Here is a 95,930-nt window from a genome sequence, read left to right on the forward strand (position 1 = left end):
CCCCACACGCCACGGGGGCGTAGGGCATCGCCCCCCCCCCCCCCCCCCCCCCCCCCCGCGCCCCGGCCCCCCCCCCCGGCCCCCCCCCGGGGGCCCCGCCCACGGCGGCGTGCCCGGAAGCGTGCTCGGCGACCCGCCGGGCCCCTGTCGGACCTCGGCGCCAGAATGGGGTCATGTCCTCCCTGGAGACCACTCCGAAGATCCGCGCCCGGATGAGCAAGCAGCGCAGTCACGACACGGGCATCGAGGTCACCCTCCGCCGAATCCTGCATGCGGCCGGATTCCGCTACCGCGTCCACCGCAAGCCGCTCAAGGGCGTGCGCCGTGAGGCCGACATCCTCTTCGGCCCGGCGCGCATCGCGGTCTTCGTCGACGGCTGTTTCTGGCACGGCTGCCCCGAGCACGCGACGTGGCCCAAGAGCAACGCCGAGTTCTGGCGGGAGAAGATCGAGAAGAACATCGCCCGGGACCGGGACACCGACGCCCGCCTGGCCGAGGCAGGCTGGCTGTCGGTTCGGGTCTGGGAGCACGAGAGTGCCGCCGAGGCCGCCGAGCGGATCGCCGTCCTGGTCCACGAGCGGCGGCCGAGGCGCGGGCGGAGCGTGACGGAAGCGTCGACCGAGTACGTCGAACCCCCCGTCGCCGGCTAGACTCTGGCCACATGACCAGCTCGGGCACAGCCGCTTCATTCCTCGCGAAACCGCACATTCTGGACCTTTTCGCCGGTCCGGGTGGTCTTGACGTGGCCGCGAAGATGCTCGACGTGCCCTCGCTCGGGATCGAGTGGGACAAGGACGCCTGTGAGACGCGCTACGCGGCCGGGCTCAGGACGTGGCACGCGGACGTCAGCGAGGTCCGCCGGGAACGGTTCCAGAAGCTCGACGCGGACCTGAACGTGCTGGCGGGCGGTCCGCCCTGCCAGACGTACTCGGTGGCCGGCAGCGGCGCGGGGCGCAAGGCCCTGGAGAAGGTCAAGGAACTCATCCACCATTTGGTGGACGGGGCCGGCGAGAAGGAAATCGACGAGCGGTTGAAGGAGATGGGCGGCGACTCCCGGACCGCCCTGGTCCTGGAACCGCTTCGGTACGCGATCAAGGCCCTCGGCTGCCCCAACCGAAACGGGCGCCCGTTCGACGTGATCGTCCTGGAGCAGGTCCCCGCGGTCAAGGCGCTCTGGGACGTCTACAAGGACGCCTTGGAGAGGGGGCTGCCCCGGGAGGACGGGACGAGGGTCCGGTACAACGTCGCCGAGGTCAAGACCCTGCACACCGAGGCATACGGAGTCCCGCAGACCCGCCGCCGCACGATCCTGATCGCGCGGCTCGCCGAGCACGAGGCTCCTGCTCTTCCCTCTCCCACCCATCACGTCTTCAACCCGCGCAAGCCGGAGCAGGGTGGCCCCGACGACGCCCAGACCACGCTGCCGGTGGACGGGACCGTGACACCGCTCAGGCCCTGGGTCGCGATGGGGGAAGTGCTCACGAATCGAAAGCCCCCCTTCGAGATCGTCTCGAACTACGGCAGTGGCGGCGACCCGAAGAATCGCGGCATCCGGACGCACAAGCAGCCGTCGTTCACCGTCACCGGGAAGGTCTCGCGCAACGCCGTCCGGCGACACCCGAACGGCAGCGCTCTCGACCCCGACCGCCTGACCATCGCCGAGGCCGGCATCCTCCAGACCTTCCCGCCCGACTATCCCTGGGACGGCGGCGACCAGTCGCAGCAAGTCGGCAATGCCGTGCCCCCACTGTTCGGTATGCACGTCCTTGCGGCGGCGCTGGGCATGCCGCTCCCGCCGGAGGAGTCCCTGCGGGAGAGCTGGGGCCGGCTCGACACGGCCGAGAAGGAGTACTCGGACCTCCGCATGGAAGGGTGTGAGGCTCCGGACCGCTGCGGCACCAACTGCCCGAAGCCCGGGGGTCAGGACTCCTCCTCGACCTCCTCGGACTCGGCCCGCCCGCGGACCAGTGCGTCCGCGAAGAGGTCGGCGAAGTAGTCCGCCAGCAGGCTCACGGACAACTCCGGCGCGGGTTCCTCGTCCGGCCCCGTCGGGAGCACGTTCCGTGACACCTGGCGGGCGGTCTCGGCCTCGTCGATCCAGTCACGCAGCGGACGGGGGTCACGCTCGGGGTGGTCGGGACCGATCACGTCGTACATCAGCGTCGCGGCGGAGACGTTGACGGCCCCGGCCAGAGCGTTGAGCTCACGGCCGGTGGCGGCCGTACCCTTCGCGATCAGCCGGACGATCGCCTGGGCGGTGGGCCGGTGGTTGATCACGGACATCCGGAGCGCTGTGTTGAGGATGTCCTGGATGCCGCAGGCCGTGACCACCGGGCCGTAGTCCGCGCCGTCACGGAAGAGTTCGGCCGCCCACCAGAGCCGGGCGAAGGCCTGCTTGTGGTACTGCCCCCGGAAGCGATCGGCCGCCACCTTGGCCGCCTTGCCGTCCTTGCCGTCCTTGGGTTCCGACAGGTGCCGCCAGACCACGTAGTCCGGGGCGACCCCGAGCGCGAGGTAGTTCCAGAAGCCGGGGTCGGCCGCCTCGCGGCGGGTCAGCCGCAGCGCCGCGTGGAGGCGGGGTGCGAGCCAGGCATCGGCCTGGGTGGCTTTGAAGCCGTTGTTCCGGCAGTAGGCCATGGCGTCCTCGGCCAAGTCGCGGACGGGCAACAGTTCGCCGCGCCGGTCGCCGTGCGGGAGCGGCTCGGTGACCTGATTGAGCTTGATGCTCGGCACGTCCTCGCGACCGGTGAGCAGTCCCTCGGTGACGAATTCCGCCGCCTCGGCGTTCGGCAGCAGGGCGAGGCGTTCCGGGAGGTGGCTGGGCCGGTCGGTCATGCGTCGTCCCCCTGAGTGAGGCGTTCCAGGTCGCGGATGGTGGTGGAGAGCGTCCGGGGGACGCCCGCGCGCCGGGAGGCGGCGAAGTGGATCCGGGACTGGAGCTCCCCCCACCCGGTGGCGGAAGCCCCGGTGCGCGCGGCATGGACCTCACGCAGGGCGTGCTCCGGCTCGCGGTCGGGGTACATGTCGGGGAGCATCTCCCGGAGCACCTCACCCTGCCAGCCGTGCGGGAACACCGGGGAGCCGTCCCCCTCGACCTCGAGGTCGCCGACGGCGGAGTGGAACACGGCCGTCCAGACCTCGGAGCACATCTGGGCGAGGAGGAGTTCCCGGACGGTCTTCTCCGGCCCGGTCCCCCCGTCGGCGCCGATCAGGTCGCCGAGCCCGTCGAAGTCGGTGTTGACGCGCACGGCCGGGATCCGGCCGGTGGTGTCGACCAGCCACGGGGAGTCCTTGAAGCGCTGGAGCCGACTCGCCCCGGCGCCGAAGTTGACCATCCTGACCTCGAGTTCGCGAGCGAGCGAAGGCACGGCCTCGATGACGTCGACGAACCACTCCACGTCGGAGGTGGCGATCACCCGACCGGGCACGCCGTCGACGGTGGCCACGACGTGCACCGCGAGGGAGGCCCGGTCGAGGAGGTCGGAGCGGTACAGGTACAGCTCGGCCGTCAGGTCCCGGCGGTCCTCCGAGACCGGGAGGAACTCCACGGCCGTACGGGTGTTGGTGGCCCGCTCGGTCAGGACGGCGACGACCTTGACGTTCTGCCAGGGCCCCGAGGGCTCCAGGGCCTTGGCCGGGAGGCCGACGGAGAGCCGGAGCCGGGCCTGGGTCCAGTCGGGGCGGTCCTCGTCGGGCCCGAGGGCGACGACGCGTTCGACGGTGGAGAGGTACTTGCTCTCCACGTCCTCCCAGGGCTCGCCCTCGGCCTTGAGCTGGGCGCTGTCGACGCGCCAGGACACGTTGCCGGTGAGCCGCCGGTAGGGGTAGACCTTCACGCCTGCTCTCCCTTTCCGGTGCGGAGTTCGACGACGAGTCCGGTGAGTTGGGCCCGGACCGGGTGACGGGAGACGTCGGTGACGCCCCGGAAGACGGCCTTGCGACTGCCCGGCGCCAGTTGCAGGGCTCCGTCGACGACCTCACAACCGCTGACGGCGACGAGGTCCTTCCACGGGGCGGCCGGGCGGGGACCGGAGCGCACGTCGAACTTGGCGACCGGCGTGACCGGACGGTCCGTGTCCACCCCGGGCGACACCTTCAGGTCGACGGTGACCGACCAGGCTCCCGTCTCGTCGATCAGCGCGTCCACGTTGTCCAGTTCGGGCAGGATCGCGGAGGCCGCGGGACGCGGCTTCTTCGGCGCACCGCCCACCTTGAGCCGGCCGGCGATCTTGGCCTCTCCCCCGTTGCGGCGCTTGGCCCGGGGCATGGCCACGAGATCGCGCACGGTGCCGTTCGCCACGGTGGTCAGGGCGGCGATGCGCCGGTAGGCGGAGGGTGAGTAGGAGAGGCGCAGTTCCTCCGTCTGACCCCACTTGTCGTGCTCCGGGGGTTCGGAAGCGCGGAGGAACTCCTCGGCGGCCTCGGCGCCGGGGGCGTCCGGGCCCGCCGCTCGGCCGGTGAGGAGGATGGCTTGGAACGGGTTGGTGCCGACCGGGATGTTGGTGACCGCACTGTCCTTGACGGTCATGCGGTTGCCCCGCATGGACACCAGTCGGTTGGGACGACCGTCGGCGTCCTCGGCATTGGTGACCAGGACCACCGCCTCGTGCGGCACGCCACCGCGCACCTGACCGCCGTGAAGGGGCACGTTGAGCCGGACGGTGGCCCGGGCGACCTGGCCGGGGCCGGTGAGCCGGTCGACGGTGGTCCCCTCCAGGAAGGCTCGCAGGGCGCGAGTGCGGGAGGGCTGGGCCACGGCCGGATCCACGTGCTCCTCGGGGATCAGCACCTCGCCGTTGCGGTACGTGCGGACGGACGCCTCCAGGTACGGCTTGTGGTCGCCGCCCCCGGTCATCGCGGCCCAGAAGTTGCGGCCGAGCGCGTCGACGAGTCGGGCGTGCATGCGGTGGACGGAGTCGTCGTCCTCGGCGCTCTCGTCCTCGTCCGCGGCGCCGTTGACGGACACCAGACTGGCGACGTCGTGGGCGCCGACGATCAGGAAGGAGGTGCCGGGAGCCGCGCTCTCACGGGTGAGGTGGAGCCTCTCGACGGTCTCCTCGTCGGCCCACCAGGAACGGACCACGTCGGCGGACTCGGTGGTCGGGTCGGGCCGTCCGAACCAGGCCGGACCGGCGCACGCCCGACCGTCGACCTCGCGCCACGGAAGGTCGAGTCGGCCGATGAGGCGCCGCTCGGTGCGACCCTCGTGGGCCTCGGAGAGCGTGGAGTTGATCAGCACCAGGCCGAGTCGGCTGGTCGCCCACAGGGTGGCCTTGCCCAGGCCGTAGGAGCCGCCCGCCCCGAGGTCCCTTTTGTGGCTGTCGAGTTGACGACGGACCACGGCGGCGAAGAGCCCGTCCTCGTAGTCGCCACCGGTCAGGCCGGTGGCGTTGTAGTCGTCGACCCGCAGGAGCACCAGGCGGTCGTGCTGGTACATGTCGCGCAGTCCGGCCGCGATCGTGCGCGAAACCTTGCTCTGCTTCCCGCCGTCGGCCGTGAGCGCCTCGTAGTGCGGGCGCAGGCTCTCCCAGCCGACAGCCTCGCGGAACCGGGCGAGGGCCTCGCCGGTGAGTTCGTGCAGGGTGTAGCGGACCCGGACAGGCTCGACGGCGTCGAGGCGGGCGTCCAGGCTGTTCTGGGTGGCCTCGCGGGCGAGCACCGAGACGTCGGCCTCGAACGCGAACGCGGCGGCGTTGCCGTACTCACGGCCGCCGTCGGCGTGGGCCGGCCGGTGGTACCACTGGACGGGCAGCCCGAGTTGGGCGTCGGAGCTGCGGGTGTGGATGGTTTCCAGGTCGGTCTTGAGAAACGCGGCGATGTCCCGGATGGTCTCGTCACGGGGCACGGAACGGCCGACGATCCAGGCCGAGACAGCAGCCCGGGTCTTGCCCAACTCCAGCGCCAGATCGGTCTGACTCTTCCCTGCGTTCCTGAGCTGGCGCGCCAGCCAGGGGCCGAAGTCCTCAGCCGCCTTCACGTCCCACCTGCTTCCGCATGGCTTGTTTCACGAGGTGAGAGCCACGCTACCGCATCACTATTGACAGCGACAGCCCCTTGTCAACCACCCTTTGACACACCCCATGCCCGATGGAGAATGGTGTTCGAGGACTCTTGTCCATTTGCCCGATTCCATCCGGAACATCCGGCTCGGCGGCCTGCAGGATTTCCACCAACCCCCGTTGTGCAGAAGCCGGGAGACATGATTGACTGCACGTCAGCTTGATCCGGCGACAGCCGAGAGCACGTCAAGGCGCGCGTTCCATCCGGCCTTTCCTGAATCCTTCCCTGGATTCCCTCTGCTCATTTTCTTTTGCACCACCTCGCACCATTCTCTCGTGCACGTCCCACGAAAGCGAAAGCGCAGGTAACTCGGTGTCCCCGCAGAACTTCCCGCTCCACCGCATGCGTTCCGACGCCCGTGCCCGTCGCCCGCGCCGTGACCCGGGCCATGGTCAGCGCGTCACCGGTAGCTGTCGCTCCGTCATGGTCACTGTGTTCCACGCCCGCTGACGACATTGCCGACATCCCTCGCACCCGAAGTGGAACCACTCGTGGCCGATCCGCAGTCCCCCGTGATCCGTACCGTCGTCGCACAGTCCCTCCGCGTCCTGGAGACCTACGGTATCGACCCGGGCCTGATCCCCGAACACGCCAACGGCGAACGTCGCATCACCCAGGGCGGGTACGGCGACCGGCAGCTCTTCGAGCTCGTCCAGAACGCGGCCGACGAGCTGCGTGGCGAGCCCGGCGGCCGGATCCACGTCGTCCTCACCGGCACCCACCTGTACTGCGCCAATCAGGGCGACCCGGTGACGCCCGAGGGCGCGGAGACCATCCTGCGCATGAGCATGTCCCGCAAGCGGGGCGGACAGATCGGCCGGTTCGGCGTGGGGGTGAAGTCGGTCCTGGTGGTGACCGACGCACCCGAGTTCTTCAGCCGCGAGGGCAGCTTCGGCTTCGACCGGGCCTGGTCGTACGAGCTGATCCGGAACGTGCCCGGGGTGCGCGAGCGGCTCGGCGAGGACTTCGAGGCGCCCGTGCTGCGCATGGCCCGCGAGCTGGACATGGCGGCCGAGCGCCTCCGGGACCAGGTACTGGACGAGCTGTTGGCGTGGGCCACCACGGTGGTCCGCCTCCCGCTGCTGGCCGGCGCCGCCGACCGGCTGGGCAAGGACATGCACGGCCACCAGGGCGTGGGCGGTCACGACACCCGCGAGGAATTCCCCGCCGGCTTCCACCTGTTCTCACCGCACGTGGGCCAGGTGGTCCTGGAGGACCGCCGGCCCCGTCCGGTCGCGCGCCGGGCCCTGCTGTCGGAGCAGACCGGCAGCCTGCACACGGTCCAGGAGGAGCGGGTCGGCAAGCCACCGACCACCTCGCAGTGGCGGGTCTTCTCCCGCACCCACGAACCGACCGCCGACGCCCGACTCGACGCCGGCGAGCTGCACGACCGGCTGTCCGTCGACGTGGCCTGGGCCGTTCCGGCCTACCGCACGGACGAGCGCACCGGCCTGCTCGGCGCCGCCGAGGCCCGGGGTCGCGGCCGGTTCTGGTCCTTCTTCCCGACCAAGTACGAGATGACCCTCAGCGGCATCCTGAACGGGGCCTGGAAGACCAACGAGGACCGTCAGAACCTGCTGGACTCCTCCCCGTTCAACGTCGAGATGATCCAGGTCGCGGCGCGCCTGGTGGTCGAGTCGCTGCCCGAGCTCGCCCCGGCGGAGGATCCCGCGGCGTACCTCCCGCTGCTGCCCGGCCGCTCCAAGGGCGTGGAGACGATCAGTTGGGCCGACCGGCTGCTCACCGAGCAGATCTGGGCCGCCACCGTGGTGTGTCCGTCGCTGCCGGACCAGGACGGTGTCCTGCGCACGCCCGGTGAGCTGCACGTCCACCCGGATCTGGGGAAGGACAGCACCGCGGTCAACCGCTGGCTGCGGGCCTGGCACAGGTACGCCGGTCGCCCCCGTGCCTGGGTGCACCCCTCGGTCGAGGCCACCGACCTGCGCGCGGGCAAGGTCCAGCACATCCTGGGCGCCGCCGGGCGGCAACGGGCCTCGGTCGTCGCGTGGTTGGAGGCGCTGGTCTCCGACGGCTCCGCGGAGGCTTCGGCGGCCGCCATCCGGATCGTCGCCGACATGATCGATTCGAACGCCTCCTGCGCCGGCGAGGCCCGGAAGGCCCGGATCGTGCTCACCGAGGAGCACGGGCTGGTCGCCCCGCTGGGCAGCGTGGTGTACCGACGCGCCGAGGAGGACGGCCTGCGGGAGTCGCTGGTCTACGTCGACCGCGCACTGTCCGACGACCCGTCGCTCTCCTCCGCCCTCACCGCCCTCGGCATCCAGGAAGCCGACGTCCGGGGGCGCTTCGTGAGCGTCCTCGACCAGGGCTTCGACGCGTACGGCACGCAGGAGTGGACCCGGTTCTGGGAGCTGTTCCACCGGGCGGGTGCCTCGGTGGTGGGCCATGAGGTGACCGCGCGGGTGCCGGCTCCGGCGGACACCCTGATGGTGCGGACGGCGGACGGCCACTTCCACCTCATGCGCGACTGCATGGTGCCCGGTGTCGTCGTCACCGCGGAGAGCGACCCCGAGATCGCGGTGGACATGCGGTTCCACTCCGACGACGCGGGATTCTTCCGAGAGCTGGGCCTGCGGGACCGTCCGACCTCGGGTCACAAGCCCGAGACGGAGCCCTGGTTCGACGAGTACCGGGAAGCCCGACACGCGGCGTACTGCCGCACGCTCGACGACCGGGCGAGCCGACCGACCCTCGCCAAGACCAGGATCGACGGTTCTCCCGTCGGTGGCCCGCTGCACCTGCTGCCCCGGCTTTCGGAGGAGGCGCGCGCGGCCTTCCTCCGGGCGCTGCCCGAGGACGCCCTGATCGTGCACTGGACGCTGCAGATCGGAGCCCAGGCCAACACGCAGCGGCCGGTGCCGTCCCCGATCCGCTGGATGCTCGCCCGACACGGGCGGGTCGAGACCTCGCAGGGCCTCAAGCCCCTCAAGGAGGCCGTGGGACCGCAGCTCGACGCGTACCGTGACGTGCTCCCGGTGGCGTCGATCAGTACGGAGAAGGCCCGGAAGCTGGGGCTCGCCGGCAGCGTCGAGAAGGTCCGCCCACAGCAGTGGGAGCAGCTCCTGGAGAAGCTGCAGGAGAGCGAGGACGACGGGTTCGTCGGTTCCACCTACGCCCTGCTGACCCGATTGGAGATCGACTTCCCCGAGGGTTCGCTGACCCGCTGCCGGGTCGGCGACGCCTGGGACACCCGGGAGGACGGCGAGATCGCCGTCGCCGCGAGCCAGGAGGAGTACCGCTCCCTGCAGGCCGAGCGGGTGCCCGCGCTGCTGATGCCGGACCAGGGGTCCGCCGACCTCATGGTCGAGCGGTGGGGCATGCTGCGCCACGACGACGTCGTCAGCCGGGAGACCCGGCACGAGTCGACCGTGGAGCCGGTCCCGCTGGTCGAGGAGTTCCCGACGCTGCGCCAGACGATGGGCGGCTCGGTCGGCACGTACTCCGTGCTGCGCTGCTCCACGCTGGAGGAGGTCGTCCGCACCCCGCACGGCGCACGGGCGAAGTCCCTGGAGAGCGCCCGCCAGGGCAATGTGATCAAGGTCCTGGAGTCGCTGGACCGGCTCGGCACGCTTCGGGCCGTGGACCGTGAACTCGGCCTGCGGATGGGAGAGGCCGGCTGCCGGGCGGTCCTGGACGCCCAGGACCGTCAGGAGCAGGACGAGAAGGCGCGGTCCGCGCGGAAGGCGATCCGCGAGGCCTCGGACGTGACGGCCAAGCTGGAGCTGCTGATCGGCGCGGAGGCCCTGCGCGACCGGCTCCCCGCCGGGCTGATGGACGCCGAACGTCAGGAACTGGACGGCCAGGAGCCCACCGGCCTTCGGATCGCCCAGATGGCGTTCAACGCGCACGGCGACACCGTGCTCAAGACCCACGCCCGTGACATCCAGGAGCGCTTCCCGAACGCCCCGTCGTCCTACACCGGCGGTTCGGCGGCGGTCTCCTTCGTCGCCGAGCTCGGCCTGCCCGCGCCCTTCGCCGGCTACCGGGCCCCTGCCCTCGAACAGAGCCTGACCGTGGAAGGTCCTAGGGACTTCCCGCGGCTGCACGACTACCAGGAGCGGCTGGCCCTCAACATCTTCGAGATGTTGGACCGGCTCGCCCCGCAGCGCGCCATGCTGTCCCTGCCCACCGGCGCCGGCAAGACGCGGGTCACCGCCGAGGCCGTCATCCGCTGGGTCAAGCAGACCGGTGCGCTCAGGGGTCCGATCCTGTGGATCGCCCAGACCGAGGAGCTGTGCGAGCAGGCCGTGCAGAGCTGGCAGTTCGTCTGGAGCAAGGCGGGCGCGCAGGAGCGACTGACGATCAACCGGCTGTGGACTTCGAACGAGGCGGCCCCGGTCACCGACGGGCCGCAACTCGTCGTGGCCACCGACGCGAAGCTCCGAGTGTGTCTGGACACCGACCGGTACGACTGGCTGCGGGAGGCCGCGCTGGTCGTCGTGGACGAGGCGCACATGGCGACCAGCCCGAGCTACACCGAGATCCTGAATCTGCTCGGCCTGACCCAACACCGGACCGAGCGGCACCTGCTCGGCCTCACCGCCACCCCGTTCCGCGGCCACAACGAGGAGGAGACCCGCCGTCTGGTCAACAGGTTCGGCGCACGCCGTCTGGACGAGGGCGTCTTCCCCTCCGGGGACGCCTACGGGCACCTCCAGGAGCTGGGCGTGCTCGCCCGGGTCGAGCACCGGGAACTCACCGGCGGCACCATCGAGCTGTCCCGCCAGGAACGGGAGAGCGCCGAGCAGTTCAGCCTGCTGTCCAAGGCCGCCGAACAGCGGCTGGCCGACGACCACGACCGCAGCCGTCGCATCATCGCCGAGATCGCGGGCATGGACGGGAACTGGCCGGTGCTGGTGTTCGCCACCTCGGTGGAGCACGCCAAGTACCTGGCGGCCAGACTGATGGACCACGGGATCTCCGCGTCCTCGGTGGACTCCACCACCTCCGACAACGACCGCCGCTCCCGGATCCGGGAGTTCCGCGACGGCAGGGTGCGGGTGCTCACCAACTACGGCGTCCTCACCCAGGGCTTCGACGCCCCGGCCACCCGCGCGGTGGTCGTCGCCCGGCCCGTCTACAGCCCGAACGTGTACCAGCAGATGATCGGGCGCGGTCTGCGCGGCCCCCGCAACGGCGGCAAGGACACCTGCCTCATCCTCAACGTCCGGGACAACATCCGGAACTTCGACACCGCCCTCGCCTTCACCCGGTTCGAGCACCTCTGGAGCGCCCGGTGACCCTCTCCTCCGAGGACGGTCCCGTCCTCACGACCGAACAGCAGGCGGTGGTGGACCGGCCGTGGGACACCCGGCTCCTGGTCACCGCCGGGGCGGGCACCGGCAAGACGCACACGCTGGTGCGCCGCATGGACGCGCTCGTCGGGCACACCGACCCGGACGAGGCGCTGGAAGCCTCCGAGTTACTGGTCCTCAGCTTCTCCCGGGCCGCGGTCCGCGAGTTGCGGGACCGGATCGCCCGGCACGGTGAGCACGCGAGGCGGGTGCGGGTGCAGACCTTCGACGCCTGGGCGTACTCCTTGCTGCTGCAGACGTACCCGGACGGGGAGTGGTCGACGCGCTCCTTCGACGAGCGCATCCGGGCGGCCACCGACGCGATCGAGAAGGGCGCGCTGGAGTCCCTGGAGTCCGGCCCGCCCACGCACGTGATCATCGACGAGGTGCAGGACCTGGTGGGCGCGCGCCGGGAGATGGTGGAGTCGCTGCTCGACCGGCTCCAGGACTCCTGCGGGTTCACCCTGGTCGGCGACCCCGCCCAGGCGATCTACGACTTCCAGATCGAGGACCCGGAGGAGTACGCCGACCGTGCCGACCTCTTCCTGCGCTGGGTGCGGATCTCCTGCGCCGACGACCTGGTGGAGCTGCGGCTGACCCGGAACTTCCGGGCCGTCACTCCCGAGGCGCGCACCGCGCTCCCGCTCGGCCCCGCCGTCCAGGGCATCGGCAGCGCCCCCGAGGGCTCGGACGCGGCGGCCGAACGGCTCCACGGCGAGCTGCGCGAGCTGCTGCTCGACGTCCCCGACCTGGGCCCGCTCACCGACTCGTTCACCCTGGACTCGCTGCGGTCCTTCCCCGGCACCTGCGCGATCCTGTGCCGGGACAACCGGCAGGCCCTGGTCGTCTCGGAACTGCTGCACACCCAAGGGGTCCCACACGCCCTGCGCCGCTCGCTCCAGGACCGGCCCGTTCCGTACTGGGTCGCCGAGGTGTTGCGTCGCACCCGGGCCGCCACGCTCACCGAGGAGCGGCTGCGCGAGCTGCTCGCCGGCATCCCGCTGCCCGAGGGCACCGACCTCGACCGGGTCTGGCGGTCGCTGCGCATGGCGGCGCGCGGCACCGGCCGGGGCACCCTCGACGTGTCCCGGCTGCGGGGACTGGTGTCGGAGCGCCGGTTCCCCGACGAACTGGCCGATCCGGAACCGGCCCGGCTCGTCGTGTCCACGGTGCACCGCTCCAAGGGCCTGGAGTTCGACCGGGTGGTGCTGCCCACCCCGCCCACCGTGGCCGAGCTGCGTCGTCGCACCGATGACCTCGACGTACCCGCCGAGGCGCGCGCGCTGTACGTGGCGATGACCCGGGCCCGGGAGGACCTGTACCGGATAGCCCCGCCGGACACGGTGACGGTGCTCAGGCACAAGCCGACCGGCCGCTGGTACCGGGGGGTTCCGAACCCGAGCCACAGGTGGCGACGCGACGGTGTCGAGGTGCGGGCCGGAGACGTGGACGCCCTGGAGCCCGCCGACGCCCTGACGGACGCGCCCGGCACCCAGGCGTACCTGCTGGACCGGGTGCGGCCGGGGGACGCGGTCACGTTCCGGCTGCGCGACACCCTCCCCATGGGCCCCGAACAGAGCCCCCGGTACGCCCTGTTGCACAGGGGACGGGAGATCGGCGACGCCTCCGAGGTCTTCCGGAGCCAGCTGTACGCCGTCCTGAAGGTGGGCACGGCCTGGGTGGTCCGCTGGCCCGAGGAGATCGCCGGGCTGCGGATCGACTGCCTGGAGTCGGTGGCGGGCAGCCCCGCAGCCGGGACCAACGCGGGCCTGGGCGACCACGGGGTGTGGATCGCCCCACGCATCAACGGAATCGGACGGTTCCGGCACCCCGCCGGAACCGAGGAGGAGCAGGAATGACCATCCACGCAGGGCGGCACGCCGGGCACTACGAGGTCCGTGAGGACCTGGTGGCCCGGCTCCGCCGGGAGCTGCTGGGCCCAGACGTCGACGCCTCCGCCGAGGACCGCGTCGAGGTCCTGGACCAGGACGCGCCGATCACCCGTTACCCCGTCGGCGTGCTGTATCCCCGCCCGGCGAACGCCGAAGCCGGCGCTCGTCTCCTGGAGGACGCGGCCGAGCAGGACGGCCTGGACGAGGAACCCGTGACCGGGGCGGACGGCCTCGACGAGTCCGGAGCGGTCGCCGATCGTCCCAACTCCGGTGACCGGCGTCCGTCGAGTGTCGGGCTGACCTTCGCCGTCCTCGCCAAGTGCCAGGAGATCACGGTCTCGGCCCGCGCCGCCGTGTACGAACCCGAGGACGCCGACGGACGCAAGGTCTCGGCCCGCCGCAGCGAGGCCCGCACCACGTCCGACCAGCGGGAACGTTGGCGCCGGGTGGAGCTGGACCTGCCGGACACCACGGTCGACGTCCGGTACCCGGGCTCCGGCGCCTCGCGCGACCTGATCGACGGCACGGTCCGGCTGGAGGTCCATGTGCGCCGCCCGTCGCCGAAGACGGGCACGGTCACCGTCACCGTCACCCTGATCAATCTCCAGAAGGTGGGCGAGCGGGAACTCCAGGACGCCTTCGCGCTCTTCCAGACCGGGCTGACGGTCCGCGCCGCCGACGGGTCGAGCGCGTTCGTGGAACGCCCGGCCGCCTTGTCCGCCGTCGATCCCGAACTGGAGACAAGTCGACTGCTGCACCGACACGCCCCCACCTTCGCCGCCGGCCACGGCTGCGCGGCGGTGTGGGACTGGACCCCGTCCCCGATCGGCGTCACCGACGTGGAGCCGGCGGGCGTGGCCGAGGTGCGCACCGAGTTCGTGCCCACCCACGAGGTGCTGCTCACCGACTCCAACCCGACGATCAACGCCGAGGCCCTCACCATGCTCGGCCTCGCCGAGGGCGGCGACGCCGAGGTGATCGCCGCCCTGGAGGGGCTGGCCGCCGGCTACGAACGGTGGATCGAGCGGAAGCAGGACGAGGCCGCCGCGCTCGCCGGCACCCCGTACGAGAAGGCCGCGGCCGACCAGGTCCACGCGTGCGGCGAAGCCCTGGAGCGGATCCGGGAGGGTATCGCCCTGCTGCGCGACAAGCCCGACCTGATGCGCGCGTTCCGGCTGGCCAACCGGGCGATGGCGACCCAACGCGCCCGGGCCGCCTGGGTCAAGAACGGCCGGATCGGCGAGCCCGACCCGGCCTCCGCACGCTGGCGCCCGTTCCAGATCGCCTTCGTCCTGCTGTGCCTGGCCGGGGTGGACGACCCGGAGCACCCCGACCGGGGCGTGTCCGACCTGCTGTGGTTCCCCACCGGTGGTGGCAAGACCGAGGCGTATCTGGGTCTGATCGCCCTGACCACCTTCCTGCGCCGGATGCGGCTCGGCGCTGCGGGCGGCGGGGTCACCGTCCTGATGCGGTACACCCTGCGCCTCCTCACCCTGCAGCAGTTCGAGCGTGCCGCGATCCTGATCTGTGCCATGGAGCGGATGCGTCTGGAGAACCCCGAGGAGCTGGGCCACGAGGAGATCTCCATCGGCATGTGGGTGGGCCGGTCCGCCACGCCGAACACCCTGGACGTGGCTTCCCGGCAGCTCGCCGCCGCCCGCTCCGGCCGGGTTCTCCAGACGGAGAACCCCGTCCAGCTGCACGCCTGCCCGTGGTGCGGCACCGCCCTCGATGCCCACCACTACACGGTGGACGAGGAGGCCGACCGGATGGACGTGCGCTGTCCCGGCACGGACTGCGCGTTCTCCGACGGGCTGCCTGTGCACCTGGTCGACCAGGCCGTGTACGCGGCCCGGCCCACCCTGGTGATCGCCACCGTCGACAAGTTCGCCTCGATGCCGTGGCGCGAGAGGACCGCAGCCCTCTTCAACCGGGACCGCCAGGACGACACCCCGCCCCCGGAGTTGATCGTCCAGGACGAGCTGCACCTGATCTCCGGACCGCTGGGCACCCTGACCGGCCTGTACGAGACGGCCGTCGACGTGCTCGCCGACCGCCCCAAGGTGATCGCCTCCACCGCGACCATCCGCCGGGCCGCCGACCAGGGCAGGGCGCTGTTCTCCCGCGAGGTGCGGCAGTTCCCGCCCGCGGGTCTGGACGCCCGCGATTCCTGGTTCGCCGTGGAGACCCCCGCGAGCGACAAGGCGTCCCGCCGCTACGTCGGCCTGCTCGCCCCGGGCACCAGCCAGTCCACCCTGCTGATCCGCACCTACGCCACACTGCTCCACCAGGCGATGCGGTCCGACACCACGGAGCGGGTGCGCGACGCGTACTGGACACTGGTCGGCTACTTCAACAGCCTGCGTCTGCTGTCCGCCGCCGAACTCCAGGTCCACGACGACGTCGTGGCCTACCTGGACCACCTCGCCGAGCGCGACGCGTGCGAGCCGCGCTCCGTCGGCAACCACTCCGAGCTGACCAGCCGGGTCGACGCCAGCGACATCCCGGCCCGCCTGAAGCAGATCGAGCGCAGGCTGACGGACGGTGACGCGGCGGACGTGGTGGACGTGCTCCTCGCCACGAACATGATCGCCGTCGGTGTGGACGTGGACCGTCTCGGCCTGATGGCCGTGATGGGCCAACCGCAGACCACCGCCGAATACATCCAGGCCACCAGCCGGGTGGGCCGCGCCCACCCCGGCCTGGTCGCGGTGATGCTCAACGCGGGCCGCTCCCGGGACCGTTCGCACTACGAGAACTTCCAACACTTCCACTCCGCGCTCTACCGCGAGGTCGAGTCCACCTCGGTGACGCCGTTCTCGGCCCGCGCCCGCGAACGCGGCCTGCACGCGGTGATCGTCGCTCTGGCGCGCATCGTGATTCCCGCGGCCCGCCGGGACGAGGACGCGGGGAGGATCCACCTCTTCCGGGACGAGCTGCGGGAGACGATCCTCCCGCTGATCCTCGAACGGGTCGCGAGCGTCTCCCCGAAGGAGACCGCCGCCAAGGAGGTCGCCCACGTCGCCGCGGCCTTCCACGAGTTCGTGGACTGGTGGTACGACGAAGCCGAAGCGCACGGCGGTCTGTACTACGAACCGAAGCGCGGGCGCTCCGTCCCCTCGCTGCTCAAGCCCTACAACGACGCCCTGGAGGACGTCGAGGCGTGGGAGACCCTGTGGTCCCTGCGCGACGTCGACGCCGAGTCCGCCCTGTTCATGGAGGCATCCCGATGACCCCGCCCCCGTCCCGTCGCCGGCGCGGCGCCGCCGGTTCCGCCGCACCGGCCCGCAACCTGCCCCGCCGCGGTGCGGTCCGTCGAGCCCAGGCCATCACCACCTACGGCGTGGGGTCGCTGATCGCCGTCGACCAGGAGTCCTTCATCGTCGCGGGCATCGACGGCGCGGCGGAGCAGTGGCCCCGCGACGAGGCCCCGGTGATCCGCGAGCCGCGCCTCGCCCGGGTGCTGGGTGTGCGGCACTTCCGTCTCCCGCCCGCCTCCGGCGACGACAGTCGGGACGGCATCCGGGTGCGCCGCTTCCCGCTCTGGCACCACTGCCCCGAGTGCCACGCACTGGACCACGTCGGGAAGTTCAACCCTCCGCCCGGACGCAACGAGTGTGGCGAGTGCGCCGAGCCGCTGGTGCCCTCCCGCTTCGTGGTCGCCTGCGAGGACGGGCACATCTCCGACTTCCCGTACCGGGACTGGCTGCACCGACGGCGGCGCGGGGAGGGCACGGCCGTCCCGTGTGACGGCCGGATGAGCCTTCGATCGTCGGGCCGCACCTCCTCGCTCCGCTCGGTGGTGCTCTCCTGTTCCTGCGGAGTGCCCGAGGTGTCCATGGAGGGCTCCTTCCGAGCCGGCGCCCTCAAGGAGCTGAACATCGGCTGCAGGGGCGAGCGTCCCTGGCTGAAGGACGCCCCCGGACTGTCCTGCTCCCTGACACCCCGTACCCTCCAGCGCGGTTCCTCCTCCGTCTGGCAGCCGGTGCTCCGCTCGGCCCTGTCCATCCCACCGTGGAGCGACACCCGGGTGAACGCCCTGGACAAGCACTGGGACAAGCTCCGCGGCTGCACGAGCCTCGTCGAGATGGAGATCCATCTGAAGCACATCTTCGACGGGGTTCCCTCCCCGGTGAGCCCCCAGGAGGCGTTGGACCTGGTCGCCGCGCTGGAGGCCGAGGACCCCTCCGGAGAGGACACGCCCGACCGCAACCAGGAGCAGCGCTACCGGGCCCTGCGCGACCTGGAGTACCAGCGCCTGTGCGCCGGCAACCCGGAGGAATCCGGCCACCACACCGAGCAGTTCGTCTGCGTGCCGCCGATCGGCGACGGGAAACCCCTGACCGACCTGGGCCTGGCCACTCCGATGCTGGTGAAGAAGCTCCGGGAGGTCCGCGCCCTCAAAGCCTTCACCCGGGTCATCGATCCGGAGACCTCCTCCGAGGGCCACGAGGCGCAGCTGTCCCTCACCCCCACCGACTGGCTTCCTGCCATGGAGGTGCACGGCGAGGGGGTGTTCCTCCGGTTCGACGAGGAGAGGATCGACGCCTGGGCCGAACTGCCCGCCGTCGCGGCCCGCGTGGCGCGCATGCGGCGCCGCCACCAGCAGGTCCTCACCGAGCGGGCCTCCGACCCGGCTCGGGTCCCGATCTCCCCTGCCGACCCGCGCATGGCTCTGCTGCACACCTTCGCGCACGTGATGATCGACGAGTGGAGTCTGGACTCGGGCTACCCTGCCGCGTCACTGCGCGAACGGATCTACTCGGGCGACGAGATGGCCGGGGTGCTGATCTACACGGCCACCAGCGACTCGGCCGGGAGCCTCGGCGGGCTGGTCGCCCAAGGCGAGATCGACCGGCTCGCCCAGGCCGTGCGCTCGGCCGTCCAGCGTGCCGAGTGGTGCTCCGCCGACCCGCTCTGCATCGAGACCGAGATCTCCGGCGCGGGTGGCACCAATCTGGCCGCCTGCCACGCCTGCGTGATGCTCCCGGAGACCAGTTGCGAGCACAACAACGGCCTGCTCGACCGGGCCCTGCTCGTCGGTACCCCGGAGGACCCGTCGATCGGCTTCCTCTCGCACCTGCTCACCCGCTGAGCACCGGGCGGTGGGCCCCCGGGGGGCGGCCCCCCCGGGGGGCCGCCCCCCCCCGGGCCCCCCCGGCGCCCCCCCCCCCCCCCCCCGGGGCCCCCCCCCCCCCCCGCGCGGGGGGCCCCCCCGCCCCCCGGGGGGGGCCCCCCCCCCGCCCCCCCCCCCCCGCGGGGGGGGGGGGGGGGGCCCGGGGGGGGGCCCCCCCGGGCGGGGGCCCCCCCGCGGGGCCCCACCGCCGGTCGCGCGGCACCGGCGCCGGATGGCCCAGCGCGGCCCGGATCGCGAGTCCGAAGGCCCTCGCCACCGGGGGCGGCGACGCGTGGCCCACCTGCCGGTAACGGAACGTCTTGCCGCCGGCGAAGAACCAGTCGTCGGGGAAGCCCTGCAGCCGTGCCGCCTGCTCGACGGTCAACTTCACCATGTCCGTGCCGTCCGGTGACGGGTCCCAGCGATCCTCGGGCCCGGGGACCTCATTGCCGACGGTGCCGCCGTTGACCCGCATACGGGCCCAGGAGCGCTTCGACCCGGTCGGTCCCAGATCCGGCCCACCGCGGTTCCAGGAACCGCCGACCAGGGTCGGGGCGACCTGATCGGCCTGTGCGGCCCAGGCGGCGGCGTGCGGCCACCCGCGGCCGGCCATCGAGGCCCCCAACGCCTCCCCCACCGTCAACGGCGGATCGGTGTCACGCGGCGGCGGCACGAAGTCACGCATGGAATTCCCCTTCAGCGCCACCAGGATCCCCTGCTTGCGGTCTTGGGGCACGCCGTGCCACATCGCGTTGACGACGAACCAGTCGTACTCGTACCCGAGGTGTTCGAGCTCGGCCTCGACCTCCGACCGGATGGGTTCGTACGCGGGCTTGGAGGCCAGCTCGGAGACGTTCTCGATGAGCAGGGCGCGTGGCTGCACGCCGTGCAGGAGCATGACGGTCGCTTCGAGCAACCGGAGTTCCTCGTCGCTGTCCTCGCGTCTCACCGCGGCGCTCGCCTTCACCCGCGGCAGGCCCGCCGCCAGGAGGTCCACGTCGTAGCACTCCCGGTGCTCGTCCGGAACGAAGTCCAGGAGGTCGGTCTCCAGGACCTTCCAGTCCGGGCGGTTCCGCCGCAGCGTTTCGCAGGCCACAGGCCGGTTGTCCAGGAGCAGTACGGGATCGAACCCGGCCTGCTCGAGGCCGAGCGCGAGACCACCCGCCCCCGCGCACACGGCGAGGCAGCTCAGGCGGTCGGATCGGGACTCTTCCATGATCACCATATGTGCTCGTCGGGAACTCGGCGAAGGCTGACGCCCTGAGCCATCGATGATCGCATCTCCCTTGGGAGGAGTCGATGGTCAGGATGCGCACCGCACCGTCCCGACGAGCTGCCGGCGTCACCGAGTCCGACATGCCCGGACGCCACCCCGCCGGCTGTCTCTGACAGGTGCGTAGGTCTCGCGGCAGCACGCCGAAAGGCCGTCCCCGCCGGCGGCGGGGACGGCGGGCCCCGGGCCTCAGCCGCGGTGCCGGGCGCTCGGGCGGCGGCGCATCCGCACCAGGAACCAGCGGCCGATGACGACGAGCGCCACCGCCACCACGCCCTTCGACACCCAGCCGCCGTACTCGTCCACCAGGTGCCAGTTGTCGCCCAGCCAGTAGCCCAACAGCACGAACACGGTGTTCCACACCAGGCTGCCGAGGACGGTCATGGCGGTGAAGGCCATCAGCGGCATCCGCTGGATCCCGGCCGGTACGGAGATGAGGCTGCGCACCACCGGCACCATGCGGGCGATCAGCACGGCCTTGCGGCCGTGCCGTTCGAACCACGCCTCGGCCCGGTCGATCTCGTGGGCATGGATGAGCGGGATGCGGGTGACGAGTGCGCGGGTCCGGTCGCGGCCCAGGAGGGCACCTGCGGCGTACACGATCCAGGAGCCGACGATCGAGCCGATCGTGGTCCAGACGATGACGGCCGGCAGACTCAGCTTGCCCTGCCCGGCGGCGAATCCGGCCACGGGCAGGATGATCTCGCTGGGAATGAACGGCAGGACGGTGTCCACCAGGTTGGTGAGACCGGCGCCCGGGGCGCCGAGGGTGCTCATGACGTCGACCGCCCATCCGGCGATGCCGCCTGCGGGTTCGGCGGAAGCGGTGGCGAGCGACGCGGGAGCCAACGTTGCGATCATGCCGTCCACGGTAGGAGCCGGGTGGGGGGCGCCACCATGCGGTCAACCGCCCGGTCCTGCTGCGGTTTTCCGTAACCCTTTACCCGGGCTCCTCCCGGCCGGGCGCATGGCGTACGCACACGGGCGCCGGGAATCCCAGCAGCCGCGCGGTGAGGCGGACCGGGTCCAGGGGGGCGTCGGCCAGGGCGGCGAGCAGGTCGGCGCGGTCGGACGCCAGAGCGCAGCCGTCGACGGTGGCGGTGAGGACCCGACGCACGTCGGTGACGGTGCCCTGGACGCGGACCTCGCCGTCGATGCTTGCGACCAGGTGGGCGCTGCCGGTGAGGGAGCCGGCGAGTTCGTCGAGGTCGGCCGGGTGCCGTACGCGCCTGGCCCAGTCATCGAGCTGACCGGTGGTCAGCGTGTGGGTTCCCGTGACCAGCCGCGCGCGGTGGTGCCGTGCCGGGCGTGGACGGCCGAGGCGACACCGGTGTTCGCGTCCGGGGCCTGTCCGATGACCCAGGGGCGTCCCGAGGCGTGGGTCAGGGTTAATCCGATGTGGCCGCTCCGTCGCCGGTCGCGGCCCTGGCCGGGTACCTCGTCGTCCGGCTGCGCAACCGCAACCGGTCGCAGCAGCAGACCAGTTCATGACCGGACCGCGCTTCCCGAGCGCGCAGTCGAAGCCGCCGCGCAGTCCTGGCGATCTTGCCCGGGCTGCGCGGCCGCACTAGGCTCGGGGCTCGTGCGAGGAGATTCAGCGGGCGCCGGATCCCACCCCCCGACGGGGTTTGCGGGTGGTCAGGGCGCCGCTGAGGACGAGACCGCCACGCGGGCCCCGTCCTGGTCGCGCCGCAGCCTGGGCGTCCTGATCGGCTGTCTGACCGCCGTGCTCGGTGCGCTCTACCTCCTCGTCGTCGGCACCGTCCTCGGCCCCTTCCTGCTCTGGCCGCGCAGCCGGCCGAACGCCCTGGAGATCGTGATGGCCGGGGCGCGCCGGCTGACGGCCCTGGAACGCAACCGGCGCTCCGCCTTCTTCGACGACCGCTTCCCCGAGCACTACAAGGCGTCCGACCAGAAGCTCCTGCGCTACCTGGCGGTCCGCTGCTACGCGGGACTGCTCTGCGCGGTCGTCATCGGACTGCTGGGCTTCGGCGCCATGCTGGCCGGGCTGATGGTCAACGGGATGGCCCGGGGGACGCTCGACTGGGACCAACTCCTCACCCAGGCACTGCTGGGCAGCGTCCTGCTCTTCCTCGACGTGCAGGGCCTGTACTCGCTGGCCGCCCTGGACACCCGGATCGCCCGCGAGTGCTTCGGCCCCTCCGAGCGGGAGCTGCTCCAGCGCCGGATCGACGAACTCGCCACCAGCCGGGCCGCGGTGGTCCAGGCCGTGGACGCCGAGCGCCGGCGCATCGAACGCGATCTGCACGACGGCGTCCAGCAGCGTCTGGTGGCGCTGGCCATGCTGCTGGGCAGGGCCCGCCGGGGCCGCAACCCCGAGCAGGCGAGCGCGCTGCTGCTCCAGGCGCACGACGAGTCCCGGGACGTGCTGACCGAACTGCGCGAGGTGGCCTGGCGGGTCTATCCCTCGGCGCTGGACAGCCTCGGTCTCGAAGAGGCGCTGAGCGGGGTGGCCGAGCGGTGCGGCATCCCGCTGCGGACCCGGTTCGAGGTCGGCGCGGCGCTGCCCAAACCCGTGGAGACGGCCGCCTACTTCGTGGTGTCCGAGTCCGTGACCAACGCCGCCAAGCACTCCTCGGCCTCGGCCATCTCGGTGCGGGTGACGCTCGACGGCGCGCTGCTCACCGTCCGGGTCGAGGACAACGGCACGGGCTGCGCGGACCCGGCCGGCAGCGGCCTGACCGGGCTGCTCAGCCGGGTGGCCGCGCTGGACGGCGTCCTGCACATCGACAGCCCCCTGGGGGGACCGACCACCATCACCGCGGAGATTCCATGCGCGTCATCCTTGCCGAGGACTCGACCCTCCTGAGGGAGGGCCTGGTCCGGCTGCTCGTCGAAGAGGGCCACGAGGTCGTGGCGGCGCTCGGCGACGCGGTGACGGTCCTTCAGGAGGTCGAGGCGAAGAAGCCGGACGTCGTCGTCCTCGACATCCGGATGCCCCCGACCCACACCGACGAGGGACTGCGGGCCGCCGTGGAGATCCGCGAGCGCTGGCCGGAGGTGAGCGTGCTGGTGCTCTCGCAGCACATCGAGCGCACCTACGCGGCCAAGCTGCTGGCGTCCAGCGCGGAGCGGGTCGGCTACCTGCTCAAGGACCGGGTGGCCCAGGTCGAGGAGTTCCTCGACGCGCTGGAGCGGATCCACGCGGGCGGGGCGGCGATCGACCCGGAGGTCGTCCGGCAGCTGGTCATCCGCACCACGCACGGCGATCCGCTGGCCCGGCTCACCCCGCGCGAGCGCACCGTGCTGGAGGCGCTGGCGCAGGGGCACACCAACACGGCCATCGCGCAGAAGCTGCACATCTCGCTGAGTTCGGTGGAGAAGAACCTGAACACCGTCTTCGACAAGCTGGAACTGAGCCACACCACCGGCTACAGCCGGCGGATCCTGGCGGTCCTGCGGTACCTGGAGTCGTAGCAAGCCCAGCGCGGCGACGGGCCGCCCCCGCCGGAGGAGCAAACAGGGCCTTTCACGGAATTCCCGCGGCGCCGGCCCGGGAACGGCCCGGAAACGGTGCCAGAGCGGCCCGGGAGCGGTGCGAGAGTGGCGCGGAGGGGACGGATCCGGACAGGCCGGAAGTCCCGGTCGTCATGCCCGACCGGGACTTCTCGTGCGCGCTGGTCACGCCTTGGTGGCGTACCCGTGGATCCAGGTCAGGTCACGGTAGCCCGGACCGTAGCGCTCGAACTCGTTCGAGCGCTCGACAGCCGCCACCCGGAAGCCCGCCTGCCCGACCAGCCCGGTGACGCTCCGCACCGTCTGGTAGCGGTAGAAGCGGGCGCTGCCGCTGCTGAACTTCTCGACGATCTCCTCCTCGCCGTCCCCCTCCTTGAAGCTGACGAAGAGCGCCCCGCCGGGGGTGAGGACGCGGTGGAACTCGGCCAGCGCGGCGCTGACGTCCTCGTCCTTGAGGTGGAGCAGGGTCGCCTGGCACCAGACACCCGCGAAGCTCGCGTCCGGGAACGCGAGGTCGCGGGCGTCCATGCGCGCGAAGGTGAGCTGCGGGTGGAGCTCCTGCGCTCGTGCCACGAAGGCGCTCGTCAGGTCGACCCCTTCCGCGCGCAGGCCCCGCTCCGCCAGGAGCGCGGTGTCGCGCCCGAACGCGCAGCCGACGTCGAGGACGCGTCCGGCCGGGTCGGGCAGGAGCGCCGTGAAGGCGTCGAGTTCGGCGACGGGGACCATCCCCGCGGTCGCGTTCTCGTAGCGTTGCGGATCCCCGTCGTACGCGCGGATCGTGCCGCTGAGGTAGTCGTGCATTCCTCTGGTCCTCGTGATCAGTCGGCGGTGGGAGCGACCTGGACGCTGTCATGGAACCACGCGCTCAGGCCGGCGATCCGCTCGGCCACCTCGCGGGTGTCCGCGCCGCTGACGACGGCCTGTCCGGCACGGATGTGGCTGGCCGAGCTGAAGTCCGGCGCCACACCGCCCGGGGTGACGTAGATGTCCGCCTCCACGACGCCCGGGCGGGCCAGGGTCTCGTCGAGGGTCGGGGCCGAGACCACCGTTCCCTGCGGGCAGCGCAGGTTGAGGCCGCCGTAGCTCTCCTCGGTCGGCGTCGGCTCGTCGACGATCCGCGACGGCAGGTCCAGCGCCGCCAGCGCCCACTCGTCGTGGAGGTTCACGCCGTACGTCAGCTCGACGACCCGGTCCGCACGACCGCCGCCGACCCGCGCCGCGCACTCCCCGAAGACCACCTCGGAGCCGTCCCAGAAGACCTCCAGGTGGAACACCCCGTCCTCGAACTGCAGCGCCTTGAACGCGGCTTCGGTCAACGACCGCGTCCTGGCGTGGAGTTCGAGTTCCTCCGACTCCGGCAGGGTGTGGTAGGCGACGATTCCGCCACCGTGGCACTCGATGAGGTTCTGGAAGTACCGGGAGAGGGAGAACAGCCGGAGCCGGCCCTCGCGGACGACACCGTCGACGAAGAACTCCCGGCCGGGGACGTACTCCTCCAGGAGCCAGGGTCCGTCGCTGCTCTGCCGCGACGCGTCGATCGCCTGCCGGAGCTCCTCCGCGTCCCGGACGACCACCGTGTGCATGGCCCCTGCGGCGTTCAGCGGCTTGAGCACCTGGGGGTACTCGACCGTCGTGACGTCCAGTCGCTCGAGGCTCTCCACGAGGAGGTGTGCCGCCGTGCGCACGTCCGCCCGGCGCAGCAGGTCCTTCTGCACGAACTTGTCCCGCATGGCCAGCATCTGCCGGGAGCCGGAGCCGACGGCCCCGCCGAGCTCGGCCAGGGCCGCGGCCTGCACCAGGTAGAACTCGTTGGCGCTGCAGACCGCGCCGAAGTCCGACGGGCTGAGCGAGTTCCGAACCAGGCCGGCGAGAACGTCCTCGACGCTGCCCGGGTCCGGCACCACGATGGCGGCGGCCCCTGCCGCACGCACCGCCGGAGCGTCCTTCGCCGGTACGACACAGGTCACCTCGGCGCCCGCGCGCTGCAGCGCACCGATCGGCCGCGGGTCCCAGCCGAGGTGCAGGACCGGGTTCGGAACGGGCATGTCAGATCCTTTGCTTCTGTCCGGCTTCACGTCAGTTGACGCGACGTCAGTTGATTTGGGGAGCGGACGGTTCGACCGTGTTCCAGCCCACGTCGGCCACCAGCCGGGCGGATGCAGGGGGGGCGTCTTCACCGGTGGTGACGGCGGCAAAGCCGAGCGCCAGAAGTGCGCCCGCCGCGAGCAGAACAGCCCGCCTCGCACTAAGCCCGTTCGCAGCGAATACCGCTTGCGTCATGATGCCCCCTTACAGCTACACCGCACGGTCGATTTTGTCGAGGAGCGGTACGATTAACAGCGGGCAACATTGTTGCCGAGGTCCCGATTACGGCCAACCCTTGCCATGGTTCGAGATCTCGCACAGCAGAGACATGAGGGGTCCCCCAATGGAGCAGAACGCTACAAAACAGACACCCCATCCCCGATGTCGAACGGCGGGGACGGGCCAACCCCACACCCCGGGCTCAATCGACGCCGACTATTCCGGAATTCGCCACGATTTCGGGCAGATCGTCCCGAAGGCACTGGAATCCCCCATCGTAGGAGAGTTGAGCCATCTGCTCGACTCGCTACGGGAGACTGCGGTCCTCACCCTCGAGAAGACGGATCTGCTCAGTCGGGAACTGACTCGGGAGAATACTCGGAATTCCAGCCAGGACGGTCTTCCGACGCACTGGGGCGAGGAAATCTCAGGCCTGTCCAACATAGCATCGGCCATCAACTCGGAGGTGAATTCCGCACGAAGAGAAATGCTCACGGCCCAGCCGGACGGGCGCCGCCCCCCGGAGACGCTGAAAGAAGCCTTGGCGTCGGTGGAGAAACCCATTCGAGCCGGCGTCAAAATGCGGACGCTCTACCAGCACACCGCCCGGTTCGACGAAGCCACCAAGGAATACGTCAGAGCGGTCTCCGACCTCGGCGTCGAGGTCCGGACCCTGGGCGAGTTCTTCGACCGGCTGCTGATCTTCGATGGTCGCGTGGCCTTCGTCCCGTCCTCGCCGAACCGCAGCCGCGCACTGAGGATCACCCATCCCGCGCTGGTCGCCTTCCTGGTCGACAGCTTCGACCGGGCCTGGGACCGGGCTTCCGGCTATCCATTCGTGCCCAACCATTCGGCCCAGGCGGCGTTGGAGGTTCTCCCGGACCTCCGGTCCTCGATCAAAAGGCTTCTGGTGCGCGGCTACTCGGATGCCGCAATCGCGCGCCGACTCGGCATCAGCTCCCGCTCACTCCAGGCACACATCCAGCGGATCAAACAGGATCTCGGCGCGGCCAACCGGCTGCAACTGGGATACATCCTCGCCCGCGAGGACTACACGACAAGTGACCTGTCCCCGGACGGCGTGACCGACCAGACCTGGTCCGCTCTGCCGGAGTAGGCGCCCGTACCGGAACCGGACGGTGGCGCGGACCCGTGCCCGGCCGGCTGTCGACACACGAGGGGTCGACAGCCGGCCGCCGGGGACGTCAATCGAGGAAGCCGCTCCGGTCGTACAGCACCCGGCGGGCGCCGGAACAGCAGCCGGCCCGCTTGGTGCCCAGGAGGTACTCCACGCCGCCCGCGCCGGGGAACCTGCCGGCCAGATCGAATCCGACCCGGTCGAGCAGCGGCTCGACCGTCGCGTCCTGACGGATTCCCACGAACAGCACGCCGTGCGGGACGAGCCGGTCGTGGAAGCCCCGCAGCAACTCCTCGGTGCCGGCGCCGACCGAGCCCAGTGGCGCTCCGTCGCACCAGATGCCGGGAACCACGGCAGGACAGGCGCTCTCGCCGCCCTTCCCGAGCGTCCCGTCACCATGGACCTCGAAGACCGCCACCGACTCGTCGGCGAGCCGGGAGTACAGCCCCTCGCCGGCCGCGTCGCACCCGGGAGCCCGGCCCCCGGCGTACCGCGGGAGCAGCCCGATGAACTGGTCAGCGAATGATTCCATACCTACGCCTCCGTGGATGTTGGTCGGCTAGAGCCCGTCCGGACAGGGCCGCAGGCACGGGCCGGCCCTGTCGACCAGCCGGGCGATCCGTTCGGCCGCGTCGCGCGCCTGCGCGACCGCGACACCGGAGAAGGCCAGTCGCACCGAGGCCGTCGGCATGGCGAACGCAGCACCGGGTGATGCGGACACGCCCGCTTCGGCGAGCAGGGCGAGCAGTTCGCCCTCGGTGCGCGCTCCCGGGTGCCGCCCCGACGCGGCCTCCGGCGTCGGGCACTCCAGGGCCAGCGAGAGGCCGTCACCGTGGAACTCCCAGCCGAGCAGCCCGGCCGTCGCCGTCTCGAAGGCCCGGCGTGCGTCGACCGTGGGCTCGATGCACGCGGAGCGCAGGTCCGCGACCACGCGCCGGTTCAGGAAGCCCGCCCAGGCCCGCTGCCACACCGTGCCCGGTGCGCACGCGCGCAAGGAGGCCTCCGGTGGTTCGACCGCTGGCATGACCGCCCAACCCAGCCGGCTCCCACCGCCGCACATCTTCGCCAGGGAGGTCACGGTCCAGATCCCCTCGGGGACCGGCCCGGGTTCCACGAACCAGCGGTAGACCTGGTTCAGCACCACCTGATGGCCCGCTCCCGCGAGCGCCGCGAGGGCGTCGAGCTGCCGCTCGTCGAGCGATCTGCCGTCCGGGTTCCGCGCGGGGTTCGTCAGCCACACGGTGGTCGGCTCCGTCAGCTCCCCGACGATCTCCGGCAGCCGCCGCCACGGCGCACGCCGGACGGGTCCGGCCGCGGCCAGGATCTCCGGGATCTCGGAGAAGCTCGGCAGCTCCACCACCGCCGTCCTGGTGCGCCCGCTCCAGGCGGTGGCGAAGGAGCGCACCCCGCCCGTGACCAGGGTCCGGCCCTCCGGGGCGTCGAAGAGCTCGCCGAGCCGGTCGAGCAGGGCGCGGTCCCCGAAGGCCGACGGCGTGTTCCAGCGGTCCGCCGCGGCCAGGGCGTCGGCCACGGACTCGCCGAAGCGGGTCACGAGTGCCTCCGGCCACGGCCGCGGCGGACCGGTGAGATCGATCACCTGAGCGCTGCCTGCTCGCGGGCCGTGCGGGCGATGACCGAGGGGGACAGCTCGTAGGAGACGGTGGCCACGAACACCTCGTCGGCGATCCGGACGAAGGTGCCGGTCGGCAGGTCGACCCGCTCCACGTCGGGGTCGTCCGCGATGACGTGGCGCTGTTCCGCCGCCGCGACCTCGGTCTCCGCCGCCGGCGCGGTCCCGTCCAGGAGCCGCTGGGCGAACTCCACCGGCACCAGCCGGACGCAGGTCCACGGGTTCAGCTCGATCGGCGCGGTCACCGTCGAGCGGTCGTCCGCGAGCGCCAGGGCGAGCGGCGTGCGGTAGTAGTCATAGGCGTTCATCGCGATGCTGAGCGCCGTCAGCTTGCCCCGCTCCTCGTACGCGTTGAAGGTGTGCACCACGGTCGCCAGGCAGCGCTGCTCCCAGTCCGGCCGGTCGGGCTGCGGGGCCGGTTCCCAGCTCTCGACGGCCGGAAGCCGGCTCAGCCGGTCCTCCTGCTCCCCGGTCAGGGCGGACGAGGCCTTCAGCTCCGCGCAGATGGAGCCGAAGAACGCCTCCAGGCCGGCCTGCTTCAGCCGCAGCGTCAGGCGTTCGACGTCCAGCTCCGGCTGGGAGAGCGCCATCAGCAGGTCGTTGGTGTCCTTCCCGGTCACGAAGAAGTCGCCGGCCGCGTTGTTGACCACGCACGCCAGGTTCTCCTCGACCGGGACGGTGTGCAGCCCGGGTCCGTACGCCGGGAGCGTGGGCGTGAGCCCCAGCCGGCTGGCGTGCCGCACCGAGTAGTCGCCGAAGTGGATGTCCACGTTGAGCAGATCGGTGCCGCCCTCGGGCGCGACCAGCGGGAACTGCCCGTACAGCAGGCCGTCCTGCGGGTCGAACTTGAACCAGGGCAGCTCACGGTCCAGGTAGACGTAGCCGAAGCCGTCCCGCAGCGCCTGGACGAGCCGGGTGGCGTCGGCCCGGGTGCGCACGAAGATGTCGAGGTCGCTGAAGTCGCGCACCGACTTGTCGGCGTAGCTGGCCCGGGCGCCGAGCCCCTTTCCGCCGAACAGCTCGATCCCCGCCTCCCGGCCGATCCGGTCGAGCCGCGCGAGGTTCTCGTCGAGCACCGCGTGCATGTGCCGGATGCTGTCCGCCTTGGGGCGCATCGCGGCCATGCACGCGCGGACCTCGGGGTGCGTGGACTCGAACGGCGCGAGCCGGCGCATCACCAGGGAGCGCATGCGCAGCAGCTCCAGGAAGGCGGCCGCCGCGACGCCGCCGACGGCGTCGATGACCGTCACCGACTCCTCCAGGCTGAGCCGCGGCTGCAGGCTCGACAGGCTGCGCAGCGCCAGCAGCTGGTCCTGCTTCATCGACGGGGAGTTCACTGAGCGTTCCTCATTTCATCTGCGGGGAGCCCGTGCACCGCCAGGCTCTGGTTCTTGAACGCCTTGTCGTCGGTCACCTCACGGCCGAACCAGGCCGGCGGCCGGAAGTCCCGTGCCTGCGCCTCGGAAGCGAACTCGACCTCGACGGTGCGCAGTCCGGCCAGGGCCTCGGTGTAGAGGTCCAGATAGGCGGTGTGCTCACCCAGGGCGAGGGTGTACCGGTCCTTCACGACCCGTGCGCCCTCGGTCGCGGGCCAGAGCACGGCGAAGTTCTCCTCGCCGATCTCGGTCTCCAACTCGGTGCGCACCAGCCCCGAGCCGCGCTTGAGGCCGAGCACGTGCTTGCCGCCGATGCGCCGCAGCCGGACCTCGGTGCCGTCCGTGGGGGCGGTGAGATAGCCCTGCGCGATGGACCGCGGCTCCCCGCCCGGGGCCGGATGCTCCCCCTCGACGAGGAACTTCCGCTCGATCTCCAGTGCCATGTCCACGGTCTCCCTAGCTGTGGTGTACGGGGGGCGCTACGGGCGCCCGGGTGCCGAGCAGGGCCGGCAGCGCGCTCATCGCCGTGAAGACCACGGTTCCCGGGCCCTCCAGCCGCTCGGCGGGGGTGACCCCGCCCGCGTAGCCGAAGGCACGCATGCCCGCCGCCCGGGCGGCCAGGACGCCGGGCCGGCTGTCCTCCACGACGGCGCACCGCTGCGGGAGCACCCCCATCCGGTCGGCCGCGTGGAGGAACAGGTCGGGTGCGGGCTTGCCCCGCTCGACCTCGCCGGCGCTGAAGATGCGGCCCTCGAAACGGTCGTACAGGCCGGTCCGCCCCAGGGTGTGCCGCATCTTCGGGTGGCTGCCGCTGGAGGCGACGCAGCACGGCAGGTCGATGGCGTCCAGGGCCTCGACCACGCCGTCCACGGCTTCCAGTTCCTCGTCGACCGCCACCCGGTGCAGCTCGCGGAAGCGCTCGTCCCAGGCCTCGGCGGTCGTGCTGCCGAGCCGGGCCGCGATCTTCTCGGCGATCGACGCGGTCGAACGCCCCACGAACTCCTCGATCACCTCGTGCGGGGTCATCGGCCAGCCGTACTCGGCGCCCAGGGCCACGTGGGTACGCACCGCGATGCGCTCGGTGTCGACGAGGACCCCGTCGCAGTCGAAGATGACGAGCTCGACGGGCGGACCGACGGTCACGTGACGACGCCCTGCCGCTTGAGCAGGTCACGGATGTCGTTGACCTTGTCCGCGCCGAGCCGGCGGTTCCGGATCACCTCGGGGTCCTCCACGGTGTGGGCGTACTGCCACCACGCCTCGCCCGTGTCCCGGTTCATCACCACGAACCGGTCCTTCTCGGCCGGCCCGCGCACGATCAGCGAGGTGGTCTCGGGGACCGCGCCGACCGAGTGCACCAGGGTGTGCCGCAGGACGTAGCCGGTGCCCGGCGTCTCCACGCGGACCAGCGGGGGGGTGAGCTTGCGGGCGTCGGTGTCCGGGGACAGGTCCGGGTAGTCGCCGAAGATGTAGTGGCGGTAGCTGCCGGCCAGGATCCGGGTGCCGAAGCTCCACCGGTGGTTGTGCGGGCGGTCGAAGAACCGCTGGCGGAAGACGTGGAGCCGGACCCGGACACCGCTCGCCTCGTCGTTCACCAGGACGACCCGGTCGAGCTCCTGCAGCCGCTCGCTCTGGACCAGCAGGTCGGGGGTGGCCAGCACGTGGTCGAAGGCGTCGTTGAGCCAGGTCGGAGAGGTCGCGAGCTCCTCGAGCAGTTCGTCGAGCTGCTCGTTCAGCACGGCCATGTCGTTCCAGTCGAGCGCGGCCAGCCTGGCCGGGTCGATCAGCGGCGAGCTGTCAGTGCTCATATCTCTGCACGCTCCTTCTGTTCTTGACGGGCGGCGATCCACCGCCGCGCCTTCTCCTGGATCTTCGGCAGCATTTCGGGCGCTTCCAGCATTCGTGGAAACAGCTCGGGTTCGGTGGTGATGGCCCGCAGCATGAGGTTGACCGTGATGCGGTGCCCGGGCCGGTGGACGATCTCGACCCGGTCGCCGGCACCGACCGTGCCCTCCTCCAGCACCCGCAGGTAGGCGCCGGGCGCTCCGTGTGCGATGAAGCGTTCGACCAGGTCCGGCACGTCCCAGAAGCCGGCGAACACCCGGCAGGGCTTGCGTGGCCGGATGACCTCGAACAGCGCGGTACCGATCCGCCAGCGTTCGCCGATCTCGGCGTTGGTGACGTCCACGCCGCGCAGCGTGAGGTTCTCCCCGAAGTTCCCGGGGGCGATCTCCCGGTCCAGTTCCTTCGCCCAGAAGGCACCGTCCTCGGAGGCGAAGGCGTACACGGCCTTGTCCGGACCGCCGTGGGCCTTGGTGTTGACGATGAGGTCGCCGACGAGTCCGTCGCGGACCGCGGTCACCCGGCGGTCCACCGGCTGCTTGTCGATACCGCTGCGGCCGAGGCCGTACGTCCACCAGCCGGTCCGCTCGACACCGAGGTTGACGGTCAGCAGGACCGCGTCGGCGGCCTGGCCGGCGTCACCGCTCATACGGCCACCCCGGTCTCGACGGTGGCGGGGGCCGTCCGGCGGGTGCGCACCGCGACCAGCCGGTGGGCCAGCGCGGTCGCGGCGACGAGCAGCGCGCCGTACACCAGCCAACCGAGCCAGCCCGCCTGGATCATCGCGACACAGAGCACCGGTCCGGCCACGTTGACCGCCGCCATGTTGAGGTCGAACGCGGCCAGGTACTGCTTGTTGCGCTCCGGCGGGGCCAGTTCGTAGCTGATCGTCCACCAGGCCGGGCCCTCGAACAGCTCGCCCACGGTGAGCATGGCACCGGCCAGCAGGACGGCCACCGTCGCCAGCGCGGCGCTGTGCAGCGCCGAGACGCAGAAGAGCCCGACCATCGCGACGAAGCCGATCATCGCGATCCGGAGCGCCCGCAGGCTGCCGGCGACGGTCCTGGCCACCTGTGAGCACCAGTGCTGGAGCACGATGACCAGGGCGGTGTTGATGATGACGACGACGCCCACGGTCCACTTGGGAATGTCGCCGGTCCGCAGCACCCAGAGCGGCAGAGCCACGCTGAGGACGAGGATCGAGCTGGTGAAGACCGCGGAGGAGGCGATCAGCCCGAGGTAGTTGAAGTCCCGCAGGACCGACCAGTCGGTCTTCCTCGACTCCTCCGGCGCCACCGACTTCACCCTGACCGCGTACATCAGGACCGCGCCCACCGCGAAGGTGGCCGCGTTGACCAGCAGACCGGCACGCACCGCTGTCCCGGATCCGGAGCTGAGCAGCAGCGCGCCCACGCTGCCCGCCACCAGGTACCCGATGTTGCGCAGCGCGCGGATCGCCGCGAACATACCCGTCCGGCTGTCGCCGGGGATCACCACGCCGACCAGGCTCTGCATCAGGCCGTTGCTGCCCGCCCGCAGTGCACCGAGGAGCACGGTGAGCAGCAGCAGCGACACGAAGTCGTGGACCAGGACCAGCCCCAGGTAGACGGCAGCCCGGCCGATCCGGCTCAGCACCGAGTACGGTCCGATGCCGAACCGGCCGGCGAGGGCGCCGGCCGGTACCGCCGCCAGCATTTCGGTGATGCCGCCGGCCGTGAGGACCACGGCCAGCTGGGCGTTGCTGAGGCCCTCGACCTGCACCAAGTAGAACGGCAGGCAGATCACGCTCAGGCCCATGCCCGCCGCGTCGACCAGACCGTTGACACCCAGGATCCGCGAGGTACCCGGGGTGGCGAGGACGTCCCACCAACCCAACAGCGAGAAGAAGGACCTCAGCCGCCCGGTCACTCCAGGAAGCCCTTCGCGCGGAGATCCGTGACGAAGCCGACGACCGAGTCGCGCACCTCGTCGAGCCCGGCCTCGTACTTCTCGGCCGTGCGCGCGACGATCTCCTCGACGCTCAGGCCGACACCGCACTGGGACCAGATGAACGCGCCGACCTGGTTGGTCTCGTAGGCGTCGTGGTAGGTCTCGATCAGGGTGCCGGTGTCCGACCGTCGGGTGAACAGGCCGGTCGTCCGCTTGGGGATCCAGTTCTGCTCGATCATGCCGTCTTCTCCTCGATGCCGATGAGCAGGCGGGTCGCCACCGCGGCGGCGTGCTCCGCCCACTTGGCGGGCGCCTCGTGACAGCCCTTCATGGTGAGCAGCTCCCAGGCCTCGTCCTTGCTGATCTCCGTGGGCTGGGCGGCCAGCACGCGCTTGAACATCCACTTCGGCGAGACGCCGTACTCCCCGTACAGGGCGAGCAGGCCGGCGAGGCTGCGGTTGAACGCCTCCCGCGCCGCGATGACCGCGGCGTGCTCGTCGTTGGAGGCGAGCAGACCGGCCACGTCCTCGAGGAAGCCCTCGGCGTCCAGCTTCTTGGCCTCCGCCAGCCAGGCGCTGAAGGACGACGCGCGGATGGCGTCACGGCGGGAGTTGAACCAGTCGTCGCCTGCGATCGGGGCGCCGCTGGCCAGCCGGTGCAGCATGTCGTGCTCGGACATGCCGATCTCCGGCATCTCCTGGTTCGGCACGCCGTTGGCGAAGCGGCCGATGATCTCGTCGACCTGCTCCTCGCGCCAGATCTCGATGTCGGTGCGGAACGGGCCGAACTCGCCCAGGGTGATCCAGATCAGCGGGTCGGCGGTGGAGATGTGCCGCTCGAAGGTCTCCATGCCGGGGCCGGCGACGAACGGCTCCTTGGAGATGACGTAGAGGTCGAGGTCGCTGTTGGCGTGCGCCCAGCCCCAGATCAGCGAGCCGCTGACGAAGACGCTGGTGGCGTCGGCGAAGGCCGGGTACTTCGCGTGGACGTCCGCCGCCGTGGGCAGCTGGAGTTCGGCGAGCCGGCCCTTGAGCAGGGCCTCGCGTCCCTCGGCGGACGCCTCACGGCCGGTGCCGTACTTGAGCGTGAGTGACGGTGCCTCGAAGGCCATGGGTGATTCCTTTCGATCGAATGAACCGCAGATCTTGCCGGAGCGTCAGTTCAGGTACAGGCCCTGCTCCTCACGCTCCCGGAGCGCCCCGTAGTCGCGGTACACGTCCGCCGCGTCGGAGGACGCGAGGTAGGCGAAGCCCGGGGAGGACGTCAGACTGGTCGTGACCGGCAGCCGGTGCCCGACGCCCACCCCGGACACCACCGCCGAGCAGCTGACGAGCGCCTCGAGCTCCGTCCGCCAGGCCTGCGACCGGACCTCGCCCGCGACCGGGTTGATGAACGAGACGTTGCGGACGTACTCGGACCACGCGACCCGGGTGTCGTCGAAGGAGCGGAAGGCGGCGGGATCGACGAGCGACATCGCCAGCAGCCGGGTCTGCGACACCCCGCAGTACTTCTCGACCAGCCACGGCAGCGTCGCGCCGCCCAGCCGGGCCCCGGTCTCGATCAGTACGGGGCCGTCCGCGGTGAGGATCACCTCGGTGTGCGCGGCGCCGTTGCCGATCCCGAGCGCGGTCAGCGCCCGGCGGACGTGGTCGACCACCTGCCGGTACTCCGCGGAGCCCACCGGGACGGGCTCCTCGTAGTCGTACACCGGGGACATCCCGTCCCCGACCCGCTTGGTGTACCGCCACAGCTCGGCGATCTTGTGCTCGCCGTCGAGGGAGACGCTGTTGGCGTAGAACTCCGGGCCGAACACCCGCTCCTGGACCAGGGCCGTGATGTTCCGCGCCCCGTAGAGGTTGCGGGCGCTCAGCACCTGCTCGGCGGCCTCGGCCACCTCGTCGGGGGTGCGGCAGAAGTGGACGTTGTCCGAGCCCGCGCTGTCCACCGGCTTCACGACGGCGTCGGTGATCCCGCGGTCGACGCACCACTGCCGGGCCTGCCCGGGTGAGTCCACCCGCAGGCCGAGCGGGGCCCGCACGCCCGCCTCGAGGAGGGTCGTGGCCATGAGCGGCTTGCAGCGCCGGGCCTCGCTGGTCGCCGGATCGTGGCCGGGCGTGCCCAGCAGGCCGGTCAGCTCGTCGGCCAGCAGGACTCCCGACTCGGTGCCGGGCAGCACGGTCGCGACCCCCAGGTCACGGAGCCGGTCGGCCACCCGGCGCGGGTCCGGGTCGTGGCCGAGGTCCTCGACGTAGTTCGACGGGTCGTGGGCCGCGCTGAAGTAGGCCGGCATGTCGGGCTGGCTGGAGACGTGGACGCACTCGGCGCCGTAGTCGCGGAGCTGGGCGACCAGGAAGCGCCCGGTCGAGTAGCCGTCGACGATCCCGAACCGAAGGGTCATCGCTGCCCCTGCCACTCGACGTCGACGTTGGGCACGGCGGGGTCGACACCGGGGAGGTTCATGTCCTCCAGCAGGTGGGTGATCACGGTCAGCAGGTCCCAGCGGTACGGCGCGTCCAGCGGGACGTCCGGGGCCACCGCGAGCACCTCCGCAATGCCGACGTCCGCTCCGGCCGCCTGCCGTCGGGCCAGGTCGCCGGCCGGGCCGGGCACCCGGGCCAGCCGCTGCCAGCTGTTGCCGAGGTCGAAGTCGTGCTCCGGGTGCAGCCGTTCCAGGTCGTCGAAGATGGCGAGGACCTCGGGCCGGGCGTCGTGGCGCGACCGGATCCGCTCGCGCATGAGCTCGCGCCGGGGCTCGTCGCAGAGCACCGCGATCTCGCGGATGACGTCCACCGGCTCGTCGGAGATGTGCAGGAAGTTGAACAGCCCGTTGACGACACCCAGCCGGTGGCGCAGGTGCTCGGGGCGACGCAGCGAGGGATCGGCCGGGCCCTTGAGGGAGTTGAGCCGGACGGCGGCCGGCACGCGGTCGGGCGTCCACTGCTCGTCCCACAGGACCAGGCAGACCGTGTCGGTGCTGGGGAGCACGGCGTCCATCGCCTCGACCCGGTCCCGCGTGGCGATGTTGAACTGGTAGCGCCAGACCTCGCGGATGGTCTGCCGGTTGTGCCGGAAGCGCACCACGTCGAGGGGACGGAATCCGGTGTCGGCGAGCGCGTCGAGCGCGCTGCGGAGCCGGCGCCCCGCGGTCGCCTCCGACTTCAGCATGCACAACGCCACGCCGAGCATGTCCGGCAGCTCGTCGGCGAAGGTCCAACAGCCCTCGCGGAAGTAGCTGTCCAGCGCGTAGAGATCGGCCTTCAGCGGCGACCGGGTGACCTCCTGCCGAACCGTCGGTGGGATCTCGGTGAGCTGGTCCACGGGCGGAACCTGGGCGAGGATCACGTCTTACCTCTCCTGCCGGAAAGCGGGTACGACTGGTCGGGGGGTGGCCAGGCTCTGCGCCAGGAACTCCACCTCGGCCAAGCGCTGGTACGGGTTGGGCTCCGCGTGTCCGGCGAACGGCCAGACCCGGAGGGACTTGGGACCTGCGTAGCGCTCGTAGGCGGCGTGGCAGGTGGCCGGCGGGCAGCGGTTGTCCCGCCCGCCGACCGCGAACAGGGCCGGGCAGTGCGCGTGCTCGGCCATGGTCGCGGCGTCGAACCAGGCGATCGTGGCGAGCGCCCGACCGGCCAGGTCCGGGTAGTAGTGGCAGAACCGCAGCAGCTCGCGGTACGGCTGCTGATCGGGCAGCTTCGCCGGATCGACCACCGCGCTCAGGAACGGCGACTCGACCAGCGCAGCCGCCGTGTGCGGGTTCAACGCCGCTGCGGCGAGCGCGAGTTGGCCACCCTGACTGCAACCGGCGACGGCGACCCTGGCGCCGTCGACTCCGGGGTGCAGCCGGGCCGTGTCGACCGCCCGGGCGGCGTCCACGTACGCGTCGCGGTAGTAGTAGTCGTGCCGGTCGAGCACGCCCCGGGTCACGAAACCCGGGATCTGCGGCACGGTCAGCCCGACCGGATCCGGAGTCGCCCCCGGCTTCAGGTTGCTGCCGCCCTGCCCGCGGGTGTCCACCACGAGGGTGGCGTAGCCGACGGCGGGCCACAGAAGCCAGTCCAGCACGTGGCCGCGCCCCTCGCCGTAGCCGAGGAACTGGACCACGCACGGCACCGGCTCGTCCCGCCAGCGCGGCAGGACCAGCCAGGCCCGGATCCGGTGGCCGCGCGAACCGGCGAACGAGGTGTCGAAGACCGTCACCCCGGCCGCCGGAGTCCGCTCCGGGGTGAACTCCGGCTCCAACGGGTACCGTTCGGCCTCCGCGAGGGTGTCCGCCCAGAACCGGGCGAAGCCCTCGGGAGCGCCGCCCGGCACCGCGCCGACCTGCGGCGATCCATCAATGCTGGTCAGGGCGGGCCTCCGTCGCGAAGTCCGCCAACAGTTCCTCCAGCAGGCCGCGGCAGTCGCCGCACCCCTGGCCGGCCAGACAGCTCGCACCGATCTCGTCGACGCTCGTCGCACCGCGCCTGATCCAGTCGACGATCTCGTCCTCGCCCACCGCGAAGCAGATGCAGATGCTCGGCGCGGCGAAGGTGCTCACGCGGGCTCACCGCCTTCGCTCCCCTGCCAGGAATCGAGCATGACGTTGGGGAAGATCCGCTGGATCCCAGGAGTGTTGAACTCGATCGTGTGCGTGATGACCGACAGCAGGTCCCAGTGGTCCGCCGGGTCGGCGAAGGCCGACCGGGTCGCCGCCAGCACGTCCGCCAGGGCGATCTCGCCGCCCTTGGCCCGGATCCTGGCCAGCTCGCCGGCGGGGGCGGTCGACTCGGTCAACCGCTCCCAGCTCTTCTCCAGCTCCAGGTCATGGGCCGGCGTCTGCGCCTCCAGGTCGTCGAAGGCAGCCTCCGCCTCGGCCCGCGCGTCGTACCCGGCCCGGATCCGGTCGCGCACCACGTCCCGGCGCCGGGGTCCGGCGAGGATGGACAACTCCCGGATCACGTCGATCGGTTCGTCCGACGTGTGCATGAAGTTGAACAGGCCGTTGACCGCGCCCAGCCGTCGCCGCAGGTGCTCCGGACGGCGCAGCTCCGGCGCGGACGGCCCCTTCAGCGCCGTCAGCCGCACCGAGGCCGGCACCCGGGCCGGCCGCCACTGCGAGTCCTTCACCACCAGCAGGACGGAATCGATGGTCGGCAGCACCAGATCCATCGCGTCGATCCGCTCGCGGGCGGCGAAGTTGAACTGGTAGCGCCAGGTCTCCCTGATCGTCAGCCGGTCGTGTCGGAAGCGCAGCACGTCCACCGGGTGGAAGCCGTTGTCGGCGAGCGCCTGGAACGCGACCCGGTAGCGCCGACCGGCCGCCGCCTCGGGCTTCAGCACGCACAGGGTGACTCCGAGGACGTCCTCCAGCTGCTCGCCGAAGGTCCAGCAGCCTTCCCGGAAGTAGTTGTCCACCCCGTAGAGGGCGGCCTTGGCCGGTGAACGTGTCACCGCCTCCAGGACGTGCCGGGGGATGTCGTGCAGGGGCGCCGTGGTCATGGCAGTACCTCGTTCGAGAATCGATGGCGACGCGAACTCACCTGAGGGCGACGCGGACTCACATGAGGGCGATGCGCCGGCGGTCCGCGGTCACGAGCGACCCGAGGCCGACGGTGGCCGCTCCCAGGTCGATCTCGGGGAAGAAGGTGCGGTAGGCCGTGAACGCGACCAGCCGCCAGATGTCGTGCTCACCGACCCCGAGCTCGCGGACGTTCGCGATCTGCTTGTCGATCGGCATCGTGCCGGCCGCGACGACACCCTTCTCCTGGTACCAGAGCTGGGAGCCCGGCTCCAGGTGCAGGTCCTGGCCGGCCAGTCGGGCGGTGTCGCTGCGGTCGGTCATCAGCATCATGTTCTGCGGGCCGACGATCTCGATCGCCCGCTTGGCGATGGCGTAGTCGACGTGCTCGCCGTCGAAGTTGAGGCAGGCCGCGATGCGGCCGGCGTGCGCGCCGCGCATGATCGCGGCAGGAACGGGCCCGACCTGCTCGTGCAGGTCCGCCAGGTTCCAGGAGGGCAGGTCGTAGCTCGCCAGCAGGGCCTCCCGCTCGGCCTGGGCCTTGCGGGTCCGGAAGGCATGCTTGATGAGCAGCGGCATCTCGTTGAACAGGTGGTCGGTCACCACGCGCACGCCGTTGTGCGGGCAGTCGGCGGCCTCAGCCGCGCCCAGCACCACCTCCACGCAGTCGGCACCCAGCTGCGGGTCCTCCTTGGCGAAGTGGCCGAGCGCCGGCCGGACCCCGCTCTCGACCAGCCGGGTGACGATCCACTCCAGCGAGGGGTGGTCCGGCGTGAACTGCTCCGCCAGGTAGGAGCTGGACTGCAGCGCGTCCGGCGACAGCATGATGTAGACCAGGCCGAGCTCGCCACAGCTCGCCAGCTTCTCCCACTCCTCCTTCGACGGAGCCCACACGGCGTTCGCCGGGGTGCCGCCGAAGCTGGCCACCAGCGGGCCCTCGAGCGCGACGGCCGGCACGAACGGCAACTGCCCGTCGGCCCGGAGCGCCGCGTAGCCGCGCATGAACTCGACGAAGGCGTCGAGCCGTTCGCGCCGCAGGTAGAGGGTCGGAATGCAGAGCAGGCCCTCGTCCGAGGCGACCTTGTCCAGCTCGTGGAGGTCGATCTCGGCGAAGTTCGAGAAGTCGATCGGCCCCAGGCCGTGACAGTGCACCTCCACCGGCAGCGCCGGCACCACGTACGGCGCGCCGCTCGGCACCTCGCCGAGGTCACGGTGCACCGCCGCGTCGCCGCGCGTGATGCGGCCGGCGGCCCAGGTGACCTCGGCGTTCGCCGCCCCCTGCGGACCGAGCCAGATCTGCGTCGACCCCAACGTCTCAGCCACGAACGCCCCTTAAATCTCGGATTCCCCGTCACCGGCCGCCCAGCGGGCCGACTCGCAGAGCGGTCAGCGTCCGCGAGCCGCCGCGCCCTGTCCTGAGCGACTGTGATCACGACTGCAGAAGACTCTCGCCGTTCGCCCTGTGCAGGCCAAGCGACCGCAGGGCTCCAAGTTCCGCAATACGGTGAGTCGAGGCGTCGAATACCGGATAACTGCAGTGAATCGTCGGAATTCAGACAGTCACCGGCTGCTTTCGTCCGAGCACCGATGGGGACCGCCGGGCGCGGACGGGAAGGGTAGGCTCCCCCGACATGACGACCCAGCCCACCACCGCGACCGGCACCCCCACCCGGTCAGGCAGCCGGATACTCCTCGTGCACGCCCATCCTGACGACGAGTCAATAGCCAACGGCGCCACCATGGCCCGTTACGCCGCGGAGGGAGCCACGGTCACCCTGATCACCTGCACCCTGGGCGAGGAGGGCGAGGTCATCGGGCCGGACCTGGCCCACCTGACCTCCGACCGCGAGGACCGTCTGGGCCCCCACCGGGCCCAGGAGATCGCGGCCGCCCTGCGCGAGCTGGGCGTGACGGACCACCGCTTCCTCGGCGGGCCCGGCCGCTACCGCGACTCGGGGATGATGGGTTCCCCCGGGAACGACCGCCCCGACTCGTTCTGGCAGGCCGACCCCGACGAGGCCGCCGGGCACCTGGTCGAGGTCATCCGCGAGATCCGGCCGCAGGTCCTCGTGACCTACGACCCGGACGGCGGCTACCGGCACCCCGACCACATCCAGGCCCATCGGGTCGCCATGCGGGCCGCCGCGCTCGCCGCCGACCCGGCCTACCGCCCGGAGTCCGGCACGCCGCACGGCATCGCCAAGATCTACTGGAACTGCGTGCCCCGCTCGGTCGTCGACGCCGGCGCCGCAGCCCTGCACACCGCCGGCGCGAACGCACCCTTCCCCGCCGCCGCGGGCCACCACGACATCCCGCGCGTGGTCGAGGACGACGCCGTGACCACAGTCGTCGACGGCAGCGCCCACCTGGACCGCAAGCGCGCGGCCATGGCCGCCCACGCCACCCAGATCACCGTGGCGGACCCGTTCTTCGCCCTCTCCAACAACCTGGCCCAGCCGCTCTCGGCAACCGAGTACTACCAGCTCGCCCAGGGGGAGCCCGGCCCCAGCGGCCCCTCCGGCCGCGAGGAGGACCTGTTCGCCGCATTCCCGAGCACGGGACCGTAGAAGAGCCGGGCCACCGCGAAACGCCGCGCGCCGAACCGCACTCCGCAGAGCAGGACTCCAGGGCGACGGGCCACTCGCCCGGGTCGGCGGCACCTCGGGACCCCTGTGCCGGCCCCTGGCCACCGACCGCCCTCAGGGGTGCCCCTTGGATTTCCCGGCATATAGCCTGGGTTCACGGGCGGCCGGTCGAGTTCTGGGACCCGATGGCAGGCCGACGGTGTGGTTTTGCGGTGTTCAGACGTTGTGTTGTTTCAGCAGAGGTGTGGGGTCTGGCTATGGCTATGGGCAAGGTCGTCCGGTTCGACGAGGTTCGAGGGTACGGGTTCGTCTCTCCCGACGGTGGCGGGTCCGACGTGTTCCTGCACGTCAACGACCTTCTGGTCGACAAGTCGCTGATCAGCCCCGGCGTTCTCGTGAGCTTCGACCTGGAGGACGGTGACCGCGGCCTCAAGGCCTCGGCCGTCTCCCTCGCGAGCGGCCGGCTGTCCTCCTCACCCCGCACCGACTCGCGTCCGTCGTCGGTGGTCCCCCACGCACCGGCGACGGACGCCCGGATCGACCTGGACGACGGCACCTGCGAGGTGCTCTCCGTCAAGGACTTCACCGACGAGGTCACCGAGGCCCTGCTCGTCAGCGCCCCGGCACTGACCGGTGAGCAGATCCTGGACGTCAGGAAGCGCCTGGTGCGGATCGCCGTGGACCACGGCTGGGTGGAGTCGTAACGGCCGCTTTCGGTCGAGAGCCGACCGGGGCACGGAAACGTGCCCCGGTCGGCTTCGTCGTCGGGCCCTTCCACGGTGTGCACCGGATCGGAGCGAGGGGCGGGGACGGCCGCAAGACCGCCCCCGCCGGTGGCACACCGTCAGCTCGCTGTTCTCCTCCGCCGACGCCGACGGATCAGACCGCCGTGGCGAGTGCCCGGGCGGGCTGCGTCTGCTCGTAGGCGTGGCCGACCCGCAGGAGCGTGGGCTCACCGAGGGGCCGGCCGAGCAGCTGCATGCCGATCGGCAGGCCCGCCGCGTCGTGGCCCACCGGAACGGTCAGGGCGGGCAGTCCGGTGATGTTGGCGGGGGCGCAGAGCCGCACGTAGGCGTCGGAGACGCTCTCGGCCGTGCCGTCGGGCCAGGTGACCGTCGTCTCGTCGGCCCCGACCGCGGGCATCGGGACGCTCGGGGCGGCGATCACGTCGACCTCCTCCAGCATCCGTGCCCACTCGGCACGCATGAGCGTGCGGGAGCGTTGAGCGCGCAGGTAGTCACCGGCGCTCATCAACTCGCCTGCCTCCAGGAGGATGCGGACGTCCTCCTGATACAGCTCGGCGACCGCTCGCAGGCTGCCCTCGTGGTAGGCCCCGGCCTCCGGCACCATCAGGCCCCACTGGGTGGCCTGGATGTAGCGGGTCATCGGGATGTCGACCTCGACGAGCCGTGCACCCAGGGATTCCAGCTGCCCGATGGCGTGCCGGACGGCGGTCTCCACGCGCGGGTCGACGTTGTCGAAGTAGTAGGTGCGGGGCAGCCCGATGCGCAGCCCCGTCAGGTTCGTGCCGGCACCGGGCCGGTAGTCCGCGGCGGGCACGGACAGCGAGGCGGGGTCGCGCGGATCGTGTCCGGCCAGCGCGGTCAGGACCAGGGCCGCGTCCTCGACGGTGCGGGTGATCGGACCCACGTGGTCCAGCGACCAGGACAGGGAGGTGACGCCGTGACGGGGGACGAGACCGTAGGTCGGCTTGAGGCCGACAACCCCGTTGAGCGCGGCGGGCACCCGGATCGACCCGCCGGTGTCGGTGCCCAGGGCGAAGGTCGCGGTGCCCGACGCGACGGCGACCGCGGAGCCGCCGCTGGAGCCACCGGCGACCCGGCCGCGGTCCCAGGCATTGCGGGTCTGCGGGGTAGTGAGGCCGAACGCGAACTCGTGGGTGTGGGTCTTGCCGAGCAGGATCGCGCCGGCTGCGCTCAGACGCGCGGCGACCGTGCTGTCCGCTGTCGCGCGATGGTCGGCACGGACCCGGGAGCTGGCCGTGGTGGGCATCCCGCTGACATCGATCAGGTCCTTGAGCCCCATCGGGATGCCGTGCAGCGGTCCCCGGTAACGGCCTTGCGCCACTTCGTGTTCGGCTTCGCCCGCCGCCCGGCGTGCCTGCTCCGCGGCGACCGTGACGTAGGCGCCGAGGGACGGCTCCGCCTTCTCGATGCGATCGAGGACTGAGTCGACCAGTTCGACGGGGGACAGTCGCCGGTCACGTATCGCGTCCGCGGCGGCGGCGAGGGAAAGCTCATACGGCTGCATCGTGCTTCTCCTCTACGGCGCGGTAGGCGGCGGCGGGCGGGACGTCCGCGAAGTCCAGTTCGCGCAGGACCGCGACGACGCTGTGGATGTGGTTGGCGACCGCGGCGTGACGCTCGGCTGGCAGCGCGAGTCCGGCGCGGGCGGCCCAGCGGGCGGCCTCCGGCGGTGTGAGTTCGACGGCGGGCATGGATGTTCTCCCTCTCGGTGGAGGTGGGGGCGGCGGAGTGGCCGACGCCCTGTAGGCCGAGGATTCGTTGTGGACAGCTGAAGGCGCCGCGGCAGTTCGGCGGCCCGCGCGGGACCGGCCGAGCGGCACCGGCCGAGCGGCACCGGCCGCGTGATCAGGCCGGGCGATCGGGCCGGGTGATCAGGCCGCGATGGTCGGGGTCTCGACGCCCGGCTCGGCGAGCAGCCGGTAGCGGCCGTTCTCCCGGCGGAGGGTGCCGGCCGTGGGCTGCGGGAAGTGGGTGCCCAGGAGCAGCGCGTCGGTGTCCGCGAGCGTGTCGAGTATCCGGGCGCGGGTGCGGACCGCCTGGGCGGAGTCGATGTCGACGCAGCTGTGCACGTGGGGGTGGGAGAGCTGCACGGGGTGGTGGATGCTGTCGCCGGTGATCAGGGCGCGGCGGTCGCTGCCGCGCAGTTCCACGGCGACCTGCCCCGGGGTGTGGCCGGGGGCCGGGACCAGGAGGACGCCGGGTGCCACTTCGTGCCCCTGCTCGGGCACGTCCACGAGGTGGTACTGCCCGGCGTCGCGGACGGGGGTGACGGAGTCTCGGAACATCTGGCGGCGGGCCTCGTCCAGGTCGGTGGCGGCCCAGTGGTCCCATTCGGTCCGGCTGGTGAGGTAGCGGGCGTTGGGGAAGGTGGGGACCCAGTCCCCGCCGACGAGGCGGGTGTTCCAGCCGACGTGGTCGGTGTGCAGGTGTGTGGTGATCACCAGGTCCACCGACTCGGGCGGGAAGCCGGCCGCGGCCAGGCGCTCCAGGAAGTCGGTGTCGAGACCGTTCCAGGCCGGGTTGGCGCGTGGCTTGGCGTTGCCGATGCCGGTGTCGACGACGATCCGCAGTCCGCCGGCCTCCACCGCAAAGCTGTGGCTCGCCAGCCGTGGGACCTCGGCGTCGGCGAAGTCGGGGCGCAGCCACGACGCCTCGTCCAGCACCTCCTTGGTGGCGTCCGGCAGCAGCCAGGGGCCGGTCTCCCGAGGCAGTTCGATCTCGTCGACGCGGCGGAGGGTGATGTCGCCGAGGCTCCACCCCGTGCTGGTGGAGGTGGCGGCCTGACGGGGCGTGACGGTGCTCATCGTGGGTCCTTTCGGGTGGTGCGGTGCGGGAAGGCGGAGCTCGGTCAGGCGGTGCGCGGCCGCCGCACGGCGCGGACGAGGCCGACCAGGGTCAGCAGGACGACGGTCGCGGCGTAGAGCGAGACTGCGGTCTGCAGGCCGTACAGGTTGGTGAGCAGGCCGGCGAGGACGGCGGGAATGCTCATCGCCAGGTAACTGAGGACGTAGTAGGCGGCGAGCGTGCCGGCGCGTTGGTCCGGGGCGGCCGGGGGGAGCAGGAGGCGCAGGGCGCACTGGGTGACGGCGCCGAAGCCCGCGCCCGCCAGGGCGGTGCCGGCGAACAGCGCGGGCAGGCTGTGCAGTTGGGGGCTGCTCAGGGTCAGCAGGGCTCCCGGGATCAGGAGCGCGCTGCCGGCGAGGCTCACCGTGCGGGCGGGCAGCGCCCGGGCGGCGTGGCCGGCGAGGCCGGCCGCGGCCGTCATGGTGAGGAAGACCAGGCCTCCGGTGGCGCGGCTCGCGTGCGGGGCGATGAGCCGGGCGAGCGAGGGGCCGAGGGAGGAGTAGAAGCCGCCCAGCGCCCAGGCGGCGACGACGCCGGGGGCGAGAAGCCTCATGGCCGGGCGGGAGGCGGGGGCGACGGCAGTGCCGGGACGCAGCGAGCGCCACGCGCCGGAGTGGGGATGTGCGGTCTCGGTGGTGAGAAGCACTGCGGCCGCCTGCGCGGTGAACAGCAGGAGCAGCAGCAGGTAGACGGTGCGGGTGGGAGCGGGGGCGAACTGCACGAGGGCGGTGGCAGCCAGCACCCCGACCGCCATGCCGGCCACGGGGGCGATGCCGTTGGCGGCGGTGGCCCGTCCCGGGCGGTCGCGGTCCTCGAAGTCGAGCAGGGCGGCGCCGGCGGCGCTGGTGGCCACGCCGGTGGCCAGGCCCTGCAGGATCCGGGCGGCGATCAGCGCCGGCACCCCCTGGGCGGTCGCGAAGCCGGCCATCGCGGCGCCTTCCGCCAGCAGCGCCCCGGCGAGGACCGGGCGCCGGCCCAGGTGGTCCGAGAGCGTGCCCGTGGTCAGCAGTGCCGCCAGCAGGGCGAGCGCGTAGGCGCTGAACACGACGGTCAGCGTCATGGCCGAGAAGTGGAATGCGGTTTGGTAGAGCGCGTAGAGCGGGGTCGGTGCGCTGGAGGCGGCCAGCAGGCCGACCAGGACCGAGGCGTGGAGCCGGAAGGCACCGCGGTGGCTCAGCAGGGGCAGGCGGCGGGGGCGGGACGGCAGGGCTGCAACGCTGAGCATGGAGCACCTCTCACACCTAAAGGCAAACGCTTTGCATTAGGAAGAGTAGGCCCCGGGCCACTCGAAACGCAAACTTTTAGCTTTTAGGAGCGGAGGGTGCGGAGGGAGCGGAGGGAGCGGAACTCCGGCCGAGCGCCGTCGCCACGAGGCGGTCGGTGTAGGCCGCCGACAGATCCGAGGGACGGAACAGGATGCGGTACATCAGGGGGGCGACGACGACGTCCAGCAGGGTCTCCACATCGGGCACGGCCTCCCCCCGCCCTGCCGCGCGCACACCGATGGCCTTCAACTGCTCGGCGGCGTAATCGGAGCAGCGAACCGCGTTGCCCTGCTCAGGGTCGCCCAGCAGGGCGTCGCGGATGTACGTGCGGCCCGCCGTCGAGGACATCTCGTCGGCGAACTGCGCCGCCCATGCCTCCAGGTCCACCCGGAGGCTGCCGTGGTCGGCCGGCGGGGTGTCGGGGCGCAGCCGCTCGACGGCCACGTCGGACAGCAGTTCCCGCAGGTCCCCCCAGCGCCGGTAGACGGTGGACGGCGTCACTCCCGCGCGGGCGGCGATCAGGGGCACGGTGAGCGCATCCCGCCCCACCTCCGCTTCCAGATCCCGGACGGCTTGGTGCACGGACTGCTGGACGCGGGCGCTGCGCCCGCCGGGGCGTGTGGTCGCTCGGGCACTCATGCACACAGCTTAACGCGAAGTAGTTGCGTCTGGGTCGAGCAGACCCCGGGGCCCTGTCCGGGCCCGCACCGCCCCGGTTGTGCGAGCGGTGCGGGGTCCATGGGCAGTCCGGCGCCGGGGGCCGCCTGGCGATGCACGTAGGGATGGGGGGCACCCCCGCCCGGGAGCCGGCGGCGCCGCGCGCTGATCCGGCCCGCTCCGTGCGAGAGGGCACGTCGAGCGTGACAGCCACTTCCTCTCGCTTTTCGGATGTTGCGCCATGACGGCGCCGCGCGCCGATGCGCCGGGACGGGGCCGGCCTCGTGTCGCCTGGTGGGAATGTGGCTCAGCGGGCGCTGCCGAGGTTCCGGTCGGCGTCGGCGCCTTCGAGCATGAGAGTGGTCTCCTCGATGCGGCGGAAGCGGCCGTCGGCGGCGAACTCGGCGAAGAGGTAGACCTCCATGCGGACGGTGGAGCCGTCGGTCTTGTTGACGGTCATGGTGTGGCGGTCGGCGTAGAGGTTGCCGGTGGTGAGTTCCTCGTGGACGTCGACGGAGCCGCCGGCGACGACCGTGCGCAGGTGGGCGATGTGGGCGAGGAACTCGGTGCGGTCGGCCCACTCGCCGTCGGTGCGCTGGCGGTAGTCGGGGGCGAAGTGCCGGTCGGCGGCCTCGTCGAGGTCGAGTCCCGGGGTGAGGAGCAGGTCGGTGAGGGCGGCGCGGGCGTGGGTGTGGTTCATGGGGATTCCTTCGGTTGGGCGTGGGCGTGGCCCGCCCTGGATCGGTCAGGTGATGCGTGCCTTAAGCACGCTTCTGACTGTACCAGGAAAAGCGTGCGCCAAGCACGCTAATCTCGAGAGGTGAAGAACTCGACGGGACACGACATCGCCGACGCCCTGGGACTGCTCATGCGGCGGAGCACTCGCGCCCGCCTCCACACCCAGCTGACCGAGGGGCTCGGGGAAGCGGTCGACGACCTCACCTACCCGATCCTCAGCGGCCTGGCCCGGACCGGAGCGTGCAGCGCCGCCGACCTGGGCCGCGAGATCGGACTCGACCGCACCACCGTGACCCGTCGCGCCGACCGGCTGGAGCAGGCCCGCCTGCTCCGGCGCCACCCCGACCCGGCCGACGGCCGCGCGACCCTCCTCGCGCTCACCGAGGAGGGCCACACCATCGTGTCGGTCACCAGACAGCGGCTGGCGGCCGGCATCGCGGCCTCGCTCGCCGCCTGGCCACAGGCGGACGCCCAAGCCTTCGCACGCCGGCTGCGCCGCTTCGTCGACGAGGGCCCGTTCGCCCCCGAACGCCACTGACGGCCACCAACGCAAGCCGTCGGGCAGCAGGGCATCGGGCAGCAGGCATCGGGCTCACCTCGGTTGGGCGCCACCACCTCCACGAAGCGGCGCCAGCCGGCGGCTGAGCCTGAGGACGTTGTCGATGAGCCGAGGGTCGGCGCTTCCGCGGAAGGCGGGAACGGGGTGGGCCTGGGGGCCGATGAGCAGGCCGGTCCTCCCGTCGAGCGAGGAATCGGTCGCGGCGAAGACGGACGGCCGGGCGGCGACGGAGGCAGGGCCGGCGGTGGAACGCTCGAAGGTCCGTCGGACCAGTGGCCACAGCAGACGCAACCCCGGGGAGACGATCTTCGGTGAGGCCATGGTGCCGTTGGTCATATCGGTGGCGGCGCCGCCGGGGTCGGCCGCGAAGACCGTGATGCCGGTGCCGCGCAGCCGCTCGGACAGGTGCAGGGTGTAGGCGAGGTTGGCGAGCTTGGCGCGGCCGTACCAGTGAAAGCCGTAGTAGCCACCCGGCGGTTCGACCGCATCGAAGGCGCGCTTGGCGACCCTGATCGCGCCTGAGGTGACGTTGACGATCCGGCTCGGCCCGCCGGCTCGGAGCTGATCGAGCAGCAACTCGGTCAGCAGGTACGGCGACAGGTGGTTGACGGCGAATGACGCCTCGATCCCGTCGACCGTCTGCCGCCGCTGCGTGAACATCGCGCCGACGTTGTTGACCAGCACCTTCAGCGGCCCCTCGTCCGCCAGCTGCGCGGCGAGCGCTCGTACCTGGTCGAGCGATGCGAGGTCGGCGGCCACGAAGCGCGCAGCGGCTCCGGTGGCGACCGCCGCGATCCGCTCGATGGCGCTTCCACCGCGCTCGGCGTCGCGGCCGACCACGGTGACGGCGAGCCCGCGCGCCGCGAGTCCCATCGCGGTTTCGAGGCCGATGCCTCCGGTCCCCGCCGTCACCACTGCCCGTTGGACCACAGGTCCGCCCTCCCACGTTCCACATATTCGGATAGCTATCCGCTTCGATGGGCACGCTAGCACAAGCGGATAGTCATCCGGTTGTTGGTGGGTGGGACGAACCGGCCGACCCCTCGGGACCGGTCGGCGGACGCCGGGGGCGCGCTGCCCTCAGCGCGGAGAGCGCAGCCCCTGAAGAAGGACGTCGAGGTAGAGCCCGCGACGCGCGTGGTCGCTGGCGCCGGAGCGCACGGCATGCTCGACGCCGCAGAGCAGGCGGCGCACGTCGTCCGCCCGAATGCCGCCCCGGATCGCACCGGCCAGACGTGCGCGGTCCAGCAGCTCCGCGACGGCACGGTCCAGCTCGGCCTTCATCTGCGAGGTCTGCGCCTCGGCATCGCTCGCGGACTCCAGCACGGCCGCGAACCCCGGATCGTCCAGCGCGTGGTCGAGAGCGAAACGAAGCAGCCGGTGCAGGCCCGCAAGCGCGTCCTCGTCGGCGGCGGCCGCCTGCGCCTCGTCGACCAGTTCCCGGAAGCGGTCCGCCGACAGCGCCTCCACCAGCGCATGGCGGTTGGGGAAGTGCCGGTACACGGTCCCCACGCCCAGGCCGGCGAGCTTGGCGATGGCGTTCAGCTGAAGGGAGTCGTCACCGACGGCCAGTTGCTCGCGGGCGACCTGCAGCACCCGGGCCCGGTTGCGCGCAGCATCGGCCCGCAGTACTGGCCCCTGCCCCGCTCTCGGTGTCACGGCCCCAGCATAAGCGGCCACCCGAGATCCCCGACCCGGGCCCGGGCCCCGGAGTCCACCCCTCCACGGTCAGGATCCAGGTCAGGCCTGGGGGCCGGCGACGACCGCGGTCAGCGGGCGAGGGAGACCGCGAAGGGCCGGAAGCCGTGTCGGCGCAGGATGTGGGGAACCACGAGGATCATGGCCTCGGTGGCGCGGGCGGTGGTGACATCGCCGAGGTCCTCGATCCATGCGGGCTGCCAGCCCAGGTCGCCGAGCAGGCCGGTGACCGTCTTCTTCGCGGGTTCGTCGTTACCCGACACGTAGACGGTCGGCGGGGTGGCCAGGGTTTCGGGGGCGGTCATGACCATGAACAACATGGTGTTGAGGGTCTTGACCACACGGGTGTCGGGGAGGGCGGCCTGGAGTTGCTCGGCGAGGCTGCTGCCGGGGTAGCACAGGTCGCCGGGCAGGCCGTCGTCGGCGTCGCGGGTCGCGTTGGAGACGTCGACCAGGATCTTTCCGGCGAGTTCGGCGCGCAGATCGGTGAGACGGTCCAGGGTGCTGTCGCCGGGCGTCGCGTTGATCACGATGTCCGCGGTGCGGGCGGTGGTGCGCTGGTCGGCGAAGGCGATCTGTGGGGCGATGTCGGCGGCAAGGGCCGCGGAGGTCTCTTCCGGGTTCCGGACGCCGAGGGTGACGTGGTGTCCGGCTGCGGAGAGCTTGCCGGCGAGGTTGGCGCCGACGCGGCCGGCGCCCAGGATGCCGATGCTGGTCATGAGGTGATGCTCCTTGCGGTGTGAGGTGGGTGGAGCGGAGGTGCCCGGTCAGGCGATCGGCGACAGGACCTTGAGGGCGTCGGTGTGGATGCCGGGGGCGGCGGCCAGGAAGTCGCGGCTGCCCGTGTTCCAGGGCTCGCCCGCCAGGTCGGTGACGGTGCCTCCGGCCTCGGAGACCAGCAGCGCACCGGCGACCAGACCGGAGCGAACGTCGGAGAACTGCCAGAAGGCGTCCGTGCGTCCGGCCGCGACATGGATGAGCTGCATCGTGGCGGGAACGGACACGCGCACGACCAGGCCGTTGATGAGCATGGCGGTGACCGAGTCACCGATCCGCCGGAAGGTGCGCTCGTCCTCGCCGGGCCTGGCCTGGCCGGTGCCGACGAGCGCGGCGCCCGGATCGGTCTTGGCGGACACCTTCAGGGGCCGCTCGTTGAGGCGGGCACCGCCGCCGGCGACAGCGGTGTAGGTGTCACCGGTCAGTGGCAGGTGGACGACGGTGAGCACCGGCTGGTTGTCACGGACCAGGGTGGCGGTCACGGCCCAGTCGTCCATGCCGTGAACGTGGTTGATGTTGCCCTCGGCGGGGTCGACGACCCACCACTCCCCCGACGGGAGCGCACCGCCGGCCAGCTCGTCCTCGGCCCACCGTGATCCCCGCCGGGCCCGCAGCAGCGGCTCCCGCAACACGTCCAGCACCGCGTCGTCGTTGGCATGGATCTCGGCGACGACCTCGTCCAGACTCACGCCCCGGGCGTGCGAGGTGTGGCGGTCGCGCAGGGTGAGGCCTGCGGTCTTCACCGCGGCGGTCACCTCGGACAGGAGCGTCGTGCCGACGGCGAAAGGCATGGCTGTGCTCATGGTGGGCTCCCTGGATTCGATGTGTGCGGCGGCTTGTCTCGCGCCTGCACTTCGAAGGTAGGCCCCTCAATCATTAACAACAAGTGCATGCTGTTCAGTCATAGAGTTACTGTCATGCAACTGGATCTGAACCTGCTCACAGCCCTGGACGCACTACTGGAAGAGGGCAGCGTCGCCGGCGCCGCAGCACGCCTCCACGTCACCGCACCGGCGATGAGCCGCTCCCTGGGCCGCATCCGCAAGGCCACCGGTGACCAGATCCTGGTCCGCACCGGCCGCAGCATGGTTCCCACCACCCGCGCACTGGCCATGCGCGCCCAGGTCCACGCCCTCGTACAGCAGGCCCACCACCTTCTCTCGGCGCAGCAGGAACTCGACCTGGCAGCTCTGGACCGGGTGTTCACCGTGCGCTGGCACGACGCCCTGACCGCCGCCTGCGGCACCGCCCTGATCACCGCCGTCCACCGCCGGGCCCCTGGCGTCCGGCTGCGCCTGTCCGCCGAACCCGGGACGGACGACGCCGAGCTGCGCCGGGGTGAGGTCGACCTCGAATCGAGCTCCAGCGCTCCGACGCTCCCCGACATCCGTCACCGCCTCGTCGGCAGCGACCGGCTGGTCGTCGCCGTCCGACCGGACCACCCCCTCACCCACGGCCCGCTGAGCGTCGAGCGCTACGCAGCCGCCGAACACCTCACCGTTTCGCGACGTGGAAGCCTGCGCGACCCGATAGACGACGCCCTGACCACCCACGGCCTCGAACGACGCGTCGTCGCCGCCGGACCCACCGCCGCCTTCGCCCTGCAACTCGCCCTCGACACCGACCTGGTCGTCACCCTCCCCGACGCGGTCACCCGTGCAGCCCGGGAACGACTCGGCCTGGCCACCCTGCCGCCGCCACTCCCGCTGCCCGACGTCCCCCTGTACCTGCTGTGGCACCGGCGCTACGACGACGACCGCGCCCACACCTGGTTGCGAGACCTGGCCACCCGTACCGTCCAGGCCCTGTTCACGCCACCGACCGCCTCCCGGCAGCCCCTCACCGACCGGACCGGGCAGTGACGGATACGCCCGGTCCGGCCGCCTGGGCTCAGACCGTTGCCCTGAGCGTCACCTCTACGTTCCCACGGGTGGCGTTGGAGTACGGGCAGACCTGGTGGGTGGTCGCCACGAGCTGGTCGGCGGTGGCCTGGTCGAGGCCGGGCAGGTGTGCCGAGAGCGTGACGGCGAGGGTGAAGCGTCCTTCGTCCAGGGCGAGCAGGCTCACCGTGGAGGTGACGGTGGACGCACCGACATCGACCTTCTGCCGGCCTGCGATCAGTCGCAGCCCGTTGTGGAAGCAGGCGGCGTAGCCTGCGGCGAAGAGCTGCTCGGGGTTGGTCCGGTCGCCGCCGGGGCCGCCCATCTCCTTGGGGACCGCCAGGACTTCGTCGAGCACCCCGTCCAGGGAGCGGACCTCCCCGTTCCGGCCGTCGCCGGTCGATATCGCCTCGGTGGTGTAGAGCACGGACATGCTTGTTCCTTTCACGGGTGCCACAGATGGGGTTGGGTCTTCGGTCGCCCACCGCGTGCGCAGGGTGGGACAGGTTTCTTGAGACGCGCCGTCGTCAGCGACCTTCTCTGACTGTCCTGATCGGGCGGCATCGTTGCCGCCGGCCAGGGAGGGGATGACGACGACTACGAGACCGGGCTGGTGCCAGCGATCGGTTCCGGTCCGGGTGTCGTACCTGCCGGGCGCGTCTGTTCGCCCGGGGCGACGGCTTGAGCGAGCAGGGTCAGCGCGGCCTGCGAGGCCGAACCCGCCGCCGCGGTGACCGCCACGATTCGCTGTCCCGGCCCGTCCGGGACCGGCATGGCCTGCTGGGTGACGTCCACGGCTCCGACCAGGGGATGGCGCATCCGGTAGGTCGCGGTGTCCCAGGCCCGGACCGGGTGCGCGGACCACATCGCGGTGAACTCGGTACTGTGCATGACCAGTTCGCCGATCAACGCGGCCAGCATCGGATCGTCGGGGTGCCGGCCGACGGTCATGCGCAGCCTGCCCACCACGTCCCTGGCCTTCTTCGGCCAGTCCTCGTACAGCTCGCGGGTGTGGGCATCCAGGAAGACCAGGCGGGCGGTGTTCGGACGCCTGTCGGGATGCTCGGGGCTCCGGTAGTCGAGGTGTCCGGCGAACAACGCATGCCCCGCGCGATTCCACGCCAGCACGTCGCTGCGGCGGCCGAGCACGATGACCGGGGTGTCCCCGAAGGCGCCGATCAGCTGTCTCGTCGTATCGCTGACGTGCTCCGGCGCCTGCCGGCGGGTTCGCTCGTTGCCGCCCTTGTGCCACGCTCCTGCGAGATCGTGCAGGTGGCGGCGTTCGGTTCCGTCCAGGCGAAGCGCTCGGGCGATCGCCTCCAACACCTCCGTCGACGCGTTGAGCGACACCCCCTGCTCCAGTCGCGTGTAGTAGGACTCGCTCACACCCGCCAACCGCGCCAGCTCGTCGCGGCGCAGTCCCGGCACCCGCCGCTCCTCGTCGAACATCCGCAACCCGACGTCCGCGGGCTGCAGTTGCGCCCGGCGCGTCCGCAGGAACCTCCCCAACTCTGATCTGCTGCTCATGGATTCGAGTATGGCCACGCGCGACCGCGCCTGCCTGCCCCTGTCAGTATCAGGCGGGCCGGACATCGACACCGCCGGACGCCGGGACCATCCGAGGCGCCGGGACAATCCGAGGCGCCGGCCCGGGGTGCCCCGCCGCCGAAGAGGCCTTCGCCTGCTCGAGCGCGCCTGGGCCTCACCCCGACACTCACCCCGGCGTGGGCGACACCGTCCGGGAGAGCCACGCCTGGATTGCTTCCGCCGTCGTGGCCGCGTGCTCCTCGAGGACTGAGTAGTGGTCACCCGGAACTTCGCCGGCTCGCAGGCACAGTGTCGCAATGGTCGTCTCCTCCTGCCGGTCCAGAAAGATGCGGGTATACGCGCCCATCGCCGCGAGGCCGGGCTCGTCGAGCCTGATCGCGCTGCGGACCGGCAGTTCGGTGAGCCATTCCTCGTCCCGGACCGGGTGGGTGTCCACCAGCACCACCGCCTCGGCACCGACTCGTTCCGCGACGGCTTGCGCGACCAGGCCGCCGGTGGAGCGGCCCAGCAGCACCACCGGTCGGTCGAGCCTCCTGATCGAGGCGGCATGTGTCCGGACGAGGGCCTCCACGTCCTCCGGCACGGGGCCGCCGTCGTACCCCGGGTGCGGGAGCAGCCACATGCCCGGCAGATGCCGGGCCAGGAGGCCGTACTCCCCAGGGGGTGAGGCGAAGGCGGGGAAACAGACGATCGCCGGGCCTTCGCCGTCGCTGAGTCGCTGTGGGGCGGCTGAAGGGAGCGTTGCCGCCGACGGCAGCGCCCACGACGCGGAGACGAGCAGGTGCATGGCCTCTCGAGGCCGGCCCAGCTCACACAGCTTGCGGTACAGGTACGCGAGCGTCCCCGGGGGCGGCGGCGGACGCAACTGCTCGGCGAGTGCCCTGGGCGTGGGAGCTTCGAACACCGCCGTAGCGGGGAGGCGTAGGCCGGTCCGTCCCTCCAGGCGGTTGCGCAGCTCGATCGAGGTCAGTGAGTCGAATCCGAGGTCGAGGATCGGGGTGTCCGGTTGCACGTCCGGGTAGCTCAACACGGCGGCGATCTCGGCGCACACCATCTCCAGCAGGTTTGCCGGCGGGGTCGGTTCCGGCGTGGTGCGTGTTTTCGGCCGGGGCAGGCGGTCGAACGCGATCGGGACCAGAACCGGCTCGTCGGTGCCCAGCGCCGCCTCCAGGAGTGCCACGCCCTCTGCGGGCGTGAGGGGCACCAGGCCGGGATCAGCGGTCCGGTCGGCCATCATCCCGATCGTCCACGGGCCCCAGGCCAGGGAGAGAGCGGGGAGCCCCAGTCGCCGCCGGTGGCGAGCGAGCTCGTCCAGGTAGCAGTTGGCCGCCGCGTAGTTGGCCTGTCCGGCGTGACCGAGCACACCGGCCGCCGAGGAGAACAGCACGAAGGCGTCCAGTTCTCGATGTGCGGTCAGCTCGTGCAGGTGCCACGCCGCTTCGGCCTTGGGGAGCCATACCGTATCCATGCGCGCCGGGGTCATCGACGCCAGGATCCCGTCGTCGAGCACCCCGGCGGTGTGCACGACGGCCCGCAGGTCCTCGATCGAGTCGACCAGCGCGGCCAGGGCCTCCCGGTCGGTGACGTCCAGGCGCGTCTCACCGCTGCGGCTGGCGACCACGACGCGCACTCCCTTGGCTCGCAGGTGGTCGGCGACCGCCTGGCCCAGCGCGCCGCCACCGGTGACCAGGACGGTCCCGCGCCAGGTGAAGGCGCCGCCTGGCACCGGGACCAGATTCGCGCGCTCGGACACGATCTCGGTCCGCCCATCGCTGACTTCGGCCAGGGTGAACCGGCCGGGGTGCTCCGTCTGCGCGACCCGGATCAGGCCGGCCACCGCCGCGCCGGCCAGGTCGGCCGGACGGACCAGAACGGTGAGGTGCTCGTGATCGGCCTGCAGCTCCCGCAGAGTGAGCGCCAGGGCGTCGGGGGCGTCGCCTGGCGGCACCTCGAGGACCTGACCCCGTGGCCGGCCGGGAACCCGGTGCCACTCCGGGCGGAACAGCGTTCCCCGGCCGGTTCCGGTCGCACGCACGGTGAGTGATTCGACGTACGCCACCGGCCGGCCCGTCTGATCGGTCGCGGCGATCCGCCCCTCGTGGATGCGGACTCGCAGACCCGTGGCGCCCCGCGCCAGCAGGTGCACGCCGCGCAGGGCGAACGGCACCCCGTCAGAGAGCAGCCGTGCCGGGTGCAACGCCGCGTCGAACAGGGCGGGGTGCAGCGCGAACCGCCCGGCGTCCGGGAACTCCCCGCGCACCTCGCCGAAGAGTTCGTCGCCGCGGCGCCACATCCTGCTCAGCCCGCGGAACGCCGGTCCGTAGTCGGCGTGCTCGACTTCGAGTTCCTCAGCGTCCGGCGGGGGCCACTCGCCGATGTCCACCTGCGGCGCGGGCCGACCCCCGCCGGCCAGCAGAGCCAGCCGGCCGCTGGCACAGCGGACTCCGTTCGCGTGCACCTCGAACGGCCGCGCGCCGTCGACCTCGGGGCGGACGACGATCTCGGCCCGCCGCGTCCGGGGCAGGCGCATCGCCGTGTGCAGGACCAGTTCGTCGACGGTGCCGCAGCCGGCCCGCTCCCCGGCGTACAGCACCAGCTCCAGGATCGCCGTGGCGGGCACGATCGCCGTCCCGTCAACGACATGGTCGAGCAGCCACACCGGGCTGAGGTCGGCGATGCACACCACCTCGCCGGAACCGGGCACGATCACGGTCGACTCGATCAGCGGGTGCTCGGTGGCGCGGTCGAGCCAGTAGCGCTGCCGGTGGAAGGCGCGGGTGCCCCGCAGCCGGCTCGCTGCCTGCTCGGGGTCGGTGGTGGAGATGACACCCTCGACGAGCGCACCCAGGGTGTTGCCCGGGCCCAGTTCGACCAGGGCCGCGCCGTCGACCATGGCCACGTGGTCGGCGAAGCGGACCGTCTCGCGCACGTGCCGCACCCAGTAGTGCGGATCGTCCGGGCGGGCGCCGATGATCGGAATGAGCGGTGGATGGTACGTCAGGCTCCGTGCCACCTCCGTGAACTCGGCCAGAACGGGGTCCATGAGAGGAGAGTGGAAGGCGTGGCTGACGGTGAGCCGCGTCACCTGCTCGAACCCGGCGGCGATGGCCAGCACGTCCTCCTCCGGGCCGGACACGACGACCGAGTCCGGTCCGTTGACGGCCGCGATCGCGGTGCGAGGAGTCAGCCTGATCTCGCTCTCGGCGGCCCGGACGGCGACCATGGCGCCTCCCGCCGGCAGTTCGCGCATGAGCCGCCCGCGGGCAGTGATCAGCCTCGCCGCGTCGGGCAGCGACAGGACGCCCGCCACGTGAGCCGCCGCGATCTGCCCGGCGGAGTGCCCGATCAGCGCGTCCGGGCGGTATCCCCAGGACTCCAACAGGCGGAACAGTGCCACCTCGTAGGCGAACAGGGCCGCCTGGGCGATGTCCGTACGGTGCACCAGGTCGGTGTCGATCGCCTCGCGTAGCTCCGGATCCAGCCGGGCGCACGCCTGCTCGAACGCCGCGGCGAACACCGGGTACCTGGCGGCCAGGTCCCGTCCCATCCCCCGCTGCTGCGCCCCCTGCCCCGGGAAGAGGAACGCCACCCGCAGCTGCTCGTACTCCTCGACGATCACATGCGCGTTGGTCCCCGAGATCCCGAAAGCCGACACTCCGGCACGGCGCGGACGGTTCTGCGCCGGCCAGGGCGTCCGCTCGGTGACCAGGCGAAGTGCACCGGCGGACCAGTCGACGTGCGGGGTCGGCTCGTCGACGTTCAGCGTGGCCGGCACGGTGCGGTGCCGCATCGCCATCACGGATTTGATCACGCCCGCAACCCCGGCGGCTGCCTGGGTGTGCCCGAGGTTGGACTTGACGGTACCGACCAGGACCGGAGCTGACCGGTCCTGACCGTAGGTGGCGAGCAGCGCGGCCGCCTCGATCGGGTCGCCCAGGGCGGTGCCGGTTCCGTGGGCCTCGACCACGTCCACGTCGGCGCCGGTCAGCCCGGCGTCGGCCAGCGCCTGCTGGATCACGGCCGCCTGGGCCGGCCCGCTGGGCGCCGTGAGGCCGTTGGACGCCCCGTCCTGGTTGATCGCAGATCCCCGCAGCAGGGCCAGGATCGGGTGACCGTTGCGCACCGCGTCGGCCACCCGCTCAAGGACCAACAGCCCCACGCCCTCCGACCAGGCCGTGCCGTCGGCAGCCGCGGAGAACGGTTTCACCCGTCCGTCCGGGGCCAGGCCGCGCTGCCGGCTGAACACCACGAAGCTGTCCGGTGTGGCCATGACAGTCGCACCGCCCGCCAGGGCCAGGTCGCACTGGCCGCCCCGGAGGGAGTCTGCCGCGAGGTGCATCGCGACCAGCGACGAGGAGCAGGCCGTGTCCAGGGTGAGCGCCGGCCCGTGCAGACCCAGGCTGTAGGCGATCCGTCCGGAGGCCACACTCCCCGCCGCACCCAACGCGATCTGGGACTCGAGCTGGTGCGCGGCGCCCCGGAAGCGACTGCCGTAGTCGTTGTACATCAGGCCGACGAACACACCGGTGTTACTGCCCCGCACCGACTCGGGCGCGATGCCCGCCCGCTCGAACGCCTCCCAGGCCGTCTCCAGCAGCAGTCGCTGCTGCGGGTCGGTGGCCAGGGCCTCGCGCGGCGACATCCGGAAGAACCCGGCGTCGAAGTCGGCCGCGTCGGCGAGGAAGCCCCCACGCGTGACGTAGCTGGTGCCCACATGGTCAGGGTCCGGGTGGAACAACTCGTCCAAGGGCCAGCCCCGGTCCGTGGGGAACCCCGTGATCGTGTCCTGGCCGGCGGCCACCACCCGCCAGAGGTCTTCGGGGCAGGTGATCCCGCCGGGATAGCGACACGCCATGCCCACGATCGCGATCGGCTCGGTGGCCTTGCGGGCGGGCGGCGGCGGGTCGGCGGCCCCGCCGGCGAGGTAGTCGGCCACGGCGCGGGGCGTGGGGTGGTCGAACACCAGGGACGGCGGCAGTGCGACACCCAGTTCCGCGCCCAGCCGGTCACGCAGTCGTACCGTGCCGAGCGAGTCCAGACCGGCTTCGACGAATGGCTGGTCCGCCTCGGGTGACAGGCCCGTGATCCCTGCGGCCTCCCGTCGGACCACGTCGAGCAGGTACTGGAACCGGACCCGTTTCCGCACCGGCTTTCCCGAGGAGGTCAGCGGAATCCGGCTGACCGGGCGGACTGCCTCCGGCACCCGATGCGATGGCAACCGGCGACGGCAGAAGGCGAGCAGCGGCGCCGGATCCACGTCGCCCACGACGTAGGCGACCGGCACCTCACCGAGCACCGCGTCGGGCTCACCCACCACGACCACGTCCCGGACGCCCGGACAGCGAGCCAGCACCCGCTCGATCTCGACCGGGTGGATGTTCTCCCCGCCCCGGATGATCATTTCGCCGGCTCGCCCGGTCACCACCAGACGGCTGTGCTCCTCGCGGCCGAGGTCTCCCGTGGCGTGCCACCGATCGGCACCGGGCATCCTCAGGTGGATCTCACCGTTCACGAATCGGGTGTCGATTCCGGGCAGGACGACGCCATCGATGGCGATCTTTCCGGACGTCTCCGTGCTGCCGTAGCCGTCGTGCAGTTCACGGTCGAACCTGCGGCGGAATCGGACCCGCAGCTCTTCCGGCAGCGGGGCCCCGGCCGACAGACACCTGGGCGGCAGAGGAGCCCCGACGTCCAGGAGCTGGGTGAAGACCGTCGGCACGCCGCCCAGTGCGGTGAACGGTGTCCGGCGAAGCAGGGCGGCAGCCCGGTCCGCCGTGAAACGGTCCATCACGTAGGCACTCGCGCCCAGGGCCAGGACGCCCACCACGCACATCGAATGCCCGAAGGCGTGGAACAGCGGCAGCGGCCAGAGCAGGTGGTCGTCGCCGGACATGCCCAGCAGTCCCCGGTAGGCGTGCTCCGCCGACCGGAGCCAGGCTCCCTGCGTCGACAGCACGCCCTTCGGGTCCCCGCTGGTCCCGGACGTGTAGTGGAGCCAGGCGGGCTCGTCCGGCTCGAGGTCGTCGCGTGGCGGCGTCCGGGTGGGCGCGAGCAGGTCGTCAACGGTCACCACACCGGTGCCGGCCACCCGCCGGACCTGCGCCAGGTGTTGGCGGTCAGTGACCACCAACCCGGCGCCGCTGTCCTCCAAACGGAACCGGAGCTCGTCGTCGCCGCTTCGCGGGTCGAGTACAACGCCGACGGCGGCCGCACGGCAGACGCCGAGGGTAGCCGCGATGGCGGTCCCCCCGCTGCCCAGGTACAGCGCCACCCGACTGCCGCGATCGACAGGGAGGTTGCCGGCCACCCGGGCAGTACGGCGGGCGAGATCACCGTAGCTCACCGCGTCCTCGGCATCGGCAAAGGCGATCTTGTATTTGAGATCCGCTGCGTGACGGAGGATCAGCTCATGCATCTTGCACCTCGGCAGTCGGTCACGACGTTCGGCTGAAGTCGGGCATCAGGGTCCTGCCCATGGTGTGGCCGCGGACTCTTCACTGCCGGCGACGGCACGAACAGAAAGCGGGTACAGCCCTTGTCCGCACCCCACCGCCACGACAAGAATTCGATCTACACCGCGCTCCCCAGATCCTCGAAGTCGAGGCGCCTCGGAACGAGGAGCCACCATCCCCGGAAGGGCCTCATCATGACCGTCCTCAAGCGCGCACTCGGAACCACCCTTGCCGCCGGCGCCCTCCTGCTGACCGTCGGCGCACTGCCGGCCGGCGCCCAGACTGCCGTCACCGGCCAGGCCCTTTTCGTCGGCAACGCTTTCAGCGGCAGCCCGTTCGCCTCGAACATCACCGCCTACAACAGCGCCTACGCCCAGGCCAAGGCAGCGGGCTACACCACCGCCCAGTGTTCGCTGACCCGTGCTCCGATCGCCATCCGGCTCAGCCCGACCCTCTGGCAGTCCAGCGCGGTGGTCACCTGCAACGCCTGACGGACGACCGCCGACGCACCCGGTTCTTCTGCCCTGCGGCCGACTCGACCGGAACCGCGCGGCCGCTCACGGCTGGAGCCTCCCGATCCCCGGGAGGCCCCAGCCCGTCAACCCGCCAGTGCAGGTCCGTCCCGAAAACACCACACCCACAAGCTCGTTGACAGTCACGCACACCATGCCAACGATGGCCATCACCGCCGATGCCGGGACAGAGCCGTTCTTCTTGCCGACCCGGGGAGTGCGCTCCTCACTATCTGGTTCATCGTCAGAAGCGAAGCGTTTCCGTGAGTTCAGGCTCTCCCGCGCCGCGCCTGCCGTTGGGGACCGGGGTCAGTGCAGTCGGGTGATCAGTGCGGCGCCCAGTGGTGTCAGGGTGTGCTGGACCCGGTTCAGGGAGCGCAGGGTGGTGATCAGGCCGGCGGCGCGGAGTACGGCGGTGTGCTGACTGGCGGCAGCCGAGGATATGCCCACGCGTTCGCCCACTTCGGTCGTGGTGGCGCTGCTGGAAAGTGCAACGAGTACGGCGGCGCGGGTGCGGCCCATGAGGGCGTGCAGGGCGCCGTTGCCTTCCTCGACGGCGTCCCAGATGGAGGAGGAGCGGCCCCAGTCGATGGGGATGGGATAGAGTAACGTGGGGCGGTCCTGGCCGAGGTAGCGGTCGAAGAGGATCGGGGGGCGCGCAGCGAGGAATAGCGAGGGGGCCAGCCACAGGCCCTCCGACCCCAGTTTGACGTCCTCCCCCTCCCCCGGAACCTCCAGTACCGGCGGGTCCCACCGGATGGCGCGGTGGAGTGAGGTGAACATCTGATCCCACCCTCCGCTGAGTACGATCTCACTGCGGGCGGCGCGGTCGGCGGCCAGGCGCCGTTCGATGCTCGCCCAATAGGGGGCGATGGCGATCTGACGGAAGCTTTCCAGATCAGCTGACAGGCGTGACTGGGTGGCGACTTCGGGGGCGTCCGGGTCGCCTTGTAACAGGGTCTGCACGACGTGGTCGAGGTCCGGGAGCGGTCGTAGTGCCTGGGCCAGTGAGATCATGCGGCGGATGTCACTTCTGCCAGCGGTTCTCTTGCGCCAGGCCCGGAAGGCCTCTCCGCCGACTCCGGTACTCAAAACGTCGAGCGCCAGGAGCGTTTCCCGTATCTGCTCGATATCGATCAGAAAGCGAGTGCTCGCCAGACTTTCCGCCGTAAAATGAATGCGCCGCATTGTTTCCCCCGCGTCAAAGCCGACCAATGGTATAGCGCGCCCCCGCCAGCCGTGTTACGCGAGGTCAGGCTATCAATGGTTCATTCTTCTGCACACGGAATCCTATCACGAACCGAACTGAATTCCAGATTCCGTTTTCCGAAGGACCGGGACTGACTTCGAGGACGGGCCCGCGGGGAGGCCGGGACGGGGATGGACCGGATTTCAGACGGTCCGCCGGGATCAGCCGACGGTCGGCAGCCAGGCGGGGCGCCGGGCCTCGTGGGCAGAGATCAGACCGCCGTGCTGCAGCACCGCCTCGATGGCGTCCTCCCCGCGCAGCAGCATCCGGCGGCCGCGCTCCTCGACCTCGAACTGCCAGCATGTGCCGCCCAGTCGCAGCGTGCACTCGCGCAGGTCTACGACCACCTCCAGGCCGGGGTGGGCGGCAATCTGCCCGGTGAGCCGGCCGAGCTCCGCGTAGGGGAGGTCAAGCGGGAGCAGTCCGTTGTTCAATGCGTTGCGCCGGAAGATGTCGCCGAAGCCGGCCGCCACCACGACCCGGAAACCTCCGTCCTTGAGTGCCCACACCGCGTGCTCGCGGGAACTCCCGATACCAAAGTCGCGGCCCGCGACGAGGATGCTGGCGCCCTGGTTCTCCGGGCGACCCAGGACGAAGCCCGGCTCCTTCCGCCAGTTGGCGAAGAGGGCGTCCGCATAACCGCTCTTCACCACTCTGCGACAGAACTCCGCAGGCACGATCTGGTCCGTGTCGATGTCGTCGCGGGCCAGTACGACGGCGCGCCCTGAATGTATTTCGAAATTCATCACGAAAACTCCAAAACGGCTGGGTTAAATCGGTGTGCTGCTGGTCACCGGATATCCGCCGGAACCGCGAGGCGGCCCGCGACGGCGGTCGCGGCCGCGACCTGCGGGGAGACCAGGTGGGTGCGCACGCCGTCCCCCTGGCGGCCCTCGAAGTTGCGGTTGGAGGTCGAGGCGCAACGCTGGGCACCCGTCAGACGATCCTCGTTCATGCCCAGGCAGATCGAGCAGCCGGGCAGGCGCCATTCGGCGCCGGCTGCGAGGAAGACCTCGTGCAGTCCCTCCTGTTCGGCCTCGGCGCGTACCGTCATCGAGCCGGGGACAACCAGCATCCTGGTGTTCTCGTGGACGGTTCGGCCGTCCAGGACGGCGGCGGCGGCCCGCAAGTCCTCGATGCGGCCGTTGGTGCAGGAGCCGAGGAAGACCACGTCGATGGGCAGTGAGCGCAGTTCGGTGCCGGGGGTCAGGTCCATGTACTCCAGGGCCCGGCGGGCAGCGGCGCGTTCGCCGGGATCGGTAAGGTCGTCGGGTGCGGGCACGACGCCGGAGAGCGGGACCACCTGGCTTGGGTTCGTGCCCCAGGTGACCAACGGGGTCAGGTGGGAGACGTCGATGGTGACGGTGCGGTCGAACGTGGCGCCGCGGTCGGTGCGCAAGGTCTGCCAGTACGCGGCGGCCTGCTGCCAGGCGGATCCGGTCGGGGTGTGCCGGCGGCCGGCCAGGTAGTCGATGGTGGTGCGGTCGGGAGCGATCAGGCCGACTTTGGCGCCGGCCTCGATGCTCATGTTGCACAGGGTCATCCGGCCCTCCATCGACAGGGCCTCGACCGGTTCGCCGCGGTACTCGATCATGTGGCCGCGGGCGCCATTGACGCCAATCGCGCCGATCAGCGCGAGAATCATGTCCTTGGCGCCGACCTCCGGCGGCAGGGCGCCGGTGAACTCCACAGCCATCGTGCGCGGCCGCTCCAGGGTCAGGCACTGGGTGGCGAGAACCTGTTCCACGTCGCTGGTGCCCACGCCGAAGGCGAGGGCACCGAAGGCGCCGTGAGTGGCCGTGTGGCTGTCGCCGCACACCACCGTCATGCCGGGCTGGACCAGGCCGAGCTGGGGTCCGACGACGTGCACGATGCCCTGGCGGGCGTGGCCCAGGCGGTACAGCTCGACGCCGTACTCGGCGCAGTTGGTCCGCAGGGTCTCCAACTGGAGGCGGCTGACGGGGTCGGTGACCTCCTGCGATGCGGTGGGCACGTTGTGATCCTCGACGGCGAGGGTCAGCTCAGGGCGGCGCACGGTGCGCCCGGCCAGGCGCAGCCCGTCGAAGGCCTGGGGTGAGGTGGCCTCGTGGGTGAGGTGCAGGTCGACGTAGAGCAGGTCGGGTTCGCCGTCCTGGGCGTGGACGACGTGGGCGTCCCAGAGTTTGTCGGCGAGGGTGGTGGGGCGACTCATCGGTCCTCCGGTGCGAACGGCGGGGTGGGAGTCCGGCTTGGGCGTCAGAGCCCGGTCTCGGCGGGCAGGAGGCCCGGTTTGGTCCTGGCCCGGGTGCGCTGTTCGAAGGCGTAGGCGAGCCGGAGCAGCACCGGTTCGCTCCAGGCCGGGCCGGTGAAGGTGATGCCGAGCGGGAGGGAGAGGGCGGTGCCGGCCGGGACGGTGATCGCGGGGTAGCCGGCCAGGGAGGCGGGCCCGGAGCTGCCTCCGAGGTAGAAGTCGCCGTTCAGGTAGTCGATCTTCCAGGCCGGGTTCCAGGTGGGCATGACCAGGGCGTCCAGGCGGTGTTCGGCGAGAACCGCGTCCAGGCCGCGGGTGCGAGCCATGTCCCGGGTGTCGGCGAGGGCCTTGCGATAGCGCTCGGAGGTGAGGTCGCCGTCGGTGGCGGTGTCCACCATCTTCAGGGGGGACTGGTCGAAGTAGCGCAGTTCCTGGCCGGCGTGCTGCTCGTTGAACGCGATGAGTTCGGTGAGGCTGCGCGGGTGGTCGCCAGGGGTGCTCGCGAGGTAGCTGTCGAAGCTGTGCTTGCTCTCGTAGAGGGCCACCGTTCCGGGGGCCTCGGCGGTGGCCATCTCCTGGGCAGTGGGGATGTCGGCCGGGTCGACCAGGATCGCACCGGCCGCTGCCAGAGTGCGCAGGGCCTGTTCGGCGACGGCGTCGGCGTGGCTGCTGTAGCCGAAGAAGACCTGCCGGGGGACGCCGATACGGGCGCCGCGCAGGCCGTCCGGGTCCAGGTGGCGGGTGTAGTCGGACCGGGTGTGGCCGACGGCGGCGGCACTGGCCGCATCGCGCGGGTCCGGCCCGGCGATGACACCGAGGACAGCGGCGGCGTCCGCGACGGTGCGGCACAGCGGGCCGATGGAGTCCTGGGTGGGCGAGCAGGGGATCACGCCGGCCCGGCTGGTCAGTCCGACGGTGGGCTTGAGGCCGACGACGCCGTTGACGGCGGCCGGGCTGAGGATCGAGCCGTTGGTCTCCGCGCCGATCGCGACGGAGCACAGGTTCGCGGAGACGGCGACGGCGGGCCCGGCGCTGGATCCGCTGGGTGAGCGGTCCAGCCGGTAGGGGTTGCGGCACTGCCCGCCGCGGGTGCTCCAGCCATTGACCCGGGTGACCTCGCTGCCGGCCCACTCGGTCAGGTTGGCCTTTCCGAGCAGGACGGCGCCCGCCGCGCGCAGCCGGGCGGCGACGGTGGCGTCCTGGGCCGGGCGGGCGCCGAGCAGGGCGAGCGAGCCGGCGGTGGTGTGCATCCGGTCGGCGGTCTCGACGACGTCTTTCAGCAGGACCGGGATGCCGTGCAGCAGCGGGTGGCGCAGCCTCCCGGCGCGTCGTTCCTCGTCCAGGGTGCGGGCCTGCGCGATGGCATCGGGGTTGGTCTCCAGGACGGAGCCGAGGGTGGGGCCGTGGCGGTCGAGCCGTTCGATCCGGGACAGGTAGTAGCGCACCAGGTCGACCGAGGACAACAGCCCACTGGACAGTGCTTTCTGAAGGTCGGTCAGTGAAGCTTCCTCCAGACCTGGCCGGTCGGGCGACTCCTGAGGGAAGGGGTCGGGGCCGGTGGTGTTCGGCTCCGGTGCGGCAAACGCCCGGCCGGCCTGGGCCAGCGCCGGGGTGACGGCGAGGGCGGTGCCGAGACCCAGGGTGGCTCGACGTGTCAGTCCTGCGGTCCGGTAGGACACGGGACGGGCTCCTGTCAGCGAGACGGCACCGTGACCTGTGCACGGCGCCCACAGCAGAGTCTCACCGCCGCCCGTGTGGCTCCAAGAACTTCACAGCTGCCTTAATCACGCTGGTTGCACGGCCTCCAGATAGGTCAGCACGGCGAGGACGCGGCGGTGACCGGCGCCCTCCGGGCTCAGTCCCAGCTTGCCGAAGATGTTGCCTACGTACTTGCCGACCGAGCTCTCGGCCAGGCGCAGCCGCTCGGCGATGCCGGTGTTGTGGTGGCCCTCGGCCATCAGGGCGAGCACCTGCCGCTCGCGTGGCGTGAGCAGTTCCAGCGGTTGGTCGCCTCGACACCAGGCCATCAGCTCGCCGACCACCTCGGGGTCGAGGGCGGTGCCGCCCTCGACGACCCGCCACAGGGCGCCCAGGAAGTCCTCGACGCGGCCCACCCGGTCCTTGAGGAGGTAGCCCACGCCGGAGGCGCCGTTGCTCAGCAGTTCGCCGGCCACCAGGCGGTCGACGGACTGGGAGAGGAAGAGCACCGGGAGCCGGGGGATCAGGCGGCGGGCCTCGGCCACGCCGCGCACGCCTTCGTCCCGGTAGGTCGGCGGCATCCTGATGTCGACCACCGCGACGTCGGGGCGGTGGCGCAGCAGGGCGGGGGCCAGTTCGTCGCCGTCGCGCACCGTCGCGCAGATCTCGTGCCCGGCTCCGCCGAGCAGGGCCGCGAGGCCCTCCCGCAGCAGGGTGTTGTCCTCCGCGATCACCACACGCACGGAAGTCTCCGTTCCACAAAGCCCGGCGGGACGCCCAGGGCTCCTGCGCACTCTCCGGTGCCCCCGTTGCGCGCAACCGAGGATCAACCTACCACCTACGTCCACAAACTGACGGAGCGTCGTCAATACGTACCGACATGGTGGTGGTGCCTGGTGTGTCGCTGGTGGTGCGGGCCCCACCCCGGTTGGGGCACACGCCCCACTGACCCGGCACCGGGTCGCGGGCGACCCTGATAGCGGCGACTCGCCCGGGTGGGTCGAGTTGCGAACTCCCTTTCCTCGAACGTCTGAAGGAGTGGCTCGCCCGATGCCAGGCTTCCGTTTGCGCCGCCGGCTGGCCGCCGCCGTCCTGGTCTGCGTGGCAGTGCCGGCCACGGCCGGCTGGGCCGCCGGCGACAGCCAGAACGCCGTCACAGGCCCGCCGGTGGGCACCAGCGCCTGGCTGGCCGACCACTCCCTGGGCCGGAAGCTGCCCGCCCCGGACACCACCCCGGTCTCCGAAATCGCCGACTTCACGGGCACGTTGAGCCCGACGCAGCAGGCGTCCCTGGCCGAGCGCCACCCGCTGGTGGTGGGCAGCCTCGACGGCGCTCCCGTCGAACTGCGCTACCGCGCCAACGCGCTCGCCCTTCGCCGGGAGCGCGACCAGCAACGGGCCGAGGCCGACGACGGCGCCCTGCCGGCCCGGGAGCGGGAGCAGGCGGCGACGCTGACCGACCGGTACGCCGAACTGCTCGCGAAAGACGGCCAGTACCTCGCCTTCGACCCGCGCGGGCGCGGCCAAATCACCGAGGTCTTCGGCGACCTTTCCACCGCGGAGCGCGTCGCCGTCGTCGTCCCCGGATCGGACATCGACCTTGCCACCTTCGACCAGGGTGGGGATCCGTACGCCCGCACCGCCGGCCAGGCCCGCGCCTTGCGTGAGGAGATGGCCCGCCAGGCGCCCGCAACGAGGGTCGCCACCATCGCCTGGGTGGGGTACACCACCCCGGTCGGGGTCGGGGTCGACGCCGCCACGACCCGCCTCGCCGACCTGGGCGCGCCCCGGCTGCGCCGCTTCCTGGAGGGCCTGGCCGCCGTCAACTCCCCCGCCCCGGCGCTGATCTGCCACAGCTACGGCTCGGTGCTGTGCGCCAAGGCGGTGGACGGGCTGCGCCCCGGCCTGGTCGTCGACCTGGTGGCGGTGGCAAGCCCGGGCATGCACGCCGACAGCGCCGCCGACCTGGGGACCAGTGCCCGGGTGTGGGCGGTGCGCAACGACTCCGACTGGGTCGGCGACGTCCCCAAGTTGGAACTGCTCGGCCTCGGCCACGGCCGCGACCCCACCGATCCCGGTTTCGGGGCCCGGGTGGTCTCGGCAGAAGGAGCCGACGGGCACGCCGGCTACTTCGTGCCCGGCACCGAATCGCTCGCCAACTTCGCCCGCATCATCCTCGGTTCGTACCCGTCCGTACGCTGTGCCGCCACCCCACCCGCTGAGGACTGCCGCCATGACCTTGACTGAACCGGCTGTCACCCGCCCCTCCGTCCTGGAGCCGCTGCGCTCCGTCGTCCACCGGATCGAGATCACCACTCCGCTGGACCGCGACCGCGGAATCGACGGGCTGCGCGCCCTGGCCCTGCTCTCCGTCCCGCTCGGGCACTGGCTGCTCGGCGGCTTCACCGTCGACGACGGCGGTGCCCTGCACAACGCCAGCCCGCTGACCGCGATGGGCTACCTCTCCCCGGTCAGCTGGGTGCTGCAGATGCTCGCCATCTTCTTCCTGGTCGGCGGCTACTCCTCGGCGCTCTCGCTCGGGCGCACGGTCGGGCGCGGCGAGGGCACCGGGGACTGGATCCGACGCCGAATGGTGCGGTTGGGCCGCCCGACCCTGGCCGTGACCGCGATCTGGGCGGTGCTGCTGGTCGCGCTGCGCCTGCTCGGGGTACCCGGGGACTCGCTGCACACCGCGGCCACCCTGGTGATCCAGCCGCTGTGGTTCGTCGCGGTGTACGCCGGGCTGACCACGCTCACGCCGCTGTGCCGGGCGGCCGCCCGGAGGGCGGGCTGCTGGTCAGTGCTGCCGCTGGTGGCTGTCGTGGCGATGGTGGACCTGCTGCGCTACGGCCCGGCGAGCGACGCCGTTCCGTCCTGGATCGGGCTGGTCAACCTGGTGCCCGGCTGGCTGTTCGGCTACCAGCTCGGCGTCTGCTGGAGCGAGCGGCGCCTGGGTCGGCCGGGCGCGCGGCTCCTGCTGGTGGCCGGGATCGCACTCTTCACCGTCCTGCTGACGCAGTTCCACTACCCGGCCAGTATGGTCGGCGTGCCCGGCGTGGAGCGCACCAACTCCCACCCGCCGTCCCTGCTGGTGACCGCGCTGGCGTGCGTGCAGTGCGGGCTGGCAGTGCTGGTACGCGAGCGCCTGGGCCGGTTGCTCTCGCACCCGGGGCTGTGGAGCACCGCGGTGGTGCTGAACCTGTCCGCGATGACGGTCTTCTGCTGGCACCAGAGCGCGATGTTGTCCGGCGGCCTGTCCGCAACCCTGGTCGGCGCCGTCCCTGGGCTCACCACCAGCCCGGACTCGCCCGGGTGGGCGCTGGCCCGGCTCTGCTGGATCCCGCTGTTCGCCGTCGCGCTGATCGCGATCGGCCTGGCGACCCGGCGGTTCGAACAGCCGTGGACGGGCGTCTCCACGGCCCAACGAACGACTGCGGTGGTGCTGAGCCTCGGCTTCGTCGGGTACGCCCTGCTCGGTTAGTGTCCCGGTCTTGCGCCGACTCGCCGACCTCTCGAGCGTACGCCTCTCAATCCTCTGTCAGGACGAGCGTCTCCCTCGGCCTGCCCGCCATGGCTCGACGAGATGGCACAACAACGGACCGTGTCACTGGCGGGCGAGCATCTCGGCCACCTGGAAGGCGAGGTCGAGGGACTGGCGGTGGTTCAGGCGGGGGTCGCAGGCGGTCTCATAGCGCTGGTGCAGATTCTCGGGCAGCAATTGGTCTCCCCCGCCAACGCACTCGGTCACGTCGTCGCCGGTGAGCTCGACGTGGATGCCGCCGGCGTGGGTGCCGAGCTCGCGGTGGACCTGAAAGAAGCCGCGGACCTCGTCGACGATGTCGTCGAAGCGACGGGTCTTGCGCCCGCCCGCGGTCACGGTGTTGCCGTGCATCGGGTCGCAGAGCCAGCCCACCTGCCGGCCCTCGGCGCGGACCTTCTCCACGATCGGCGGCAGCAGGTCGCGAACTCGGTCGGCGCCCATGCGCACCACGAAAGTGAGCCGGCCGGGCCGACGCTCGGGGTCGAGGCGCTCCAGATAGGGCAGGACGGTCTCGGCGGTGGCCGCGGGGCCGATCTTCATCGCGATCGGGTTGTTGATCCCGGCGAAGTAGGCGACGTGCGCGCCCTCCAGGTCCCTGGTGCGCTCGCCGATCCACAGCAGGTGCCCGCTGGTCGCGTAGCGTCGGCCGGTGCGCGGGTCGGTCCGGGTCAGGGCCTCCTCGTAGTCCAGCAGCAGCCCCTCGTGGCTGGCGAAGAACTCAGCCTCTCGCAGCTTCTTGTTGGGGCCGCCGCAGGCCCGCAGAAAGCGCAGCGCCCGGTCGATGCCATCAGCCAGCTCCTCGTAGCGGCGCCCGACGGCGGAGTCGCTGACGAAGCCCCGGTTCCACTCGTGGGCCTGGTGGAGCGAGGCGCTGCCGCCGCCGGCGAACCCGCGCACCAGGTTGAGCGTGACCGCCGAGGCCTCGTACATCCGCCGCATGCGGTGCGGGTCCGGGCGGCGGGCCTCGGCGGTGAAGGCGAGTCCGTTGACCGCGTCGCCCCGGTACGCGGGCAGGGTGACGCCGTTTCTGGTCTCGTCCGGCTGGGACCGCGGCTTGGCGTACTGCCCGGCCAGGCGGCCGATCTTCACCACCGGCACGCCGCTGGCGTAGGTCAGCACCACCGCCATCTGCAGCAGGGTTCGCAGCTTGCCGGTGACCGCGTCCACGGTGAGAGCGTCGAAGGTCTCGGCGCAGTCACCGCCCTGGAGGACGAACGCCTCGCCGCGGGCGACGGCTGCCAGGCGCTCGGACAGCCGGTCGCACTCTTCGGCGAAGACAAGGGGCGGCGCGGCCGCAAGCGCGGCGGTCACCTCGCGCAGCTGCGCCTGGTCGGGCCAGCTCGGCTGCTGAGCCGCCGGAAGTGATCGCCAGGCGGCGCCCGGCTCGTACTGCGGAATGAGGTTCATGGTGGCCTTCCACTGGAATCCGGCGAATGGGGAAATCGCAGGGGTCCGCCCATTGCAACCCACTGCCGGAAAACCGGTCAAGCGAGTGCGAATTGGTCCGCTCGACTTTCCGGGAACTGGTCTGTCCGGCCTGTGGCGGCGCCGGTTTGACTGGGATGCGAAGTCCACCGGCCATACCGACCTGGCCTTTTCGCGATGAGGATTCCGATGCCAGAAGTTCCGCCACCGCCCCCGTTCGCCGTCCGGATCGGCGCCGCAGCGCTGCCGGCGCACGACCCGCTGGAGCTGTACAGCCGGCTGGGCCGGCGCCACGGGCAGGGCGAGGTGTACCTGCTGGAGAGCCTGACCGACACCGGCCACCCCGGCGGGCCCGCCATGGTCGGCTACGGGCGGCTGGCCGAGATCAGGCTGTACGACACCTACCTGGAGATCGACGGCATGCCCGAGCTGCGCGCCGCGCTGCGCTCCGTGGCCGCGGACCTGGGCCTCCCGGCGACCCCGGGAGAGGGCCTGGACCGGCTGGACCTGGGAGACGCAACCGTGGTGTGGGAGCTGCTGCGCAGGGCCCAGGGCCTGTTCGCCGTGGACCGAGAGCGGGCTCCGGCCGGGTTCGGCTTCGGCTTCCTCGCCAACCTGGCCTACGACGCGGCCTGGCACATGGACGAGCTGCCCGCGCGTACCCGGCCGGCGCAGCGCCCGGACGCGGTGTTCACCCTCTTCAGGGACTGCGTGCGCTTCGACGACCCCGAGCGGCCGCTCCTGCTGAGCGCGCAGTGCGCCGCGTTCGGTACGGCCGGTGGTGCGGATGTGGCGGCCGCGGCCCGGGAGGCCGCCCAGGCGCCACCGGCGCAGGCCTGCCCGCCCGCCGCCCGCCCGCAGTCGGTGCGCGACACCGTCGAGCGCGACACCTTTCTCGGCTGGGTGCGGCGCTGCCTGGAGCACATCGGGGTCGGCGACATCTACCAGATTCAGGTGGGCCACCGGATCGACGTGTGCACTGCGCTGACCCCCGAGCAGGTGTACCGGCGGCTGCGCTCGCGCAACCCCTCGCCGCACATGTACCTGCTGCCCAACGCGGGCGGCACGCTGATCGGCGCCAGCCCCGAGCTGCTGTTCCGGATCGAGGACGAGCGGATCGTGATGCGCCCGATCGCCGGCACCACCCCCCGCGACGGCGACCCGGAGGCCAACGAGCGGCGGATCAAGGAGCTGCTGGCCAGCCCGAAGGAGCAGGCCGAGCACATCATGCTGGTCGACCTGGCGCGCAACGACCTCAGCCGGGTGTGCCGTCCGCACTCGCTGACGGAGGAGGGCCTGATGACGGTGGAGACCTTCTCGCACGTCTTCCACCTGGTCTCGACGGTCTCCGCCCGCCTGGAGCCGCAGGCGGACGTGTGGCGCTCGCTCTGCGCGACGTTCCCGGCCGGCACCATGACCGGCGCGCCGAAGCTGCGCGCAATGGAGCTCATCCAGGACATCGAGCACGAGCCGCGCGGCGCTTACGCGGGCGCGGTCGGGCTGATCGACGTCGGCGGCTGGAGCGAGCTGGCGCTGTGCATCCGCACCGTCTCCCACCACAGCGGGGTGTACTCGGTGCAGGCGTCGGCGGGAGTGGTGGCCGACTCGACGCCGGAGGCGGAGTGGAACGAGACCCTGGCGAAACTGGGCGCCGGGTACTGGGCGTTGACCGGTGAGGAGCTGACGGCGTGAAGGTCCTGCTGGTGGACGCGAGGGACAGCTTCGTCCACATCATCGACCAGTACCTGCGCTCGCTGGGCGCGCAGACCGAGGTCGTGCGCGCCCACACCCGCACCCCCGGGCAGCTGGCCGCATCCGCCCCGGACGCAATCCTGCTCGGCCCGGGCCCGGGACACCCGGCGGCCTCCGGCCACGTCGAGCTGGTGCACGCCTTCGCCGGGCGGATCCCACTGCTCGGCGTGTGCCTGGGGCACCAGGCGATCGCGCTGGCCTTCGGCGGCCGGGTGGAGGTGGCGGGCCGGCTGATGCACGGACGGACCAGCACGGTGACGCACGATGGCCGGGGCGTCTTCGCCGGGCTGGGCAACAGTCTGACCGCAACCAGGTACCACTCGCTGGTCGTGGCGCAGCCGCTGCCCGAGGAGCTGGAGCTGACCGCGCTCGCCGCGGACGACGGCTACGTGATGGGATTGCGGCACCGCAGCCTGCCGGTGGAGGGGCTGCAGTTCCACCCGGAGAGCATCACTACCACCGGTGGGATGCGGCTGCTGGAGAACTTCCTGGCGGCTGGGGCCCGCTCCTGAGAACAGATTCCGGACAGCCGGTCAGGCGCAGCTGCGGCGGCGCCCGGCCGGCTGTTCGGCGCAGGCCTCGCCGAGGGTGCGCAGGACCTCCGTGACCGCCGAGCGCGGGAGGTTGGAGTAGCCGAGCACCAGGGCCGGGGCGTCCGGGCGCGGGCGGTGGTGGAACAGCCGCCCGCCCTGGACCAGTACCGAGCGGCGCAGCGCGGCCGCCACCAAGCGGGCCTCGTCCACGTGGTCGGGCAGGCGCAGGTAGGCATGCAGTCCCATGGCGGTGCCCAGGATCCGGGTGCCGGGCAGGAAGCGCTGGACGGCGAGTTCGAGGCTCTCGCGGCGGCCGCGCAGGTGAGCACGCTGGGCGCGCAGGTGGCGGTCGAACAGTCCGGAGCGCATCAGTTCGGCGAGAGCGAGCTGGGTGAGCACGTCGGAGCCGAGGTCCCGCCGGGAGCGGACCCGTTCCAACGGGGCGAGCAGCCGGCGGGGCACGGCGAGCCAGCCCAGTCGCAGGCCGGGGGCCAGGGATTTGCTGGCCGTGCCGCCGTAGAGGGTGCGTTCGGGTAGCAGGCGTTGCAGGGCGGGGACGCGCACGCCGCGGGCGAGCCAGAGGTCGCTGTCGTAGTCGTCCTCGATGACCCAGCCGTCGACGTCCCTGGCCCATCGGGCCAGCGACTCGCGGCGTTCGGCGGTGAGCGCCGCGCCGGTGGGGAACTGGTGGGCGGGGGTGACCAGGACGGCCCGTAGCCCGGAGCGGTACAGCGCGGCCACGTCGATGCCGTCGCCGTCCACCGGGACGGCGTGCGGGCGCAGCCCGGTCTCACGGACGAACTGGCGCTGGCGCAGGTGGCAGGGGTCCTCCATGCCGAGCGCGTCGATGCCCAACTCCGGCAGGACGGCGCACACCAGGCCGAGCGCGTGGGCGAAACCGGACACCACCACGACCTGTTCGGGCGTGGTGTGCACGCCGTGGACCCGGCCGAGGTAGCCGGCCAGTTCGGCGCGCAGTTCGGGCACCCCGGAGGGCGAGGGGTAGCCGAGGTCGCGCCGGGAGGCGCCACGCACGGCGTTCTGGTAGCAAGCCAGCCATTCGCGCTGCGGGAAGCTCGGCAGGCCGGCGGTGCCGGTGCGCAGGTCCCAGCGCACCGGTGGGGCGGGGTCCTCGCGCAGCAGGGTGGGCGGGGGCGAGGCGGCGGTGGGGCGAGCGGCCACCCGGGTGCCGGAGCCGGGCGTGGCCTCCAGGTAGCCCTCGGCCATCAGTTGCCCGTAGGCCTCCACCACGACGCTGCGCGAGACGCCGAGGTCCTCGGCAAGCTGGCGGCTGGAGGGCAGTCTCGTGCCGGGCAGCAGGACCGCCTCGGTGATCTCGCGCCGCAGTGTGCCCTGGATCTGGGCGGTGAGTGAGGGTCCGGCTTTCCGTGAGACCTCGATCAGCGTGTGCCAAGTCATCGGTACTCCCTTTGGGGAATTGTCGTGGAAAAGCGGTCCGAGGGAGCAGCGGTCAATTGGTCTGGTGGCACGCGGATTTCCGACGGAAGAATTCCCGATGCGGGGCCGAACGGCCCGGCAGACGAAACCGGAATCCGATATCAGGTGAGGAACTCATGGTGGGAATCAATCAGAGGACGTGGCCGGGGCTGCTGACCGCGCTGCTGGCCGGGACCGATCTGGATGCCGCCGACACCTCGTGGGCGATGGACCGGGTGATGCGCGGCCAGACGGGCCCGGCGCAGCTGGCCGGCTTCCTGGTGGCGCTGCGGGCCAAGGGCGAGACCGCGCGAGAGCTGGCCGGACTGGTCGCCTGCGCGCGCAGCCACGCGGTGGCGCTGAGCGTACCGGGGCCCGTCGTGGACATCGTGGGCACCGGCGGGGACGGGGCGCATACGGTGAACGTGTCCACCATGTCGGCGATCGTGGCTGCGGCGGCCGGGGCACGGGTGGTCAAGCACGGCAACCGTTCGGCGTCCTCCGCGTCGGGTTCGGCCGATGTGCTGGAGCACCTCGGCGTGGGCCTGGAGTCCTCGCCCGAGGAGGTGGTGCGCTCGGTGCGGGAGGTGGGCATCGGTTTCTGCTTCGCCCCGGCGTTCAATCCGGCGTTCCGCCACGCCTCGGCCGTGCGGCGGGAGTTGGCGGTGCCGACGGTGTTCAATGCGCTGGGCCCGCTGACCAATCCGGCCGACCCGGGCGCGCTGGCGGTCGGGGTCGCGGACCCCCGGCTGGGGCCGCTGATCGCGGAGTTCCTGGCCGAGCGGGGAGTGAGCGCGCTGGTGTTCCGGGGAGACGACGGCCTGGACGAGCTGACCGTCACCGGCTCCTCCACGATCTGGTCGACGCACGGCGGACAGGTCGAGTGCGAGCGCCTGGACCCGCGTCGGCTGGGAATCGCGCTCGCGGATCGCGGCGCGCTGCGCGGCGGCGACGCGGCGCACAACGCCGCCGTAGCACGCTCGGTGCTGGGCGGCGAGCGCGGTCCGGTGCGCGACGCGGTCCTGTTGTCCGCGGCGGCCGGGCTGGCCGCTCTGGAGCCGTCGCACCAGCCGGTCGCCGACCGCTTGGCGGCTACGCTGGCGCGGGCCGCCGAAGTGGTCGACTCGGGGGCCGCTGCGGCCCTGCTGGATCACTGGGTGACCGTCAGTGCGCCGCGGACGACGGTGTCCTGATCGCGGCGCCGTCCACGGGCCGGGCGGTGCGGCGGATGCGCTCCAGGGCCGCGCACACCCCGGCCCGCACGGCCTGCCCGGCCCGTTCGTGGATACCCACTCCCCACACCGGGCGGCCGTCCACCAGAAGTTCGCAGCAGGCGACGACCGCCTGGGTGCGGCCGCCTGCCTTGTGGAGGTCCAGGTGCCCGAGCCGAGCGGTGCCGCCGGCGGCGGCGAGCAGCGAGCGGGCCTGTTCGGCCCACTCCCCCTCAGCCGTCGGCCCGTCCTCGTCGAAGCGGCCCGTCACGGTCGCCGATTCGGCCTCGTCGGGCGCCTGGCCGGGCGCGACATAGGTCTTCTCGAAGGTGCGCCAGAGCTCGGCGGAGTCGACCTCGCCCCCGATCTGCTCGCAGACGCGCTGCATGACGGTGGCGAAGTCGATCTGCAGCCGACGCGGCAGGTCGATGCCGTACTCACGGCGCATCAGGTGAGCGACGCCGCCCTTGCCGGACTGGGTGTTGATCCGGATCAGCGCCTGGTAGTCGCGCCCGATGTCCCGCGGGTCGACAGGCAGGTAGGGCACCTGCCAGGGCTCGTCAGGGTCGCCGATACGGGCGGCCAAGCCCTTGCTGATGGCGTCCTGGTGGGCGCCGGCGAAGGAGGTGTAGACGAAGTCGCCCGCCCAGGGCTGGCGCACCGGAACGGGCAGCCGGTTGACGTCCTCCACCACGCGGCGGATGCCGTCGAGGTCGCGCAGGTCGAGCATCGGGTCGACGCCCTGGGAGAAGAGGTTCATGGCGAGCGTCACCAGGCAGACGTTGCCGGAGCGTTCGCCGTTGCCGAACAGGGTGCCCTCGACCCGGTCGGCGCCGGCGAGGACGGCCAGTTCGGCGGCCGCCACCCCGCTGCCGCGGTCGTTGTGGGGGTGGACGGACAGCAGGGTACGCTCGCGGTGCGCCAGGTTGCGGTGCATGTACTCGATGCGGTCGGCGAACTCGTGCGGCGGGAAGACCTCGACGGTGGCCGGCAGGTTGACGCGCAGGGTGTGGGCGGCTCGGGGCGCCCAGAAGTCCAGGACGGCGTTGCACAGTTCGAGCGCGTACTCGGGCTCGGTCTGGGTCCAGGACTCCGGGGCGTACTGGAGGTAGAGCTCGGTGCCGGGCAGCGAATCCTGCAGGCGCAGCGCCTCCTCGGCGCCGCGCAGGGCGAGGTCCAGGGTCTCCTGGCGGTCCATCCGCAACACGAGCCGGCGCTGCAGTTCGGAGGTCGGATTGAAGACCTGCAGCACGGCCCGGCGGGCGCCGCGCAGCGAGTCCACGGTGCGTTCCAGGAAGCCGTCCCGGATCGGTGCCATGACCTGGACGACCACGTCCTGGGGGATCGCGCCGGTCTCGATGATCCGGCGCACGAAGTCGTGGTCGTCCCGGGAGGCGGTCGGGTAGCCGACCTCGATCTCTTTGAAGCCCAGGGCGACCAGCAGGTCGAACATGCGCTGCTTGCGGTCCACCCCCATGGGGTCGATCAGGGCCTGGTTGCCGTCGCGCAGGTCGACGCTGCACCACAGCGGGGCGCGGTCGAGGGTGCGATCGGGCCAGGTGCGGCCGGTGAGGCCGATCGGTCGGTAGGGGCGGTACTTGTGCACCGGCATCGGGCTGGGGAGCTGGCGCCCGCAGTCGGATCTGCCGGTGCTTCCTGTGCCGTGCATGCTTTGCGTCATCGTCATCTCCACTGTCACCACGCGACCTCAGGGCAGAGGGAAGCGCCGCGACCGATGGCGGAACGGTCACGACGCTTCCGGTCAGTTGGAGCTGGCCCGGCCGGCGGCGGGGCGCCGACCGGGACGGCGGCGCTCAGCCGCGGGGCCTTAGTTCGAGCGTGCAGCACTTGACGCTGCCGCCCGCCTTGAGGAGTTCGGTCAGGTCGACGCCGATCGGCTCGAAGCCGCGCTCGCGCAGCTGCCCGGCCAAGCCGGTGGCAGCCTCGGGCAACACGACGTGCCGACCGTCGCTGATCGCGTTGAGGCCGAACACGGCCGCGTCGGCGGGCTCGGCGAGCAGGGCGTCGGGGTAGAGGCGGCGCAGCACGGCGAGGCTTCCGGCGGAGAAGGCGGCCGGGTTGTACATGATCTCGTCGCCGTCGAGCACGGCCAGGGCGGTGTCCAGGTGGTAGAAGCGCGGGTCGACCAGTTCCAGGCCGACGACGGGGCGGCCGAAGAACTCCTGGGCCTCGGCGTGGCCCTCGAGTGTGCTGCGGAAGCCCCAGCCGGCGAGCACGTGGCTGTCGGTGACGAGGAAGTCGCCCTCTCCCTCGTTGACGTACTGCGGCTCGTGCAGCTCGGTGTAGCCGCGCGCGCGGAACCAGTCCAGGTAGGCGGGGCCCTCGGCGACCCGCTCCTGGTGGCGGAAGCGTGCGCCGAACACCTTGCCGTCGACCACGGTGGCGCCGTTGGCGGCGTACACCATGTCGGGCAGGCCAGGGATCGGCTCGATCAGCTCGATGGTGTGCCCGAGCTCCAGGAAGAGATCGTGCAGCCGCTCCCACTGGGCGACGGCGAGCGAGGTGTCGGTCGGCTTGGCCGGTTCCATCCACGGGTTGATGGAGTAGCTGACGTCGTAGTGGGTCGGGCGGCACATCAGGAAGTTCCGGGGGCGGGCGTGTCGGGTGACGGCACCGCGGGGGGCGGCTGCGTTCATCGGTGACTCCTCGGTTGGGTGGCAGACCAGGTGCCGTAGCGTCGGCTTCCGTACAACAGCGGGTCGTCGTCTGCGAGTTGGATTACTTGGATGACCTCGCCGAAGACCATCCGCCGCTCCCCGACCACCACGATCTGGGTGATGCGGCAGTCGGCGACGGCGTGCGCGGCCTCGGTGAGGTGGGGGCCGGCGGCGTACTCGGGCATGCTCCACTCGGTGGAGTCGAAGCGGTCCGGGGCCCCGGAGGCGAACAGCTCGGCGGCCGAACGACCCTGGGCGTGCAGCAGGTTGACGGTGAAGGCGTCCGATTCCAGGGCCGCCCGCAGGGTCGGGCTCTCGGCCCGCATGCCGACGGCCAGGGTGGGCGGGTCCACGCTGACGCTGCACAGCGCCGAGCAGGTCATGCCCCAGGGGCGGCCGTCGCGGTCGACCGCGGTGACGATGGCGACCCCGGTCGGGAAGCCGGCCATCAGCGACCGGAACTCCTCGGGCGAACTCGGCGGGGCGGTACGGATGGTGTCAGGGTTTGCGACGACTTCCATGAGACTCACCGCTCGACTTGTTGGAGGATCGGTTCGGCGGCCACCGGCGCACGGGTCCCGATCCGGTCGGCCAGCCACAGCAGTGGCCCGCTCAGCCCCGTGGTGATCAGCGCCATGATGACGAGCGCGACGTAGAGCGCCGGCGGCAGGAGACCCGCGCTGTACCCGATCTGCAGGATCACGATCTCGGTGAGACCGCGGGTGTTCATGAGCGCGGCCAGCTTGAACGAGGAGATCGGCGGCTGGTCGCCGGCCCGGGCGCCGAGGTAGCTGCCCACGAGCTTTCCGGCCAGCGCGAGGGCGGTGGCGACGATGGTGGCCGACCAGGAGAACGCTCCGCCGGGGGCGGCCGCCAGGGTGGTCCCGGCGGTCAGGAACAGCACCGGCAGCAGGCCGCGGCCCAGCTTGCCGAGCAGATCGGCCGACCTGGTCCAGGGGCCGAGGCCGCCGTCCGGCGGCAGCGCCAGGCCGACCATGACGGCTCCGAACACGTCGCTCAGGCCCAGGTCCTGGGTCAGCCGGGCGGCGCCGAGGGCGAGCAGGCCCACCGCCAGCACCGCCGCCCTCGGGTAGCCGCAGGCCGCCCGGTCCACCGCCGGGGTGCCGGCCAGGCGGCGCAGGGCAAGCGCGCCCATCGCCCCGCCCAGTACCACCAGGACGGCGCGCAGCGGGCCGTCGCCACCCTTGTGCAGGCCGATCGCCAGGGTGAGCAGGACCCAGGTGACGGCGTCGATGAGGACGGCGGAGGCCATCGAGAGCCGGCCCTCCTCGGTGTGCTCCATGCGGCGGTCGCGCAGGATGCCGGCGAGCACCGGCACGGCGGTGACCGCCAGTGCGATCGCGAGCATCAACACGAAGGCGGGTGTTCCGGAGTCCCCGCGCAGGTGCGGGCCTCCCCCGCCGGCGATGATCCAGGCCGCGAGCAGGGCGCCGGCGCCCATCGGGACCAGGATCGACCCGGCCGACAGCCAGGCCAGCGCCCGTCTGGGCAGGCGGTGGCCGCCGCCGCGGATCTCGTGGGCGGCGCCGACCAGGAACAGGCAGAGGCCGAGGTGCCCGAGTTCCTTGAACAGGTCCCAGCCGGGCGACTGGGTGCCCCAGTGCACCCGGGAGCTCAGCAGGGCGCCCAGCGCCAGACAGGCCGCGATCTCCCCGACCACGGCCGGCTGGCCCAGCGCCTTGGCCGCCCGACGGCCCAGCAGGGCGCCGGGGACCAGCACGAGGACCACCAGGGCCGGCTCGATGAACGTACTCGCCAACACGAATGCTCTCCCTGTCTCTACGGACGGTCAGTGCCGCTGGGCGAGGTACTCGTACTGGCTGGGCAGGCGCCTGACGAGATCCTGCGCCTGGTCCTTGAGCTGCTGGAACTCCTTGGCGGCGGCGGTGGAGTCCATCAGCGACATCGCCGGGACGGCCTTGATCGGAATGCCGCCGAGGCCGAGCAGCATGGCGAGGTAGGAGTACGCCTCGAAGCCGTGGTAGTGCGGGTAGATGGTGTCGCTGGTCGGCGGCTTGACCTGCCACTGCTCCAGCCGCTCGGCCAGTCCGTCGGGGATGACGCGGGTCTTGGCGTCGCGCCAGTAGGCGTTGTCGTCGCGGGCCGCGCCCTTGTAGTGCAGGACCAGGAACTCGCGGACGCCGTCGAGGGTGTGGGCCATCGCGCTGTTGTAGGACTTGCGCAGCTGCGGGTCCCAGTCGGCGTTCGGGAAGTGCTTGACCAACTGCTCGATGCCTCGCTGGATGAAGAAGATACCGGTGGACTCCAGCGGCTCGACGAAGCCGCTGGACAGGCCGATCGCCACGCAGTTGTTGACCCAGGCGTTGCGGGTGCGCCCGACCCGCATCTTGATGTGGTTGGCCTCCAGGTCCTCGGCGTCGGGGCCGACGAACTCGCGCAGGGTGCGCTCGGCCTCCTCGGGGGTGGTGTAGTCGGAGGCGTAGACGTAGCCGGTGCCCAGGCGGCCGAACAGCGGGATGCTCCAGATCCAGCCGGCCTCCTGGGCGGTGGCGGTGGTGGCCGGGCGCAGGCCGCGCTTGGCCATGTCCACCGGCACGCGCAGGGCGACGGCGCGGTCGTTGGGCAGGGTGTCCTGGTAGGAGATGAACGGCTCTTCGAGGGCCTGGTTGATCAGCAGGCCGCGGAAGCCGGAGCAGTCGATGAACAGGTCGCCGGACAGGTCGCCGTGCTCGCGGGTGCGCAGGTGGCTGATCCAGCCGCGGTCGTCACGGACGACCTCCAGCACGTCGTCCTCGATATGAACGGCGCCGCGCTCGATGGCGTACTCGGAGAGGAAGTCGGCGAGCAGCGAGGCGTCGAACTGGTAGGCGTAGGGGAACTGGGTGGCCTGCTCGGACAGCGTGGTGCGCGAGGCGTTGCCGTCCTTGGGGCGCTCGACGAACTCCTGCTCGAACAGGGTGCCGTCCAGGTAGCGGGGGGAGCGCTCGTTGTCGCAGATCGAGGTCATCAGGAAGGTGTCCTGGTCGAACCGGTCACTGGGCCGGTCCTTGAGCCACCAGTCGGTGAGCGGGAAGCCGTCGACGACCCGCAGCCGCTCGAAGGGGTGGTAGAAGTAGTGGCCCTTGCGCCGCCAGTTCTCGAACCTGATGCCGAGCTTGTAGGTGGCGTTGGTGCGCGGCATCCACTCCTCCTCGGGCAGGCCGAGGTAGTCGAAGAAGTGCCGCACGGTGCTGAAGGTCGCCTCGCCGACGCCGATGGTCTTGATCCGCTTGGACTCGACCAGGGTGACCGAGACGTTCGGGCCGAAGGTGGCGCGCAGGTACGCGGCGGTCATCCATCCGGACGTCCCGCCACCGACTATGACGATCTTGTTGGGCATGGGTACTCCTTGGCTGTCGTTGTGAAGGGATGGGGCGGCGGTCAGGCGAGCGGGACGTCGTGCATCCAGCCGTGCGCATCGGGCGCGGTGCCCTGCTGGACGGAGGTCAGCAGTTCGGCGAGGCGGGCGGTGAGCGGGCCGGTGCGGCCGTCGCCGATGACCCAGGAGCCGTCGGCGGTGGCGACCTCGTTGACCGGGCTGACCCGGGCCGCGGTGCCGCAGGCGAACACCTCGGTGATCTCGCCGGAGACGCAGCCGGCGCGCCAGGCGTCCAGGCTGAGCGGCTCCTCGGCGGCCGGGATGCCCAGGTCGGCGGCGAGGTCCAGCAGGGAGGCCCGGGTGACGCCGGGCAGCAGGGTGCCGGTGAGCGGCGGGGTGGTCAGCCGGGTGTCGGCGCCGGAGCCGTGGACGAAGAAGAGGTTCATCCCGCCCATCTCCTCCACCCAGCGGTGCTCCGCCGAGTCGAGCCAGACCACCTGGTCGCAGCCCTTGGCCTTGGCCTGTTCCTGGGCCAGCAGGCTGCCCGCGTAATTGCCGGCGCACTTGGCCGCGCCGGTGCCGCCGGCCGCGGCGCGGGAGAACTCCTCGGTGACCCAGACCCGCACCGGCTTCTGGTCCCGGCCGAAGTAGGCCTCGGTGACGAAGGCCATGAGCAGGAAGCGGTACTGCCGGGCGGGGCGCAGCGCGAGGGTGCGCTCGCTGCCGTAGAGCAGCGGACGCAGGTAGAGGCTCATCTCGGGGTCGTCGGGTAGCCAGTCCTGGTCCTGGCGGGTCAGCTCGTCGAGGGCGGCGACGAAGAGGTCCTGCGGCATCTCGGGCATCATCAGCCGCCGGGCGGAGTCCTGGAAGCGGCGGGCGTGGGCCTCGGGGCGGAAGATGCGGATCGCCCCATCGGGTGTCCTGAAGGCCTTGACGCCTTCGAAGACGACCTGCCCGTAGTGCAGGCCGACCATCGCCGGGTCCATCAGCAGTGGTTCGTAGGGCTGCAGTTGGGCGCTGTGCCAGCCCTGTTCGGCGTCCCACTCGACGGAGACCAGGTGTTCGGTCAGGGCCGAGCCGAAGGCGGCGGAGCGGGTGCGCTCGAGCCGTTCGGCGACGGGCAGCGGGTGCTCCAGGGGTTTTCTCTCGATGCGCGGGGACACTCGGCCTCCTGTGGACGGTCTTCGGGTGGGGCCGGCCCCGGCCGGGTGCGGCCGGCCGGGGCGGGGTCGGGCCGAGGGGCCCGGCGGGAAGGGCCCGCAAGGGAAGGGCCCGGATGGTGGGGGTCAGACCAGCGGGGCGAAGAAGAAGGTGTCCCGGCGCTGGAAGAGGCCCTCGGGGGTGAGCGTGAAGAAGTCGGCGAACTCCAGGGAGACGTCCTTGCCGTCCTTGAGCCGCCCCTCGAAGACCCCGGAGACGGTGACCCGGTCGTCCTGGGCGGTGAGCGAGGTGATGGTGTGCCGGCCGGACTCGATCACCCGCTGCCCGGTGTAGAAGGCCCGCAGGCCGTCGTGGCCGCGCATCGGGTCGTAGCCGGGGCGCCGGTAGACCGCGTCCGGGGCGAACAGGGCGATCAGGCCCTCCACGTCCTGGGCGTCCACCAGCTCGTAGTAGGTGCGCACCTGCTCGGTGCCTGCCGTCCGTTCAGTGCTCATGCGTCACCGTGTCCGTTCCCGGCCATCGCGACCAGCGTCGTGCGCTTGCCCGTGTACGGCCGGCGGCCGTGCGAGACCAGCAGGTTGTTGACCATCAGGAGGTCGCCCTCGACCCACGGGAAGGCGAAGGCGCTGTCCTCGAAGGCCTGGCGGACCAGGTCCAGCTCCTCGTCCGGAATGGGCGTGCCGTCGCCGTAGTAGGCGCCGCGCGGCATGTCCTCGGGGTCGAACATCTCCTCCAGCGCCTCGCGGGTCTCCTTGGGCAGGTTGGAGGAGTGGAAGAGGTGGGCCTGGTTGAACCAGGACTCCTCGCCGGTGCGCGGGTCGGTGATCAGCGCGGGTCGGCGGTGGCGGGTGCGCAGGCCGTCCTCCGTCCAGGTCCACTCGATGCCGTGCGAGCGGCAGTACTCCTCGACCTTGGCGCGGTCCTCGGTCTGGTAGGACTCCTGCCAGGTCAGGCCCATGCCCTCGCGGTAGGCGCGGGTGTACAGGACGCCCTTGGCGCGGAAGCGGCCCACCAGGGAGGCGGGCAGGCGCCGGGCCACCGCGCGGCTGTCGGCGAGCGGGGTCTCGCCGCCGGTCTCAGCGGCCACGGTACTGGCGAAGAACAGCCAGAGCGGGTAGCCGTCGGAGTATGCGCTCTCGTTGTGCTGGACGATGGTCTGCGCCGCCGGGTACTCCGTCGAGGTGTACACGTTGCCGCTGACCTGCGTGCGCGGCGTGGACCGCTCGTTGTAGGTGAGCAGTTCGCCGCCGATGCGGCCGGCCACCTCGTTGAGCAGGGCGGCCTCGTGCACGACCCCGCGGACCAGGACCGCGCCGTACGTCGCGAGCGCGTCCATCAGGTGCGGGCGGTGCTCGGTCGCCCACTGGGCGATGTCCAGTCCGCCCGCGGCCGGGCGGTAGACCACCACGGCCGTGTCTGCATTGCCCTCGACCCGGCCGGTACAGGGGCCGAGCACCGCCAACTCCGGCGGCAGCGTCCCGTTCATGTTGTCTCCTCCACGCGTGGTACGGCCGGGCGGGTCAGGCCCCCATGGCCTCGATCAGGCTCTTCGGGCGCATGTCGGTCCAGTTCTTCTCGACGAATTCCAGGCATTCCTGGCGGGCGGCCGGGCCGAATTCCCGGTGCCAGCCGCCGGGAACCTCGGCGAAGGTCGGCCAGAGCGAGTGCTGGCCCTCGTCGTTGACCAGCACCAGGTATTCGGAATCGTCGTTCTCGAACGGGTTGGACATGGTTCTCCCCTTTGTCGCATTCGGTGGTCGGGATTTCCGCCGGGCAGGCCCTTTTTCGCACCCGCCGGAACCGGCGGTTTTTGAACCGCGGTCTGAAACTAGCGGGCGGGATTCAGCAGGTCACGCAGCTCGGCCAGGAAGCTATCGGCCAGTTTCGCGATGGTCTCCGCGCGGTGCAGTTCGGTCGAGTACCGCCAGGTGACCGTGAACCGGTTCCCGTTCACCGCGGCGGCGATGTCGATCAGGTGCGGGCGCCGGCCGCGCTCGCTCTGCTGGTCGGCGATCGGCAGCACGGCCCTGAACGGGCCGTCCTGTCGCCCCCCACCAGGTGTTTCCTCGAACCGCCCGAGGTAGTTGAAGATCACCTCGGGCGACGCCCCGGCGGCCGGGTCGCCGGCCTCGGAGTACCGGGCGAGCGCTCCGCGGCCGATGCCGCGCCCCGGGACGGCCCGCAGCAGGCCCGCCGCGGCCCGCACCCGGGCCTTCGGGTCGGCCGTGGCCGGCGCCGGCAGCCGGACCGGGTAGATGGTGGTGAACCAGCCGACGGTGCGCGCGACGTCGCAGCCGTCGAGTTCGCTGTCGCGGCCGTGCCCCTCCAGGTCGACCAGGATTCCGGAGCCCCCGGACCAGCCGGTCAGGGCCGCCCCGAGCGCCGCCACCAGAATTTCCTCGGTGCGCGCCCGGTATTGGCCCGGGGCGGTCCGCAGGAGTTTCGCGGTCTCTGCCTCGTCCAATTCGGCCGAAATATCCGCCTCCGACGATACCGTATTACCACCGGCGTGATCCAGGGGTATTGCCGGGGATTCTCCGGCGGCAATGTGCGCCCAGTACGGGCGCTCGTCCTCCAGCGCCCCGCCCGCGACGTGCTCGCGCAGCGCGCTCACCCAGCCGGTGTAGGAGGTGGCGACCGGCTCCAGGTGGACGGGCTCGCCCGCCACCGCCTGCCGGTAGGCGCTCGCCAGGTCGTCCAGCAGGATCCGCCAGGACACCGCGTCCACCACCAGGTGGTGCGCGATCAGCAGCAGCCGGGACGGGCGGGACGGGCCGCCGTCCAGGTGCACCGCCCGGAAGACCGGGCCGGCCGTCAGGTCCAGTGAGCGCTGCGCGGCCCTGACCCGGGCGGCCTCCTCGGCCGCCCGGGCGTCCGCCGGCACCGCCGACAGGTCCACCCGCTCCAGCGACGCCGCCTGCTCCGGGGCCACCGGCTGCTGGCGCCGCTCGGCCCCGTCGCCGGTGAAGCGCATCCGCAGTGCCTCGTGGTGCGCCGTCAGACCGGCCACCGCCGCCGCGAGCGCCTCGGGCCGCACGTCCTCGGCCAGTTCCAGCTGGACGGACATGTTGTAGTGGCCGGGCTCCTCGCGGTAGCGCTCGAAGAACCACTGCTGGACCGGGGCCAGCGGCGCCGGGCCGGTGGCGGGGGCCGGCGCCGCGGCGGATCCGGCCGGCTGCTCGGGCGACTTCTCGGCCAGCAGCTGGGCCAGGGCACGGACGCTGCCGCCCCTGAAGACGTCCTTCGAGCTGACCGTCAGCCCGGCCCGGCGCAGCCGGGCGACCAGCTGGATACTCAGGATCGAGTCGCCGCCGAGGTCGAAGAAGCTGTCCGTCACGCCGACCCGCTCCAGGCCGAGCAGGTCGGCGAAGACGCCGGCGATCAGCCGCTCGGCCTCGTCCCGCGGGCTCTCGGCGGCCGGCTCGGGGGCGGTGGCGGACGGGTCGGGCAGGGCCCGGCGGTCCACCTTGCCGTTGACGGTCAACGGCAGCTCGGGCAGCACCGTGAACAGCGCCGGGACCATGTAGTCCGGCAGTACCGCGGCCGCGAACTCGCGCAGCGCCTCCACGGCCGGCTCGCTCTCGCCCGGGCGGGGCGCGGCGTAGGCGGCCAGGCGCAGCCCGCCCGGCCCGTCGACGGCGACCACCGAGACCTGACCGACCCCGGGCGCTGCGGTCAACGCCGCTTCCACCTCGCCCAGTTCGATCCGGTGGGCGCGGATCTTGACCTGATCGTCGGTGCGGCCCAGGTATTCCAGGACGCCGTCGCGGTCGCGGCGCACCAGGTCGCCGGTGCGGTACATCCGCGCGCCGGGCGCGCCGTGGGGGTCGGCGACGAAGCGCTCCGCGCTCAGGCCCGGACGGCCGAGGTAGCCGCGGGCCAACTGGGCTCCGGCAACGTACAGTTCACCGGCCACGCTGGTGGGCACCGGGCGCAGCAGGGCGTCCAGCACGTAGGCGCGCATGTTCCACAGCGGGGTGCCGATGGCGACGGCGCCGTCCTGGTCGGCCTCGCCGGGTGCCAGGCGGTGGACGACGCAGCCGACGGTGGCCTCGGTGGGACCGTACTCGTTGACGACCGCGGCGCCCGGGTGCTTGGCCCGCCAGTGGGCCAGTGTGGTGCCGAGCAGCTGCTCACCGCCGACCACCAGGTCGCCCTCGGGAAGCACGCCCTCGGGCAGGGCCTCCAGCAGCGGGAGGTGGCTGGGCGTGGCCTTGACGAAGGTGGGCACCGGGCGCCGGCCCTGCCAGCGCTTCGGGTCGAGTTCGTCGAGGTCGCCGACGTAGAGGGTGCCGCCGAAGGCGAGCGGGGCGAACAGGGTGGTGACGGTGAGGTCGAAGGAGACCGAGGAGTGCAGCAGGGCGCCGCCCCGGATGCCCGGGTAGGTGTGGTCGCACCAGTACAGGTAGTTCACCAGGCCGGTGTGCGGCACCACGACGCCCTTGGGGGTGCCGGTGGAGCCCGAGGTGTAGATGACGTAGGCCGGGTGCTGCGGGAGCAGCGGCCCGCCGCGCTCGGTGTCGGTGAGGTTGTCGGCCGCGTGGGCGGCCAGAGCCTCTCGGACCTCGGGCGCGTCCAGCGCCAGGTGCGCCGTGCCGGGTGCGGGTTCGGCCGGGAGGGCGTCGTCGGTGGCGGTGATCAGGCAGACGGGTCGGGCGTCGCGCAGCAGGGTGGCGATCCGCTCGGCCGGGTACTGCGGGTCCACCGGCAGGTAGGCGGCGCCGGCCTTGTGCACGGCGTACAGGGCGGTGAGCAGGGCGGCCGTGCGGGGCATCGCGACGGCCACCACGGTCTCCGGGCCGGCGCCGAGCGTGCGCAGGTGCCGGGCCAGGCGGTTGGCGCGGGCGTTGAGTTCGGCGTAGCTCAGCTCGTCGTCGTCGGCCGCGACGGCGAGGACGTCGGGTGTGCGCAGGACCTGGGCCTCGAACAGCTCGGGGGCGGTGCAGGTGGGCAGGGTCCGCTCGGGGCCGGACTGGCGGGCGGTGATCTCCTCCTGCTCGGCCTTGGTGAGCAGCGGCAGTTCGGCCGTGGCCCGGGCGGGTTCGGCGGTGACCCGGCAGGCCAGTTCCTCGAGGTGGCCGACCAGCCGGGCCATGGTCCGCGGGTCGAAGAGGTCGGTGCTGTACTCCAGCGAGCCGCACAGCGCGCCGTCCTCCTCCCAGAAGTTGAGGGTGAGGTCGAAAAGCGAGAAGTCGCGGGCGAACGGCTGCTCGGACAGCTCCAGCCCGTGCATCCGCATCGGCTCGGAGGGCGTGTTCTGGAAGGCCACCAGGGCCTGGACGAGCGGGGAGCGGCTGAGGTCGCGTTCGGTGACGACGGCGTCGACGACCCGCTCGAAGGGCACTTCGGCGTGCGCGAACGCCTCCAGGACGGTGTCGCGCACGGCGCCGAGGTGCTCGGCGAAGGAGCGGGTCTCGTCCACGTCGGTGCGCAGCGCCAGGGTGTTGACGAAGAAGCCGATGAGGCCTTCGACCTCGGCGCGCTCGCGTCCGGAGCTGAGGGTGCCGAGGGTGAGGTCGCGCTGGCCGCTCCAGCGGGAGAGCACCAGCGAGCTGAGGGCGGTGACGGCCATGAACAGGGTCGCGCCGTGTTCCTGCGCGGTTCGGGCCATGCCTTCGGTGGCCCGGGGAGAGAGCCGGAAGGTGTGCAGGGCGCCGGCCGAGGTGCGCACCGGCGGGCGGGGGCGGTCGGTGGGCAGTTCCAGGGCCTGGACGCCGGCCAATTTGGCGGACCAGTACGACAGTTGCTCGTCCAGGACGGCGCCGGCCAGGTGCTCGCGCTGCCAGAGCGCGAAGTCCGCGTACTGCACCGCCAGGGGCGCGAGGCCGGCCTTGGCCGGCACCTGCTCGGGCTGCGCCGTCGGGTCGCTGTCCAGTGCGGCGCCGTACAGGGCTCCGAGTTCGCCGGAGATGACGCCCATGGACCAGCCGTCGGTGACGATGTGGTGCAGCGTCAGGGCAAGGACGTGCTCGTGCTCGCCCAGGCGCACCAGCAGGGCCCGCAGCAGCGGTCCGGTGCGCAGGTCGAAGGGGCGGGCGACCTCGGCGCGCAGCAGTTCCTCGACCCGGTCGGTGTCGTCGGCGGCGTCGACCACCGGCACCGGTACGGTGAACGGCTCGCCGACGACCTGCACGGCCTCGCCGTCGGCGACGGCGAAGGTGGTGCGCAGCACCTCGTGCCGGACCACCAGCGCGGACAGGGCCAGCGACAGTGCCCCAAGGTCGAGTTCGCCGCTCAGCCGCAGCACTCCGCCGGCGTTGTAGGCGGCGTTGCCGGGCTCGAACTCGTCGAGGAACCAGAGGCGTTGCTGGGCGAAGGACAGCGGCAGTGCCCGGTCGCGGCCGACCGGGACGATGCGGGCGGTGTGTCGGGCCGCGCGGCCCTGGGTCACCAGTTCGGCGAGGCCCTCGATGGTCGGGCGGTCGAAGAGCGAGCGAGCGGAGAGCTCGATCCCGAAGAGCCGGCGCAGCCGGGAGATGACCTTGATGCTCAGGATCGAGTTGCCGCCCAGCTCGAAGAAGTTGTCGGTGACCCCGACCCCGTCGAGCCCGAGCACCTGCACCCAGACGCCGGCCAGTGCCTCCTCGACCGCGTCGCGCGGGGCGATGCGCTCGTGGACGGGGACGACGGAGGGGTCCGGTGCGGGCAGGGCCGCCCGGTCCACCTTGCCGCTGCTGGTCACCGGCAGGGTGTCCAGGGCGACGACGGCGGTGGGCACCATGTAGTCGGGCAGGCTGCGGGCCAGCAGGGCGCGCAGTTCGGCGGTGGCCGGGGCCTGTGCGCCCGGCACGGCCACCACGTAGCCGACCAGCTGCTTGCCGCCGGCGCGGCCGTCCCGGGCCACCACGACGGCCTGCGCGACCGCGGGGTGGGCGGCGAGCGCGGACTCGATCTCGCCCAGTTCGATGCGGAAGCCGCGGACCTTCACCTGGTCGTCGGCGCGGCCCAGGTACTCCAGCACCCCGTCGGCGTTCCAGCGCACCAGGTCTCCGGTGCGGTACATGCGCTCGCCGGGGGCGCCGTAGGGGTCGGCGACGAAGCGCTCGGCGCTCAGGCCCGGACGGCGCAGGTAGCCGCGGGCCAGCGAGGGCCCGGTCAGGTGGAGTTCGCCGGCCACGCCGACCGGCACCGGCCGCAGCCGGCGGTCCAGGACGCGCACACCGGTGTTGTGCACCGGGCGCCCGACGACCGGGCGCGGAGACTGCTCCAGCCGGCACCACACGGTGTCCACGGTCGCCTCGGTGGGGCCGTAGAAGTTGTAGCCGGTGGTGTCGGCGGCCTCGCGCAGTTCGCGCCAGAGCGTCTCGCCGACGCCTTCGCCGCCCAGCATCAGGATCGCCGGGCGGTGCCGCGGGTCGGTCAGGAGGCCGGCGGCCAGGACCTGCTCGGCGTAGGTGGGGGTCAGGTCGAGCAGGTCGACGCGTTCGGTGGCCACATACTCGACGATCGCCTCGGGGTCGCGCCGGGTCTCGTCGTCGATCAGGTGCAGCTCGTGGCCGGCGACCATCCAGAGCATGCCCTCCCACGAGGTGTCGAAGGAGAACACGGCGGTCAGCGCGGCCCGCATGGTGCGCCCGCCCGCGCGGGCCTGCTCGGGCCGGATGAACTCGTCGTGGTGGTTGCGGTACAGGTTGAGCAGGCCCTGATGGGTGGTCAGAACGCCCTTGGGGCGGCCGGTGGAGCCGGAGGTGTAGATCAGGTAGGCGGGGTTGGCCGGGTGCAGCGGGCGCAGCCGGTCGGCGTCGGTGGGCGCGGTGGCGGGCTGTGCGGCGACGGCCGCCCGCACTGTGGGGTCGGTGAGGTCCAGTGCGGTGCGCCCGGCCGGGGCGAGGGCTGCGCCGGCCGTCAGCACCAGGGCCGGGGCGGCGTCGTCGAGCATGAAGTCGATGCGCTCGGGGGGCAGTTCGAGGTCCACCGGGACGTAGGCGCCGCCGGCCTTGAGGACCGCGAGGACGGCCACCACCATGTCCTCGGTGCGCGGCAGGGCGAGGGCCACCAGCGCCTCGGGGCCCACTGCGTGGCCGATCAGGTGGTGCGCCAGGCGGTTGGCCCGGGCCTCCAGTTCGGCGAAGTCCAGCCGGGTGCCCGCGCAGACCAGCGCGGTGCGGTGCGGGGTCAGCCGGGCCTGGGCCTCGAACTCCTGGGGCAGGGTGGTGACCGGGAGCCGGTCGGCGGTGCCGGACCAGGTGCCCAGCAGCAGGTCGAGTTCGGTGTCGGCGAGCATCGACAGCTCGGCCATCGGCCGTTGCGGCTCGGCCGCCAGTCGGCCGGCCAGCAGGCGCAGGTGGCCGCACAGGCGCTCGACGGTGGCGGCGTCGAAGAGGTCCGGGTTGTACTGCACGGCGGCGAGCAGGCCGCCGTCCTGCTCCCAGAAGTCGAGGTCGAGGTCGAAGAGGGACTGCTCGCGGGAGAAGATGAACTCCTCCAGGGTCACTCCGGACAGCCGCAGCTTCTCGGCCGGGGTGTTCTGCAGCGAGACCATGACCTGGGCCAGCGGGGAGCGGCTGAGGTCGCGTTCGATGACGACGGCGTCGACGACCCGCTCGAAGGGCACCTCGGCGTGCGCGAACGCCTCCAGGACGGTCTCCCGGACGGCGCCGAGGTGGTCGGCGAAGGAGCGGGTCTCGTCCACACCGGTGCGCAGGACCAGGGTGTTGACGAAGAAGCCGATCAGGTCCTCGACCTCGGCCCGCTCGCGGCCGGAGACCGAGGTGCCCAGGGCGATGTCCTGCTGGCCCGACCAGCGGGACAGCACCAGGGAGCTGAGCGCGACCAGGCTCATGAACAGCGTGCCGCCCCGTGCCCGGGCCGCGGCCGTCAGGCCGGCCGTCACCTCCGGGTCCAGCCGGCACAGGTACTGGGCGCCGGCCGAGGTGCGCACCGCCGGGCGGGGCCGGTCGGTCGGCAGCTCCAGCGCCTGCACTCCGGCCAGCTTGCCGGACCAGTACGACAGTTGCTCGTCCAGCGCGGCGCCGGCCAGGCGCTCGCGCTGCCACACGGCGAAGTCCGCGTACTGCACGGCCAGCGGCGCGAGGCCCGCCTTCGCCAGGATCTCCTCGGGCTGCGCCGCCGCGGCCTCCAGCGCGGCCCCGTACAGGGCCCCCAGCTCGCGGGCCACGACGCCCATCGACCATCCGTCGGTGACGATGTGGTGGACCGTCAGGGCGAGGACGTGCTCGTGTTCGTCCAGGCGCACCAGCAGGGCCCGCAGCAGCGGTCCGGTGCGCAGGTCGAAGGGGCGGGCGACCTCGGCCCGCAGCAGTTCCTTGGCCCGGTCGTCGCGGTCCTGCGGGTGGGGGGCGCCGGGCAGGTCCACCACCGGCACCGGCACGGTGAACGGCGCGCCGATCAGCTGCACCGCCTCGCCGTCCACCGCGTCGAAGGTGGTCCGCAGCACCTCGTGTCGCACCACCAGGGCGGACAGCGCCAGCGACAGCGCCCGTACGTCCAGCTCTCCGGTGATTCGCAGCGAGCTGCAGGTGTTGTACTCCGCGCTGTCCGGCTCGAACTCGTCCAGGAACCAGAGCCGTTGCTGCGCGAAGGACAGCGGCAGCGCCCGGTCCCGGCCGGCCGGGACGATCCGGCCCGGCCGGTCCTTGCCGCCCCCCTCCGCCAGCCGCGCCCGCATCGCGGCCCGCATGTGCTCCGGCAGCGACTCGATCAGGCGCTCACGTGCCGCGTCCATCGGGTGTCTCCTCTTCGTGTGTGCACGTCGGTTCGAGTTCGGCGGGCCCGCGGGGCCGGCGCACGAGCGTGCGCCGGTCTCGCGGTGGCCGCGCTACGGCTGGTCGGCCTGCTGTTCCAGTGCGGCCAGGAGGGCGGCCTCGACGGCTGTCGCGAGCTCCTCGACCGTGGGGTTTTCGAACAGGGTCCGGGCGGACAGGTCGACGGTGAAGGTCTCCCGGATCCGGGAGATCACCTGGATGCTGAGGATCGAGTCGCCGCCCAGGTCGAAGAAGTTCGCCTCGGCGCTGATCCGCGGCGTCTTGAGCACCTGGGCCCAGATGTCGGCGAGCAGTTCCTCGATGGGTGTGGCGGGGGCCCGGTACTCCTCCTCCGAGCCGCCCGTGGTGCCCGGGGCGGGCAGGGCCCGGCGGTCCACCTTGCCGTTGGGCGTCAGCGGGAACGCCTCCAGCGCCACCAGCGCGCCCGGGACCATGTAGGCGGGCAGCCGGCGGGCCAGGAACTCCCGCAGTTGCGCCTGGTCCGGTGCGGGCGCACCGGCCTCGGGCACCAGGTACGCCACCAGCCACTTGCCGCCCGGGCCGTCCTCGCGGGCCAGCACCATCGCCTGGGCGACGCCCGGGTAGTCGGCCACGGCCGCCTCGATCTCGCCCAGTTCGATCCGCAGGCCGCGGATCTTCACCTGGAAGTCCGTCCGGGAGACGAAGTCCAGGTTGCCGTCCGGAAGCCAGCGCACCAGGTCGCCGGAGCGGTACATCCGCGAGCCGTCGGCGGCGAAGGGGTCGGCGAGGAAGCGTTCGGCCGTGATCCCGGGCCGGTTGACGTACCCGCGTCCGAGGCCCTGGCCCGCGACGTACAGCTCGCCCTCTACGCCCGGGGGCACCGGCCGCAGGGCCGGGTCCAGGACGTACACCCGGGTGCCGCCGATCGGGGTGCCGATCGGCATCGGGCCGTTCCCGGAGTAGTTGCCGTTGACGGTGAACAGCGAGGTGAACACCGTGCCCTCGGTCGGCCCGTAGCCGTTGATCACCCGGATGCCGGGCACCTGCTCGACCACCCGCACGCAGTGGGCCGGCGAGAGGGTGTCACCGCCGGACATCACCAGCCGCAGGCCGCCGAGGGCCTGGACGTCGCTGTCCACGATCTCGTGGAACAGCCCGGCGGTGATCCAGACCACCGACACCCGGTACCCGTGCAGGAACGCGCCCAGCTCGGCGGCCGACATGCTGCGGCTGGGGCTCACTGCGAGCGCCGCGCCGTTCAGCAGGGCGCTCCAGATCTCCAGCGTGCCCGCGTCGAAGGAGATGGTGGCCAGCTGACCGACCACGTCCTCTGCGGTCAGGGCGAGCTTGGGGTCGTGGGCGACCCGCAGCACGCCCCGGTGCGGCATCACGGCGCCCTTGGGGCGCCCGGTGGAGCCGGAGGTGTAGATCACGTGCGCCAGGCTGTCCGGGTGGACGGGTACCTGCGGATCGGTCTGCGGCCGGCGCTGGACGGCGGCCACCTCCTGCGGGTCGTCCCCGAGCAGCAGCCGGACTTCCCCGGCCGGCAGCGCGCTCGCGCTCGCGGCGTCGGTGATGACCAGCTCGGCGCCGGAGTCGCTCACCATGAAGGCCAGCCGATCGGCGGGGTACTCCGGGTCCAGCGGCACGTAGCCGCCGCCGGCCTTGAGCACCGCGAGCAGGGCGACGAACAGCTCGGTGCGCCGCCCCAGGCACACCCCGACCCGGGAGTCCGGGCGGACCCCGAGCTCGATCAGGCGGTGGGCGAGCCGGTTGGCCCGCACGTCCAGCTCGCCGTACGAGACCTCCTCGTCCCCGACCACCAGGGCGATCCGGCCGGGGTCGCGGCGCACCTGCTCGGCGAAGACCGCGGTGAGCGTGGTGTCCGGCTCGGCCGGCGCCCCGCGACCCCAGTCGTCGAGGACCTGGTGGCGCTGGTCGGCGCCGAGCGGGTCGAGCCCGGCCAGGGTGGTGGAGCCGTCGGCGGCGACGACGCTCTCGGCGTGCCGGACCAGCTGGTCGCGCAGGCCCTCGACGGTGCCCTCGTCGAACATCGCCGGGTCGTACAGCAGGTCGAGGGTGAGCCCGACGCCGGTGTAGGCCGCCAGGTTGAGCGGGTAGTTGGTCGCCTCGACCGCGGTGACCTCGCTGATCCGCAGCCCGCGACCGGCCGCCGTGTCGGTGTCGACCGGGTAGTTGGCGAAGATCACGAGCGAGTCGAACAGGGCCTGGTCGGTGGGCAGTTCGCTGACGGCCTGGATCCGGGTGAGCGGGAGGTAGTCGAAGCGCCGGGCCTCGACCTGCTCGGCCTGGAGCGCCTGCAGCCACTCCACCACACCCTGGTGCGGGTCCAGATCCACCCGCACCGGAAGGGAGTTGATGAACACGCCGATCATCTCGTCCGCACCCGGCAGCTCCACCGGACGACCCGACGTCGTCGCCCCGAATGCCACGTCGGTACGACCCGAGCAGCCCGCCAGCAGCAGCGCCCACAGGCCCTGCACCACCGCGTTCACCGTCAGCCGGTGCCGGCGCGCGAACCCGAACACCCGCTCCGACAGCTCCTGCGACAGCCGCACCCCGACCCGGCCGGTCGAGCGGGACTGACCCGCCCGCACCACCTGACGGTCGAACGGCAGCGCCACCGGGGACTCGAACCCGGCCAGCACGGAGCGCCAGAACTCCTCCGCCACCCCCGCGTCCCGACCCCGCAGCCAGCCCACCTGCGCCGCCAAACCGCGACCACCGGAGAGCAGCGGCAGCGCCGAACCCGCCGAACGCGCCGCGAAATCGTCGAACACCAGCGACAGCACCCGCGCCAGACTCCACCCGTCCAACAGGATGTGATGGAACGTCAACAG

Annotated in this window: 74 protein-coding genes and 1 pseudogene; 19 read left to right on the forward strand and 56 right to left on the reverse strand. The window is 71.8% G+C overall.

Annotated elements, in window-relative coordinates:
• The first annotated feature begins 173 nt into the window (after positions 1-173).
• Positions 174-650, forward strand: a complete 477-nt coding sequence (locus ACIBEC_RS38150; protein WP_360509775.1) for a very short patch repair endonuclease — start codon at positions 174-176, stop codon at positions 648-650.
• A gap of 11 nt (positions 651-661) precedes the next feature.
• Positions 662-1,996, forward strand: coding sequence for a DNA cytosine methyltransferase (locus ACIBEC_RS38155; RefSeq protein ID WP_360509773.1), 1,335 nt, complete (start codon positions 662-664; stop codon positions 1,994-1,996).
• On the opposite strand, the gene ACIBEC_RS38160 is transcribed toward ACIBEC_RS38155, so the two are convergent.
• From ACIBEC_RS38160 to ACIBEC_RS38170, 3 genes are read right to left on the reverse strand one after another with little or no spacing between them, the layout of a single operon-like run.
• Positions 1,921-2,835, reverse strand: a complete 915-nt coding sequence (locus ACIBEC_RS38160) for a DUF6339 family protein (RefSeq protein ID WP_360509771.1) — start codon at positions 2,833-2,835, stop codon at positions 1,921-1,923. The genes ACIBEC_RS38155 and ACIBEC_RS38160 overlap by 76 nt on opposite strands.
• The gene (locus tag ACIBEC_RS38165) at positions 2,832-3,836 is read right to left on the reverse strand and encodes a hypothetical protein (RefSeq protein WP_360509769.1); all 1,005 of its coding nucleotides are present in this window, start codon (positions 3,834-3,836) and stop codon (positions 2,832-2,834) included. Before ACIBEC_RS38165 ends, ACIBEC_RS38160 begins: the two co-directional genes overlap by 4 nt.
• Positions 3,833-5,977: a helix-turn-helix transcriptional regulator gene (locus ACIBEC_RS38170; protein ID WP_360509767.1), complete on the reverse strand. Its 2,145-nt coding sequence runs from the start codon at positions 5,975-5,977 to the stop codon at positions 3,833-3,835. Before ACIBEC_RS38170 ends, ACIBEC_RS38165 begins: the two co-directional genes overlap by 4 nt.
• Positions 5,978-6,551: 574 nt before the next feature.
• On the opposite strand from ACIBEC_RS38170, the gene ACIBEC_RS38175 reads away from it, so the two are divergent.
• From ACIBEC_RS38175 to ACIBEC_RS38190, 4 genes are read left to right on the forward strand one after another with little or no spacing between them, the layout of a single operon-like run.
• The gene (locus ACIBEC_RS38175; RefSeq protein ID WP_360509766.1) at positions 6,552-11,318 is read left to right on the forward strand and encodes a DEAD/DEAH box helicase family protein; all 4,767 of its coding nucleotides are present in this window, start codon (positions 6,552-6,554) and stop codon (positions 11,316-11,318) included.
• Entirely contained in the window at positions 11,315-13,231 is a 1,917-nt protein-coding gene (locus ACIBEC_RS38180; protein ID WP_360509764.1) for a UvrD-helicase domain-containing protein, read from the forward strand. Before ACIBEC_RS38175 ends, ACIBEC_RS38180 begins: the two co-directional genes overlap by 4 nt.
• Positions 13,228-16,497 carry a helicase-related protein gene (locus ACIBEC_RS38185; RefSeq protein ID WP_360509762.1) on the forward strand — a complete coding sequence of 1,090 codons (3,270 nt, stop codon included), beginning with the start codon at positions 13,228-13,230 and terminating at the stop codon, positions 16,495-16,497. The genes ACIBEC_RS38180 and ACIBEC_RS38185 overlap by 4 nt, the downstream gene beginning before the upstream one ends.
• Positions 16,494-18,359, forward strand: coding sequence for a DUF1998 domain-containing protein (locus tag ACIBEC_RS38190; protein WP_360509760.1), 1,866 nt, complete (start codon positions 16,494-16,496; stop codon positions 18,357-18,359). The genes ACIBEC_RS38185 and ACIBEC_RS38190 overlap by 4 nt, the downstream gene beginning before the upstream one ends.
• Positions 18,360-18,618: 259 nt before the next feature.
• On the opposite strand, the pseudogene ACIBEC_RS38195 reads toward ACIBEC_RS38190, so the two are convergent.
• From ACIBEC_RS38195 to ACIBEC_RS38205, 3 genes and pseudogenes are all read right to left on the reverse strand, one after another.
• Positions 18,619-19,596, reverse strand: a pseudogene (locus tag ACIBEC_RS38195) (DNA cytosine methyltransferase); the annotation flags it as partial.
• 246 nt (positions 19,597-19,842) lie between these two features.
• Positions 19,843-20,514 (reverse strand): DedA family protein, encoded by a 672-nt coding sequence (locus ACIBEC_RS38200; protein WP_360509234.1) that lies wholly within the window; start codon positions 20,512-20,514, stop codon positions 19,843-19,845.
• A gap of 79 nt (positions 20,515-20,593) precedes the next feature.
• Complete coding sequence (locus ACIBEC_RS38205; RefSeq protein ID WP_360509232.1) at positions 20,594-20,770, reverse strand: hypothetical protein; 177 nt, start codon at positions 20,768-20,770, stop codon at positions 20,594-20,596.
• A 465-nt stretch (positions 20,771-21,235) separates the two neighbouring features.
• Between ACIBEC_RS38205 and ACIBEC_RS38210 the strand changes: the two genes are divergently transcribed.
• Both ACIBEC_RS38210 and ACIBEC_RS38215 read left to right on the forward strand, forming a co-directional pair.
• The gene (locus ACIBEC_RS38210) at positions 21,236-22,483 is read left to right on the forward strand and encodes a sensor histidine kinase (RefSeq protein ID WP_360509231.1); all 1,248 of its coding nucleotides are present in this window, start codon (positions 21,236-21,238) and stop codon (positions 22,481-22,483) included.
• Positions 22,447-23,091 (forward strand): response regulator transcription factor, encoded by a 645-nt coding sequence (locus tag ACIBEC_RS38215; protein WP_360509229.1) that lies wholly within the window; start codon positions 22,447-22,449, stop codon positions 23,089-23,091. Before ACIBEC_RS38210 ends, ACIBEC_RS38215 begins: the two co-directional genes overlap by 37 nt.
• 204 nt (positions 23,092-23,295) lie before the next feature.
• Here ACIBEC_RS38215 and ACIBEC_RS38220 read toward each other — a convergent pair whose 3' ends face one another.
• Genes ACIBEC_RS38220 through ACIBEC_RS38230 form a run of 3 tightly spaced genes read right to left on the reverse strand, consistent with a single transcriptional unit; the run spans position 23,296 to position 25,410 of the window.
• Positions 23,296-23,931, reverse strand: a complete 636-nt coding sequence (locus ACIBEC_RS38220; protein ID WP_360509227.1) for a class I SAM-dependent methyltransferase — start codon at positions 23,929-23,931, stop codon at positions 23,296-23,298.
• Between the two features lie 17 nt (positions 23,932-23,948).
• Positions 23,949-25,175, reverse strand: coding sequence for an ATP-grasp domain-containing protein (locus ACIBEC_RS38225; protein ID WP_360509225.1), 1,227 nt, complete (start codon positions 25,173-25,175; stop codon positions 23,949-23,951).
• Between the two features lie 46 nt (positions 25,176-25,221).
• Entirely contained in the window at positions 25,222-25,410 is a 189-nt protein-coding gene (locus tag ACIBEC_RS38230; protein ID WP_360509223.1) for a hypothetical protein, read from the reverse strand.
• Positions 25,411-25,720: 310 nt separating this feature from the next.
• Between ACIBEC_RS38230 and ACIBEC_RS38235 the strand changes: the two genes are divergently transcribed.
• On the forward strand, positions 25,721-26,551 hold the full coding sequence (locus ACIBEC_RS38235; protein WP_396290004.1) for a LuxR C-terminal-related transcriptional regulator: 831 nt from the start codon (positions 25,721-25,723) through the stop codon (positions 26,549-26,551).
• 88 nt (positions 26,552-26,639) lie between these two features.
• Here ACIBEC_RS38235 and ACIBEC_RS38240 read toward each other — a convergent pair whose 3' ends face one another.
• From ACIBEC_RS38240 to ACIBEC_RS38315, 16 genes are read right to left on the reverse strand one after another with little or no spacing between them, the layout of a single operon-like run.
• A complete protein-coding gene (locus ACIBEC_RS38240) occupies positions 26,640-27,104 on the reverse strand; it encodes a hypothetical protein (RefSeq protein WP_360509219.1) in 465 nt (154 codons plus the stop codon).
• Positions 27,105-27,131: 27 nt separating this feature from the next.
• A complete protein-coding gene (locus ACIBEC_RS38245) occupies positions 27,132-28,124 on the reverse strand; it encodes an aminotransferase class I/II-fold pyridoxal phosphate-dependent enzyme (RefSeq protein WP_360509217.1) in 993 nt (330 codons plus the stop codon).
• A 41-nt stretch (positions 28,125-28,165) separates the two neighbouring features.
• On the reverse strand, positions 28,166-29,539 hold the full coding sequence (locus tag ACIBEC_RS38250; RefSeq protein ID WP_360509215.1) for a hypothetical protein: 1,374 nt from the start codon (positions 29,537-29,539) through the stop codon (positions 28,166-28,168).
• The gene (locus tag ACIBEC_RS38255) at positions 29,536-30,021 is read right to left on the reverse strand and encodes an adenylate cyclase (RefSeq protein ID WP_360509214.1); all 486 of its coding nucleotides are present in this window, start codon (positions 30,019-30,021) and stop codon (positions 29,536-29,538) included. Before ACIBEC_RS38255 ends, ACIBEC_RS38250 begins: the two co-directional genes overlap by 4 nt.
• Positions 30,022-30,034: 13 nt before the next feature.
• The gene (locus ACIBEC_RS38260) at positions 30,035-30,721 is read right to left on the reverse strand and encodes an HAD family hydrolase (RefSeq protein WP_360509212.1); all 687 of its coding nucleotides are present in this window, start codon (positions 30,719-30,721) and stop codon (positions 30,035-30,037) included.
• A complete protein-coding gene (locus ACIBEC_RS38265) occupies positions 30,718-31,386 on the reverse strand; it encodes a hypothetical protein (protein WP_360509210.1) in 669 nt (222 codons plus the stop codon). The genes ACIBEC_RS38260 and ACIBEC_RS38265 overlap by 4 nt, the downstream gene beginning before the upstream one ends.
• Complete coding sequence (locus tag ACIBEC_RS38270; RefSeq protein ID WP_360509208.1) at positions 31,383-32,069, reverse strand: MOSC domain-containing protein; 687 nt, start codon at positions 32,067-32,069, stop codon at positions 31,383-31,385. The genes ACIBEC_RS38265 and ACIBEC_RS38270 overlap by 4 nt, the downstream gene beginning before the upstream one ends.
• Positions 32,066-33,328: an MFS transporter gene (locus tag ACIBEC_RS38275; protein WP_360509206.1), complete on the reverse strand. Its 1,263-nt coding sequence runs from the start codon at positions 33,326-33,328 to the stop codon at positions 32,066-32,068. Before ACIBEC_RS38275 ends, ACIBEC_RS38270 begins: the two co-directional genes overlap by 4 nt.
• Complete coding sequence (locus tag ACIBEC_RS38280) at positions 33,325-33,588, reverse strand: PqqD family protein (protein WP_360509204.1); 264 nt, start codon at positions 33,586-33,588, stop codon at positions 33,325-33,327. The genes ACIBEC_RS38275 and ACIBEC_RS38280 overlap by 4 nt, the downstream gene beginning before the upstream one ends.
• Positions 33,585-34,460 (reverse strand): hypothetical protein, encoded by an 876-nt coding sequence (locus tag ACIBEC_RS38285; RefSeq protein ID WP_360509203.1) that lies wholly within the window; start codon positions 34,458-34,460, stop codon positions 33,585-33,587. The genes ACIBEC_RS38280 and ACIBEC_RS38285 overlap by 4 nt, the downstream gene beginning before the upstream one ends.
• Positions 34,461-34,505: 45 nt before the next feature.
• Positions 34,506-35,747 (reverse strand): ATP-grasp domain-containing protein, encoded by a 1,242-nt coding sequence (locus ACIBEC_RS38290; RefSeq protein WP_360509201.1) that lies wholly within the window; start codon positions 35,745-35,747, stop codon positions 34,506-34,508.
• Complete coding sequence (locus ACIBEC_RS38295; RefSeq protein ID WP_360509199.1) at positions 35,744-36,691, reverse strand: hypothetical protein; 948 nt, start codon at positions 36,689-36,691, stop codon at positions 35,744-35,746. The genes ACIBEC_RS38290 and ACIBEC_RS38295 overlap by 4 nt, the downstream gene beginning before the upstream one ends.
• A 3-nt stretch (positions 36,692-36,694) precedes the next feature.
• Entirely contained in the window at positions 36,695-37,660 is a 966-nt protein-coding gene (locus tag ACIBEC_RS38300) for an acetylxylan esterase (protein WP_360509198.1), read from the reverse strand.
• Positions 37,661-37,682: 22 nt separating this feature from the next.
• Positions 37,683-37,886 carry a (2Fe-2S)-binding protein gene (locus tag ACIBEC_RS38305; RefSeq protein ID WP_360509196.1) on the reverse strand — a complete coding sequence of 68 codons (204 nt, stop codon included), beginning with the start codon at positions 37,884-37,886 and terminating at the stop codon, positions 37,683-37,685.
• Positions 37,883-38,827, reverse strand: a complete 945-nt coding sequence (locus tag ACIBEC_RS38310) for a hypothetical protein (RefSeq protein ID WP_360509194.1) — start codon at positions 38,825-38,827, stop codon at positions 37,883-37,885. Before ACIBEC_RS38310 ends, ACIBEC_RS38305 begins: the two co-directional genes overlap by 4 nt.
• A 58-nt stretch (positions 38,828-38,885) precedes the next feature.
• Entirely contained in the window at positions 38,886-40,169 is a 1,284-nt protein-coding gene (locus ACIBEC_RS38315) for a hypothetical protein (protein WP_360509192.1), read from the reverse strand.
• A gap of 308 nt (positions 40,170-40,477) precedes the next feature.
• Between ACIBEC_RS38315 and mshB the strand changes: the two genes are divergently transcribed.
• Complete coding sequence (mshB, locus tag ACIBEC_RS38320) at positions 40,478-41,413, forward strand: N-acetyl-1-D-myo-inositol-2-amino-2-deoxy-alpha-D-glucopyranoside deacetylase (RefSeq protein WP_360509190.1); 936 nt, start codon at positions 40,478-40,480, stop codon at positions 41,411-41,413.
• Between the two features lie 275 nt (positions 41,414-41,688).
• Positions 41,689-42,135, forward strand: a complete 447-nt coding sequence (locus ACIBEC_RS38325; RefSeq protein ID WP_360509188.1) for a cold shock domain-containing protein — start codon at positions 41,689-41,691, stop codon at positions 42,133-42,135.
• A gap of 175 nt (positions 42,136-42,310) precedes the next feature.
• Here the strand turns inward: ACIBEC_RS38325 and ACIBEC_RS38330 are convergent, their stop codons facing one another.
• From ACIBEC_RS38330 to ACIBEC_RS38355, 6 genes are all read right to left on the reverse strand, one after another.
• Positions 42,311-43,702: an amidase gene (locus tag ACIBEC_RS38330; RefSeq protein WP_360509186.1), complete on the reverse strand. Its 1,392-nt coding sequence runs from the start codon at positions 43,700-43,702 to the stop codon at positions 42,311-42,313.
• A complete protein-coding gene (locus ACIBEC_RS38335) occupies positions 43,689-43,889 on the reverse strand; it encodes a hypothetical protein (protein WP_360509184.1) in 201 nt (66 codons plus the stop codon). Before ACIBEC_RS38335 ends, ACIBEC_RS38330 begins: the two co-directional genes overlap by 14 nt.
• 180 nt (positions 43,890-44,069) lie before the next feature.
• Positions 44,070-45,002 (reverse strand): MBL fold metallo-hydrolase, encoded by a 933-nt coding sequence (locus ACIBEC_RS38340; protein WP_360509182.1) that lies wholly within the window; start codon positions 45,000-45,002, stop codon positions 44,070-44,072.
• Positions 45,003-45,046: 44 nt separating this feature from the next.
• Positions 45,047-46,267: an MFS transporter gene (locus tag ACIBEC_RS38345; RefSeq protein ID WP_360509180.1), complete on the reverse strand. Its 1,221-nt coding sequence runs from the start codon at positions 46,265-46,267 to the stop codon at positions 45,047-45,049.
• Between the two features lie 76 nt (positions 46,268-46,343).
• Positions 46,344-46,946 (reverse strand): TetR/AcrR family transcriptional regulator, encoded by a 603-nt coding sequence (locus ACIBEC_RS38350; RefSeq protein WP_360509178.1) that lies wholly within the window; start codon positions 46,944-46,946, stop codon positions 46,344-46,346.
• Between the two features lie 325 nt (positions 46,947-47,271).
• Positions 47,272-47,664 carry a nuclear transport factor 2 family protein gene (locus ACIBEC_RS38355; RefSeq protein WP_396290015.1) on the reverse strand — a complete coding sequence of 131 codons (393 nt, stop codon included), beginning with the start codon at positions 47,662-47,664 and terminating at the stop codon, positions 47,272-47,274.
• 120 nt (positions 47,665-47,784) lie between these two features.
• Here ACIBEC_RS38355 and ACIBEC_RS38360 point away from each other — a divergent pair, with 120 nt between their 5' ends.
• Complete coding sequence (locus ACIBEC_RS38360) at positions 47,785-48,240, forward strand: MarR family transcriptional regulator (protein WP_360507374.1); 456 nt, start codon at positions 47,785-47,787, stop codon at positions 48,238-48,240.
• Between the two features lie 54 nt (positions 48,241-48,294).
• Here ACIBEC_RS38360 and ACIBEC_RS38365 read toward each other — a convergent pair whose 3' ends face one another.
• The 4 genes from ACIBEC_RS38365 to ACIBEC_RS38380 all read right to left on the reverse strand — a co-directional run bounded on the left by ACIBEC_RS38365 (position 48,295) and on the right by ACIBEC_RS38380 (position 51,539).
• The gene (locus tag ACIBEC_RS38365) at positions 48,295-49,191 is read right to left on the reverse strand and encodes an SDR family NAD(P)-dependent oxidoreductase (RefSeq protein WP_360507377.1); all 897 of its coding nucleotides are present in this window, start codon (positions 49,189-49,191) and stop codon (positions 48,295-48,297) included.
• 150 nt (positions 49,192-49,341) lie between these two features.
• Positions 49,342-49,920, reverse strand: coding sequence for a TetR/AcrR family transcriptional regulator (locus tag ACIBEC_RS38370; RefSeq protein ID WP_360507380.1), 579 nt, complete (start codon positions 49,918-49,920; stop codon positions 49,342-49,344).
• 110 nt (positions 49,921-50,030) lie between these two features.
• Positions 50,031-50,678, reverse strand: coding sequence for an NAD(P)-binding domain-containing protein (locus ACIBEC_RS38375; RefSeq protein ID WP_360507383.1), 648 nt, complete (start codon positions 50,676-50,678; stop codon positions 50,031-50,033).
• 48 nt (positions 50,679-50,726) lie between these two features.
• A complete protein-coding gene (locus tag ACIBEC_RS38380) occupies positions 50,727-51,539 on the reverse strand; it encodes an inositol monophosphatase (protein WP_360507386.1) in 813 nt (270 codons plus the stop codon).
• A gap of 114 nt (positions 51,540-51,653) precedes the next feature.
• On the opposite strand from ACIBEC_RS38380, the gene ACIBEC_RS38385 reads away from it, so the two are divergent.
• Positions 51,654-52,598 carry a LysR family transcriptional regulator gene (locus ACIBEC_RS38385; protein WP_360507389.1) on the forward strand — a complete coding sequence of 315 codons (945 nt, stop codon included), beginning with the start codon at positions 51,654-51,656 and terminating at the stop codon, positions 52,596-52,598.
• A 28-nt stretch (positions 52,599-52,626) separates the two neighbouring features.
• Here the strand turns inward: ACIBEC_RS38385 and ACIBEC_RS38390 are convergent, their stop codons facing one another.
• The 3 genes from ACIBEC_RS38390 to ACIBEC_RS38400 form a co-directional block, all read right to left on the reverse strand.
• Positions 52,627-53,049 (reverse strand): organic hydroperoxide resistance protein, encoded by a 423-nt coding sequence (locus ACIBEC_RS38390; protein WP_360507392.1) that lies wholly within the window; start codon positions 53,047-53,049, stop codon positions 52,627-52,629.
• Positions 53,050-53,213: 164 nt separating this feature from the next.
• Positions 53,214-54,143: a helix-turn-helix transcriptional regulator gene (locus ACIBEC_RS38395; RefSeq protein ID WP_360507394.1), complete on the reverse strand. Its 930-nt coding sequence runs from the start codon at positions 54,141-54,143 to the stop codon at positions 53,214-53,216.
• Between the two features lie 187 nt (positions 54,144-54,330).
• Positions 54,331-60,579 (reverse strand): type I polyketide synthase, encoded by a 6,249-nt coding sequence (locus tag ACIBEC_RS38400; RefSeq protein ID WP_360507397.1) that lies wholly within the window; start codon positions 60,577-60,579, stop codon positions 54,331-54,333.
• Positions 60,580-60,810: 231 nt separating this feature from the next.
• Here ACIBEC_RS38400 and ACIBEC_RS38405 point away from each other — a divergent pair, with 231 nt between their 5' ends.
• A complete protein-coding gene (locus ACIBEC_RS38405) occupies positions 60,811-61,107 on the forward strand; it encodes a hypothetical protein (RefSeq protein ID WP_360507400.1) in 297 nt (98 codons plus the stop codon).
• A 330-nt stretch (positions 61,108-61,437) separates the two neighbouring features.
• On the opposite strand, the gene ACIBEC_RS38410 is transcribed toward ACIBEC_RS38405, so the two are convergent.
• From ACIBEC_RS38410 to ACIBEC_RS38430, 5 genes are all read right to left on the reverse strand, one after another.
• Entirely contained in the window at positions 61,438-62,316 is an 879-nt protein-coding gene (locus ACIBEC_RS38410; RefSeq protein ID WP_360507403.1) for a winged helix-turn-helix domain-containing protein, read from the reverse strand.
• Between the two features lie 222 nt (positions 62,317-62,538).
• Entirely contained in the window at positions 62,539-63,123 is a 585-nt protein-coding gene (gene leuD / locus ACIBEC_RS38415) for a 3-isopropylmalate dehydratase small subunit (protein ID WP_360507405.1), read from the reverse strand.
• A 44-nt stretch (positions 63,124-63,167) separates the two neighbouring features.
• The gene (gene leuC / locus ACIBEC_RS38420) at positions 63,168-64,568 is read right to left on the reverse strand and encodes a 3-isopropylmalate dehydratase large subunit (protein ID WP_360507408.1); all 1,401 of its coding nucleotides are present in this window, start codon (positions 64,566-64,568) and stop codon (positions 63,168-63,170) included.
• A gap of 44 nt (positions 64,569-64,612) precedes the next feature.
• Complete coding sequence (locus tag ACIBEC_RS38425) at positions 64,613-66,286, reverse strand: amidase (RefSeq protein WP_360507411.1); 1,674 nt, start codon at positions 66,284-66,286, stop codon at positions 64,613-64,615.
• Between the two features lie 105 nt (positions 66,287-66,391).
• Positions 66,392-67,048, reverse strand: coding sequence for a response regulator transcription factor (locus tag ACIBEC_RS38430; protein ID WP_360507414.1), 657 nt, complete (start codon positions 67,046-67,048; stop codon positions 66,392-66,394).
• Between the two features lie 307 nt (positions 67,049-67,355).
• Between ACIBEC_RS38430 and ACIBEC_RS38435 the strand changes: the two genes are divergently transcribed.
• Positions 67,356-68,552: an alpha/beta hydrolase gene (locus ACIBEC_RS38435; protein ID WP_360507417.1), complete on the forward strand. Its 1,197-nt coding sequence runs from the start codon at positions 67,356-67,358 to the stop codon at positions 68,550-68,552.
• Complete coding sequence (locus ACIBEC_RS38440) at positions 68,539-69,786, forward strand: acyltransferase (protein WP_360507419.1); 1,248 nt, start codon at positions 68,539-68,541, stop codon at positions 69,784-69,786. The genes ACIBEC_RS38435 and ACIBEC_RS38440 overlap by 14 nt, the downstream gene beginning before the upstream one ends.
• Positions 69,787-69,909: 123 nt before the next feature.
• On the opposite strand, the gene ACIBEC_RS38445 is transcribed toward ACIBEC_RS38440, so the two are convergent.
• Entirely contained in the window at positions 69,910-71,253 is a 1,344-nt protein-coding gene (locus tag ACIBEC_RS38445) for a class II 3-deoxy-7-phosphoheptulonate synthase (protein WP_360507422.1), read from the reverse strand.
• Between the two features lie 207 nt (positions 71,254-71,460).
• Here ACIBEC_RS38445 and ACIBEC_RS38450 point away from each other — a divergent pair, with 207 nt between their 5' ends.
• On the forward strand, positions 71,461-72,963 hold the full coding sequence (locus ACIBEC_RS38450) for an anthranilate synthase component I family protein (RefSeq protein WP_360507425.1): 1,503 nt from the start codon (positions 71,461-71,463) through the stop codon (positions 72,961-72,963).
• Positions 72,960-73,535, forward strand: a complete 576-nt coding sequence (locus ACIBEC_RS38455; RefSeq protein WP_350517895.1) for an aminodeoxychorismate/anthranilate synthase component II — start codon at positions 72,960-72,962, stop codon at positions 73,533-73,535. Before ACIBEC_RS38450 ends, ACIBEC_RS38455 begins: the two co-directional genes overlap by 4 nt.
• A 21-nt stretch (positions 73,536-73,556) precedes the next feature.
• Here ACIBEC_RS38455 and ACIBEC_RS38460 read toward each other — a convergent pair whose 3' ends face one another.
• Entirely contained in the window at positions 73,557-74,975 is a 1,419-nt protein-coding gene (locus ACIBEC_RS38460) for a PLP-dependent aminotransferase family protein (protein ID WP_360507428.1), read from the reverse strand.
• A 155-nt stretch (positions 74,976-75,130) separates the two neighbouring features.
• Here ACIBEC_RS38460 and trpD point away from each other — a divergent pair, with 155 nt between their 5' ends.
• Positions 75,131-76,186, forward strand: coding sequence for an anthranilate phosphoribosyltransferase (gene trpD / locus ACIBEC_RS38465; RefSeq protein WP_360507431.1), 1,056 nt, complete (start codon positions 75,131-75,133; stop codon positions 76,184-76,186).
• On the opposite strand, the gene ACIBEC_RS38470 is transcribed toward trpD, so the two are convergent.
• The 11 genes from ACIBEC_RS38470 to ACIBEC_RS38520 all read right to left on the reverse strand — a co-directional run.
• Complete coding sequence (locus ACIBEC_RS38470; RefSeq protein WP_360507434.1) at positions 76,158-77,885, reverse strand: 2-isopropylmalate synthase; 1,728 nt, start codon at positions 77,883-77,885, stop codon at positions 76,158-76,160. The genes trpD and ACIBEC_RS38470 overlap by 29 nt on opposite strands.
• 133 nt (positions 77,886-78,018) lie before the next feature.
• The gene (gene ddaH, locus ACIBEC_RS38475; RefSeq protein WP_360507437.1) at positions 78,019-78,861 is read right to left on the reverse strand and encodes a dimethylargininase; all 843 of its coding nucleotides are present in this window, start codon (positions 78,859-78,861) and stop codon (positions 78,019-78,021) included.
• Positions 78,858-79,403, reverse strand: a complete 546-nt coding sequence (locus tag ACIBEC_RS38480; RefSeq protein WP_360507440.1) for a flavin reductase family protein — start codon at positions 79,401-79,403, stop codon at positions 78,858-78,860. Before ACIBEC_RS38480 ends, ddaH begins: the two co-directional genes overlap by 4 nt.
• 5 nt (positions 79,404-79,408) lie before the next feature.
• Entirely contained in the window at positions 79,409-80,665 is a 1,257-nt protein-coding gene (locus ACIBEC_RS38485; RefSeq protein ID WP_360507443.1) for a cation:proton antiporter, read from the reverse strand.
• Positions 80,666-80,692: 27 nt separating this feature from the next.
• A complete protein-coding gene (locus ACIBEC_RS38490; protein WP_360507446.1) occupies positions 80,693-82,243 on the reverse strand; it encodes a tryptophan halogenase family protein in 1,551 nt (516 codons plus the stop codon).
• A 41-nt stretch (positions 82,244-82,284) separates the two neighbouring features.
• The gene (locus ACIBEC_RS38495) at positions 82,285-83,385 is read right to left on the reverse strand and encodes a branched-chain amino acid aminotransferase (RefSeq protein ID WP_360507448.1); all 1,101 of its coding nucleotides are present in this window, start codon (positions 83,383-83,385) and stop codon (positions 82,285-82,287) included.
• Positions 83,386-83,508: 123 nt separating this feature from the next.
• The gene (locus ACIBEC_RS38500) at positions 83,509-83,877 is read right to left on the reverse strand and encodes a nuclear transport factor 2 family protein (protein ID WP_360507451.1); all 369 of its coding nucleotides are present in this window, start codon (positions 83,875-83,877) and stop codon (positions 83,509-83,511) included.
• Positions 83,874-84,869 carry a TauD/TfdA family dioxygenase gene (locus tag ACIBEC_RS38505; protein WP_360507454.1) on the reverse strand — a complete coding sequence of 332 codons (996 nt, stop codon included), beginning with the start codon at positions 84,867-84,869 and terminating at the stop codon, positions 83,874-83,876. Before ACIBEC_RS38505 ends, ACIBEC_RS38500 begins: the two co-directional genes overlap by 4 nt.
• Before the next feature lie 34 nt (positions 84,870-84,903).
• The gene (locus ACIBEC_RS38510; RefSeq protein WP_350517906.1) at positions 84,904-85,113 is read right to left on the reverse strand and encodes an MbtH family protein; all 210 of its coding nucleotides are present in this window, start codon (positions 85,111-85,113) and stop codon (positions 84,904-84,906) included.
• A gap of 98 nt (positions 85,114-85,211) precedes the next feature.
• Entirely contained in the window at positions 85,212-93,068 is a 7,857-nt protein-coding gene (locus tag ACIBEC_RS38515) for an amino acid adenylation domain-containing protein (protein ID WP_360507456.1), read from the reverse strand.
• A 93-nt stretch (positions 93,069-93,161) separates the two neighbouring features.
• Positions 93,162-95,930 (reverse strand): amino acid adenylation domain-containing protein (locus ACIBEC_RS38520; protein WP_396290024.1); only part of this gene is annotated, 2,769 nt, incomplete at its 5' end.

The sequence above is a fragment of the Kitasatospora sp. NPDC051164 genome (assembly GCF_044455625.1).
Taxonomy (GTDB): Bacteria; Actinomycetota; Actinomycetes; order Streptomycetales; family Streptomycetaceae; genus Kitasatospora.

Bases quoted from the DNA above. Each gene is read 5' to 3' on its own strand.
- ACIBEC_RS38150 (WP_360509775.1), top strand. From the start codon at position 174: ATGTCCTCCCTGGAGACCACTCCGAAGATCCGCGCCCGGATGAGCAAG.
- ACIBEC_RS38155 (WP_360509773.1), top strand. From the start codon at position 662: ATGACCAGCTCGGGCACAGCCGCTTCATTCCTCGCGAAACCGCACATT.
- ACIBEC_RS38160 (WP_360509771.1), bottom strand. From the start codon at position 2,835: ATGACCGACCGGCCCAGCCACCTCCCGGAACGCCTCGCCCTGCTGCCG.
- ACIBEC_RS38185 (WP_360509762.1), top strand. From the start codon at position 13,228: ATGACCATCCACGCAGGGCGGCACGCCGGGCACTACGAGGTCCGTGAG.
- ACIBEC_RS38190 (WP_360509760.1), top strand. From the start codon at position 16,494: ATGACCCCGCCCCCGTCCCGTCGCCGGCGCGGCGCCGCCGGTTCCGCC.
- ACIBEC_RS38200 (WP_360509234.1), bottom strand. From the start codon at position 20,514: ATGATCGCAACGTTGGCTCCCGCGTCGCTCGCCACCGCTTCCGCCGAA.
- ACIBEC_RS38215 (WP_360509229.1), top strand. From the start codon at position 22,447: ATGCGCGTCATCCTTGCCGAGGACTCGACCCTCCTGAGGGAGGGCCTG.
- ACIBEC_RS38220 (WP_360509227.1), bottom strand. From the start codon at position 23,931: ATGCACGACTACCTCAGCGGCACGATCCGCGCGTACGACGGGGATCCG.
- ACIBEC_RS38225 (WP_360509225.1), bottom strand. From the start codon at position 25,175: ATGCCCGTTCCGAACCCGGTCCTGCACCTCGGCTGGGACCCGCGGCCG.
- ACIBEC_RS38230 (WP_360509223.1), bottom strand. From the start codon at position 25,410: ATGACGCAAGCGGTATTCGCTGCGAACGGGCTTAGTGCGAGGCGGGCT.
- ACIBEC_RS38240 (WP_360509219.1), bottom strand. From the start codon at position 27,104: ATGGAATCATTCGCTGACCAGTTCATCGGGCTGCTCCCGCGGTACGCC.
- ACIBEC_RS38255 (WP_360509214.1), bottom strand. From the start codon at position 30,021: ATGGCACTGGAGATCGAGCGGAAGTTCCTCGTCGAGGGGGAGCATCCG.
- ACIBEC_RS38265 (WP_360509210.1), bottom strand. From the start codon at position 31,386: ATGAGCACTGACAGCTCGCCGCTGATCGACCCGGCCAGGCTGGCCGCG.
- ACIBEC_RS38270 (WP_360509208.1), bottom strand. From the start codon at position 32,069: ATGAGCGGTGACGCCGGCCAGGCCGCCGACGCGGTCCTGCTGACCGTC.
- ACIBEC_RS38280 (WP_360509204.1), bottom strand. From the start codon at position 33,588: ATGATCGAGCAGAACTGGATCCCCAAGCGGACGACCGGCCTGTTCACC.
- ACIBEC_RS38285 (WP_360509203.1), bottom strand. From the start codon at position 34,460: ATGGCCTTCGAGGCACCGTCACTCACGCTCAAGTACGGCACCGGCCGT.
- ACIBEC_RS38290 (WP_360509201.1), bottom strand. From the start codon at position 35,747: ATGACCCTTCGGTTCGGGATCGTCGACGGCTACTCGACCGGGCGCTTC.
- ACIBEC_RS38310 (WP_360509194.1), bottom strand. From the start codon at position 38,827: ATGACCACGGCGCCCCTGCACGACATCCCCCGGCACGTCCTGGAGGCG.
- mshB (WP_360509190.1), top strand. From the start codon at position 40,478: ATGACGACCCAGCCCACCACCGCGACCGGCACCCCCACCCGGTCAGGC.
- ACIBEC_RS38325 (WP_360509188.1), top strand. From the start codon at position 41,689: ATGGCTATGGGCAAGGTCGTCCGGTTCGACGAGGTTCGAGGGTACGGG.
- ACIBEC_RS38330 (WP_360509186.1), bottom strand. From the start codon at position 43,702: ATGCAGCCGTATGAGCTTTCCCTCGCCGCCGCCGCGGACGCGATACGT.
- ACIBEC_RS38335 (WP_360509184.1), bottom strand. From the start codon at position 43,889: ATGCCCGCCGTCGAACTCACACCGCCGGAGGCCGCCCGCTGGGCCGCC.
- ACIBEC_RS38340 (WP_360509182.1), bottom strand. From the start codon at position 45,002: ATGAGCACCGTCACGCCCCGTCAGGCCGCCACCTCCACCAGCACGGGG.
- ACIBEC_RS38345 (WP_360509180.1), bottom strand. From the start codon at position 46,267: ATGCTCAGCGTTGCAGCCCTGCCGTCCCGCCCCCGCCGCCTGCCCCTG.
- ACIBEC_RS38350 (WP_360509178.1), bottom strand. From the start codon at position 46,946: ATGAGTGCCCGAGCGACCACACGCCCCGGCGGGCGCAGCGCCCGCGTC.
- ACIBEC_RS38355 (WP_396290015.1), bottom strand. From the start codon at position 47,664: ATGAACCACACCCACGCCCGCGCCGCCCTCACCGACCTGCTCCTCACC.
- ACIBEC_RS38375 (WP_360507383.1), bottom strand. From the start codon at position 50,678: ATGACCAGCATCGGCATCCTGGGCGCCGGCCGCGTCGGCGCCAACCTC.
- ACIBEC_RS38380 (WP_360507386.1), bottom strand. From the start codon at position 51,539: ATGAGCACAGCCATGCCTTTCGCCGTCGGCACGACGCTCCTGTCCGAG.
- ACIBEC_RS38385 (WP_360507389.1), top strand. From the start codon at position 51,654: ATGCAACTGGATCTGAACCTGCTCACAGCCCTGGACGCACTACTGGAA.
- ACIBEC_RS38390 (WP_360507392.1), bottom strand. From the start codon at position 53,049: ATGTCCGTGCTCTACACCACCGAGGCGATATCGACCGGCGACGGCCGG.
- ACIBEC_RS38395 (WP_360507394.1), bottom strand. From the start codon at position 54,143: ATGAGCAGCAGATCAGAGTTGGGGAGGTTCCTGCGGACGCGCCGGGCG.
- ACIBEC_RS38400 (WP_360507397.1), bottom strand. From the start codon at position 60,579: ATGCATGAGCTGATCCTCCGTCACGCAGCGGATCTCAAATACAAGATC.
- ACIBEC_RS38405 (WP_360507400.1), top strand. From the start codon at position 60,811: ATGACCGTCCTCAAGCGCGCACTCGGAACCACCCTTGCCGCCGGCGCC.
- ACIBEC_RS38410 (WP_360507403.1), bottom strand. From the start codon at position 62,316: ATGCGGCGCATTCATTTTACGGCGGAAAGTCTGGCGAGCACTCGCTTT.
- leuD (WP_360507405.1), bottom strand. From the start codon at position 63,123: ATGAATTTCGAAATACATTCAGGGCGCGCCGTCGTACTGGCCCGCGAC.
- leuC (WP_360507408.1), bottom strand. From the start codon at position 64,568: ATGAGTCGCCCCACCACCCTCGCCGACAAACTCTGGGACGCCCACGTC.
- ACIBEC_RS38435 (WP_360507417.1), top strand. From the start codon at position 67,356: ATGCCAGGCTTCCGTTTGCGCCGCCGGCTGGCCGCCGCCGTCCTGGTC.
- ACIBEC_RS38440 (WP_360507419.1), top strand. From the start codon at position 68,539: ATGACCTTGACTGAACCGGCTGTCACCCGCCCCTCCGTCCTGGAGCCG.
- ACIBEC_RS38445 (WP_360507422.1), bottom strand. From the start codon at position 71,253: ATGAACCTCATTCCGCAGTACGAGCCGGGCGCCGCCTGGCGATCACTT.
- ACIBEC_RS38450 (WP_360507425.1), top strand. From the start codon at position 71,461: ATGCCAGAAGTTCCGCCACCGCCCCCGTTCGCCGTCCGGATCGGCGCC.
- ACIBEC_RS38460 (WP_360507428.1), bottom strand. From the start codon at position 74,975: ATGACTTGGCACACGCTGATCGAGGTCTCACGGAAAGCCGGACCCTCA.
- trpD (WP_360507431.1), top strand. From the start codon at position 75,131: ATGGTGGGAATCAATCAGAGGACGTGGCCGGGGCTGCTGACCGCGCTG.
- ACIBEC_RS38470 (WP_360507434.1), bottom strand. From the start codon at position 77,885: ATGACGCAAAGCATGCACGGCACAGGAAGCACCGGCAGATCCGACTGC.
- ddaH (WP_360507437.1), bottom strand. From the start codon at position 78,861: ATGAACGCAGCCGCCCCCCGCGGTGCCGTCACCCGACACGCCCGCCCC.
- ACIBEC_RS38480 (WP_360507440.1), bottom strand. From the start codon at position 79,403: ATGGAAGTCGTCGCAAACCCTGACACCATCCGTACCGCCCCGCCGAGT.
- ACIBEC_RS38490 (WP_360507446.1), bottom strand. From the start codon at position 82,243: ATGCCCAACAAGATCGTCATAGTCGGTGGCGGGACGTCCGGATGGATG.
- ACIBEC_RS38500 (WP_360507451.1), bottom strand. From the start codon at position 83,877: ATGAGCACTGAACGGACGGCAGGCACCGAGCAGGTGCGCACCTACTAC.
- ACIBEC_RS38505 (WP_360507454.1), bottom strand. From the start codon at position 84,869: ATGAACGGGACGCTGCCGCCGGAGTTGGCGGTGCTCGGCCCCTGTACC.
- ACIBEC_RS38510 (WP_350517906.1), bottom strand. From the start codon at position 85,113: ATGTCCAACCCGTTCGAGAACGACGATTCCGAATACCTGGTGCTGGTC.
- ACIBEC_RS38515 (WP_360507456.1), bottom strand. From the start codon at position 93,068: ATGGACGCGGCACGTGAGCGCCTGATCGAGTCGCTGCCGGAGCACATG.